The following is a 115,343-nucleotide window of genomic DNA, read 5'->3' on the forward strand; positions in this document are numbered from 1 at the left end:
CGTGCTGCTGTTGCCGCGCGCCACCGTCAACGGTTACCACGACCACAACTTCCTGACCATTCACGAGCGCCTGACCGATCACCTCGGCGACCGTGCACCGATTGGCCAGGTGCGTCAGCGCATCCACCGGGTCCGCGCCAAGCGTGTGGTGCTGGCGACCGGCGCTCACGAGCGTCCACTGGTCTACGGCAACAACGACGTGCCGGGCAACATGCTCGCCGGCGCCATTTCGACCTACGTGCGCCGTTACGGCGTGGCACCGGGCAAGAAGCTGGTGCTGTCGACCAACAACGACCACGCCTACCGCGTTGCCCTGGATTGGCTCGATGCCAGCCTGCAAGTGGTGGCCATTGCCGACGCCCGCAGCAATCCGCGTGGTGCGCTGGTGGAAGAAGCCCGCGCCAAAGGTATCCGCATCCTCACCGGCAGCGCCGTGATCGAGGCCCGTGGCAGCAAGCACGTGACCGCTGCCCGCGTGGCCGCCATCGATGTCAAGGCGCACACCGTGACCAGCCCTGGCGAATGGCTCGACTGCGACGTGGTGGCCAGCTCCGGTGGCTACAGCCCGGTGGTTCACCTGGCTTCGCACTTGGGTGGCAAGCCGATATGGCGTGAAGACATCCTCGGTTTCGTACCGGGTGAAGCACCGCAGAAACGCGTGTGCGTCGGTGGCATCAACGGCGTCTATGGCCTCGGCGATTCCCTGGCCGACGGTTTTGAAGGAGGCGCTCGCGCCGCCGCTGAAGCCGGGTTCCAGACCGTCGAAGGCTTGCTGCCAAAAGCCCTGAGCCGTCTCGAAGAGCCGACCCTGGCGCTGTTCCAGGTGCCCCATGAAAAGAACACCGCACGGGCACCGAAGCAATTCGTCGACCTGCAAAACGACGTCACCGCCGCCGCTATCGAACTGGCGACCCGTGAAGGTTTCGAGTCGGTCGAGCACGTCAAGCGCTACACCGCGCTGGGCTTCGGCACCGATCAGGGCAAGCTCGGCAACGTCAACGGCCTGGCCATCGCCGCCCGCTCGCTGAACGTGACCATCCCGCAGATGGGCACCACCATGTTCCGTCCGAACTACACGCCGGTGACTTTCGGCGCCGTGGCCGGCCGTCACTGTGGGCACATCTTCGAGCCTGTGCGCTACACCGCCCTGCATCAATGGCACCTGAAAAACGGCGCCGAGTTCGAAGACGTCGGCCAGTGGAAACGTCCGTGGTACTTCCCGAAATCCGGTGAAGACCTGCATGCCGCCGTGAAGCGCGAATGCAAAGCCGTGCGCGACAGCGTCGGCCTGCTGGACGCTTCGACCCTGGGCAAGATTGACATCCAGGGCCCGGACACTCGCGAGTTCCTCAACCGCGTCTACACCAACGCCTGGACCAAGCTCGATGTGGGCAAGGCCCGTTACGGCCTGATGTGCAAAGAAGACGGCATGGTCTTCGACGACGGTGTGACGGCTTGCCTGGCCGACAACCATTTCGTCATGACCACCACCACCGGCGGCGCGGCTCGCGTCCTGCAGTGGCTGGAGCTGTACCACCAGACCGAATGGCCGGACATGAAGGTGTACTTCACCTCCGTGACCGACCACTGGGCAACCATGACCTTGTCCGGGCCGAACAGCCGCAAGCTGCTCAGCGAAGTCACCGACATCGACCTGAGCAACGAAGCCTTCCCGTTCATGACCTGGAAAGAAGGTCTGGTGGGTGGTGTGCCGGCGCGGGTATTCCGGATTTCGTTTACCGGTGAACTGTCGTACGAAGTCAACGTGCAAGCCGACTATGCGATGGGCGTGCTGGAAAAAATCGTCGACGCTGGCAAGAAGTACAACCTGACCCCGTACGGCACTGAAACCATGCACGTGCTGCGGGCCGAGAAGGGCTTCATCATCGTCGGTCAGGACACTGACAGCTCGATGACCCCGGACGACCTGAACATGGGCTGGTGTGTCGGTCGCACCAAACCGTTCTCGTGGATCGGCTGGCGTGGCATGAACCGTGAGGACTGTGTGCGTGATCAGCGCAAACAGCTGGTTGGCCTGAAGCCGATCGATCCGAACAAATGGCTGCCGGAAGGTGCGCAACTGGTGTTCAACACCAAGCAAGCCATCCCGATGACCATGGTCGGTCACGTGACTTCCAGTTACCTGCACAACTCCCTGGGTTATTCGTTCGCCATGGGCGTGGTCAAGGGCGGGTTGCAGCGCATGGGTGAGCGAGTGTTCGCACCGCTGGCCGACGGCAGCGTGATCGAGGCGGAAATCGTTTCTTCGGTGTTCTTCGATCCGAAAGGCGAACGCCAGAACGTGTGATTGCCGGATGTGGTTTTGACTGTAGGAGCCAGCTTGCTGGCGATGAACGATAACGCGGTGCATCTGATACACCGCGTCGTTTGGATCGCCAGCAAGCCGGCTCCTACAGGAGGCGACCGCACTATCAACAGAATTCAAGACAGGTGCTTTATGACCGCAGCCAATGTTTACCAACAACGCCCAACCTCCGGGGCCAAGGCCGAGTCGTCGCTGCATCACGCCGATCTCGCCAGCCTGGTGGGCAAGGGTCGCAAGAACGCCGGCGTGATCGTGCGTGAGAAAAAACTCCTCGGCCACCTGACCATTCGTGGCGATGGCCACGACGCCGCGTTTGCCGCAGGCGTGCACAAAGCCCTGGGCATCGAATTGCCGGGTGCGCTGACTGTCATCGTCAAAGGCGAAACCAGCCTGCAATGGATGGGACCGGATGAGTGGCTGCTGATCGTGCCGACCGGTGAAGAACTGGCCGCCGAGCAGAAACTGCGCGAAGCGCTGGGCGATCTGCACATTGCAATCGTCAACGTCAGCGGTGGCCAGCAAGTCATCGAACTGAGCGGCCCGAACGTGCGCCAGGTGCTGATGAAGTCCACCAGCTACGACGTGCACCCGAACAACTTCCCGGTGGGCAAAGCCGTCGGCACGGTGTTCGCCAAGTCGCAACTGATGATCCGCCACACCGCCGAAGACACCTGGGAACTGCTGATTCGTCGCAGCTTCTCGGATTACTGGTGGCTGTGGTTGCAGGATGCTTCTGCCGAGTATGGGCTTAGCGTTCAGGCCTGATCACACCTGACCCTGTAGGAGCGAGCTTGCTCGCGATGGACTTCAGAGCGACGCGTTGAATCAGGAAGTACGCGTCATCGTTGACCTCCATCGCGAGCAAGCTCGCTCCTACAGGAGGCATCTACCGCATTCAAAGGAGTCACCGCACCATGAGCCGCGCCCCAGACACATGGATTCTGACCGCCGACTGCCCGAGTGTGCTCGGCACCGTGGACGCGGTGACCCGCTTTCTGTTCGAGCAGGGCTGCTACGTCACCGAGCACCATTCCTTCGATGACCGGCTCTCGGGTCGTTTCTTCATTCGAGTGGAGTTCCGTCAACCCGATGGCTTCGACGAACAGTCGTTCCGCGCGGGCCTGGCCGAGCGTGGCGAAGCGTTTGGCATGATCTTCGAACTGACCGCGCCGAACTATCGACCGAAGGTGGTGATCATGGTCTCCAAGGCTGATCACTGCCTCAACGACTTGCTCTACCGCCAGCGCATCGGCCAGTTGTCGATGGATGTGGCCGCCGTGGTCTCCAACCACCCGGACCTCAAGCCGCTGGCCGACTGGCACCAGATTCCGTACTACCACTTCCCGCTGGACCCGAACGACAAACCGTCGCAAGAGCGTCAGGTGTGGCAGGTGATCGAGGAGTCCGGCGCCGAACTGGTGATTCTTGCGCGTTACATGCAGGTGTTGTCGCCGGAACTGTGCCGCAAGCTCGATGGCAAGGCGATCAATATCCACCACTCCCTGCTGCCCGGGTTCAAGGGTGCCAAGCCCTATCACCAGGCCTACAACAAGGGCGTGAAACTGGTGGGCGCCACGGCGCATTACATCAACAACGATCTCGATGAAGGCCCGATCATTGCCCAGGGCGTCGAGGCAGTGGACCACAGCCATTACCCGGAAGACCTGATCGCCAAGGGGCGGGATATCGAAGGGCTGACGTTGGCGCGGGCGGTTGGGTATCACATTGAAAGAAGAGTGTTTTTGAACGCCAATCGCACCGTTGTTCTTTAGGTTTTTGGGGCCGCTTCGCAGCCCATCGCCAGCAAGCCGGCTCCTACAGGATTGCGGTCGGCGCAGCGATCCCTTGTAGGAGCCGGCTTGCTGGCGATGAGGCCCACACGAACAACACAAAACACACAGGCAACACCCAGAGCAATCAACGCGGCGCCGATCCCTGGTGACGCGACCGCTACATAAAAACAACAGCGAGGTGAAAGCATGTCTGGCAATCGTGGTGTGGTGTATCTCGGCGCTGGCAAGGTCGAAGTACAGAAAATCGACTATCCGAAAATGCAGGACCCGCGTGGCAGGAAGATTAACCACGCCGTCATCCTGCGTGTGGTTTCCACCAACATCTGTGGTTCCGACCAGCACATGGTGCGCGGTCGTACCACCGCTCAAACCGGCCTGGTACTGGGCCACGAAATCACCGGCGAAGTGATCGAGAAGGGCAGCGACGTCGAGAACCTGCAGATCGGCGACCTGGTATCCGTACCGTTCAACGTCGCTTGCGGGCGCTGCCGTTCCTGCAAAGAGATGCACACCGGCGTGTGTCTGAGCGTCAACCCGGCGCGTCCGGGTGGTGCCTACGGTTACGTCGACATGGGCGACTGGACCGGTGGCCAGGCCGAATACGCCATGGTGCCGTACGCCGACTTCAACCTGCTGAAACTGCCGGATCGCGAGCGGGCCATGGAAAAAATCCGTGACCTGACTTGCCTCTCCGACATCCTGCCGACCGGCTATCACGGTGCCGTGACCGCCGGCGTTGGTCCTGGCAGCACGGTGTACATCGCCGGTGCCGGTCCGGTCGGTCTGGCGGCGGCCGCATCCGCTCGCCTGCTCGGCGCGGCAGTGGTGATCGTCGGTGACGTCAACACCGTGCGCCTGGCTCACGCCAAGGCCCAGGGCTTCGAGATCGCCGACCTGTCCCTGGACACACCGCTGCACGAACAGATCGCCGCCCTGCTGGGCGAGCCGGAAGTGGATTGCGCCATCGACGCCGTTGGCTTCGAAGCCCGTGGCCATGGCCATGACGGTGTGAAACACGAAGCCCCGGCCACCGTGCTCAACTCGCTGATGGGCGTGGTGCGTGTGGCAGGCAAGATCGGCATTCCCGGCCTCTACGTAACCGAAGACCCGGGTGCTGTCGACGCTGCCGCGAAAATGGGCAGCCTGAGCATTCGCTTCGGTCTGGGCTGGGCCAAGTCCCACAGCTTCCACACCGGCCAGACCCCGGTGATGAAGTACAACCGCGCGCTCATGCAAGCGATCATGTGGGACCGCATCAACATCGCCGAAGTGGTGGGTGTCCAGGTGATCAGCCTGGATCAGGCACCGCAAGGTTATGGCGAGTTCGATGCCGGCGTGCCGAAGAAATTTGTGATCGATCCGCACAAGATGTTCAGCGCGGCGTAAGTCTTCACGCAATACAAAACGGCGACCTTCGGGTCGCCGTTTTTTTTGAGCTGTAAATCAGATCTGGTGATCGACATAACCTTGTGGCGAGGGAGCTTGCTCCCGCTGGGCTGCGGAGCGGCCCTGAATCCTGGGTATGGGGTATATCAGCTGTACCGTGGTGGATCGTTTGCGACGGCTGCGCCGCCGAGCGGGAGCAAGCTCCCTCGCCACAGGAAAGATTTATCGCCTTCAGAGCGTCGCCAATGCCCCTTGATACAACACCGGCCCCGTTGGCTGTCCGGTCGGCGAACCACCCTTCGGTTCGAGGCTGACCGCCAGCGCAATCGGTTTACCGATCAGCGCTTTCTGCGCGTCGCTCAGCTCAACTTTGCCTTTGCCGCCCGCCGGGATCACGCCAAGGGAAATGGGTTTGCCGTCCGCCGGGATCGCCCACAACTCCAGGCTTTGCCCCGGTTCTATCGCTGCCAGTGTCAGCGGCTCAACTTGCAGGTAGTCGGCATGGGCAAGAACACGCAACGCCGGTTGGGCGTCGGCGCCGGCCAGGGTCGCGCTGTAGTGGGCATCGTCGCGGGTGTAGATCACACCAAGGGTCAAGGCGATCAGCAGCGAGCAAACCGCCGCCGTCACTCGCAGCCAATTCCAGAACGGCCGTTTCGCCGGCACATGCAATTCTTGCGGGTCGATCCGCGCGGTAATGCCTTGCCAGACGCGATCCGGTACCGGCTGCTCCGGCAGGGCGTCGGTCAGGCTGGCCAGGCTTTCCTGCCAATGCGCCAGTTCCGCGCGCAAGGTCGTATCTTCCAGCAACAGCTGTTCGAAACGCCGGCGCGCGGTGGCGGGCATCAGGCCAATGGCATAGTCGGCGGCGAGGGCGCGGCGCAGGGTCGGGGTTCGATAGTTCATGATTCAAGGCACCTGCGCAGGCGTTCCATGCCGCGGCGAATCCAGGATTTCACCGAGCCCAGCGGCGCGGCCAGGTGTTCGGCCAGTTCCGAGCATGACAGCCCCTGAAAATAGGCGACGGTAATCGACTGGCGCTGCATGCCTTCGAGGCTATCCAGGCAGCGGCTCAAGGCGCTGGCGTCGCGGGCACTGGCCAGTTGCTCGTGGGCCGATGGGCTTTCATCCACGAGCATCTGTTCTTCGAGATCGTTCAATGGCCGATCGCGATGTTTGCGCAACTGGTCGATGGCCTGGTGACGGGTAATGTTGATCATCCAGGTCAACGGTGCCGACAAATGCGCTTCGTAGCGCGATGCATTGTTCCAGATGCGCACGAAGCTCTCTTGCAGCACCTCTTCGGCCAGGTCCGGCCGACCCATGAAGCGCAGCGCTACCCCGTGCAGACGCGGGCCGACGCTGCGGTACAGCGTCTCGAACGCGCGGCGGTCGCCCAGTGAACACTGGGCCAGCAGTTGCCTGAGCTGATCGGCGTCGGTGATGGGAATAGCGGTTCTCCCGGAAAGCGGGGCAAGGGGCCGGTTGCAGGCAGAGGTTAGTTCACGGTGCGCAGTTGTTCCATTCACGGCGAACACCCCCGGGAGTACCGCCGGCCCCGAAGCGCGGGGACGGCGGTATGGCTCAGCTTTTCGGCATCAGCACCTTGTCGATGACCTGTATCACCCCGTTGGACTGGTACACGTCATAGGTGGTGATGTCAGCGACATCGCCCTTTTCATCCTTGATGGTGATGTTGTGCGGGCCGTTCATCATTGCCCACAGTTTGCCGCCGGCAACCGTCGTCAGTTCGGCCTTGCCACCACCGGCCCTGATCTTCTCGGCCAGGGTCATCATGTCGAGTTTTCCGGCGACCACGTGGTAGGTGAGGAGGTGGGTCAGCGTGGCCTTGTTGGCCGGTTTGAGCAGGGTGTCGACGGTACCGGCGGGCAGGGCGGTGAAGGCCGAATTGACCGGGGCGAACACGGTGAACGGGCCTTTACCCTTGAGGGTATCGACCAGGCCGGCGGCTTTTACCGCGGCGACCAGGGTGGTGTGATCGGCGGAGTTCACCGCGTTATCGACGATGTCCTTGCTCGGTAGCATGGTCTGGCCACCGACCATGACGGCGTCGTGGCCCATGTCCGCCGCTAGCGCGGTGTTCAGGACGAGTCCGCCACCAAGGGCCAGGGTCAGCAGGCTGGCAATCAATGGCGCTTTGATCGAAGTGCGTTTCATGGTGATGATCCTTGTGATGAGAATCGGCCAGGAGTGTCTGTCCGTGCTTGATATACGCAGAAGGCGCAAGACTGGATGCAGGGCGCGGGAACTTTTTCCTGTAGGAGCGAGCTTGCTCGCGATGGACTCCAGGCCAACGCGTTAATCCAGGAAGTACGCGTTATCGTTAACGTTCATCGCGAGCGAGCTCGCTCCTACAGGGGGGCTGGGAACAATCCTCGGGGATTCCAGTCCAATGCACAGTTTTTCGCCGCCCATTGCCGGGCGGTGTTCATAGAGGATGTCTGAATGAAGGTTTTACGCGGTTTTGCCCTGGCATCGCTCTTGACCCTGGCGGTCAGCCCGGCCTTTGCACAGTTCAACCTGAGCGATGCGGCCAGCGCGATTGCGGGCATGCAGGGCGGTGACGCGGCTGCGACTGCCGCACCAACGCCGCAGACAGCCGACCTGCTGAGCACGCTCAGTCAATTGAACATCACCCCACAGCAAGCCGTCGGCGGTGCCGGGGCGATGCTGGGGCTGGCGAAGAATCAGTTGAGTTCGACCGATTACTCGGAACTGGCCAAAAGCGTGCCGGGCATCGACATGCTCTCGGGCGGCGGTGAGTTGGGCGCGCTGGCCGGCCTGCTCGGTTCCAGCGGCAAAGCGGCAGGGCTGGATAACGCCCTGGGCAACGTCAAGGACACCAACGACCTGAACAACGCCTTCAGCGCCCTGGGCATGGACAGCGGCATGATCGGCCAGTTTGCTCCGGTGCTCCTGCAATACTTCGGCCAACAGGGCGTCGGCGGTTCGTTGCTGGGCAGCCTGGGCAGCATCTGGGGTGCCGGCACCGACGGTAGCTGATTCAGCGAGACTCGGCGCGCAAGGCGTCGATGCGCTGGTCCTTCTCGATCCAGAGCTGGTTGACCCAGTTCTGGATTTTTTCGCGAAACAGCGGATCGTTTTCGTAATCGCCCTGCCACAGCGTCGGGTCGAGTTCGCGGGTCTTTATGTCGATGATGACCCTTGGCACATTGCCGCTGATCAAGTCCCAGAACCCCGGAATCTTCTGCTGCGGGTAAACCACTGTCACATCGAGAACGGCGTCCAGTTGTTCGCCCATCGCAGCCAGCACAAAGGCCACCCCGCCGGCCTTGGGCTTGAGCAGATGAGTGAATGGCGACTGCTGTTGAGCGCTTTTCACTGCAGTGAAGCGCGTACCTTCCAGATAGTTGACCACCGTCACCGGTTGGCGCTTGAACAGCTCGCAGGCTTGTCTGGTGATCTCCAGATCCTTGCCCGCCAGTTCCGGGTGCTTGGCCAGGAACGCCTTGCTGTAGCGCTTCATGAACGGGTAATCCAGCGCCCACCACGCCAGGCCGAGGAAAGGCACCCAGATCAGCTCTTTCTTGAGGAAGAATTTGAAGAACGGCGTGCGCCGGTTCAGCGTCTGGATCAGCGCCGGGATGTCGCCCCAGGATTGATGGTTGCTGATCACCAGATACGAGGTATCGCGGCGCAGATCGTCACCGCCACGGATGTCCCATTGGGTGGGGATACACAGGCGGAAAATCAGCTTGTCGAATTCCGACCAGGTCTCGGCGATCCACATCACCGCCCATGAGGCGTAATCGCGAAAGCGGCCGGGCAGGATCAGTTTGAGCAGGGCAAACACCATCAACGGCCCGATCAGGACCAGGGTATTGAGCAAAAGCAGCAGGGTCACGAAACAGCCGGTGAGCAGGCGGCGCATAAATCACTCGTGCAAGCGGTTGGGCGCGCCATGATAAGCAGCTTCGGGCGACAGGCCAAATCGGCGGTGACGAATGTTTCACTTTTGCGGCGTTATGCTGGGGCGAAATCGGATCGGCCATAGTGTTGCAGTGTTTGATCTGGCCTCTTCGCGGGCAAGCCCGCTCCCACAGGTGGTTCACTGCAGTCCATTGTGGGAGCGGGCTTGCTCGCGAAGCGAACTCAAGGCGAACGAATAGCGGGCTGACTGTCTAAAATCCCGCGATCGACGCCCATATTCCCAAGGAAGCCCATTACGTGAAATCCCTCCTTGCAGTGCTCTCCCTTATCGCCCTGCCGGTCATGGCCGCCGAGCCGACCCTGTACGGGCGTTACGAATACATCGCCCTGCCGGAAATCGGCGGGCAAGTCCTCAAGGCCAAAATGGACACCGGCGCCCTGACCGCGTCGCTGTCGGCCAGGGACATCGAAACCTTCAAGCGTGGCGGTGAAGACTGGGTGCGCTTCCGCCTCGGCACCAAGGATGCGAGCAACCAGGTCTACGAACACAAGGTCGCGCGCATCAGCAAGATCAAGACCCGTTCCGAAGAGGACGAAGAGGACAACGAAGTCGTCGCGCCGACGAAGCGCCCGGTGGTCGATCTGGAACTGTGCCTGGGCAACGTCAAGCGCACCGTGGAGGTCAACCTCACCGACCGCAGCAGCTTCAACTACCCGTTGCTGATTGGCGCCAAGGCCTTGCGTGAGTTTGGCGCTGCGGTGAATCCGGCTCGGCGGTTTACGGCGGACAAGCCCGATTGCTGATTGACGGGGTCTGAGGCTTGGGGCACCGTTCGCCCACATCCCTGCCGGGCTAGGACGCCATGCCTCATATCCTGATTGTCGAAGACGAAGCGGCCATTGCCGACACCCTGATTTTCGCCCTGCAAGGCGAGGGCTTCAGCACTACCTGGCTGAGCCTCGGCGCGGCGGCGCTGGAGCATCAGCGCCAGACCCCGGCCGATCTGATCATTCTCGATATCGGCCTGCCGGACATCAGTGGCTTCGAAACCTGCAAGCAACTGCGGCGCTTCAGCGAAGTGCCGGTGATGTTCCTCAGTGCCCGGGATGGCGAGATCGATCGCGTCGTGGGCCTGGAAATCGGCGCGGATGATTACGTGGTCAAGCCGTTCAGCCCCCGGGAGGTGGCGGCGCGGGTTCGGGCGATTCTCAAGCGCATGGCGCCCCGCCCGGTGAGCGAACCGTCGACGGAGCTGTTCCGCATCGATGGCGAACGTGTGCAAATCAGTTATCGCGGTCAACTGCTGACCCTGACCCGCCATGAATTCCGCCTGCTGCAATGCCTGCTGGAGCAGCCCGAACGCGTCTTCAGCCGCGAACAGTTACTCGATGCGGTGGGCGTGGCCGCCGACGCCGGTTACGAGCGCAGCATCGACAGCCACATCAAGAGTGTGCGCGCCAAGTTGCGATTGGTGAAGGCCGATGCCGAACCGATCCAAACCCACCGAGGCCTCGGCTACAGCTACAACCCGGGACACAGCTGATGCCGCTGGGAATCCGGATTTTCCTGGTCTACGCCCTGTTCATTGGCCTGACGGGCTACTTTGTGCTCAACACGGTCATGCAAGAGATCCGCCCCGGCGTTCGCCAGTCCACCGAAGAAACCCTGGTCGATACTGCCAACCTGATGGCCGAGATCCTGCGCGATGACTTCAAGGCCGGCACCCTCAACCAGAGCCGCTGGCCGGAGCTACTCAAGGCCTATGGTGAGCGCCAGCCTGCGGCGAAAATCTGGGGCTTGCCGAAGAACCAGGTCAACCACCGCATCTACGTCACTGACGCCAAGGGTATCGTCGTGCTGGATTCCAGCGGGGCGGCGGTGGGGCAGGACTATTCGCGCTGGAATGACGTGTACCTGACCCTGCGCGGTGAATACGGTGCTCGTTCCACGCGCAGCGACCCGAACGATCCGGGGTCTTCGGTGATGCACGTCGGTGCGCCGATTCGCGACAGCGGCCAGATCATCGGCGTGGTCTCCGTGGCCAAGCCCAACAGTTCGCTACAGCCTTATGTGGATCGCACCGAACGCCGATTGCTCGCCTATGGCGCCGGACTGATCGGACTCGGTTTGCTGTTCGGCGCAGTGTTGTCCTGGTGGCTGAGTCGCGCCCTGCGCAAATTGACGGCGTATGCTCAAGGCGTCAGTGAGGGCCGGCGGGTTGAAGTGCCGCACTATCGTGGCGGTGAACTGGATCAGTTGGCCACGGCGGTGGAGCAGATGCGCACGCAGCTTGAGGGCAAGGCCTATGTCGAGCGTTACGTGCACACCTTGACCCATGAGCTGAAGAGTCCGCTGGCAGCAATTCGTGGCGCGGCGGAACTGTTGCAAGGCGATATGCCTCCGGCTCAGCGGCAACGCTTCGTCGGCAACATCGACAGCGAAAGTGCGCGCATGCAGCAGTTGATCGAGCGCTTGCTGAATCTGGCGCTAGTCGAACAGCGCCAGGGCCTGGAGGAACGCGTCGACGTGCCGCTGGCGGCATTGGTGAGTGAATTGCTGAGTGCCCAGGCGGCGCGAATCGAAACCCGTCAGTTGCAGGTGGAGCAGACGATTGCCGCCGATCTGACGCTCAGTGGCGAGCCGTTCCTGTTGCGGCAAGCACTGGGCAACCTGTTGGAAAACGCCCTGGACTTCACCCCGCCCCAAGGCTTGGTGCGCCTCAGTGCCCAACGAATGGACGGTCAGGTCGAGTTCAAACTGTTCAATCAGGCCGAGGCCATTCCAGACTATGCGTTGCCAAGGTTGAGCGAGCGTTTCTACTCACTGCCGAGGCCGGACAGCGGGCGCAAAAGCACCGGGCTTGGGCTGAACTTTGTCGAGGAAGTGGTCAAGCTGCATGGCGGCACCCTGAGCATCGGGAATGTCGACGGCGGAGTGCAAGTGACAGTGCGCCTGCCTTAGGGCTGACCCAGTCTCCACAAAGTCTCCACATTCCCTCCATTCATTCCTCACACAGCCAACCCAGACTTTCCCCATCCAAAACAGGGAGAGTCCCATGAACCGTAGCCTGACCCTAAAACTCGGGGCAATTGCCCTGTTGATTCTGTTGTTGCTGATCCCGCTTCTGATGATCAACGGCGTGATACGTGACCGTCAGCAACTGCGCGACGGCGTGCTCGACGACATCGCCCGCAGTTCCAGCTTCAGCCAGCAAGTCAGCGGTCCGTTGATGGTGGTGCCGTATCGCAAAGTGGTGCGCACCTGGAAGACCCGAGAAAAAACCAACGAGCGTTATCAGGACATCAGCGAAGAGCGCGGTCGTCTGTATTTCCTGCCGGAACGCTTCGAACTCGACGGCCAGGTGCAGACCGAGTTGCGTTCCCGGGGGATTTACCAGGCGCGGCTGTTTCATGCCGACAATCGCATCAGTGGGCATTTTTCGCTGCCGGCGCGGCTCGGTATCAAGGAGGACTTTGCCGATTACCGGTTCGATCAGCCGTTCCTCGCCGTTGGCATCAGCGATATCCGTGGTATCGAAAATGCCTTGAAACTCGAACTCGACGGCCAGAGCCTGGACTTCATTCCCGGTAGCCAGGTCGGCTGGCTGGGTGAGGGCGTGCACGTGACGCTGCCGGCGCTGAATACAGAGCAGGCTGCGGAACTGGATTTCGGGTTTGACCTGCGCCTGCAAGGCACGGGCGTATTGCAGGTATTGCCGGTGGGTAAAACCAGCACAGTCTCGTTGAGTGCCGACTGGCCTCACCCAAGCTTCATCGGCAACTATCTGCCGGCCCAGCGTAAAGTCACCGATCAGGGGTTCACCGCCAACTGGCAGGCGTCGTTCTTCTCTACCAATTTGCAGGAGGCCTTGAGCAGTTGCGTCACTGGCGGTGACTGCGCAGCCTTCAGCGGCCGCAGCTTCGGGGTGAGCTTCATCGACCCGGTGGATCAGTACCTGAAAAGCGACCGGGCGATCAAGTACGCGCTGCTGTTCATCGTCCTGACGTTCGCCGGTTTTTTCCTCTTCGAAGTACTGAAAAGCCTGGCCGTACACCCGGTGCAATACGCACTGGTGGGTGTGGCGCTGGCGTTCTTTTACCTGCTGTTGCTGTCGTTGTCCGAACACATCGGTTTTGGCCTGGCGTATCTGTTGTCGGCGGCTGGTTGCGTGTCGTTGATCGGTTTTTATGTGTGCCATGTCCTGCGCAGCGTCGTGAACGGGTTAAGTTTCTCCGCAGGGCTGGCGGCGTTGTACGGACTGCTTTATGGCGTGTTGAGCGCCGAGGATTACGCGCTGCTGATGGGCTCATTGCTGCTGTTCGGTCTGTTGGGCGTGTTCATGGTGCTGACCCGCAAGCTGGACTGGTACGGGATCGGACAGAAAACGGCCAAGCCTGTGGCGTTTGATGTGGGAGCGGTGGAATGAGCCGGTCGTTGGGGTTGCGCGAGGATCAGCGAGAAGGGAGGGTGTTGGCGACGCTGGTTGCCGGGTTGTTTGCGTTAGATCCAGCTCGCTCCCACATGAGGCCACAGTCAAAGGTGGGAGTGAGCCTGCTCGCGAACAGGCCAGTACCGTCAGCGAAGATTTAAACCTTGGGCATCGTCGCAATCATCGAAGGCCGCTGGCTCACTTCGAAATACCACGCCGCCAACTGCGGGTTCACCGTGCGCCAATCCAGATCCGGATGGCGCAGGTCCAGGTAACCCAGTGCACAGGCCACACTGATCGCGGCCACGTCGAAGTGGCAAGTCAGTTCGGCAATCGCGTCCTTTTCCAGCAATGCCAGGGCACGGCGGATCTTGTCGCGCTGGCCCTCGAGCCATTCGTCCCAGTGTTTTTCCGGGGCGCGCAGGGCGACTTCGTAGCGCACCAGCACGGCTGCGTCCATGATCCCGTCGGCCAGCGAAGCGAGCGTCAGGCGCCGCCAGCGAGCCGAGCCTTCGCGGGGGATCAGCGGGTTGCCGACGTGCTGCTGATCGAGGTAGTCGAGGATGACTCGGCTGTCATGGATGATGTTGCCGTCGGCCAGGCGCAGGGCCGGGATCTTGCCCAGGGGGTTGTCTTCGATCAGCGTGAGGTCGGGATTGACCGGGGTGAGTACGCTGGTCTGCAACGCCACGCGGTCTTGCTGACCGGTTTCGTGCAGCAGCACCATGACTTTGCGAACGAAGGGGGAAAGGGGGTTGTGGTACAGGGTCATGCTCGGGGCGGACATGGCAGCGTCTCGATCGGTGGCGGTGTCACGCAGCATAACGTGTGGATGCGATAGCTCAAGATCACCGTCATCTGTAGGAGCGAGCCTGCTCGCGAAAAACCTGAGGGCGCCGCGTGGTGTCAGGTGCCCAGCGTCATCGTTAACGACCTTCGCGAGCAGGCTCGCTCCTACAGGGGTTGTGTTTTAGCTGGCAGGTTGCAGTGTCTGCCCGGCTTGCGGCCCCGAAACAGCCTGCGGCTTGATCTCACGGGCCACGGTCCAGACGATGAACGCAGCGACGATGTCGAAAATCGCCAGCACCACGAACAGCGGGCTGTAGCCGATCTTGGTCACCATCACGCCAAACACCAGGGTGAACGCGGCCGCGCCCAGGTAACCGAACATGCCGCCCATGCCGGTGGCGGTGGCCACTTCGTTCTTGCCGAACGAGTCAGAGGTGATCGCATACAGCGCGCCGGACAAGGTCTGGTGGGCGAAGCCGCCGATGCACAGCAGCGCAATCGCAGTGTAGGGGCTGGCGACCAGGCCGATGCAGGCCGGGCCGATCATGCACGAGGCGCCGAACAGCAGGACCATCTTGCGCGAGGTGAACAACGACACGTTGCAGTACTTGTGGAAGAGCGGGCTCAGGTAACCGCCGAGCACGCAGCCGAGGTCGGCGGCGAGGAACGGCAGCCAGGCGAACATCGCGATCTCTTTGATGTTCATGTGTCGTTCGGTCATCAGGTACAGCGGAATCCACGCGTTGAAGGTCTGCCAGGCCGGCTCGGAGAGCATGCGCGCACTGGCGATGGCGTAGAAGTTGCGGCTGCCGATGATCTTTTTCCAGCTGCCTTTTTGCTTGGCCGTGTCTTTGAAGTGATCTTCCTGACCGCTGAGGATGTAGTCGCGTTCTTCGTCGCTCAGGCGCTTCTGGTCCCGTGGGTGCTTGTAGAGAATCATCCACAGGAACGTCCAGGCCACGCCCAAACCACCGACGATCAGGAACGCCAGTTCCCAGCCGCTGTGCAGAATCGCCCAGACCACCAGCGGCGGCGCCAGCACGGCACCAATCGACGAGCCGATGTTGAACCAGCCGATGGCCACCGAACGTTCTTTGGCCGGGAACCATTCAGTCGACGTCTTGACCGCCGCCGGCAACCCCGCCGCTTCGGTCAGGCCAAGCAGGCCGCGGACAAAGGCCAGGCCCTGCCAACCGGTCGCCAGGGCTGCCAGCGCGCAGGCAATCGACCAGGCAAAGGCGAAAATGGCGAAGCCCATTTTGGTGCCGATGGCATCGATGATGTAGCCGGCCACCGGTTGCATCAGTGCATAGCACACCTGCCAGGCGACGACGATGTGCGAGTACTGCTCGGTGGAGATGTTCATTTCGCTCATCAGGGTCGGAGCGGCCACTGACAGGGTATTGCGAGCCAGGTAGTTGACCATCAGGCCGGCCGTCACCAGGCCGACCATCCACCAGCGGATGCCTTTGACTTTCATCACTTCACCATCATTTTTTTGGATTTATTTTTGGTGCCGCATTTGTTGTAGGTTGTCGTACAACATGCGTCTTTATAGGAGCGCAAGGGTAAAACTGTCAACAGATATGTCAGAGGATTTGCTGGGAGAGGCGACGGGCGGGGAGTGTTGTCATCGTATGACTGGCGAATACTTGAGACTTGTCACGGGACCTGTGGGAGCGGGCTTGCTCGCGAAAGCGGTGTGTCAGTCGCCATTGATGTTGGTAGACACACCGCATTCGCGAGCAAACCCGCCCCCACAAGGGGTCAGCGGCGTTGCAAGAGACCGCGCAGCCCTAGAATGGCGGGGATCCCCAAGCCCACCCAGCTCAGCGAATCCCATACCCCATCCCCGAGCAGCGCGGCAAACAACCCTGCCGCGCTGAGCAGCGCGATTCCGGTTGGAATGGCAAAGACTTTCCAGAAGTTCGACTGCCGGGGCTTCATGCCGCGCTCTCCGCTTTTTCCAGCACTGGCCGCGCAGCCTTGCGCCGCACTACCCACAAGTACACCCCGCTGCCGAGCACGATGATGGTCAGCACATCGAGGGTCGCCCAGAGGATTTGCATCGGCATTCCGCCGTAGTCTCCGAAGTGCAGAGGCTGCGACATGCCCATGGCGTCCATGTACCACGGTCGTTCGGCCACGGCAGTGACTTGCAGGGTGCTGGCGTCGATCAGTACCGGGGTCAACAGGTGCGAGGTCAGGTGCGTGCTGCCTTTCATGAACACCGCGTAATGGTGCTCGCTGGAAAACCGCGTGCCGGGGAACGCGATGAAGTCCGGCTGCATGCCCGGCGCGACATCCTTGGCGATGTCGAGCAAACGGGTGGCCGGCGCCAGTTGCGTCAGCGGCGGCGCGTCGCGGTAGGGAGCGACCATGGCGCTCAGGCTGTCGTTGCGCCAGGCGGCAATGATCAGGTCGGCGCAGGCACTGATCACGCCGGTCACGCCAACCACCAGGGCCCAGGTCAAGGTCACCACACCGATCAGGTTATGCAGGTCGAGCCAGCGCAGGCGCGTGGATTTGTCCTGGCGCACGGTGGCGAACTTCAAGCGGCGCATGAACGGCAGGTACAGCACCGTGCCGGAAACGATCGCCACCACGAACAGAATCCCCATGAACGCCAGCAGCAACTTGCCCGGCAGTCCGGCGAACATGTCCACGTGCAGGCGCAGCATGGTCAGCATGAAACCGCCGTTGGCCGACGGCGTTTCCAGTGCTTCACCGGTGCGAGCGTCGAGCATGAAGGTGTGGGACGAGTTCGGCTCGGTACCGGCGGTGGCGGCCATGATCGTCAGCACGGCATTGGGCTCATCGTCTTCGAAGCCGAAGTACTGCATGACTTCACCGGGACGGTGTTTTTCGGCCGCTTCTACCAACTGCTGCAAATTCAGGCGTGGAGTGTCCGCCGGCATCTCCTTCACTTGCGGCGCATCGCCCAGCAAGTGGTCGATCTCGTGGTGAAAGATCAACGGCAGGCCGGTCAGTGCCAGCAGTAACAGGAACACCGTACAAATCAGGCTGGTCCAGGTGTGGATCGTGGACCAGCGGCGGATTGTTTTACTTTTCATTTCAAAGCCTTCAGAAAAACCAAGGCCGTCCACGAAGGACGGCCTGGTCATTGGGCGTGTCAGCTCAACGCGTTACCACTTGTAGGTTGCACTGGCGACGACACTGCGCTGGTCGCCGTAGTAGCAGTAGAAGCTGTCGCAAGTCGAGATGTAGTCCTTGTCGAACAGGTTGGTCGCGTTAACGGCCAGCGAAGCGCCTTTGAGGCTGTTGTCCAGGCGACCGAGATCGTAGTGTACCGCGGCGTCGAACACGGTGTAGGCGCCAGCCTTGCCTAGCCAGGTGTTGGCCTCATCGCCGTAGGTGTTGCCGGTGTAGCGCGCGCCGGCGCCGATGCCGAAGCCGTCGAGCACGCCGTTGTGCCAGGTGTAGTCACCCCACACCGATGCTTGCTGGTTAGGCATCAGTTGCAGGCGATTGCCCTTGAACGCGCCGTCTTGCACTTCGGATTTGGCCAAGGTGTAGGCAGCGGTGACCTTGAGGTTTTCGGTCACGTCGGAAACGGCTTCCAGCTCCAGGCCTTTGACTTTCACTTCGCCGGTCTGGCTGGTGACCGTCACGTTGCCCACGTTGTTGGTGACGGAAACGTTTTTCTGGGTCAGGTCATACACGGCCGCCGTCAGCAGGGTGTTGCTGCCCGGTGGCTGGTACTTGATCCCCAGTTCCCATTGCTTGCCCTCGGTCGGTTTGAACGAATCGGTCGGCGAGGCGACAGCATTGCTGGCCGGCTGGAACGATTCGGCGTAGGACAGGTAAGGCACGAAGCCCGAGTCGAACACATAGCTGATCGCTGCGTTGCCGCTGAAGTTCTTGTCGCGCTCGGTGTTGGTGGCATCACCCTTGTTGAAGAATTTGGTGCCGGTATGGACCCAGTCTTCACGACCGCCGAGTGTCAGGCGCCATTGGTCGAGGGCCATTTGGTCCTGGACGTACAGGCCGGTTTGGTGGGTCTTCTGGTCATAGTCATAAAACGCCGAGGAGCGTGGTGGCCGAGTGATCGGCAAGCCATAGACCGGGTTGTTGACGTTGATGGCCGGTGCGCCACCGAAGATCGAGGTGTAGTTGGTGTTGCTGCGCTGGTGGTCCAGGCCGATCAACAGTGTGTGTTGGATGTCGCCGGTGGCGAAGTCGCCCTGGAAGTTGTTGTCCACGGCGAACTGGCTGATGTCCTCGTCGACATTGGTCGTGCCGCGCCCGGTGTTGCCTTCGTCGTCTACGACAAATCCGATAGAAGGAAAGTAGCTGTTGACGGTAACCGTCTGGAACGACAGGTCCGACTTGGTGTAGCGCAGGTTCTGGCGGAACTGCCATACATCGTTCAGGCGATGTTCGAAGGCATAGCCCAGTGCGTAGTAGGTGCGGTCGTAGAAGTCGTAGTCCGGATCACCCAGGTTCTTGTGGTGCGAGATCTTGCCGAACGGCATGTCGATCTTGGTGCCCTGAATCGGATAGAACTGGCTGGTAACGCCGGTATCGTCACGGGTGAATTGCGTCAGCAGGGTGAGTCTGGTGTCGTCGTCGATGTTCCAGGTCAGGCTTGGTGCAATGTTGTAGCGCTTGTCATCGATGTGGTCGATCTGGGTGCCACCGTCACGCACGACGCCACTCACGCCATAGAGAAACCGGCCTTCGTCGTCGATTTTGCCGGTGCTGGCGAAGTTGATCTGGCGATGATTGTCGCTGCCGTATTGCAGTTGGACCTCGCTGCTGGCTTCGGCGTTCGGGCGCCTGCTGACCATGTCCAGCAGGCCGCCTGGCGGGGTCTGGCCGTACACAGACGAGGCCGGGCCGCGCAGCAACGCCAGGCGGTCGAGGTTCCAGGTTTCCTGTTTCGGGTTGGCGTACACGCCTTTTGGCAGTGGCAGGCCGTCGAGGAATTGAGTCGGTTCGAAACCACGCACGCGCAGCCAGTCGGCGCGGGTGTCGCTGCCGTAGCTGCTGGCGGTAATGCCCGGCAAGTAGCGCACGGCGTCATCGAGGGTATGCGCGTTGCGGTCGTCCATCTGCTCGCGAGTGACGACCGAAATCGAGCGCGGTGCTTCGACCAGCGCGGTATCGGTCTTGGTGCCGGCGGCGGTGCGCTTGGCGACGTAGCCTTGCACCGGGCCCCAGGCGCTTTCAGCATCTTCCACGCCGATCACGCTGGTCGCTGGCAGGGCCAACACACCCTCGGGCACAGCCACCAGGCTGTAGGTGCCCGCACTGCTTTGCTCCAGTTGCAACCCGGTGCCACGCAGGGCTTCGCGCAGGGCGCCGGTTGCGTCGAACTGACCGTTGACTGGCGCCGAGGTTTTGCCCGCCGCCAGGGATGGGTTCAACGACAAGGCCAGGCCGGCCTGGCTGGCGATCTGGTTCAGGGTGCTGGCCAACGGTGCGGCTGGCAGGTTGTAGGCGCGGACGCTGGATGCCTGTTCAGCGGCGAACAGTTGGCTGCTGGCCAAAGGGGTGCAAAGGGCAATGGCGACCGCCAGCAAACTGGGGCGCAACAAGGTGTCTAGCGAACGGGACATTACAGCGGCTCCTGAATGTAAATATTTCTCAATTGCCTGTGTGCCGAACGAAAATCAAAAAGTGATAGAGCTGGATGAAAATAATTTCGATTCAGTTATTCAATTGCGGCCAAACTACTTTCGGGATGCGCTTTTGTGGCGAGGGAGCTTGCTCCCGCTCGGCTGCGCAGCAGTCGTAAAATCAGCCAATGCGATTTAACTGGAAAATGCAGGGGCCGCTTCGCGACCCAACGGGGGCAAGCCCCCTCGCCACAGGGTTCTGTGTGGGGATTCAGGGCTTGGTATCGGCCTTGGCCACGACCTTCACCCACCATTGCGTGTGCTGCTCGATCTGCACCGGCAGGGTCGGCAGCAGGGCATTGAGCGCCAGGTCGGTGTCGCGCAGTGGGAAGCTGCCAGTGATGCGCAGGTCGGCCACTTCCGGCGCAACGCCGACGTAACCGGTTCGATAGCGACCGATTTCATGCACCAGGTCTTCCAGTCGCGTGTTATCCACCACCAGCATGCCGCGAGTCCAGGCATCCGCGCCGAGGTTGACGGCCAGAACCGGACCCAGGCCATTATTGCGGATCAACACCTGTTGGCCTTCGCGCAGGATCTGTTCATCCGGGTTGGACTCGGGATGAACCGCCACCGCCGACTGCAACACGCTCAGGCGCGTGCCTTCGTCTTCGCGCTTGACCAGAAACCGCGTACCCAGGGCGCGCATGCTGCCTTCACGGGTTTCGACGATGAATGGCCGGGGATCACCATGGCCGGTTTCAACCAGGATTTCGCCTTCTTGCAGCACGATGCGCCGCTGCTTCTCATCGAAGCGAATATCCAGGGCGCTGTGAGTGTTGAGATTGATCAACGTGCCATCGGCCAGGCGCAAGGTGCGTTGCTCGCCAACGGCGGTGCGCTGGTCGGCCAGCCAGTATTCGATCGGCAGGTAACGTGGCCCGGCAAATAGCGCCAGGCCGATAACTGCCACCACACTCGCCACGCCATTGCCGAGCTTGCGCACCCGTCGGCGAATGCCTTCGCGCGATTGCAGCAGGGCTGTGCGGGCCGGGCCGCTGGCTACGCTGAAGCGCTGGTCGAGCATGCCCAGTTGGCGCCAGGCGCGGGCGTGCTCTTCGTGGGCAGCATGCCACTTGGCGAACTCTTCGCGCTCAACCGGGTTGGCGCCATCCATGGACAACTGCCAGGCAATCGCCGCGTCCAGCACGTTGGCCGATACCGGTTTGGAACTGAGCGGATTCATGTCGGCTCACCATACAGCGCGATGTAGCACTGGCGAATGCCTTGGGCCAGGTACTGACGCACCCGCGGCACCGACACGCCGAGGCGCTCGGCGATTTCTGCATGGCCGAGGCCGTCGAGGCGGTTATAGAGGAACGCCGCCCGGGCCTTGCTGGAAAGCTTGCCGAGCAAACGGTCAATGTTTTTCAGGTCTTCGAGGATCATTTGCTGTTCTTCCGCCGACGGTTGTTCGGCTTCGGGAATCAGCATCAGCTCGGTGAGGTAGGCCTGTTCCAGCGCGGCGCGGCGGAAATAATCGAACAGCAGGCCCTTGGCGATTGCCACCAGAAACGCCCGCGGTTCGCGTAGTTCCTTCAGTTCCTCGCGGCCCAGCAAGCGCACGAACGTGTCCTGGCTCAGGTCTTCGGCCCGCTGCGGGCAGGCGACGTTGCGTCGAAGCCAGGCCAATAGCCAACCGCGATGGTCGCGATATAACGCACCGACGAGCTCACTTTGAGGGCTTGGGACTGACGACACGCAGCATCACCGCTTGGGAAGTGTTAACTAACGAGAATTGTTCGCGATTGTGGCAGAGGCGAGGGGGGGAAGCAATTGGCGTTGGTCGGGTGGGAAGTTGGTGACGGCCCCTGTAGGAGCGAGCCTGCTCGCGATGGACGTCAACGATAACGTTGGCTGCCTGACACCCAGCGGTGTCCTGGAGTTCATCGCGAGCAGGCTCGCTCCTACAGGGGGTGTGCGTATAGGTCAGAAGGAGGGCGCCTGCTGCCTCCGCTTCCACTGACTCAGGCGCTGCTGCAAATTCAACGGGCTATGAATCTGCTGTTGCCGCGCGTGGCTGAACAGGATCAACGCCAGTTCAGCGGTCGCCAGGGCGTCGGCGCTGGCGTGGTGGCGTTCGAAGACTTCGAGCTTGAACCAATCGATCCAGTCGTCCAGCCCGGCCTCGCGAATGTGCGCCTGCGGACACAGCAACGGTGCAATGTCCGCCACATCCAGAAACGGATGCTGCAACTTGCACCCCAGGTGATCTTTCAGCGCACGGCCGAGCATGTGCTGGTCAAACGGCGCGTGGAAGGCCAGCACCGGACTGTCGCCAATGAACGCCATCAGGTCGAGCAACGCCTCTGCCGGATCGCTGCCCGCCGCAATGGCGCTGGGGCCAATGCCGTGGATCAGCACACTGGGGCCGAGTTTTACCTGCGAATATTGCAGGGTGCGTTCGAACTGCTGGCGAAAGTCGATGGCCCCGTCCTCGATCACCACCGCGCCGATGGACAGTACGTGATCCTTGTTCAGGTTCAACCCGGTGGTTTCCAGATCGAGTACCACCCAGCGCTGCTCGCGCAGGCTGCATTCGCCCAGGGCGGCGGCGGTGGGCAAGCGTTCCAGGCGATGTTGCAGGTGTGCGGGCAGGGTGGGGGCCGGCGGGCGCAACCATGAAAACAGGCTCATAGCTGATACCGCAAAGCCAGGCTGCTTTGCAGGCGTTGTGCCTGGCGCAGGGATTCACGCAGGATGCGCCGGTCCAGATGATTGAGGCTGTCGGGGTCGACCCGGTTTGAGTAAGGAAAATTCTCCCGGGTCTGTAGTTGATGTTGCTGCATGCGGGTTTGCTGGATGAAGTGATAGGCCTCTTCGTACGCGGCGCCGTCCAAGGGCTCGATGACCTCTTTGACGACCAGCTGGCGAAAACGCTCCAGGGTGTTGTTCGCTTCGATACCGTGGGCCAGGGCCAGCAACCTGGCGCCGTCGACGAACGGTGCCAGGCCTTGGACTTTCAAGTCCAGAGTGGCCTTCTCGCCATTTTTGCGCGCCAGCACGAACTCGCGGAACCGTCCTACGGGCGGGCGATTGCGCAGCGCATTCTCGGCCATCATGCGCTGGAACAAACGATTGTCGCCGACCTGATCGAGAATGCCCCGACGCAACTGTTCGCAGCCTTGCTCGCTGCCCCAGACCACGCGCAAGTCGAAATAGATGCTTGAACCCAGCAGGTTCTCCGGGGTTGCCTCGCGGATAAACGCCGCAAAGCGTCGCGCCCATTCGGCCCGGGACAGACACAGCTCGGGGTTGCCGGCCATGATATTGCCCTTGCACAAGGTGAAGCCGCACAGTGCCAGGCTCTGGTTGATCTGCTGGGCGATGGGCAACAACCTGCCGCGAATCTCGGCGGCATGGGCCGCATCCCTGGCTTCGAACAGAATGCCGTTGTCCTGATCGGTGTGCAGGGTCTGCTCGCGACGGCCTTCACTGCCGAAGCACAGCCAACTGAACGGCACGCCGGGGTCGCCTTTTTCGGCGAGGGTCAGTTCGATCACACGGCACACGGTGTGGTCGTTGAGCAAGGTAATGATGTGAGTGATCTGCGTCGAAGAAGCGCCGTGGGCCAGCATGCGCTCGACCAGTTGACCGATTTCGCCGCGCAGTGCCACCAGGTTTTCCACCTTCTGTGCATTGCGGATAGTGCGCGCCAGGTGCACCAGGTCGATCCGCTGCAGGGAAAACAGATCGCGCTCGGAAACCACGCCGCACAAACGTTGGTCCTTGACCAGGCAGACATGGGCGATGTGCCGCTCGGTCATGGCAATCGCCGCGTCGAAGGCACTGTGATCCGGCGACAGGAAAAACGGTGCCCGGGTCATGTGCCCATCGATGGCTTCGTTGAAATCACTGCTGCCGTTGGCCACGGTCTGACGCAGGTCGCGCAGGGTGAAAATCCCCAGTGGCGCCTTGAGTTCGTCAACTACCACGATGCTGCCGACCTGTTGTTCGTGCATCAACGTCACGGCTTCGCGCAACGGCGTCTGCGGTCCGCACGTTACCGGGTGGCGCATGGCCAATTCACCCAGCCGGGTATTGAGCGAATACTGGGTGCCCAGGGTTTCCACGGCTTTTTGCTGCACTTGCTGGTTGACCTGATCCAGCAGACTGCTCACGCAGCGCAAAGCGAAGTTGCGGAAGGTGTCCGATAGCGAAAACAGGCGGATGAACGCCGACTTGTTCAGTTGCAGGCAGAAGGTGTCTTCGCCAGCCAGGTGCTCGGTGCGGGTCGCCCGCTCACCCAGCAACGCCGCGAGAGGGAAGCACTCGCCGGTGGTGATCTCGAAAACCGTTTCGGTGCCGCCTTTGGCCGTATGCGGACGCTCGCCCACGACCCGGCCTTGCTTGACGATATAGAAGTGCTCGACCGGGCCGTCGGCGGGTTTGATGATGCTCTCGCCGGGGGCGTAAAAACGCAGCTGACATTGTTCGACCAGAAACGCCAGGTGAGCGTGTTCCATCTGATTGAAGGGCGGGAAGCGTTGAAGGAATTGCAACGTGCCCTGGATGTTCTGCAACACCGCGGTTTTCCCTGCCTGTGTGAAGGCGTCCGCTTTACTCATAACCATTACCGCTGTCTTTTTCGAATTGTTGTAGTCGGATGACGTGGACATGGTCGACCCCTGTGGCCGGGGTGCCCATTGGACGTAAGTCTAGGTAGGCAATCAGTGTGATGGAATGTCGGAAAAACCCTACGTAACTGTGAGAAAAACCTCTCTATTCTGCTATTGGAAAAATATCCGACGAGGTGCACATTGATGGTCTGCTTAGCGATGTCTCACCACTGTGCTAGGGAATTGAATTGAACATGTAGAGAACGCCATGTCCGACCACGATATTTTGAGCGACGCCGAGCGCGAAGCGCTGAGTGCCGTCATGCTGGAACCTGACCTGCCGCAGCAACGGGTGCTCATCGTCGACGACGATAAAGACGCCCGTGAGCTGTTGTCTAAGATCCTTGCGTTGGAGGGCATTCGCTGCGTGACGGCAGCCAGTGGCGAAGCGGCACTCAAGATTCTGGTGACCGATGCAGAGATCAAAAAGCTCACTATCGGCTTGCTGATCACCGACCTGCGAATGGGCCATGTAGACGGCCTCGAACTGATCCGTCAGGTACGCGAGTCAGTACGGGCAGCATTGCCGATCATCATTGTCTCGGGTGACGCCGACGTGAAGGATGCGATCGCCGCGATGCATTTGAGCGTGGTGGACTTTTTGCTCAAGCCGATTGATGCCCGTCATCTGCTGACACTGGTAAAACGCGAATTGGGTATTAAATAACGGGCCTCTTGTAATTGTTAGTTGCATGTTTTAAATGTTTTGGCGGATTTAACTTGCAATTAAGTTTGTGTCTCTGGTTTGCGAAAAAGCTACTCACAAATAGCTTGTTCTCTTTTTTGATTATTCAGCTATCGTCCAGTGCTTGAAAACTGATGCAGGCATTTATCCGATGTCGCGCTTTGTTTGATAATGCCTGTTATAGCACTGTCTAGGTTGCCGGTATGGCTCTCCAGTTTTAGTGGTTTGAGTATGTCGGTGGTTACCGTGTATTCAGTCTGCGGCCAGTTTCTGTAGATAACACTGATAAAGGTCAGGTCATTACTCTTCCTGGATTGTGTGGGTCTGTATCGCACTGAGGACGGAATGATGAAAAAAATGGAGTTTCGCGATCTAGTACTTATTATCGGTGTGACAGTCATGTGGGGCAGCAATTTTACGGTCATTGATATCAGTCTTGACGGTATCGATCCGTTCATATTGACAGCGTTGCGCTTTACTTTCTGTGCATTGCCACTGGTGTTCTTTATCCCGAAACCGAAAGGTGTCAGTACTTTTGTAACTATCGTCTACGGCTTGTTGTTTGGTATCGGAATGTGTTGGCTGATGAACTACGGCATGTTTCTCGGCGTCAGTGCCGGCGTGACATCCTTGCTCTTGCAGTTCAGTGCTTTTTTCACGGTCATCTGGGGAGTACTGCTGTTTGGCGAGAAAATGACGGCAATACAAGTGGCCGGAGTTCTCATGGCGCTGGTCGGGCTGATGTTCATTATTCATGTGACGCAAGGTGATGCCGAAAGCTTTGGTCTTTTTCTGATACTGCTCGGCGCATTGTTTTGGAGTCTTTGCAATGTGCTTGTCAAGAGAAGCAAAGTGGTTGATATATTTTCCTTTGTCGTTTGGTCGAGCCTGTATGCAACACCGCCTCTATATCTGATGACTTACTGGGTCAAGGGAGCAGCTCCTTTCCAGTCGTTGTTGACGGACATAACTGCTCCAGTGCTGGCATCTGTCCTGTTCCAGGCCTATGTGGCGACGGTGTTCGGGTATTGGGTGTGGAACCGAATGATTGAGAAGTATCCGGCGAGCCAGGTTGCACCCTTGTCAGTGATTGTTCCGATATCGGGTATCTTGACCTCGTGGTATGTACTCGACGAACCCATTGGTGGCGCAAAACTGTTTGCTCTCATCATCACTGTCCTTGGCATTGCCTTGTTCATGAATGCATCGAGAATAGGCCGCCACATCGCTGCCAACGCGTTGCGTTACAGGAGATAGTTGTGCATTTGCAGTAAGCAGAAACAAAAATCCCCCGGTTTTTCAACCGGGGGATTGCTGTGGAGAGCGCTGGTTTACAACCCGTTCTTCGCCTTGAACTCGCGACGACGACGGTGCAGGACTGGCTCGGTGTAGCCGTTTGGCTGTTTGGTGCCTTCGACCACTAGTTCGACCGCCGCCTGGAAGGCGATGTTGTTGTCGAAGTTCGGGGCCAGCGGACGGTACAGCGCATCGCCGGCGTTCTGCCGGTCAACCACGGGTGCCATGCGCTTGAGGCTTTCCATGACCTGCTCTTCAGTGACGACGCCATGGCGCAGCCAGTTGGCGATGTGCTGGCTGGAAATACGCAGCGTTGCACGGTCTTCCATCAGGCCGACGTCATTGATGTCCGGCACTTTCGAACAGCCGACGCCCTGGTCGATCCAGCGCACCACGTAACCGAGAATGCCCTGGCTGTTGTTGTCCAGTTCGTTCTTGATTTGCTCGGCGGTCCACTGCGGGTTTACCGCCAGCGGGATGGTCAGGATGTCGTCTACCGATGCATGGGCACGCTTGGCCAGTTCGGCCTGACGGGCGAACACGTCAACCTTGTGGTAGTGCAGCGCGTGCAGTGCAGCAGCGGTCGGCGACGGAACCCAAGCGGTGTTGGCACCGGCCAGCGGGTGAGCGATTTTCTGTTCGAGCATCGCTGCCATCAGGTCCGGCATGGCCCACATGCCTTTACCGATCTGCGCGCGACCTTGCAGGCCGGTGCTCAGACCGATGTCGACGTTGGAGTTCTCGTAGGCGCCGATCCATTTTTCTGCCTTCATGTCCGCCTTGCGCACCATCGGGCCGGCTTCCATGGAGGTGTGGATTTCATCGCCCGTGCGGTCGAGGAAACCAGTGTTGATGAACACCACACGCTCGCTCGCTGCCTTGATGCAGGCCTTGAGGTTGATCGTGGTACGACGCTCCTCGTCCATGATCCCGACTTTGAGCGTGTTGCGTGGCAGGCCCAGCACGTCTTCGATACGGCCGAACAGCTCGTTGGTGAACGCGGCTTCTTCAGGGCCGTGCATCTTCGGCTTCACGATATAGACCGAGCCGGTGCGGCTGTTCTTGCGTGAGCTGTTGCCGTTGAGGTTGTGGATCGCCGACAGGCAGGTCACCAGGCCATCGAGAATACCTTCCGGCACTTCATTGCCATCTTTGTCGAGGATCGCGTCGATGGTCATCAGGTGACCGACGTTACGCACGAACAGCAACGAACGACCGTGCAGGCTCAGTTCACTGCCATCGACAGCGGTGTAGGCGCGGTCGGCGTTCATGGTACGGGTAAAGGTCTGACCACCCTTGGCGACGCTTTCTGACAGATCGCCCTTCATCAGGCCGAGCCAGTTGCGGTAGATCACCACTTTGTCATCGGCATCGACAGCGGCAACCGAGTCTTCGCAGTCCATGATGGTGGTCAGCGCGGCTTCCATCAGGATGTCTTTGACGCTGGCCGCGTCGGTCTGGCCGACCGGGGTGCTGGCGTCGACCTGGATTTCGAAATGCAGGCCGTTGTTTTTCAGCAGGATCGCGGTCGGTGCGGCGGCATCGCCCTGGAAGCCGATCAGTTGCGCGTCGTTACGCAGGCCGGTGTTGCTGCCGCCTTTAAGGGCGACCACGAGTTTGCCATCGACGATCTTGTAGCCGGTGGAGTCGACGTGGGAGCCGGCCGCCAAAGGCGCCGATTCGTCGAGGAAGGCACGGGCGAAAGCGATGACCTTGTCACCGCGCACCTTGTTGTAGCCTTTGCCTTTTTCCGCGCCGTCGGCTTCGCTGATGGCGTCGGTGCCGTAGAGCGCATCGTACAGCGAGCCCCAACGGGCGTTCGAAGCATTGAGCGCGAAGCGGGCGTTCATGACGGGCACCACGAGCTGTGGGCCGGCCATGCGGGCGATTTCGTCATCGACGTTTTGCGTCGTTGCCTGGAAATCGGCCGCTTCTGGCAGCAGATAACCGATGTCTTGCAGGAAGGCTTTATAGGCTTTCGGGTCGTGCACCTGGGCTGTCCCAAGAGCTTTGCGCTGTTGATGCCAGCCATCGATACGAGCCTGGAAATCATCGCGTTTGGCGAGTAGGGCTTTGTTCTTCGGTGCCAGGTCATGGATGACCTTGTCGGCACCGGCCCAGAACTTATCGGCGGTGAGGCCGGTACCGGGAATGGCTTCGTTGTTCACGAAGTCGAACAGGACTTTGGCGACCTGCAGGCCACCGACTTGAACGTGTTCAGTCATTGCTTGCCTCACTCTGCTCAGCTATTTCGCTTTTCAGCTCTTCAATTTAACAATGAAGCCTTTGGCCATTTAAACCACAAACCCCTCTACCAGTACATGCCCATGACGGGCGGCTGGGTTGGGACCAATCAACGGCTTGAGGCCTTGCTGACAGGGCTTTCAGGGTTGCGAACGTGCCTGCGGCAGACATCGATCCAACGTTATGTAGTGCGCGCTGCGGCATACTACATGATGAATTGCGGTTGTGAAAATTAGACTAATCACGTCGTTCTGCGACCCCATGACGCATTGCGGTCACGGCGCGGAACAGGATGTTCTCAAAAAACCAGTGGATTGTTCCAGTTAAATATCAAAAGTTGTACACGATTTGTTGGGTCAGGCAGATCGGCGGTGCACCCATTCGCGAGCAAGCCCGCTCCCACAAGGACGGCGCATGACCCTGTGGGAGCGGGCTTGCCCGCGAAGGGGCCAGCCGGAACACCTTTGATTCCGGATCTGCCCAGGCACCTCTCATCCCTTGCCTATACTTGATTCTCTATAACAAAAGTCATGACCAGAGGGCTGCGCCATGGACCACCTAGTACTCACTGTTTTTGCTCCGGACAAGCCCGGGCAAGTCGAGCGCATTGCCCAATGCATTGCCGAGCACGGCGGTAACTGGCTGGAAAGCCGTATGTCGCGCATGGCGGGACAATTCGCCGGGATTCTTCGCGTGGGCGTGCCGGCCGAGGCCTACGATGAATTGGTCGATGCCCTGCAAAGCTTGTCCGCCCATGGCATTCGCGTGTTGATCGCCGAAAGCGGCATCGAACAATCCTGCACCTGGAAGCCGATCGCCATGGAACTGGTGGGCAATGATCGCCCGGGGATCGTGCGGGACATCACCCGCTTGTTGAGTGAGCAGGGGGTGAACCTGGAGCGGCTGGTCACCGAAGTACGCCCGGCGCCGATGAGCAGCGAGCCGCTGTTCCATGCCGAAGCGATCCTTGCCGTCCCGCTGACACTGTCTCTGGACGTACTGCAATCACGTCTGGAAACCCTGGCTGACGATCTGATGGTTGAGTTGGTGCTGCGCAGCGACCCTTGATCAGGTTATCCAAGTTAAACGTGCACCGGCCTGTGGATAACCTGTAGAGACACCCCGCCAGGCCACGCCGGCCGGGGCTCTTCAGGATCTGATCAAAAAACCAGCAGTTTCAGTCACTTGCGCACAATCGGCGGGGATCACGCTGTGGATAACCTTGGGAAGGAATGATGCAGGCCACGGGAGACGTGGCCTGTAGATATTTGTGTGTTTTTTGATCAGTTGCGGCGACGCAAACTTATCCACGCATCGATGCTGTAAACCGCCAGACCGGCCCAGATAAAGATGAAGGCCACCAATGTGCTGGACGACAAGTGTTCGCCAAACAGCAGCACGGCTTGCAACAGCACCAGCGTCGGCGCCAGGTACTGGAGAAATCCGAGCGTGGTGTAGGGCAAATGCCGCGCGGCGGCGTTGAAACAGACCAGCGGCACCAGCGTGACCGGCCCGGCCGCCACCAGCCACCAGGCTTCTGACGTGGTCCAGAACTCGGCCTGGGCGCTGTGGGCGGTCGGATTGAACAGCAACCAGGCAATGGCGATCGGCACCAGCATCCAGGTTTCCACTACCAGGCCAGGCAATGCCTTGACTGGAGCCTGCTTGCGAATCAGCCCGTAGAAACCGAAGGTCAGTGCCAGCACCAGCGACACCCAAGGCAGACTGCCGACCTGCCACACCTGCTGCGCCACGCCGACGGCCGCCAGGCCCACCGCAATCCATTGCATGCGCCGCAGCCGTTCGCCAAGGATCAGCATGCCCAGCAACACGTTTACCAACGGGTTGATGTAGTAACCGAGACTGGCCTCGAGCATGCGGCCGTTGTTCACCGACCACACATAGGTCAGCCAGTTGGCTGCGATCAATGTACCGCTCAGGGCCAGGATCGCCAGCCGTCGCGGGTTCTCCCGCAACTCGCGCCACCAGCCCGGATGCTTCCAGACCATCAACAACAAGGCACCGAACAGCGCCGACCATAGTACGCGGTGGATGATGATTTCCACGGCGGGCACACTGGCGATGGCTTTGAAATAGAGTGGGAAAAGTCCCCAGATGATGTAGGCACTCAGGCCTAGAATGTACCCGCGGCGCGGGTTGGCGGCTTGCATGCAGAATCCTTGCTTAGGCAGCTAACAAAGAGGGGATTGTAAGGAGATTTGTCTACGAATGTCTTACCTGAATAGGTAGTGCAATTGTGAACACAAAACCTGTGGGAGCGGGCTTGCTCGCGAATGCGGTGGGTCATTCAACATTGATGTCGACTGACACGCCGCCTTCGCGAGCAAGCCCGCTCCCACAATTGGATCTGTGTTGGGTCAGAAGAGTTTTAGTGGCTCTTCTTGAAGTGCCGCCAACTGCTCGCGCAACGCCAACACCTGATCACCCCAATAACGCTCGGTGCCGAACCACGGAAAGCTGCGCGGGAAGGCCGGGTCTTCCCAGCGACGGGCGAGCCAGGCGCTGTAGTGCATCAGGCGCAAGGCGCGCAGCGGTTCGATCAAGGCCAGTTCACGCGGGTCGAAGTCGTGGAATTCGTTGTAGCCGTCCATCAGTTCCGACAACTGGCTCAGGCAATCCTGGCGATCGCCGGCAAGCATCATCCAGATGTCCTGTACCGCAGGCCCCATGCGGCAGTCGTCGAGGTCGACGATATGGAACATTTCGTCACGGCACATCATGTTGCCGGGGTGGCAGTCACCGTGCATGCGGATGTTCTGGTGCGGCGTATTGCTGTAGGCATCTTCCACGCGCTTGAGCAGATCGCGGGCCACCGATTCGTAGGCTGGCAGCAGGCTGCGCGGGATGAAATTGCCGTCGAGCAAGGTGTTGAGTGAGTCGTGGCCAAAGTTCTTTACCGCCAGCGCTTCGCGGTGCTCGAACGGCCGGGTCGAGCCGACCGCATGCAGGCGCCCGAGCAACTGGCCCAGGCGATACAGTTGATCGAGGTTGCCAGGCTCTGGCGCGCGGCCGCCACGGCGAGGGAACAGGGTGAAACGGAAACCGTTGTGTTCGTGCAGGGTTTCACCGTTGTGGATCAACGGCGCCACGACCGGTACCTCGCATTCGGCGAGTTCGGCGGTGAACTGGTGCTCTTCGAGAATCGCTTCGTTGGTCCAGCGTTGCGGCCGGTAGAACTTGGCGATCAGTGGCTCGGCGTCTTCGATACCGACTTGATAGACGCGGTTCTCGTAGCTGTTGAGCGCCAGGATGCGCGCGTCGCTGAGAAAGCCGATGCTTTCGACGGCATCGAGCACGAGGTCTGGCGTGAGGGTTTCAAACGGGTGGGCCATGCTGACTCCTGCGCGCAGCAGGCTGCTGCGTCCGGCCAGGCATGGTAGCGCAGACGGCAGGGCTTTAGGGGGCGGGGTTTAGTTGTGTGGTGTTCGGGCTGACGTCTTCGCGAGCAAGCCCGCTCCCACATTGGATTGTCGGTGTGCATGCGAACGGCGGCACACCATGGATCTCCTGTGGGAGCGGGCCCGCGAAGAGGTCGGATCAGGCGCCGACGATCCCGCCGTCTTCCCGGGTAATCGCCATTACCGATGAGCGCGGCTTGCCATTGGGCAGATGCTCGGGGAAGGTCGAACCGCCGTTTTCGCCCGGATGCTGAATCCCGACAAACAGGGTTTTCTGGTCCGGCGAGAAGCTGATCCCTGTCACTTCACAACCTACCGGGCCAACCATGAAGCGGCGAATCTCGCCGGTTACCGGGTCGGCACAGAGCATCTGGTTGTTGCCCATGCCGGCAAAGTCACCGGCGTTGCTCACATCACCGTCGGTGAGAATCCACAAGCGTCCGGCCTTGTCGAAGCCCAGGCCGTCCGGGCTGTTGAACATGTTCTGCGGAGTGATGTTCGACGAGCCGGCCTTTGGCGTGCCGGCATGCGCTGTCGGGTTGCCGGCCACCACAAACAGGTCCCAGGCAAAGGTGTGCGAAGCGTGATCGTCGCGTTCGGTGCGCCAGCGCAGGATCTGCCCGTAGACGTTCTTCTCGCGCGGGTTCGGCCCGCCCACCGGTTGCCCGTCTTCGCCGCGTTTGGCGTTGTTGGTCAGTGTGCAGTAGACCTGGCCATCCTTGGGGCTGACCACGATCCATTCCGGGCGGTCCATGCGCGTGGCTTTCACCACGCTGGCGGCGAGACGCGCGTGGATCAGCACTTCGGCCTGATCGGCAAAACCGCTGCTGGCGTCGATGCCGTTTTTGCCGTGGGTCAGTTCGATCCATTCGCCTTGGCCTTTCGGGTGATTGGCATTGCCGTCCCCCGCATCGAAACGCGCCACGTACAGCGTGCCGTGATCGAGAATGTCGCGGTTGGCCTTGGGGTTCTTGTGGTCGATCTTGTCGCGGCTGACGAATTTGTAGATGAACTCACCGCGCTCATCGTCGCCCATGTACACCACGGCATGGCCATCGCCGGTTTCGGCCAGGGCGGCGTTTTCATGCTTGAAGCGACCCAGGGCCGTGCGCTTGACCGGTGTCGACTGCGGATCGAACGGATCGATCTCCACCACCCAGCCGTGACGGTTGAGTTCGTTGGGGTTCTTGGCCAGATCGAAGCGTTCGTCGTGCTGGTGCCAGTTGATCTCTTTGCTGGTGACCACCGCGCCGTAGCGTTTTTGCGCCGGGTCGAATTTCTGCTCGGCATTGCTGCTGCCGAAGCAGTCGGTGAAGTTCTCTTCACAGGTCAGATAGGTGCCCCAGGGCGTCTTGCCGTTGGCGCAGTTCTGGAAAGTGCCGAGGACGTTCTTGCCGTGCGGATCGGTGCTGGTCTTCAGCAGGGCGTGACCGGCGGCCGGACCGCTCATGGTGATCGGCGCATTGCCGTGAATGCGGCGGTTGTAGCGCGAGCCCTGGACGAATTGCCATTGGCCATTCTTGCGCTGCACTTCGATCACCGACACACCTTCGCAGGCCAGCGCCTTGCGCACGTCCTCCGCCGATTGCGGCATGCCGCCATGGGCGTAGAGGTAGCGGTAGTTGGTGTATTCGTTGTTGATCGCCATCAGCGCCCGGTCTTTTTCGCCCGGAAATTCGAACAGGCTCATGCCGTCGTTGTTGTCACCGAACTGGGCTTCCTGATGTTCGGCACTGCCGTTGCCGCTTGGGTCGAACGCCGGGCCGTCCTTGTGCAGAGGCTGGCCCCAGCTGATCAGCACCGAGGACTTGTAGCCCGCTGGCAGGGTGATGGCGTCGCTGGTGGCGGCGGCAATGCTGTCAAAGCCCAGCAACTGGCTGTTACCGGCGCTGACGCTGGCGGCCATCACGCTGCGGCTCAGCAGACTGCCGCCGAGGAACATCGCGGCGCCGCACAGGGCACCTGCGCTGATGAAGCCGCGACGGCTGAGGCCGACCATGGTTTCGAGGTCGGTGGACTGGTTTTCTTCTAATAGGCTCATTTCAGGCTCCCTGCGGTTTTGCTGACACCTTAATGATGAGTAATGAACCTTTTGTTGCAGTTTGCTTAAAGCGGCGTACCCAGCAGAACCCTGGACGGCGAAAACTCCACGCGCACCGGTTTGCCGCAGGTCAGTCCCAATGCCTGCAGATGTCCAGGCTCGTCCAGGGCGCACAGTGTCAGACCGTTGGGCAGGGTAATGCGCACTTCGCTGGGGCCATCGTCGGCGTCGAGAATCTTCTCGATGGTGCCTTTCAGGCAATTGTTTCCCGGCGTTTCGGCGGAATCGATTTCCAACACATCAAGCCAGCCGGCCTTGATCAATGCCACGACTTCGGTGCCGATCTGCAGCTCCAGGCGCTCGGTGCTGTCGTGGGTGATTTGCGCGTCGACGATCACGCCTTCGGCGACTTCCAGGCGAATCAGGTCGTTGCGCCCCTGCGGTTCGATTGCGCTCACCTTGCCGTGCAACTGATTGCGCGCGCTGGTGCGCAGCATCAAACGCCCGAGGAGGTCCAGGTCGCTCGCGTCCTCGGCGGCCTCCAGCACTTGAGCCTGCAAGGCTTGCAGCTTCTGGTACAGCCGCAACACCCGCTCACCTTCGATGGACAGGCGGGCACCGCCGCCGCCCTTGCCACCGACAATCCGCTCCACTAGAGGCTTCTGCGCAAGGTTGTTCAGCTCATCGATTGCATCCCAGGCGGCCTTGTAGCTCAGCCCCGCGCTCTTTGCCGCGCGGGTGATCGAGCCCTGTTCGGCGATGTGCTGCAGCAGGGCGATGCGCTGCGGACGGCGGACAATGTGCTGGGACAACAAGGTTGGCAAAGACATGGCAAGTCGCTTTGGCTGGTAACGAGGGTGAGGACGTTGGCCGCTTGGGCCGCGTGAGTCAAGTCAGGGTGTCTCACCGGGTTTGGGTGTGCGGGCCAGGCAGTAGACGTCAACCCGTGCCGCACCGGCATCCATCAGCAGGCGAGCCAGGGACTGGGCCGTGGCACCGGTGGTCAGGACGTCGTCGACCAAGGCCAGGTGCTGGCCTTTGACGACCGCGCCGGGTGCGAGGGCGAAAGCGTTGCGCAGGTTCTTTCGGCGGGCTTCGGCGTTCAAGGCCTGTTGGGCGTCGGTGTCCTGGGTTCGTAGCAGCACCCGTTCGTCGCAAGAGATATCCAGACCAGCACCCAGCCAGTGAGCCAGCATTGCCGCCTGATTGAACCCGCGTTGGCGCAGGCGCCGGTTGGCCAGCGGTACCGGGATCAGCACATCGGGTCGCTGTAGATCGTTTTCGAAGCGATCTTGCAGGTATTGAACGAGAAGTTCGGCGAGTAGGCGGCCAAACGGCCATTTTGCGTTGTGTTTGAAGCGGGTGATCAGACTGTCTACCGGAAAGCTGTAGGTCCAGGGAGCAATCACCTGTTCGAAGGCCGGTGGCTGCTTCAGGCAATGGCCGCAGGTAAGGCCCGCGGTCGGAAGCGGCAGGGCGCAGGTCATGCAATGCTCGCCGAGCCAAGGCAACTCGGTTTCGCAGGCCGTGCAGACAGGAGGGATGCCGTCGGCCGGCTCATCGCACAAAAGGCATGACTGTTTGTTTTTTAACCAGATGTAAACCTGTCCTGTGTATCGTGGTTGACAGCGCATCACTCTTCCTTAAATATGCCGAAACAACTGTGAAGCGGCTGTGACATTCCATTACCCAGCCGCATGCCAAAGCATAATTCAAAGGAAACGCCCATGAGCGCCAGCACCACTGCAACCCTGCGTCATGACTGGACTTTGGCCGAAGTCAAAGCACTCTTCGTTCAACCATTCAATGACCTGTTGTTCCAGGCGCAGACGGTGCACCGTGCGCATTTCGACGCCAACCGCGTCCAGGTGTCGACCCTGCTGTCGATCAAAACCGGCGCTTGCCCGGAAGATTGCAAATATTGTCCGCAGTCCGGCCACTACAACACTGGCCTGGAAAAAGAAAAGCTGATGGAGGTGCAGAAGGTCCTCGAAGAGGCCGCTCGCGCCAAGGCCATCGGTTCGACCCGCTTCTGCATGGGCGCGGCGTGGAAGCACCCGTCGGCCAAAGACATGCCTTACGTGCTGAAGATGGTCGAAGGCGTGAAAGCCCTGGGCCTGGAAACCTGCATGACCCTCGGTCGCCTGGATCAGGACCAGACTGAAGCGCTGGCCAAGGCCGGCCTCGACTACTACAACCACAACCTCGACACCTCGCCCGAGTTCTATGGCAGCATCATCACCACCCGCACCTACGGCGAGCGCCTGCAAACCCTGGCCTATGTGCGTGAGTCGGGGATGAAGATCTGTTCCGGCGGCATCCTCGGCATGGGCGAGTCGCTGGACGACCGCGCCAACCTGCTGATCCAGTTGGCCAACCTGCCGGAGCATCCGGAGTCGGTGCCGATCAACATGCTGGTGAAAGTCGCCGGTACGCCGCTGGAAAATGCCGACGACGTCGACCCGTTCGACTTCATCCGCATGCTCGCCGTCGCGCGCATCCTGATGCCGCAATCGCACGTGCGCCTGTCCGCCGGCCGCGAAGCGATGAACGAGCAGATGCAGGCCCTGGCGTTCTTCGCCGGCGCCAACTCGATTTTCTACGGCGAAAAACTGCTGACCACCGCCAACCCGCAGGCCGACAAGGACATGCAACTGTTCTCGCGCCTGGGCATCCTGCCGGAAGCCCGCGAAGAGCACGCCGATGAAGTGCACCAGGCAGCTATCGAACAGGCGCTGGTGGAGCAGAAGAGCAGCGAGCAGTTCTATAACGCGGCCGTCTGAGTCTTTGACCGACTTCTCTGGTTGAAATGCAAAACACTTGTAGGAGTTGGCTTGCCAGCGATAGCGGTCTCTCAACTGATGGATATGTTGAATCTGACGCCCTCATCGCTGGCAAGCCAGCTCCTACAGGTTCGGTGTCTACCTTGATTGTTTGTCCGAGGCCTGCATGTCTTTCGATCTCGCCGCACGCCTTGCTGCCCGTCGTGCCGAAAATCTCTACCGTCAGCGCCCCCTGCTTGAAAGCCCGCAGGGGCCGCAAGTGGTGGTCGATGGCCAGCCGTTGCTGGCGTTCTGTAACAACGACTACCTGGGCCTGGCCAATCATCCGCAAGTGATCGAGGCCTGGCGCGCCGGCGCTTCGAAGTGGGGCGTGGGCGGAGGGGCTTCACACTTGGTCATCGGCCACAGCAGCCCGCACCACGCACTGGAAGAAGCCCTGGCCGACCTGACCGGTCGCCCGCGCGCATTGCTGTTCACTACCGGTTACATGGCCAACCTCGGCGCGGTCACGGCGCTGGTGGGGCAGGGCGATACGGTGCTCGAAGACCGGCTCAATCATGCGTCGCTGCTCGATGCGGGTCTGTTGTCCGGTGCGCGGTTCAATCGTTATCTGCACAACGACGCTGCGAGCCTGGCCAAACGCCTGGAAAAAGCCACCGGCAATACGCTGGTGGTCACCGACGGCGTGTTCAGCATGGACGGCGATATCGCCGACTTGCCAGCGCTAGCTCGCGAGGCCAAGGCCAAGGGCGCCTGGTTGATGGTCGACGACGCTCACGGTTTTGGACCGTTGGGTGCCAACGGTGGCGGCATCGTCGAACATTTCGGTCTGAGCCAGGAGGACGTTCCGGTGCTGGTCGGCACCCTCGGCAAAGCCTTCGGTACGGCGGGTGCCTTTGTGGCGGGCAGCGAAGAGCTGATCGAAAGCCTGATCCAGTTCGCCCGGCCCTACATCTACACCACCAGCCAGCCACCGGCGTTGGCCTGCGCCACCCTGAAAAGCCTGGAACTGCTGCGCAGTGAACACTGGCGCCGCGAGCATTTGCAGACGCTGATCCGCCAGTTCCGCCACGGCGCCGAACAGATTGGCCTGGAACTCATGGACAGCTTCACACCGATCCAGCCGATCATGATCGGTGACGCCGGGCGCGCGGTGCGCTTTTCACAAATGCTGCGCGAACGCGGATTGATGGTGACCGCGATTCGTCCGCCGACCGTGCCCGCCGGCAGCGCCCGACTCCGGGTCACGCTGACCGCCGCCCACAGCGAGGCCCAGGTACAGCTATTGTTAAACGGACTGGCCGATTGTTTTCAACAACTGCAGTCGGAGCCAAGCCATGCGTGATCGTCTGATTCTGCTGCCCGGCTGGGGCCTTGGTGTTTCACCCATGGAGCCCCTGGCAGCGGCCTTGCGCGGCCTGAATGAGCACCTGCGGGTCGAGATCGAGCCGTTGCCGGAGTTGGAGTCGAGCGATCTTGAAGAATGGCTCGATGAGCTCGATTCGACGTTGCCGCAAGACGCCTGGCTGGGCGGCTGGTCATTGGGCGGCATGCTCGCCTGCGAGTTGGCGGCCCGGCGTGGCGATCGCTGCTGTGGCGTGTTCACCCTGGCCAGCAACGTCTCTTTTGTCGCTCATGAACAATGGACGGCCGCCATGCCTGGCGAAACCTTCGATGCGTTTCTGACGGGATGTGCTGGCGACCCGCGTGCGACGTTGAAACGCTTTTCACTGCTCTGTGCCCAAGGCGCCGATGACCCTCGCGGATTGTCGCGGTTGATGCTGGGTGGCGCTCCGAATACCCCGGCGCCGGTGCTGCTCAGCGGTCTGCAAGTGCTCGCACAACTGGATACCCGCCAGGCATTGCAATCGTTTCGCGGTCCGCAACTGCATTTGTTCGCCGGCCTTGACGCACTGGTGCCGGCGGAAGCGGCGGGCGAGTTGCTGGCGATGCTGCCGGATGTCGAAATCGGTCTGATTGAACAGGCCAGCCACGCGTTTCTCCTGGAGGACCCCCACGGTTTGGCGGGGGCGATCCAGGCCTTTTTGCATGAGTGCGGCGATGACTGATTTATCCTTCCCCAAACTGCCCGGCAGCTTGCCCGACAAGCGTCAGGTAGCAGCGTCTTTCTCCCGCGCGGCGGCCAGCTACGACAGCGTGGCCGAGTTGCAGCGTGATGTCGGCAGCCAATTGCTCGCGCGATTACCGCAGGACTTCGTCCCGCAGCGCTGGCTGGATCTTGGCTGTGGCACCGGGCATTTCAGTCGTGCCCTGGGTGAGCAATTTGCGGGCAGTCACGGTGTGGCGCTGGACATCGCCGAAGGCATGCTCAACCACGCCCGGCCATTGGGCGGTGCCACGCATTTCGTGGCCGGCGATGCCGAGCGTTTGCCGCTGCGGGACTCGACCTGCGACCTGATCTTCTCCAGCCTGGCGGTGCAGTGGTGCGCGGACTTCGAATCGGTGCTCAGTGAAGCCTGTAGGGTGCTGAAACCGGGTGGCGTTTTCGCGTTTGCTAGTCTCTGTGTAGGGACGTTGTTTGAATTGCGCGACAGCTGGCGGGAAGTCGATGGCATGGTGCACGTCAACCGCTTCCGGGAGTTTGGTGTTTATCAGCAGTTGTGTGCGGCCAGTGGCTTGAGGGTAGTCAGTCTGCAAAACCTTCCCCACGTGCTGCATTACCCGGATGTGCGCAGCCTGACCCATGAGCTCAAGGCGCTGGGCGCGCACAACCTCAATCCTGGTCGACCGGGTGGCTTGACCGGCCGGGCGCGGATTATGGGTTTGATTGAGGCTTATGAGCAGTTTCGTCAGGCCCGGGGCCTGCCGGCGACTTATCAAGTGGTGTATGCCGTTTTGGAGAAACCCTTATGAGCGCAGCCTATTTCATCACCGGCACGGATACCGATGTCGGTAAAACCACAGTCGCCGCCGGGCTGCTGCATGCGGCGCGTTCGGCGGGTTTGAGCACGGCGGCGGGCAAGCCGGTCGCCTCCGGTTGTGATGTGACGCCCAAAGGCCTGCGCAACGCCGATGCGCTGGCGCTATTGGCGCAGTGCTCGCTGCCGCTGACCTATGCACAGGTCAATCCGGTGGCCTTCGAACCGGCCATCGCCCCGCATCTGGCGGCACGCGAGGCGGGCGTGGCGTTGACGGTGCAGTCGTTGCTGGCGCCGATGCGGCAGATTCTGGGCATGCAGGCAGATTTCACCCTCATCGAAGGTGCCGGTGGCTGGCGCGTGCCGTTGGCGGATCAGGACAACCTGTCGGACCTGGCCATCGCGTTACAGCTGCCGGTGATTCTGGTGGTGGGCGTGCGACTGGGGTGTATCAGCCATGCCCTGCTGACCGCCGAAGCGATTGCCCGGGACGGTTTGCAGCTGGCGGGTTGGGTGGCCAACATCATCGACCCGAAAACCTCGCGCCTGGAAGAAAACCTCGCCACCCTTGCCGAGCGCCTCCCGGCGCCGTGCCTGGGGCGAGTACCGAAACTCAAGTCAGTCACGGCGGAAGCAGTGGCGGAACACCTTCAGTTGGATCTGCTTGACTAGGCTTTGCCTATGACAAGGCACTGTGCCATTAGTGTTTTTGACGGGTGTTTTGCCGGTCACTCTGCTTCAATGACCGCTGTTGATCCTTTGAAAGGACGAGTTCTCCCATGGAAATCTCAGGTAACACCGCTTTTTATGCCGGTCTGAGCACCCTTCAGACAGGGCAGAACCGAGTCGATCAAGCCGCCGGGCAGATCGCCAACACCACGATCGAGCGTTCGGTCACCAGCCAGTCCTCCGAGGCGCAGGTCGATCGTCTGCGATCGGTTGATCGCAGCCAGCAATCGGATGTGGCCAGCAACCTGGTCGACATGGCCCAAGGCAAGATTCAGGCGGAGCTGGGCGTGAAAGTCGCCAAGGCCTCCGACGAAGTGCTCGGGACGTTGATCGATACCTACGCTTGATTCCTCGTTGATCCCGCACCTTCCAGCGCCGCGCCTGTTCGCGGCGTTTTTCTGCGTAAGTCTTTCTTGCTCAACTAATCTTTTCAGTGTCGCGGGCTGCTTTGAAAGCGCCGCTGCGGTGTCGTGTGCCTGTGTATCCAAACCGGCGATGACGAACGGCAAAAGATCGACGCTTGACAAGATTTCGGCGTAAACGTATGTTTCAAACAACTGTTTGATCGCAACAACAAATCAATGCGGTCGTTCATTCCCGGTTACATCAGCAGAGGTTTATCGCTATGCCTGACTACAAGGCCCCCTTGCGTGATATTCGCTTCGTTCGTGACGAACTACTCGGCTACGAAGCGCACTATCAGAGCCTTCCGGCTTGCGCCGACGCAACCCCGGACATGGTTGACGCCATTCTCGAGGAAGGCGCCAAGTTTTGTGAGCAGGTGCTGGCTCCGCTGAACCGCGTGGGCGACCTCGAAGGCTGCACCTGGAGCGAGTCCGGCGTTAAGACCCCGACTGGCTTCAAGGAAGCCTACAAGCAATTCGTCGAAGGTGGCTGGCCGAGCCTGGCTCACGACGTAGAGCACGGCGGTCAAGGCCTGCCGGAGTCCCTGGGGCTGGCCATCAGCGAGATGGTTGGCGAGTCCAACTGGTCGTGGGGCATGTACCCGGGCCTGTCGCACGGTGCGATGAACACCATCTCCGAGCACGGTACTCCTGAGCAACAAGAGGCTTACCTGACCAAGCTGGTTTCCGGTGAGTGGACCGGCACCATGTGCCTGACCGAGCCGCACTGCGGCACCGACCTGGGCATGCTGCGCACCAAGGCCGAGCCTCAGGCCGACGGTTCCTACAAGGTTTCCGGCACCAAGATCTTCATCTCGGCCGGTGAACACGACATGGCCGACAACATCGTCCACATCGTACTGGCCCGCCTGCCGGATGCACCGGCCGGCACCAAAGGCATCTCCCTGTTCATCGTGCCGAAGTTCATGCCGAACGCCGATGGCTCGGTTGGCGCGCGTAACGCTGTGTCTTGCGGTTCCCTGGAACACAAGATGGGCATCCACGGCAACGCTACCTGCGTGATGAACTTCGACGGCGCCACCGGTTTCCTGATCGGCCCGGCGAACAAAGGCCTGAACTGCATGTTCACCTTCATGAACACCGCACGCCTGGGTACCGCGCTGCAAGGCCTGGCCCACGCCGAAGTCGGTTTCCAGGGTGGCCTGAAATACGCTCGCGACCGTCTGCAAATGCGTTCGCTGACTGGCCCGAAAGCGCCGGAAAAAGCCGCTGACCCGATCATCGTGCACCCTGACGTACGCCGCATGCTGTTGACCATGAAGGCATTCGCCGAAGGCAACCGTGCAATGGTTTACTTCACCGCCAAGCAAGTCGACATCGTCAAGTACGGCGTGGACGAAGAAGAGAAAAAGAAAGCCGACGCACTGCTGGCCTTCATGACTCCGATCGCCAAAGCCTTCATGACCGAAGTCGGTTTCGAATCGGCCAACCATGGCGTGCAAATCTACGGCGGCCACGGCTTCATCGCCGAGTGGGGCATGGAGCAGAACGTTCGCGACAGCCGCATTTCGATGCTGTACGAAGGCACCACCGGTATCCAGGCACTCGACCTGCTGGGCCGTAAAGTGCTGATGACCCAAGGCGAAGCCCTGAAAGGCTTCACCAAGATCGTCCACAAGTTCTGCCAGACCAACGAAGGCAACGAAGCGGTTCAAGAGTTCGTCGCTCCGCTGGCTGCACTGAACAAGGAATGGGGCGAGCTGACCATGAAGGTCGGTATGGCCGCCATGAAAGATCGCGAAGAAGTCGGCGCGGCCTCCGTGGACTACCTGATGTACTCCGGTTACGCCTGCCTGGCCTACTTCTGGGCTGACATGGCGCGCCTGGCTGCCGAGAAACTGGCTGCCGGCACTTCCGAAGAGGCGTTCTACACCGCCAAGCTGCAGACTGCGCGCTTCTACTTCCAGCGCATCCTGCCGCGTACCCGCACTCACGTCGTAACCATGCTGTCGGGCGCCAACAACCTGATGGACATGAAAGAAGAGAACTTCGACCTAGGCTACTAAGCCTTAACGCAGTCCTTCAAAAAAACCGCCGCTTGTTTTCGCAAGCGGCGGTTTTTTTTGCTCTGTCACCAGACCCCGATCACCATGGCGTTGGAGCCAGAGGACCGACACCGCCGGGTGTACTGGCGCCTTCTCCGTTACGTATGAATGGCAGGTGCCAGAAGTCGTTCGGGACAACGGGATCACCAGGCTTGACGCCTTCCGGAAAGATGAACTCGAACACCGGTGCCACATACTGCCCAGCGACCAGCCCGTTGGCTACGGTCAGCCTGCTTGCGTTCTGGATGCAGCTGTCCACACCAGCCTGAGAGAGCGTTTGCTGTGGAACACACATCGAGCGCGCAACGACACGCAGGGTACGCGTTGGCTGGCTCAAGAGCCCGGCGGGTGCCTTGGTCGCCCGAACCCTGGCGCGTTGTGGCTGAGGACCCGTGTTCTGTGTGGTAATGCCACCCGTGGCGCCCAGGCAACTGGTCGCAAGGGCCAGCGCAGGATTGCACTCACCCGTCATCTCATAGGGTGTAATCCAGCGGTTGGTTTGTGCGCCAGTCGATGGGTTGACATCGATCAGATAAATGTCGACCGGGGTCTTGATGTCGGTGGTTGAAGCTTCAAGGAAAATCCGGTCCTGGGTTTCCTGGGCGACACCGCCGATTGCTGTTACCGCTGGGTCGGCAGTACCGACACCAAATTCCCCGATAGATAGATAGCTCGGTTGGGAGCCGGGCTGAGTGTAGATCCCTACGTTGGCCTCAATCGTGTGCGCAGAGATGAAGTCCGGGGCCCCCGTTGTCGCGGACTTGAACAAGGTGCCGGCCCAACTGATGAAGTCGCCGACTTCGAAGGGGGCCTGTTGAGACGGGTCGGGGTCCGTTGCCGTACGCGAAGCATCGCTGAGTCTCTTCATGACGAATTGGCTGCAATAGGCCTGTCCCGTCACCGGAGGAGAAAGGTCTCCGCTGGCCGGAGGCGTTACGCCGGCCTGGGCGAAGTTGCGGCAGTTGTTGGTCGTGGTCGGAGTGACCGCTTTTGGCCGGTTTTTTTGTGGGCAGAGCGCATCGTCCCCGGAAATCGTGCGCGGCACGCACATCGGGTACCCGGTTGCGGCGTGGATAGTCGGGTTTGCATCATCGACGGAGAAACGTGGGTCGGGGCTTTGAGCGCGGCCAAAACGTCCATTCGGGTCGTTGATCTGCAGGGTCGTGGGCAGCAGTGGATTACCGCTGTCAACTTCGATGTTGCCGTTGGTGTAGTCGATGCGGGTAATGACCCCACTCCCAGCATTCGCGGCTTGCTGGGAGACAAAAATCAGCCCGGCTATTTGTTTGTTGGACACAGAGTTACCCACCACGTGGATCTCGAACGACGGATATGACGTCGGTCCCTTGTTGAGCGCCAGCGTACCGCCCCTGACGAACTCGGCCCATGTCAGGGTATTGGCCGGCATTTGCAGGACCGTATTGCAAGGGACGGTAATCGTTACGCCGTTCAGTTGGACGGTACCTCCATAACGGCCAGGATCGGTGGTGCCAGGGCAATTCACATTGGTGGGATCGAGCGTCATGCTCTGGATAAAGCCTGTAACGTCGAACCCATGTATCGCAGTCGGGTTTGTGAAAACCGGATCGGGCAGTGTGGGAGTCGTGAATGGCGAGGTCGCCCCTGCTGGGGGCTTGGCAGTCCCGCCGCCACCACCGCCGCCACCTCCACCGCCAGCGCCGTTTTTGGCAAATGCATCCGCGCCACCACCAATGGCCAGTGCGACGGTAACGGCAGTGGCGAGCAGGGCATGACGACCGAAAATGCTGTTGAATCGCTTGTGGAGCAGCGGTATGGCGAGCGTTTTTTCGTACGAGGATAAGCTCATGGATCTCTCCAGAATATTGCAGGACCAGTGGCCGGCCAATCGACTCGCAGCTCTGCTGATGCGCTGAATCCTGCGCAAGAAAAGCGCAAAGCCGTGGGTGTCGAATTGGGGCTCGATCCACCGGGACAAGTGCCTGCGTCTGGCCCGACACTTCCCGCCTGGATGCTTTCAACCTGCGTTGCGCCGGCCGGTTACGGGCGCAATCGCGAGAGACATTTCCTTGAGCCTGAGGTGTACAAAGCAGTTGTCGTGCCTGTTACGAAATAATTTGATACAAGTCGCCGCCAATGCACTTGGAATGCGGGCTGCGCGGCCAGGGATGGAACTGCGCTCAACACTGCCGAATTAATATCCACCAACATAGGGGGGGATACATACCCAAGTTCGGGAGTGTGCGAAGTGAAGTTCAGATATTTGCGCGGTGCGTTCTGTCATAAGTACTGAATGAGAAATGTTTTCTATATCTACTCTGGGCGAAAAGACATCGCAAGAAAATGTATCGAAGTATTGGTCGTGTGGTTTTGTGTTGATATCAAATAAAATCCATAGCTCGCGCAGTGCAACTTGCGCACAAGCGGAGTAGTTGTGTTTTGTGATGGTTGACTCCTATTGGTTGTCTGGGCTTGCAGGCGATTATTGTAAGTGCGGTTAGCCCCGGCGAAGTATGAGTAAGCAATTGCTCTGCCAAACTCTCAAGCATTAATCTGTTCATATATTTTTCTTTAAAAACATTGGCTTAAGATTCTTGTGTGAGCCGGTATATGCAAGGCTTTGGGGGCGTTACCCAGTATTGGGGGAAAGTTCACCAAATGTGAGGTCAGTCTTTAGTCTTAGTTTTTTGTGTTGTCAGGTGTGTTTGCAAACACAGTTTTTAATTGTTCTGGCCTGGATAAAAAATTATTGTTTTTTTGCTGTTGAAATGTTTTGTTACAGCTAGAGTGTAGTTAAGCGCACCCGTCGGTGCGACAGAGCAATGTCTTAATCAAGCCTGAGCCAAGAGTGTACTTTTCCAGCCAAGCTTCGCCTTGCCCGAGCGATTTCGAGTAGGGGTAACTATTCGTGCAAGCAGCAAAGTTTCGGCGATGAGTTCATCTTCCAACAGGATAATTACGGAGTCTGGCGACTCCCTACTGAATCGAGAGTGTCATGATGGTCAAGTACTTGAGCCTCTTTCGAATCCCCCGTTTTACCTGTGCGATGGCGGGCGCTCTGCTTGTCATCGGTCTACCGGTCGCGAGTGCCTGGGCCGCTGACCCGGTAGTGGTCGAACCGGCCGTACCGTCCGTACCCGACGTGCCCACTCTGCAATCGCTACGTGGGCTGCTGCCGCCCGACCCTTCGGGAACCGAAGGCGGGCGCAAAGTCGACCTGATGACCGACTACGTGCTCAATCGCCCGGCGGCAGTGCTGCTGGGCAAGGCACTGTTCTGGGACATGGAGATCGGCAGTGACGGTTCTACCGCTTGTGCGTCCTGCCACTTCCACGCGGGTGCCGATCACCGCACCACCAACCAGATCAACCCGGGCCAGGCGAACACCAACGCGAACGTCTCGTCGATCTTCAACAAACCGTTCACCGCCTCCGACATTCCGGGCGATGTACCGACCTACACCACCAAATCCGGAGGCAAGGGCGGTCCGAACTACCAGCTGAAGAAAAGCGATTTCCCAACCCATGTGCTGGCCAATCCGCTGGATCGCAATTCGGCCATTCTCTTCTCGACTGACGATGTGATCGGTTCGCAAGGCGTGTTCGACGCCAACTTCGTCAAGCCCCATCAGGCGCGTTTCGACAAGTGCGTCCAGCAACCGGACGGCATCTTCCAGGTGGGCGGCATCAACGTTCGCCGCAGCACCGGGCGCAACGCACCGACGGTGATCAACGCCGCGTTCAACGTGCGCAACTTCTGGGATGGCCGGGCCAATAACGTCTTCAACGGTTTCTCACCGTTCGGCAATCGCGACCCTGACGCGGGGATTTTCGTGACCAGCGATCGCAGTGGCGTGGCGACCAAGGTCAGGCTGGCGCTCAAGGATGCCTCCGCCGCCTCGCAAGCGGTAGGGCCTCCCGGCAGCCCGGTGGAAATGTCCTGCGGCGGGCGTACCTTCGCTGATATCGGCCGACGCATGCTCGACACCTTGATGCTCAAGCAGCAACGGATCTCGTCCAGCGATTCGGTACTCGGGCCGGTTTCCGGTGCCCGTCGGCCGACTTACCGTGAACTGATCAAAAACGCGTTCCAGCCGCGCTTGTGGAATGCCACGCAGCAGGTCTCGCTGGGCGGCGCGCCATACACCCAGATGGAGGCGAACTTCCCGCTGTTCTTCGGGTTGGCGATTCAGTTGTATGAGTCCACGCTGATCTCGGACCAGGCGCCGCTGGATGCCTACTTACAGGGCGATCACACCGCCATGAATGGGCAGCAGGTCCAGGGCATGAACCTGTTCCTGGGCAAGGGCAAATGCGTCAGTTGCCACGGTGGCGCGGAGTTGACCAACGCCGGCAGCCGCCTGCTCTTCCACCCGCGTGAGCGTATCGAGCGGATGGTCATGGCCGACAACCTGACCACGCTCTATGACAACGGCTTCTACAACACCGGGGTGCGCCCGACCTCGGAAGACCTGGCACTCGGCGGTACGGATGCCTGGGGCAATCCGCTGTCTTTCACTCGCGAGTACAACACCTTGCTCCAGGGCGGCCAGATCCCTGACCCGCTGGAAGTTGATGTGTGCACCTTCGAAGTGCCCTTGAGCCCGGCCATCCCTTGTGATGCGACGCTCAAGCCCAAAGTCGGTTTCCGCGACTCGGTCGATGGCGCCTTCAAGACGCCGACCTTGCGCAACATCGCGTTGACCGGGCCGTACTTCCACAACGGTAGTCGCGCAACGCTGCAACAGGTGATGGAGTTCTACAACCGCGGCGGCGACCGGCGTGGCGAAGATGCCAGCAACACCAGTGGCTTCGAGCACCCGGCGGTCAATCAGCACAACGGCTCCAATCTTGATCCGGACATGACCCAGCTGAACCTGACCCCGGATGAAGTGGATGCGCTGGTCAAGTTCATGGAGGTCGGGCTCACCGATCCGCGAGTGGCGTGGGAGCGGGCGCCGTTTGACCATCCTTCGCTGGTACTGCCACAGGGCGAAAAGGGTGATGAAAACTCGGTCGGGCAAAAACCGGCCAGTCCGAAGATCACTACCCGGCAGGCGCAGGACGCCGACATCCAGCTCAGACCGGTCGGTGCGGAGGGTCGCACACGTCTGGAGGGGCCGCTGCTACCGTTCAACAACGATCTGTAAGAGGATTTCCCCTTGCGCCACTGGCGGCTGATGGCCGCCAGTGGCGCCCTTTTTCAAATACCTCAGTATTTCACTCAGCAAATCGGGGTTTCTGCCGTTACAGTAGTGGGCACATTGCCATCTATTGGTCTGACGGGTCGGAGCTTTACCCTTGTTGCGTTCTTCCGCTGTGCGTTTCAGTCATTTCCTGCCGTCTTTACTGCTGTTGCTGGCGGGGCTCGCGGCTGCATACATCAAGGATCTGAACGTCTTCTTCACCTCGCTGTTCAACGTGCTGCCGACCCTGGTGTTATTGCTCGGTGGCGCCTATTGCGCGGTGTACCGACGTCAGCGTGAACTGTTTCTGATGGTCACGGTGTACATCGCCTACTTCCTGCTCGACACCCAGACTGACTACTACCGCGACAACGGCAAGGTGCGTGAAGATGCCGCCGTGGTCTTTCATTTGTGTTGCCTGCTGCTGCCGCTGCTGTTTGGTGTGTTCGCGGCGTGGCAGGAACGCACTCATCTGTTCCAGGACATGGTGGCGCGTTTCGCGGTATTGCTGGCGGTCGGCAGCGTGGCGCTGGGGCTTGAGCAAAGCTATCCGCACGCGCTGCTGATCTGGCTGTCGGAGATTCGCTGGCCCGCCTTGCATGGCGCCTGGATGAGCCTGATCCAGTTGTCCTATCCGGTATTCATTGCGGCGTTTTTGCTGCTGGCCTGGCAATACTGGCGCAACCCGCGACCGCTGCATGCCGCGCAATTGGTGGGACTGCTCGGGTTGTTCTGGATGTTGCCGAAAACCTTCATCCTGCCGTTCACGCTGAACATCATGTGCAGCCAGGTGATGTTGATGATCGCCGCCGCCGTTGCCCACGAAGCCTATCAAATGGCCTTCCGCGACGAACTGACCGGGCTGCCGGGCCGTCGTGCGCTGAACGAGCGCATGCAACGGCTTGGGCGCAACTACGTGTTGGCCATGAGCGACGTCGACCACTTCAAGAAATTCAACGACACCCACGGCCACGACGTCGGCGACCAGGTGCTGCGGCTGGTGGCCAGCAAACTGTCGAAAATCGGCGGTGGCGGTAAGGCGTATCGCTATGGCGGCGAGGAATTTGCCCTGGTGTTTGCAGGCAAGACCCTGGAAGAGTGCATGCCGCACCTGGAAGTCATCCGCGAGTCCATCGCCACTTACAACATTCAGCTGCGCAATCAGGAAAACCGACCGCAGGACGATAGTCAGGGACGCCAGCGGCGTGCCGGTTCCGGTGTGTCGAGCGTGTCGGTGACGGTCAGTATCGGCGTGGCCGAACGGATCGATCAACGCACCCCCGAAGTGGTGCTCAAGTCCGCCGACCAGGCGCTCTACAGCGCCAAGGGCGCCGGGCGCAACTGCGTGGTGGCGTTCGGGCAGAACCGACGTGGCGCCGTGCGCATGGACGCCGTTACGGTTGAGTGATGATGGCGCATTCAGCGAGCGCAAAGTGATTGTGAGGCAGGGTCGGCGGCAGTAGGTTGAAGAAATCTGCCGACGGAGAATGACCATGCCCGAGTACAAAGCTCCCTTGCGCGACATGCGCTTTCTGATTGACCACGTCTTCGACTTTCACGCTAACTACGCCGCACTGGGGGCCACCGATGCCAGCCCGGACATGGTCAATGCGATCCTCGAAGAAGGTGCGAAGTTCTGCGAAAACGTGCTGTCGCCGCTCAACCGCAGTGGCGATGAAGAAGGCTGCCATTTCGACAATGGCGTGGTCACCACGCCCGCGGGCTTCAAGCAGGCCTTCGCACAATACGTGGAAGGTGGCTGGCATGGTCTGGCGGCGGATCCGGCTTACGGCGGTCAAGGCTTGCCAATCTCTCTCGGTCTGGTCATCAGCGAGATGGTCGGTTCCAGCAACACCTCCTGGGGCATGTACCCCGGCCTGACACACGGTGCGATGTCGGCGATCCACGCCCACGGCACCGAGGAGCAAAAGCACACCTATTTGAAGAAGCTCACCGCTGGCCAATGGACCGGCACCATGTGCCTGACCGAAGCCCATTGCGGCACCGACCTTGGCATCATCAAGACCCGCGCCGTACCGGCTGCCGATGGCAGCTATGCGATTTCCGGCAGCAAGATCTTCATCTCCGCGGGCGAGCACGACATGAGTGCCAACATCATTCACCTGGTGCTGGCCAAATTGCCGGACGCCCCGGCCGGGACCAAGGGCATTTCGCTGTTCATCGTGCCCAAGTTCCTGCCCGATGCGACGGGCGAGGCGGGCGAGCGCAACGGCGTGTCCTGCGGCTCGATCGAACACAAGATGGGCATCCAGGCTTCGGCCACCTGCGTGCTGAACTTTGACGAGGCCAAAGGCTTTTTGATCGGCGAGCCGAACAAAGGCCTGAACTGCATGTTCACCATGATGAACCACGCGCGGCTGGGCACCGGCATGCAAGGGCTGTGTCTGGGCGAGGCGAGCTTCCAGGGCGCGATCAAATACGCCAATGACCGTTTGCAGATGCGTGCGCTGACCGGACCGAAAGCGCCGGAAAAAGCCGCCGATCCGATCATCGTGCACCCTGACGTGCGGCGGATGTTGCTGACCATGAAAGCCTTCAACGAAGGCAATCGCGCAATGACCTACTTCACCGCGCAGTTACTCGACATTGCACACCTGAGCCCGGACGAAACGGCGCGCCAGGATGCCGAAGACTTGCTGGCGTTCCTCACGCCTATCTGCAAGGCTTTCATGACCGACACCGGGCTGGAGGTGACCAACCACGGGATGCAGGTGTTTGGCGGCCACGGGTTCATTCGCGAGTGGGGGATGGAGCAACTGGTACGTGACTGCCGGATCGCGCCGATCTATGAGGGCACCAACGGCATTCAGGCGCTGGACTTGCTTGGGCGCAAGGTACTCGGCAGCCAGGGCAAGCTGCTGCGCGGGTTCACTAAAATTGTCCACAAGTTCTGTGCGGCGAACGCCGAACATCCACAACTGGCCGGGTATGTGGCGCAGCTCAATCAACTGAATCAACAGTGGGGCGAATTGACCACCAAGATTGGTATGGCAGCGATGAAAAACCCGGACGAAGTTGGCGCCGCGTCGGTGGATTACTTGATGTACAGCGGCTACATCGTCCTCGGCTACCTGTGGTTGCGCATGGCGCTGGTGGCACAGGCGCAGCTCGATGCTGGCAGCGGCGATGGTGATTTCTGCCGGGGCAAACTGGCGACCAGCGAGTTTTACTTCAAGCGCTTGCTACCGCGCACCGCCGCTCATCGGGCGGCCATCGAAGCGGGTAGCGATTGCCTGATGCAACTGCCGGCGGAGATGTTTGCGCTCTGACATCGCCCTCTATAGGAGCGAGCTCTGCTCGCGATGGTCGTCAACGAAAACGCGTAAATCCAGATGCCCGCGGCGTCTTTGGGTTTTTCGCGAGCAAGCTCGCTCCTACACAATCAAATGACTAAAAATAACAAAACGGTCATGAGCTGACCCTATGTGTCACAAAAGTTGTTGAGGTACACTCCGACCCAACGAAAATACTCTTCCTGTGAATCATCTGTATAGATCTTGCGAGGTTTGCCATGGCTGACTACAAAGCGCCCCTGCGCGATATGCGCTTCGTCCTCAATGAAGTTTTCGAGGTCGCCAAACTCTGGGCCGAGCTGCCAGCGTTGGCCGAAACCGTCGATGCGGAAACGGTCGAAGCCATCCTGGAAGAAGCCGGCAAAGTCACCAGCAAAAGCATCGCACCGCTGAGCCGTGCCGCTGACGAAGAAGGTTGCCATTGGGCGGACGGTGCCGTCACCACGCCGGCAGGTTTCCCGCAGGCCTATCAGACCTACGCTGAAGGTGGTTGGGTCGGTGTCGGTGGCGATCCTGCCTACGGCGGCATGGGGATGCCCAAAGCCGTTTCGGCCCAGGTCGAAGAAATGGTCAACTCCGCCAGCCTGTCGTTCGGCCTGTACCCGATGCTGACCGCCGGCGCTTGCCTGTCGATCAACGCCCACGCCAGCGAAGAGCTGAAAGCCGCGTACCTGCCGAACATGTATGCCGGCATCTGGGCCGGTTCCATGTGCCTGACCGAGCCACACGCCGGTACGGACCTGGGCATCATTCGCACCAAGGCCGAGCCTCAGGCCGACGGTTCCTACAAGGTCAGCGGCACCAAGATCTTCATCACCGGTGGCGAACACGACCTGACCGAAAACATCATTCACCTGGTGCTGGCCAAGCTGCCGGATGCACCGGCGGGGCCAAAGGGCATCTCGCTGTTCCTGGTGCCGAAGTTCATGGTCAATGCCGATGGCAGCCTGGGCGCGCGCAACCCGGCAAACTGTGGCTCGATCGAACACAAGATGGGCATCCAGGCGTCCGCAACCTGCGTGATGAACTTCGATGAAGCCGTGGGTTACCTGGTCGGCGAGCCGAACAAAGGCCTGGCGGCCATGTTCACCATGATGAACTACGAGCGTCTGGGCGTCGGTATCCAGGGCCTGGCCACTGGCGAGCGCTCGTACCAGAACGCCGTGGAATACGCCCGTGACCGTCTGCAAAGCCGCTCGCCGACCGGCGCGCAGAACAAGGACAAAGTGGCTGACCCGATCATCGTCCACCCGGACGTGCGGCGCATGCTGCTGACCATGAAAGCCTCGAACGAAGGTGGCCGTGCGTTTTCCACCTACGTGGCGATGCAACTGGACACCGCCAAGTTCAGCGAAGACGCCGTCACCCGCAAGCGTGCGGAAGACCTGGTGGCCTTGCTGACCCCGGTGGCCAAGGCGTTCCTCACCGACCTCGGCCTGGAAACCACCGTGCACGGCCAGCAGGTATTCGGCGGCCACGGTTACATCCGTGAGTGGGGCCAGGAGCAACTGGTGCGCGACGTTCGCATCACCCAGATCTATGAAGGCACCAACGGCATTCAGGCGCTGGACCTGGTCGGGCGCAAGATCGTCGGCAGCGGCGGGGCGTTCTACAACCTGTTCGCCGACGAGATTCGTCACTTCACGGCGACCGCCAGTGCCGATCTGGCTGAATTCACCAAGCCACTGAACGACGCCGTGACCACTCTCGACGAACTGACAGCCTGGCTGCTTGACCGCGCGAAGAGCAATCCGAACGAAATCGGCGCGGCGTCGGTCGAGTACCTGCAAGCGTTCGGCTACGTGGCTTACGCCTACATGTGGGCCCTGATGGCCAAGGCGGCTTTCGGCAAGGAAGCGCAGGACGATTTCTACGCCAGCAAACTGGGCACGGCGCGCTTCTATTTCGCCCGCCTGCTGCCGCGCATTCACTCGTTGAGCGCATCGGTGAAGGCCGGCAGCGAGTCGTTGTTCCTGCTGGATGCCGGGCAATTCTGATGAAGTAACGTTTTGTAAGCATTCTCTTACATGACGTGCTGCTGTTCTCCCATAGAAGCAGATTGGATCCACAGCTAATCTACTTCACATGGACGTAGCGCAGGAAGCGCAAAGCAACAACAGGGACACGTAGGATTCTGCCAGGACGGCGGAGTGAAACGGATGTCAGGGAAACAGTCTGCAAAGCCCCGCTTCGGCGGGGTTTTCTTTTGCCCGAAGAAAAGTTTTAGCTATGTCCATCCAGAGCCTGCGCGCTGTTCAAGCGTCCATCCGGGCCATTTATCACGTCTTCCAGCAATGTCCGCAGCAAGGCCAGCGAGGCCTGCTGCCTTTGTACATCCCGACACACCAAACCGACTTTCAGCGGCACTCGCGGCTCGCTCAGGGGTTTCCACAGCAGTTCGTGGTTGCCATGGGTCTTTTGCGAGCGCCCGGGCAGTACCGTCGCCAGGCGCGTGTGCGGCAGGCTGTCGAGGATGCCGGCCATATTGTTCAGTTCGGCTTGCACCTGTGGACGTCGCCCGAGGCTCGCCAGTTGGCTCTGCCAGATCTGCCTGATCTGGAATTCCTCGCCCAGCAGCAACATCGGCAGTTCGGCGGCCTGGCTCATGGAGACTTTCTTGAATTCACGCAGCGGATGCTCCGCCGGGATGACCAGGGTCAGTTCATCTTCGTACAGCATCACGCCATGCAAACCTGGCTGGCGCGGCGGCAGGTAGCCGATGCCAATGTCCAAAGACCCGTTGAGCAGTCGCCGCTCGATTTCCAGGCCGGTCAGTTCATAGATCTGCACCACCAGATGCGGCTGCGCCTTGCGTACCCGCTCGAGCATCTGCGGCACCAGGCTGGTGTGCACGGTCTGCAATACACCGATGGCCAGGGTGCGCAGCGCCTGGCCCTTGAAGTTGCCGAGCGCCTCCCGTGCCCGTTGCAGGCCATCGAGCAAAGGCAGGGCATGGTTGTATAGCGTGTGGGCCGCGAGGGTCGGCAACAGGCGTTTGCTGCTGCGCTCGAACAGGCTCACATCGAGGTTTTGTTCGAGGTGGCGGATCTGCTGGGACAGCGCTGGCTGGGAGATGGACAGACGCTCGGCGGCCCGGCCCACGTGGCCTTCTTCGTAGACCGCGACGAAATAACGCAGTTGCTTGAAATCCATAAGTATTACTTATCGAAAATGCTGGGAAATCGAAATGGCTCAACGCCTCGTCTGAGCCTAGTCTAACCGCATTCACAAGGCTTACAGGGCCACAGAGCGCGATGAATACCGTTTGTTTCGATGGTGTTTACATAGGTAAGGCAAAAAACCTCAAAAGAGGTTTTTCCCGATGAATCTGTTCAGTCTGCGCCGCAGTCCCCCCAGCCTTGATGATCTGGTCATGGACGCCTCCCAGCCATCCCAAGGCGATAACCTTTCCTGCGAGTACTTGATGCCCAGTGTCGAGCGGCCGAAACAAGTGTTTGTGCGTGGCCAGGGTTCATGGCTGTGGGACAGCGAGGATCGTGCGTATCTGGATTTTTCCCAGGGTGGCGGGGCCAACAGCCTTGGTCACAGCCCTTCGGTACTGGTCAATGCAATCACTGCCCAGGCTCAATCGCTGATCAACCCGGGTTTCGGCCTGCACAACCGCGGCATGCTCAGCCTCGCCGAACATCTGTGTGCCAGTACCGGTAGTGATCAGGCGTACCTGCTCAACACGGGCAGCGAAGCCTGTGAAGCGGCGATCAAACTGGCGCGCAAATGGGGTCAACAGCATCGCGCTGGCGCGTCGCGAATCATTGTCGCCAACAACGCTTGTCATGGCCGTAGTCTGGCGACGATTTCGGCGTCGGACAGTTCGACACTGGCCAACCGATTCGAGCCGCAACTGCCGGGCTTCAGTCATGTCCCGTTCAATGACCTGCCGGCATTACATGCGGCCGTGGATGAGCGGACCGTGGCGATCATGCTCGAACCGATCCAGAGCGAAGCCGGCGTGATCCCGGCCACCGCGCATTACCTCAAGGGTGTCGAGCGCTTGTGCCGTGAGCTCCGCATTTTGCTGATCTTCGACGAAGTGCAAACCGGCATCGGTCGTTGCGGCACTTTGCTTGCGGAACAGTCCTACGGCGTAAGGGCCGATATCGTCGTGCTTGGCAAAGGCCTGGGCGGCGGCGTGCCACTGGCGGCAGTGCTGGCGCGGGGCAAAGCCTGCTGTTTCGAACCCGGCGAGATGGCCGGTACCCACCATGGCAATGCCCTGATGACCGCAGCGGGTCTTGCGGTGCTAGAGAGTGTGCAGGACAAGGGTTTGCTCAACCACATCGCGGAAACCGGCCAGCACATGCGCGAAGGCCTTGGGCGTTTGGCCCATCGTTACGGTCACGGCGAGTTGCGCGGACAAGGGCTGCTTTGGGGGCTGACGCTGTCGGACGACTCTGCTGACGCGGTGGTCAAGGCCGCGCTGTATGAAGGCTTGTTGCTCAATGCCGCGCAACCCGACTGCCTGCGCTTTACCCCGGCGCTGAATGTCAGCAACGCCAACATCGATGAAATGCTCCTGCGCCTGGCGCGCGCCTTCTCCCGAGTACGCACCGCGCAATTGCAGTGCCGCAAAGGGATTGCCGTCTGATCCGAGGCGCCTCACACAATTTCCAGAACCGTCTCGCGGTAAAACGCACGCCTCACGCCCGACACTTTTGGCGTGGGGCGTTTTTTTGGCTCGGGAGAAGAGGGACTGAACCCTGACAAACGGCACGGGTCGATTAGCTGTAGGGCTTGCATGAGCCCACCCCAATCAGGAGCTGCCCCATGGACTTTATTCGCATCATCATCGCCATTCTTTTGCCGCCGCTGGGTGTGTTTCTGCAAGTAGGATTCGGTGGGGCGTTCTGGCTGAATATCCTGCTGACGTTGTGCGGGTACATTCCGGGGATCGTGCATGCGGTGTACATCATCGCCAAGCGCTGAATTGTTGTGGCGCTAGATAGATTGCTTTCGCGAGCAAGCCCGCTCCCACAGGGTTTGTGCGCGCCACAGAACCTGTGGGAGCGGGCTTGCTCGCGAATGGGGCGGCACCGTTTCGGCAATGAACGCAGGCTTCAGTCCACTGAATCCATCACCCGCCGATAAAACAACCACTCCTGCTCCAGCGCATGGGCCTGGTTACCGGCCTTGCGAAAGCCATGGCGTTCGTCCGCATAGTAATGCGCTTCGACCAGGATGCCGTTGTCCTGCAGGGCCTCGACCATGTCGCGGGTCTGTTGAGGGACGACCACGGCATCCAGTTCTCCTTGAAAGAAAATCATTGGCACGCGGATATTTCCCGCATGCAAAAGTGGCGTGCGTGAGGCATAGCGTTCGACATCCAGCAGCGGATCGCCGATCAGCCAGTCCAGATAGTCGCTTTCGAATTTGTGGGTCGCGCGGCCCAGCGCCACCGGGTCGCTGACCCCATACAGGCTGGCGCCGGCGCGGAACACGTTGTGAAAGGCCAACGCGCAAAGGGTGGTGTAGCCGCCGGCACTGCCGCCGCGAATGAACGCGTTGTCGCCATCGATCAAGCCACGCTCGGCGAGATGGCTGACCACCGCGCAAGCGTCTTCGACATCCACATCCCCCCAACTCAAGTGCAGTGCCTGACGATAGGCCCGGCCATAACCGCTGCTGCCGCGATAGTTAAGGTCGGCCACGGCGAAGCCCCGCTGTGCCCAGTACTGGATACGCGTGTCGAGCATCGGGTAGCACGCCGAGGTCGGGCCGCCATGGACGAACACCACCAATGGCGGTTTCGCCGCGCCGGTCATCGCCGGGTAGAAGAAGCCATGTGCTTCGCCTGAGCCACTGGGGTAGCGCAGGGTTTGCGGGCGGCTGATCTGTTCGGGAGCAAGCGGTGCAATACCGCCGGCCAGCACTTGCACTTGCCGGCTCTGGCGGTCGATGGCGATGACGGCGGTTGAACTGATGGGCGACGCGGCGATGCAATAGATGAACTGCTCATCCACGGCGAGATGGCGGAAGCGGCTGTAGTCGCCGGTGAAGTCGGCGCTGGAATCGCCGCCTATGCCCAATCGGCCAAATCCGCCCTCGGTCCAACTGGCCAGATAGCTGTCGCCGCCTAGCGGCAACCAGGTGCTGCCGCCCAGTTGCCAGGGCGCGGGGCCATGGTCGGCAGCAGCACTTGGCAATGGGCTCAGGCCTTTTTCAGATGCTTTCCATGGCTGCCAGTAACCGGCGCGATCCGTCAGGCAATACAAGCGCCCCTCGGCATCGAACCGCGGTTGTTGCACAGACTCTTGAGCGCCGTCGCCCGCCACACAACGAGCTTCGGCAAACCTGCCATTGGCGAGGCGTTCGGCAACCATCAAACGGGTCGCTGTCCATGGTTGATCCGGGCGACTCCATTCGATCCAGGCCAGGCGCCGGGCATCAGGACTGAGCGTCGGCGCCGCGTAGAAATCAGCCCCTTCGACCAGCAGGTGACGTGCGCCATCGAACAGGTCGATTGCCACCAGTCGGTGTTGATTGCGATGCTCCTCGACCGCCAGCACCTGCCCGTTGGCGAACTGCAGATCGCCATAACGGCACGCACCGGATGTCAGCTTTTCCGGCGCTTCGCCTTGCAGTGATTGCCGATACAGTTGCTGGTCGGCCTCGTTGACGAAAACGATACTGTCGTCCGTCAGACAAAATGCGCCACCGCCATATTCGTACACCCGGCTGCGCACGCTGAACCCCGGTGGCGTCAGGCATTTCGCTGCGCCGTCACGCCAGTGCCAGATCCGGCATGCCGCGTCTTCGGGGCGGTACTCGTTCCAGAACAGGCCCAACCGACCGGCCTGCAGTTCGGCAAAATCGATACCGGCAGCGACGGCTTTGGCAGCGCTGAAAGGTTCAGCTTTTGGCGATGAGGCGTGAGTTTCGTTCATTGCGAAAGGCCAGTTGGTCGATGGTCTGGGTCGCGTGTTCGGCTTCTTCGCGAGCCTTGAGGATCACGCCGTGTTGTGGCGATTTGCTGCACACCGGGTCGGCGTTGCTGGCGTCACCCGTGAGCATGAACGCCTGGCAGCGGCAGCCGCCGAAGTCTTTTTCTTTCTCGTCACAGGAGCGGCACGGCTCGGGCATCCAGTCATAACCGCGAAAGCGGTTGAAGCCGAACGAGTCGTACCAGATGTGCTGCATGCTGTGGTCGCGCACGTTGGGAAACTGCACCGGCATCTGTCGGGCACCGTGACAGGGCAGGGCGGTTCCGTCTGGTGTGACCGTCAGAAAAATACTGCCCCAGCCATTCATGCAGGCTTTCGGGCGTTCTTCGTAATAGTCCGGGGTGACAAAAATCAGCTTGCACGGATGCCCTTCGGCTTCGAGTTTGGCGCGGTATTCGTTGGTGATGCGTTCGGCGCGCACCAATTGCTCTTTGGTCGGCAATAGCCCAACGCGATTGAGTTGCGCCCAGCCGTAGAACTGGCAGGTGGCGAGTTCGACGAAGTCCGCCTCCAGGGCGATGCACAGCTCGATGATGCGGTCGATCTGGTCGATATTGTGCCGATGGGTCACGAAGTTCAGCACCATCGGATAGCCGTGGGCCTTCACCGCCCGGGCCATTTCCAGTTTCTGCGCGAAGGCCTTTTTCGAACCAGCCAGCAGGTTGTTCACCTGTTCGTCGCTGGCCTGGAAACTGATTTGGATGTGATCGAGGCCGGCCTTCTTGAAGTCGCTGATTTTCTGCTCGGTCAGGCCGATGCCGGAGGTGATCAGGTTGGTGTAGAAACCCAGCTGGCGGGCTTCGCGAATCAACTCTGCAAGATCCTGGCGCACCAGCGGTTCGCCACCGGAAAAGCCCAGTTGCGCCGCGCCCATTTCCCGCGCTTCACGGAACACCTTGATCCACTGTTCGGTGCTCAGCTCCTTGCCTTGTTCGGCGAAATCCAGCGGATTTGAGCAGTACGGGCATTGCAGCGGGCAACGATAGGTCAGCTCGGCCAGCAGCCACAGCGGCAGGCCGACTTCAGGTGTGGGCGGCACTTGCCTTGATGAATCAGGCAAGTTCGATCCAGTGCTGTGCACGGGCAACCTCCATGAATTGCTCGATGTCGTCTCCGAGTTCGGGCACGCCGGGGAACTGCTGGTCGAGCTCGTTGATGATCGCCGCGACATCCCGTTCACCGTCGATCAAACCGCCGATCAGCGCGGCACTTTCGTTGAGCTTGATCATGCCTTCGGGGTACAGCAGCACATGGCCTTTCTGCGCCGGTTCGTACTGGAAACGGTAGCCGGTGCGCCAGGTCGGGGTCTTGCTGCGATCGAAACTCATAAGGTGATTCCTTTGTGCCAGACCCGTTCCCCGGTCACGCTGTGATACGGCGGGCGTTTCAGTTCGTAGGCCATGCTCATGGCATCGAGCATGCTCCAAAGAATGTCCAGTTTGAACTGGAGAATTTCCAGCATGCGTTCCTGGCCTTCACGGGTAGTGTAGTGCTGCAGCGTGATCGCCAGACCGTGCTCGACATCACGCCGTGCCTGGCCCAGGCGGGTGCGGAAATACTCGTAACCGGCGGGGTCGATCCACGGGTAGTGCTGGGGCCAGCTGTCCAGGCGCGATTGGTGGATCTGCGGGGCGAACAGTTCGGTCAGCGAGCTGCTCGCGGCTTCCTGCCAACTGGCGCGGCGGGCGAAATTGACGTAGGCGTCGACGGCGAAACGCACGCCGGGCAGTACCAGTTCCTGGGAGCGCAGTTGATCCGGGTCGAGGCCGACGGCCTGGCCCAGACGCAGCCAGGCTTCGATGCCGCCATCTTCACCGGGCGCGCCGTCGTGGTCGAGCAGGCGTTGAATCCACTCGCGGCGGATCTCGCGGTCAGGGCAATTAGCGAGGATTGCCGCGTCCTTCAGGGGAATGTTCACCTGATAGTAGAAGCGGTTGGCGACCCAGCCCTGGATCTGTTCGCGGGTGGCCCGGCCTTCGTACATCGCCACGTGGTACGGATGATGGATGTGGTAGTAGGCGCCCTTGGCGCGCAAGGCCGCTTCGAATTCGGCGGGGGACATCGGGGTGTCGGTCATTGCGGTTCTCCGGGGAACAACCGTTGAAATCTTTGGTGTCTGGTCGGACGTCTTCGCGGGCAAGCCCGCTCCCACAGGGTAATGCGGTCAACTGTGGGAGCGGGCTTGCCCGCGAAGGGGCTCTCAGCTACAACACAATACTCATGCCGTCATAAGCCACTTCAACCTCGCGCCGATCCAGCTCCGCGCGCTGTGGTGAATCCTCATCGAGAATCGGGTTGGTGTTGTTGATGTGGATAAGCACCTTGCGCTGCTCGGGCAACTGTTCGAGTACTTCGAGCATGCCGCCGGGGCCGTTCTGCGCCAGATGGCCCATTTCGCGACCGGTGCGCGTGCCGACCCCGCGACGCTGCATTTCGTCGTCATCCCACAAGGTGCCATCGACCAACAGGCAATCGCTGTCGGCCATGATCTCAAGCAGCGGCGCATCGACTTTGCCAAGTCCCGGTGCGTAAAACAGTTTGCCACCGGTGTTCAGGTCTTCAACGATCAGGCCGATGTTGTCGCCCGGATGCGGGTCGAAACGGTGCGGCGAGTAGGGCGGCGCGGCGCTGCGCAGTGGCAGCGGAGTGAAGCGCAGGTTCGGGCAAGCCGGGACGCTGAAGCTTTGATCGAGTTCGATGCGGTTCCAGTTCAGCCCGCCATTCCAGTGCGTCAGCATGGTGAACAGTGGGAAGCCACTGCTCAGATCCTCGTGGACCATGTCAGTACACCAGACCTGATGCGGGCAACCTTCGCGCAGCATGAGCAGGCCGGTGGTGTGGTCGATCTGGCTGTCCATCAGGATGATCGCACCGATCCCGGTATCGCGCAGGGCGCGACCCGGCTGCATCGGGGCGAAGCTCTGGAGTTGCGCGCGGATGTCCGGGGAGGTGTTGCACAGCACCCAGTTCACGCCGTCATCGGAAATTGCGATGGACGATTGCGTCCGAGCCGTGGCCCGCAGGCTCCCGTCGCGAAAGCCTGCGCAGTTCACGCAGTTGCAATTCCACTGGGGGAATCCGCCGCCGGCGGCGGAACCTAGAATCTGGACGAACATGGGCGCTCCATCATTTCAACGCTGAAAATAAAACGCCTCGGATAACCGAGGCGTTGTGCTGCACATCTGCCAAGGCAGAGATTAGCGGCTGGCGAAGTACATGGTGACTTCAAAGCCGATACGCAGGTCGGTGTAGGCAGGTTTGGTCCAGGCCATAAATTGAACTCCTTCGGTTGGGGTAGGACAGCGCTATCTATAGGTATAGGCCACCTCAAAGTCAAAGAGGTTCCAGATAGTTAGGTTGCTATGTTACTCAAAATTTCAAAGAGATTGCCCGTGAAACTTTGAGAAAGCTCCTTACAGCCCCGGTAATGATCATTTTGCCGCTTGCCATGGCGCGCCGGGTACAGCGTTGTTGGCAAGGCACCGCCGGCCGCCTTCGGCCTGATTCAGGCGTTGGGCCGCAGCCAGTAGAGCGGTCCGGTCAATGCGCACAATGGCCTCGGGCAAGTGCATCAGATAATCCGACGAACGGCCGGCCAGCTTGCCCTGCCAGAGCAATTCGGCCGCTTGCCCCGTGGTAAGCGCAGCGCTGGAAAACTGATCCGCCAGGGCCTGGCGTTGAGCGTTGAAGGTGCTGTCGTCGAGCGCGTGAATCAGCTCCGGCAATCGATCCAGGAATTGCTCGATGTGTTGCAGCAGCTCCACAGGTGCAACGCTTGGCGATTGCACGCCGAACAGCAACCCGGTTTGCCCGTGGATTTGCCGCAGGGCGCTGAACACCGCATAGCCGAGTTGCAACTCCACCCGCAGGCGTTGGTAGAACGGCGTCTGGCAGACATGCGCGAGCAACCGCCACGCGGCTTCGTCGGCCATTTCCTGAGTGGCTGTCGGACAGAACAGCAGCAACGCGTGCTCGCTGGAAGTGGTATCGACAGTGCTCCACAGATGCTGTGCAAGGATCGAAGAGGGCGGCGTCGGTTGATTGTCCGGCGTGCCGGGTATGCGGCTCAAGGCCAGGCCCATGGCCGCTTGAGTCTGAGCCGATAACCCGATGGCCAGCCCATCCCAGCGTGCACTCGACCAGAGTTGCTGCACGTCATCCGAGTTCGCGGTGTGCCCGTGGCAGTGATCGGGCAATGTTTTGAGCAGTTGTCGAATCGGTATCAACGCAACGCTGGTCGATGCGGTTTGTGAGACAGCGGCATCGGGTTTTGTCAGTTCTTTCAGCACATGCTCGAGGACGGCGGACATCGGCTCCTGTAGCCCATTTAGTTTGAGCAGCCATTCGTTGCCCGACGCACTGAAGGACAAATCCACACCGGCCTGCCGCGCGTCTTCGCGCAACGGCTGCAGGTTACTTTCCAGCCGTGACTGGAGGCTGCTGCCGGGAGCCGAGTCCAGGCGCCAGCGCAGATAAATCGCGCCTTCAGCGCTGTTGTCCGGCCATGCCTGGCTGAATTGCATCGGCGACCGTTCACGACGGCTGCGCGAACGGTCCTGGGCAAAAGTGCGCAAACCACGATGGGCGCTGGTCTGGCCGCGAATCAATCCGGCGTTGGGCGCCGGTGCTTCGGTACGCAGGAACGGGTTGGGTGCGGGCAATTGCCATGGCCCGCTGAAGTTATCCACAGCGCCGATTTGTTTGAGGATTTGCTTGAGGGCTGTAACGCCTTGCCCGGATAACCCGACTTCGAGTTGCTCGCTGTCCAGTCGGGCCAGTTGCAAGGCGCTGCTGACTTGCTGCTGGCGCTGGAGCAGGGCGACGTACTCTTCGCGCAGCGGGCTCCAGTCTTGCCGGGCGAAGAAGCCCAGCCAATCCATCAGCCGCTCGCGAATCCCGGTTGCGACGGAGTTGGCGGGCAAGGTGAACTCGACGTGCAGCAAGGCTTGCCCGGCGAATTGATACAGCAACTCGGCCTTGAGCTGTTCCGCCAATCCACGCTCACGCAAATCCGCCAGCAAACCACCCGGCTTCTCGGTGTTCAGCCAGTGACACAGGAACAGCAGTGCTTCGGTGGAAGATTCGGGCAGGGCCTCGAGGGCAAACAGCAGATCCAGTCGTTGTTCGCCAGCCTGTTGATAACTTGAGACTGAGGTCGTCATCAGCGGCGCGGGGGATTGTTGTGGGGCTGTTTCACCTTGGGCAAGGGCTTGGCCAAATGCCTCGGCCATCGCTCTCAATTCATCGACACTTTGCGGACCGGCCAGGCTCAAGGTCATCTGCCCTGTCCGATAGAACCGCTGATAAAAATCCTGCAATGCCTGCTGAAATTCGGGTTGCGGCACCGGCAGGCTATCGCGATTGCCCGCGTGGAAACCTCGCAGCGGATGAGCCTCAGAAAGCCCATCGAACAATGCCCGCTGTTGTTGCGCCGCCGGATCTTGTGACCACGCGACAAACTCCGCCTGCAACACTTCCCGTTCTCGCTGCTGATCGTCGGGATTCATACGTGGATGGGCGAGCATGTCTGACAGACGCTCCAGCCCACCGGCAAACGCTTGGGGTGACAGTTCGAAAAAGTAATCCGTGGTGCGTTCGCTGGTCCGCGCATTCACTTGCCCGCCATGACTCTGGACGTAGGCCATCAGCCCTTGTCCCGCAGGAAAACGCACGGTACCGAGAAACAGCAGATGCTCAAGAAAATGCGCCAGGCCAGGCCACGCCAGCGGCACATCATGGCTGCCCGCGGCGACCCGCAACGCGGCTGCGCAGCGCTTCAAATCAGGGGCATGACGCAGCGTCACCCGCAAGCCATTGGCCAGGGTTTCAGTGTGGGGGCGAGGGTGATTCAGCGCGGGCATGGGCACTTCCAGAACAGTGAAGTGCCAATGCTAGCGGATTACAGTGGACTAGCGCTTGCTCAGGTCGCCGTAAAGCTCGGGACGACGATCGATCAGGTAGCGATTGGCGGCGCGGGAGTCGACCATCAACTGACGATCCAGCTCACCGACAATCAATGCTTCATCAAGTCCTGCCTGGGCGATGCGGCTGCCATCCGGCGCGGCGATGCTGCTCTGGCCGCAATAGTGGATGTCGCCTTCGTGGCCGCAATAGTTGGCGTAGGCCACATAGCATTGGTTTTCGAAGGCGCGGGAGCGCACGGTGACATCGGCGACGAAATCGAACGGAATCATGTTCGCGGTCGGCACCAGGATCAGCTCGGCACCGGCCAGGACCAGGCGCCGGGCGTTTTCCGGAAATTCCAGGTCGTAGCAGATCAGGAAACCGAGCTTCCAGCCATTGAGCTCAACGATAGGAAACTCATCGGAACCTGCGCTGAACATCGAGTGATCGAGGTCGCCGAACAAGTGAGTCTTGCGGTAGTTGCACACGCGCTCGCCACTGGCGTCGATCAACTGCACGGCGTTGTAGATCTGCCCGTCGGCGGTGCGCTCGGGATAGCCATACAAAATGGCGATCCCGGCCGCCTTGGCAATGCGCGCGATCTGCTGCGCCGACTCACCGTTATGCACCTCAGCCAGCACACTGACGGCATCGACACCGATGTTGTAGCCGGTCAGGAACATTTCCGGCAGCACCAGCAGGTCGGCACCTTTTGCCTCCAGCGCAAGCTGGTGCAAGCGTTGCAGGTTGCCAGCGACATCCAGAGGCAGCGGTGGGCATTGGTAAAGGGCTACGCGCATTTCGGATTCCTCTTACTCGGGCAGGGCGATCGGTCCGATCTCGTTGAATACATCTCCTGGACCCGGATTCTCGGCGTGAGTTGCACCGCCGAAGTGTTTCATGATGCCCCATACCGCGTTGAGCGATGTCTGCACCGCGCCCTCGACCCAGGCCGGCGTCCACGAAACGTCGTCACCGGCGATGAAGATCCCGCGCTGTTCGGCCGGCATGTCGTCCTGCATGAAGTGCGCGTACATGCGCTGGTTGTAGCGGTAGTGGCCGGGCAGGGCGCCTTTGAACGCGCCGAGGAAATGCGGGTCGGCTTCCCACGAAACGGTGATCGGGTCACCGATGATGCGCGCGGCGATGTCGACTTTCGGGTAGATCTTCTTCAACGCATCCAATGCCAGCTTCACGCGTTTTTCCACCGGCTGCGGCAGCATTTTCAGCGCGTCGCTCATCCACGAGTACGACAGGCAAATCACCCCTGGCTTGTCGTCGCCGTTGTCGAACAGATAAGTGCCACGGGTCAGGCGGTCGGTGAGGGTCATGCTCATCAGATCGCGGCCGGTTTCCGGATCCTTGTCCTTCCAGAACGGGCGGTCGACCATCACGAAAGTCTTCGACGACTGCATGTAGCGGGTGCGGTCCAAAGCCATCCACATCTTTTGCGAAAACAGGCTTTCGTCGCATTCGATTTGAGTGGTGAGCAGCCAGCTCTGGCAGGTGGTCAGCACGGCTGCGTATTCGCGGGTGTCGCCCCAGTTGTCGGTGACGGCGAAACGGCCGCCCGGTGCGTGGGCAATTTTCTTCACGCCGGTGCGCGGTGCGCCGTTGTGCAGCGAGCTGAGGCTGGTGCCGGCCGGCCAGTGTGCGCAATGCTCCGGCACGTGGCGCCAGATGCCCTGCGGAACCTGTTCCACGCCGCCGACCACCAGGTGCTGGTGATCGTCGCAGTTGGTCATGACGACGCGGAAGATTTCCAGCATCGAGTTCGGGAAGTCCGAATCCCAGCCGCCGGTGCCGAAACCGACCTGCCCGAACACTTCGCGGTGATGGAACGACAGCTTGGCGAACGCCTTGGAGGTGGCGACGAAGTCGTAGAAAGTGCGGTCGTCCCACAGCGGTACCAGGGTGTTCCACAGCTCTTTGAGGCGTGGCACGTCGCGGTCGCGGATGGCTTGCTGGATATCCGAGAACTGCGAGCCGGCCTCCAGGGCATCGGCCCAGGCGTCAGCCACTTCCTGGAAAAGTGCAGGAAGGTCCGACAACTTCTGTGCGTAATGGGTCTGACCTTCGAGGTCGATCACCGTACTGCCCGACGCAGGCGTCAGCGGGTTGGGGAAGGGTTTGGTTTCCAGGCCGAGCTTGTCGACATAGTGATAGAACGCAGTGGACGACACCGGAAAGCGCATCCCGCCCAGTTCGGCAACGATGCCTTCGGCACCATTGAACGCCTGGGAGCGCAAGCGGCCGCCCATTTTCGAGGCTTCGTAGACGACCGGTTTCAGACCCAGTTTCATCAGTTCGTAAGCAGCCACCAGCCCGGCGATGCCGCCGCCGACAATCGCCACTTCGGCACCGTGATTGTGCTCTGGAATGCTGCCCAGGCCAGCCGGGTGTTCGATCCAGTCGTCGAAGGCAAAAGGAAAGTCCGGACCGAAAATGGTGACTGGTTTCTTACCGTCTGCAGGATGGCGATTGTTCTTGTTCATGGCTGACCTTGCTGGCGACCCGACGCGGAATGCGCATCTGAGTATAGGAAAAGATGCCAGCCATTCTAGAGAGCACAGAGCACGTTAATAAGACGCAAAGTGTCGTCGTTTTGCTATTGGATTGATCAATGTGACGATCTATAAATACACACTGAGCACTGTGGGAGCGGGCTTGCTCGCGAAAGCGGTGTATCAGTCGCAAGTAGAATCGACTGACACGACGCATTCGCGAGCAAGCCCGCTCCCACATTGGATAGCGTTCAAACCGGCTGCCCCCGATCAATCTTGCTACTCAAGATGATTGACGTCGTAGTCTTCTCTACCCCATCCACACTGCCAATCTGATCCAGCAACTGATCCAGCTGCTCCGGCGAATCGGTGCGCAACCACGCCACATAATCAAATTCGCCACTCACCGCACACAACTGCTGCACCTGCGCCATCGCGCTCAGGCGTCGCAACACCTCCTTGCCGGAACGCGGTTGCACGGTAATCCCTACATACGCCTGCAATCCGCCATCCACCACCCGCTGCCCAAGGCGCACGCCGTAGCCGGTGATCACCTTGGCCTTTTCCAACCGCGCCAGGCGCGAGGTGACCGTGGTGCGGGCGATGCCCAATTGCCGGGCCAACATAGCCACACTCTCGCGGGCGTTGATCTGCAGGGCGGCAATCAACTGGCGGTCGATTTCGTCGAGAACGGGTGGGCGAATGTCAGGCAAAGGGGCTGTCTCCAACGGTACGAATCAATGGCCAAGCATGTTACAGGCACATCCGGCGCAGCGCTCGCGGCGGATATTTGATCTAGCCTCAGTACCGTTCATGACATTTCTGCCTGCGACAAATTGCCATAAGTAACTAGGTAGTACATTATTCCACCCTTGTCACAAATGGGGAAAATTTCCGACATGAACAATTCTGGGGCTGCCGCCGGCAGCAAATGGTTGCTGGCGGGGCTGGGTGTGCTGATTGCACTGATCGGGCTCGGCCTGGCCGGTGGCGGCGGTTATCTGATCGCGCTCGGCGGTAGTGGGTACTTCTTGTTGATGGGCCTGGCCATGCTGGTGTCCGGGTTGATGATTGCCCGGCGTAAGCCGCTCGGCGCCCGGTTGTATGGTGTGGCGTTGGTCCTCACGGCGATCTGGGCCGTTTGGGATGCCGGCCTCGAATACTGGCCGCTGGTCTCGCGGGTACTGACTTTCGCCGTGATCGGTCTGGTTGTAGCGCTGATCTACCCGACCCTGGTCCGCGCTTCGGGCGCGACCGGCGGCCGTGGTGCTTACGGTTTGGCCGGTATTCTGGGTGTGGGCGTCGTTGCGACGATGGCCTACATGTTCGTGCCGACCCACGTGGTCAAAAACACCACTGTACCTGCGATAACGCCGGTCACTCCGGGCACCGAACAGAAAGACTGGGCCCACTGGGGCAACACCACCGCCGGCAACCGCTTTGCCGCGCTGGACCAGATCAACAAGGGCAACATCGACAAGTTGCAGGTGGCCTGGACTTTCCGCACCGGCGACATCCCGCAAAGCACCGGCGCTGGCGCCGAAGACCAGAACACCCCGCTGCAAATCGGTGACACGGTCTACACCTGCACCGCCTACGGCAAAGTCTTCGCCCTCGATGCCGACACCGGCGCCCAGCGCTGGAAGTTCGACCCGCAAGGCACCGCGCCGAACTGGCAGCGCTGCCGTGGCCTGGGCTATTCCGAAACCCCAGTGTCTGCAGACAATCAGCCAACCGCCTGTACGAAACGTCTGTTTCTGCCGACCGGCGATGCACGCCTGATCGCCATCAATGCCGACACCGGCAAGCCCTGCGAAGAGTTCGGCAACAAGGGCACTGTCGACCTGACCACCGACATGGGTGAAGTGAAGCCCGGTTACTACCAGCAAACCTCGACTCCATTGGTCGCAGGGGACGTGGTGATCGTCGGCGGTCGCGTGGCGGATAACTACTCCACTGGCGAACCGCCGGGCGTGGTGCGTGCCTACGACGTGCGCAGTGGTGAGCTGGTGTGGGCGTGGGATCCGGGTAATCCGAACACCACCAAACGTCCGCCGGCCGGTGAGACTTATACCCGTGGTACGCCGAACGTGTGGTCGGCCATGTCCTACGACGCCAAGCTCGGTCTGGTCTACCTGCCAACCGGCAACGCGACGCCTGACTTCTTCGGCGGTCAACGCACCGAGTTCGACGACAAGTGGAACTCGTCCATCGTCGCCATCGATGTGAAAACCGGCCAGGTGCGCTGGCATTTCCAGACCACCCACCACGACCTGTGGGACTTCGACCTGCCGGCACAGCCGCTGCTGTACGACGTGCCGGACGACAAGGGCGGCACCCAGCCAGCCTTGGCGCAAGTCACCAAGCAGGGTGAGATCTTCCTGCTCAACCGCGAAACCGGCGTGCCGATTGCCCGCGTCGAAGAGCGTCCGGTGCCGCAAGGCAAGGTGCCCGGCGAGCGCTACTCGCCAACCCAGCCGTTCTCGGTGGACATGCCGTCAATCGGCAACAAGACCCTGACCGAATCCGACATGTGGGGCGCCACACCGTTTGATCAGTTGATGTGCCGCATCCAGTTCAAAGGCATGCGCCACGAAGGCGTCTACACCCCGCCGGGCATGGACCGCGCGCTGCAATTCCCGGGCTCGCTGGGCGGCATGAACTGGGGCAGCGTCTCGGTCGACCCGAACACCCACTACATGTTCGTCAACGACATGCGCCTGGGCCTGGCCAACTACATGATCCCGCGCGACAAGATCAAAGCCGGGGCCAGTGGTATCGAAATGGGCGTGGTGCCGCAGGAAGGCACACCGTTCGGCGCCATGCGCGAACGCTTCCTCTCGGCGGTCGGCATCCCGTGCCAGAAACCACCGTTCGGCACCATGTCGGCCATTGACCTGAAGACCCACAAACTGATGTGGCAAGTCCCGGTCGGCACCGTGCAGGACACCGGCCCGCTGGGCATCCGCATGCACCTGCCGATCCCGATCGGCATGCCGACCCTCGGCGCATCGCTGGCTACCCAGTCCGGCCTGCTGTTCTTCGCCGGCACCCAGGACTTCTACCTGCGCGCCTTCGACACCGGCAACGGCAACGAAATCTGGAAATCGCGTTTGCCGGTGGGCAGCCAGTCCGGGCCGATGACCTACGTTTCACCGAAAACCGGCAAGCAGTACATCCTGCTGACGGTGGGTGGTGCACGTCAGTCGACGGATCGTGGGGATTATGTGATTGCTTACGCTTTGCCCAAATAAGGCACGGTGAACCCTTGTAGGAGCGAGCTCGCTCGCGATGGACGTCAACGATTACGCGTGCTCGCTGAGTAAACGTGTCGTACTTGAGTTCATCGCGAGCGAGCTCGCTCCTACAGAAGGCGCCTGATGCCTTGATTGCTCAGCACTACGCCGTTGCGCGACGTCGGCTAGCATTGAGGTAATCAAGGGTGCGAGGCGAAAGACATGACGACAAAACTGCCTGACGCTGTACGAGACCACGCCTTGCAGATCGCCCATCACGAAATGGGTCACTACATAGTGGCCCGCACGCTGGGGTTTGAAACGGGTGGTGTGACCTTGACCGTGGCGATGGATCTGCGGCATCAAGGTGGCGCGTCCGTTTCTCTGGTGCGGCCAATCGCTTCGATGGACACCATGAAGGAATATCTGGAAGCCCGGATGATGGTCCTTCTGGCTGGCGCAATGGCGCAGACACTCCCTTCAAAACCTTCCGCCGCCAAACGCGTCGATAAGCTCAAAGCCACCGCCATCCTCAAAGGCGAGCAGGGCGCGGAGCAGGATTACGCAAAGGTCAGGGAGCTTCAGCATCTGCTGCGAAATATCGTCTACCCGGACACTGATCCTGCGTCGGGTGAGCGGATAGCGGCGGAGCTTAAAGAGATGACAGATCGGCTGTGGCTTCGGACTCAAAAAATCATAGAAGATCAGGCCGAGACGATTGCCGAATTGGCCGAGGCGCTGGTGGACGGTATGGTCATCATGGAGCAATGGGGACGGCCGACGGATACGTATGAGGGCATGCTGACGGGGCAGATGCTGGAACGGCGGCTGGTCGTGCAGGCCATGCCTTCATGATGTGTTTGAACTGAAGAACCGAAGCATCTGGCTCTAATCAGTCCCAAAAAGGGAACGCTCGGTCCCTGTTTGGGAATTTTCAGGCTCTGTTTGTTTTATTGATCCGCATGCGCTCTCGTTTGAGCAGGTTTGCGCGTCAACACCTTCACTACATCATCAATCACCGCTTTGCTCATCGCCGTCAGGTAATGCGCGGCCCAGGCGTGGCGTTCGGAGTCTTGGGCGTAGGCGGCGTCCACGGTGAGGGACTTGGCGAGGAACAGTAGGTCGGAGGCTTGGGCTAGGGCGTCGGCGATGGGGACGTCGCGGCAGACGTGGAACAAGGGCTGATCCGAGAGATAAAGGAAGGGGGTGAAGCCGATGGTTTTTAGTTCTGAAGGATCGGACGAGATGGGTTTTGTCATGATGTAACTCCTTAATCCTAGGAGCTGCCACGTTCGTTTCCAAGCGAATGGGTGGCAGCTGTACGCAGGTTGGAAAACCGGGGATCAAGGAAACCGGCACGCCCGAAAGCGTCCCACGCACAGCTGCCATAACACAGTTTCGCAGTCTTAAAAAACGACTGGAGTAGTGGTAGATACTGCTGCGTTTTTGATCCGACGGGTTTCCAAGCCCGATCGCTGAATGGTCAGCGACGTCCGAAGACTATCCCGTCGAAGAAAAGCGCAACAAGGCGGCAAAGTGCCCAAATAGAAGATTCGGAGTTTGCCTACAAGGTCCTAAGGCGTCATCCGATAAAACGAGACATCAAGTAAACAAAACTAAACGCCAGACACGAAAAAGCCTCGTAAAAAGCGGCTTTTCCACCCCGAAGACTGCATTTGAAAACCAAAGCAATCAAAAATATCTTGACGAAGAAATATTTACGATGAGACAAATGTCCACGTTTTATGGAATGTGGACACTTGGGGTTTTTGACTTTATGAAGAGTCAAGATATTTTGCTTCTGTTCAAAATGGCTAGCCTGCACGCACAAGAAGAAAATCTTTATGGGGTGATGGAGTCTGAGTCGAACTCAAACACGGTTGAGGATTTGTTGAAGCTACAACCGATACATCTGACGGCCGGGGGGCGGGTGGGGCAGCCGCTAGTCACCGACGCCAATGATGAAGAAACTGTATTCCGGCGCCAGGAGTTCGACGCCCTCTTGGGTGATGAGGGCGGGTGGGAAGGTTGGTCGCAAACAGTATCTTCTCCACCGCTGGCGAGTTGGAGTGAAGGCTATTCGTTGCGTGCGCTGTCTGCGTCTCTTGGACTCAGCAAAAGCGAGGTTTCAAACTCCATGGTTAGGTGTCGCGAGTCCGGAATGCTCACCAATGATTACGACACCGGGCTTCCGAAAGTGAATAGGCGAGAGCTGCTGAAAATCACCGAGCATGCCCTGAAATACTTTTTCCCCGTGAAGCCAGGCGCAATGGTTCGCGGCATCCCAACAGGCTTCGCAGCGCCAGCGCTTTCCAAAAGTATCAAGAGTGCTGGCGGGTTGATTCCGGTTTGGCCTGATGCTCTCGGAACTGAGCGTGGTCAGGCGATAGTGCCGCTCTACAAGACAGTACCGGAAGCGGTAAAGAAGGACAGAATCCTTTATCACTATCTTGCGCTTGCTGATGCGATCCGACTTGGCGGCCCACGAGAGTCTGGTGTGGCAGTTAACATTCTAAAAGCCGGAATGGGTCTGAAATAACATGTCATCAAATGCGGATCACAACTATGAGCTCATAGAATTTGTCGCAGACGGCTTAGGGGAGTCTTTTCTCAGAGAGGTTGCCTTTGTCGGTGGTTGCACCACGGCCATGCTGGTGACAGATGCTGCTGTGCTGGACGACATTCGTTTTACCGATGATGTTGATCTGGTGATAGAGCTAGCAGGCATTAGCGCTTGGCAACATCTCACAGAGCGCCTTGCAGCTAAGAATTTCAAGATCACAGGTGAAGATGAGGTCAACTGTCGTTTCCGCTTCAACGACGTCGTCGTTGACGTAATGCCTTCTGACCCCGCTGTTCTCGGATACGCCAACCGTTGGTTCGTGGAGGGGCTGGCGAGGGCTGATAAATTTACGTTGCCCAGCGGTACCGTCATCCAGATATTTAAACCGACCTACTTTCTTGCGACAAAGCTAGAGGCGTTTGATGGCCGTGGTAATGGTGACCCCTACCACAAGGATGTCGAAGACATCATTATCTTGATTGATGGTCGTACGGAGCTTTTGGAGGAGGTTCGCCAGGCAGAGCCTGAACTCAAGAAATTCATCACTGCTGGAATTAGAGATCTTGCGGCGCTCAGTGGTATCGACTACGTAATTGAAAGCTCGGGCTCGATACAGGCAAATCCGGGTAGAGGCCGAATCATCCATATGCGCATGAGGGACCTGGGCAACGCATGAGATACGTCACCAGATCCGTAAAAGGAAGAGCCAGGAAAGCCAACAATGACCGTGTTGGAGTTCTCTGCGATGGCGAAAGTGGGCTATTCGTTATCACGGATGGTACGTCGAAGACTGGCAGTGGCCAACTGGCTGAACACTTCGTAAAAGGTGTTTTAGCGGCCTACCAAAAACAGTTAGATCAGGGGGGTGATATCACTGAGCACGAAGCGGTAGAGCAGCTACTTTGTTCAGTGCTGAGTGAGCTTCACCCCACATTGTTTGCGGAGCAGACAGGGACGATGTGTTACTTGGTCGGTGTTGTTGCTCATGGGAAGCTCACGCTTGCGTATGAAGGTGACTGTTCGTGTGGAGTTGTGACACCGGCAAGCACGATCGAATGGGTTACGCCGCCCCACTGCAAGGCCAATTGGAGGCGCGCCAGCTCACACCGTGAGCTGGCGCAAGATCCGGCCCGAAACTGGATAACTCGATGTTTGAAGGCTAATCGTGCCCCGGCTCCTGACTTTGTTTTTCATCAAGTGGTCGTCGGTGAGCGATTGGTGTTCGTAACCGATGGCTTCTGGGCGGAGTTAACGGAGTCGCAGCAAAGCAATTTGCTGGTGGCACCTGATAGCGACTTTATTGCTGTTGAAGATGACATTACGTGGATCGATGTCCAGTTCTAATCCCAGGGGTGTGAGGTCATGCCATGCTGGGAATTACTTTTTTCTTGTAGTGCGTATCCCTCTCTGATTTCAACTCAGCCAATAGACCCCTCCGACCATTTCGGGGTTGTATCTGTGGAGAACCACCCAGACACGCAAAAGCCGCGCATTGCGCGGCTTTCTTGTTTGGTGGGCCCACACGGACTTGAACCGTGGACCAAAGGATTATGAGTCCTCTGCTCTAACCAACTGAGCTATAGGCCCTCAGTAGGTCGCGGATTATAGCGACGGTTTCGCGGCTGTGCTATCCGAAAAAGCCATTACTGTTGTACGAAGAAACGTTGCGGCAAATTCGTCGGCGGGCAGGGGCAGGCTGACGATGTAGCCCTGGATTTGCGAACACCCCTCATAGGCCAGGAATTGCTGCTGCGCCTGGGTCTCGACCCCTTCGGCAATGACGGTGAATTGCATGCTGCGGCCGAGGGCGATGATGGCGCGGACGATTGCTGCATCGTGGGGATCGTCTGGCAGGCCGCGGACGAAGGACTGGTCGATCTTGAGGATGTCCAGCGGCAGGCGCTTGAGGTAACTCAAGGAGGAGTAACCGGTGCCGAAGTCATCGATGGCCAGTTGTACGCCCAGATTTTTGAGTTGATGCAGTACCGCCAGCGCTTCTTCGGCCTGGCTCATGATGAAGTTTTCGGTGATTTCCAGTTGCAGGAAACCCGGGTTGAGACCGTTGTCCTTGAGCAACTGTTCGATACGACCCAGCAGGTTGGGCTGGCGCAATTGGGCGCCGGCAAGGTTGACCGACAGCGGTCCGGGACTTTCGTACAGCCGGTGCCATTCGGCCATCTGCCGGCAGGCGGTTTCCAGGACCCAGTCGCCGATCTGCAGGATCATGCCGTTTTCTTCAGCCAGCGGGATGAAGTGTTCCCGCGGCACGTCGCCAAAGGTCGGATGACGCCAGCGGATCAGGGCTTCGGCGCCGACCAGGCTGTAGTCTTCGAGGCTGATTTTCGGTTGGTAGCACAAGTGCAACTCGTTGCGTTCGATGGCGCGGCGCAGTTCGTGTTCCAGCGCCACACGTTCGCTGGCCTGGGCGGTGAGGTCGCGGGTGTAGCTTTCGACGCGGTTGCGGCCCTTGGCCTTGGAGCGGTACATCGCGGCGTCGGCGTTCTTGATCAGTGTGGCAACGTCGCAGCCATCCTTCGGATAGAGGCTGGTGCCGATGCTGGCGCTGATGAAAAACTCGTGTTCGCCGGCCTGGAACGGCGCGGCGAAACAATTGAGCAGTTTGGTGGCGATATTGTCGGCATCACTGGGTTGTTGCAGGCCCGGCAGCAGGATAATGAACTCGTCACCGCCCAGGCGTGCCACGGTGTCGATGTCACGCAGCTGCTCCCGGAGACGTACGGCGATGCCCTTGAGCAGCAGGTCGCCGACCGGGTGGCCGAGGCTGTCGTTGATGTGTTTGAAGCGGTCAAGGTCGAGGAACAGCACGGCGCCCTGGCCGCCATGTTCCTGCTGGCTGGTGAGCGCCGTCAGCAGGCGGCTTTCGAACAGCGTGCGGTTCGGCAGGCCGGTCAGCGGGTCGTGGTGCGCCTGGTAGTCGAGTTTGGCCTGGGCATGCTTGAGGCTGGATATGTCGGCGAACACCGCGACAAAGTGGGTGATGAACTTGTCGCGGTTGCGCACGGCGCTGATGGTCAGCCAGCTCGGGTACAGCTCGCCATTCTTGCGCCGATTGGAAATTTCGCCCTGCCAGTGACCTTCAGCGGTCAATTGATGCCACATGGCCGCATAGAACGCGCTGTCATGCAGGCCCGAGGCGAGCAGGCGCGGTGTGTGCCCCAGCGCTTCGCTTTCGCTGTAGCCGGTGATCTCGGTGAAGGCCCGGTTGACTGCGCTGATGTGCTGCTGAGTGTCGGTGATCAACACGCCTTCGGCGGTGCTTTCGAACACGGTGGCGGCCTGCTGCAGTTTTTCCTGCATCAAGTGCCGCTCGGTGATGTCCCGGGCGATGGTCAACATGCAGTCCTCATCGCCAATCGGCAGCGGACGGCTGGACACTTCGCAGAGGCGGATCTGTCCGTCGCTGCGGCGGATATGGCAGCTGAAGTCACGGACAAAACCGTCCCGGTGCAGCAGGTCGAGCATTTGCTTGCGTTCATTGAGGTTGACCCAGATCCCCAGTTCCAGCACCGAGCGATCCACCGACATGGCGCTGTTGAATCCGGTGATGCGGCTGAAACCCTCGTTGACCTCCAGCAGCAAACCGTCACTTTGCCGCGACAGCAGCAGGCCGTCGGGGGATGCATGGAAGGCCTTGGCGAACTTTTCTTCGGACGTTTGCAGTTGTTGCTGGGTTTCCTTGAGCTGGGTGATGTCCCGCACCACGACCACCAGCGCCGGTGTCATGTCCAGGTCAAAGGGCTCGGCGGAGATCAGGCCGGTAAACACCTGGCCGTTGCTGCGCCGAAAGGGCATTTCCAGGTTGCGGATGCTGCCGGCCTGCAAGCGTTGCAGCAGGCCTGGCCCGACACCGGGAATCCCCCAGATGTTCAGGTTGGTGGCGGTCTGGCCAATGACGTCCTCGGCCTTGAGGCCGATCTGTTCTTCGAACGCTTCGTTGACCTCCAGCAGGCAACCGTCGCTCAGGCGCGCGATCACCAGAATGTCAGGGCATTGCTGGAACACGGAAGCGAATTTCTGTTCCGACAGGCGCAGCGCTTCTTCGGTGCGCTTGGCCTCGGTGATGTCGATCATCAACCCGCGCATCACCGGCTCATGCCCGTGTTCGATCAGGCTGACGATATCGCGTACCCACAGGCAGCGGCCGTCGGCGGTGATCACCCGGTAATCGAGGCTGTGATCGCGTCCGGCCAGCACTTCGTGATCACAGAAAGTCTGGGCGCGGATCAGGTCGGCGGGGTGAATGATGTTGCGCCAGAAGCCCGGAATCAGCCAATGGGACAGGGGATAACCGAGCAGGTCTTCGGCGTGGGGCGATACATAGCTGTAGGTGTAGTCGGTGACTTTGGCTTCCCAGGCGATGGCTGACAGGCTCTCCACCAGGCCGCGGTAGTGGTACTCGCTGCTGCGCAGTTCCTGTTCAAGATCGACCCGGCGGGCGATTTCCGAACTCAAGCGGCGGTTGATGCGGATAACTGCCGCCAGCACCATGGTCAACAGCAGCAATCCGGGCAGACCATACACCAGCAGGTCATTCCAGAATGTTCGATGATCGAGGACGTTGCCGACCCAATGCTCCTGAATGGCGCTGATTTCGGCGGGACTCATGTCCGCCAGGACTTTGTCAAGAATGCCAACGAGTATTGTGTTGTCGCGTGGCACAGCCATGGCCATTTGATAGCGATAGGGGGTTTCACCGCTGACATACAACCCGTCGAGCTTGAGTTGGCGCAGGCTCCAGACGCTGGATGCCAGATCGCCCACCACGGCATCCACTGCGTCGGTGGCCAGCGCCTGCAACGCCGAGCTGACGTTGGGCATCGCCACCAGGTTCAGGTCGGGATTATGGGTGCGCAACAGTTCGTGGGGGGCGTAGTTTTCCACCACGGCGATTTTCAGGCCGTACAAGTCTTCCAGGTTGTGTGGCTGGGGGCCCCCGACGTGGGCCAGGATGACAATCGGAAAGTCCAGGTAGGGGCGGGTGAATGACAGGTAGTTCTGACGCTCTGGGGTCGACATGATGCCGGGCAGCAGGTCAATTTTGCCCTTTTTGGCTTGCTCCAGGACGACGGTCCAGCTCACCGGCTCGATGGGCGTAAGCCGGGTCGCCAGCCTTTTGCGGATGACCTCGATGTAATCCGCGGCAAGGCCCTGGTAGCGGCCTCCATCGTCACGAAACTCGAAAGGCGGCCACGACGCATCGACACCCAAGCGCAAGTCCGGGTGAGCCGCCAGCCAGCTACGTTCATCGTCAGTGAGAGTCAGAGCGCCAGCCGTTGCGGTCCAGGTCATCAGCGACAGCAAAAAAAGCACGGTCGGCAGTCTGGGCATAACGGTCTCGTTATGGCTCGGGGGAATGTTTCGAGTGTAGACGGCTACGAGGCGGAGGGGGTGCTGAGATATTAATCTGCCATAAAACAAAACCCCCGGCCTGGGCCGGGGGTTCTGGTATCACTCGTCGAGGAAGGAGCGCAGATGCTCGCTTCTCGTCGGGTGGCGCAGCTTGCGCAGCGCCTTGGCTTCGATCTGACGAATCCGCTCACGGGTAACGTCGAACTGCTTACCAACCTCCTCGAGGGTGTGGTCGGTATTCATGTCGATACCGAAGCGCATGCGCAGTACCTTGGCTTCACGGGCAGTGAGGCCGGACAGCACTTCGCGAGTCGCTTCTTTAAGGCTCTCAACGGTTGCAACATCGATTGGCGACTGCATGGTCGAGTCTTCGATGAAGTCACCCAGATGGGAGTCTTCGTCATCACCGATCGGGGTTTCCATGGAGATCGGCTCTTTAGCGATCTTCAATACCTTGCGGATCTTGTCCTCAGGCATTTCCATGCGTTCGCCCAGCTCTTCCGGCGTCGGTTCGCGACCCATTTCCTGCAGCATCTGCCGGGAAATGCGGTTGAGCTTGTTGATCGTCTCGATCATGTGCACCGGAATACGGATGGTGCGGGCCTGGTCGGCGATCGAGCGAGTGATCGCCTGACGGATCCACCAGGTGGCATAAGTCGAGAACTTGTAGCCGCGACGGTATTCGAACTTGTCTACCGCTTTCATCAAGCCGATGTTGCCTTCCTGGATCAGATCGAGGAATTGCAGGCCACGGTTGGTGTACTTCTTGGCGATCGAGATCACCAGACGCAAGTTCGCTTCAACCATCTCTTTCTTCGCGCGGCGGGCCTTGGCCTCACCGATCGACATGCGACGGTTGATGTCCTTGATTTCAGCGATGGTCAAACCGGTTTCGGTTTCCAGCGCGGTCAGCTTCTGCTGGCAACGGATGATGTCCGGCTGCAGACGACCAATGGCTTCAGCGTATTTGCCTTTGCCTTTGGCCAGGGCATCACTCCAGCTTTCGTCGACTTCGTTGCCCGGGAACTGGCGCAGGAAGTCTGCACGCGGCATGCGCGCATCACGAACGCAGAGCTGCATGATTGCGCGCTCTTGCTGACGCAGGCGATCCAGGGCACTGCGAACACGCTCGACCAGGCCTTCGAATTGCTTCGGCACCAGTTTGATCGGCATGAACAGCTCGGCCAGGGCCAACAGTTCGGCAATCGCTGCCTTGTTGTTGCGACCGTGCTTTTTCAGCGCCTTGCGGGTGATTTCCATCTGATCGGCCACAGCGCCAAAACGCTGGGCAGCGATGATCGGATCCGGGCCGCTTTCGGCTTCTTCTTCGTCATCGGAAGATTCGGCTTCATCGTCGTCGGAGTCGTCATCCGCTTTAACGGCTTTCGCGTCGATCGGCGGCGGCACTTCTGCCGCAGGCGGCGCGATGCCGTCGTCCGGGTCGATATAACCGCTCAGGACGTCGGACAGGCGACCACCTTCGGTGGTGACGCGGGTGTACTCGGAGAGAATATGATCAACCGTGCCAGGGAAGTGCGCGATTGCGCTCATCACCTCACGGATGCCCTCTTCAATACGCTTGGCGATTTCAATTTCGCCTTCACGAGTGAGGAGCTCCACCGTACCCATTTCGCGCATGTACATGCGCACCGGGTCGGTAGTGCGACCAATGTCGGTCTCGACCGCAGCCAACGCTGCAGCGGCCTCTTCGGCTGCGGCTTCGTCGGTATCGGCGTCGGCCAGCATAAGGGAATCCTTATCTGGCGCAACCTCGAATACGTTGATCCCCATGTCATTGATCATGCGGATGATGTCTTCCACCTGTTCCGGATCTGAAATATCCTCCGGCAGGTGGTCGTTGACCTCCGCGTAAGTCAGGTAGCCCTGCTCACGACCAAGTGTGATCAACTCTTTGATACGAGACTGCTGTTGCGCTTTTCCGGACATAACACCCTATCCACTGAAGGTCTTGGCGGGCAAAAAACAAGCCGAGGATTATACCTGAGCTATGACCTCACGCGCCAGTTGAGGTCGGGTTTGATGCGGAAACATTGCGACTCAAGAGGTCGCGCAGTTGATTTTTCTCTTCGCTGGTCAATTCGCTTTGACGCGCTTTTCTGAGAAGTTGTTCCAGGTTTCGCTCGCGTTGGCGGGCTGACAAGCTAGTAATGGTGTCGAAAAACTGTTGTTCAAGGTTATCTCCATCAATCAGCCATTCCTTTTCCGCCAGGGCCTTGAGCAGGCGGCCTTGTTCTGTGCCGTGCCAACGGGCAATCAGCTGAATTGAGTTTAGCTTGGGATTCTTCTGCACGGCTTCGAGCAGCGCCACCAGCAATTGTGTGTTGGTGTGATCCTCGGCGGCGAAGTGCCCGGCATCCTCGACTTTTTCGGCCAGTTGCGGGTGATGCAGCAACGTGCGCAAGGCGGCGAGGGTTGGCGGTTCTACGGCGGCGGGCACCCGTGGCGCGCGGGGTTGATCACGATCACCGCCCCGTTTGCCATTCTTGTCCCACGGTTTCTTGTCCCATTTCTTGCCTCCTGCACCGGGCTTCTTCGGCGTCCATTCCTGCTGCGGCACATACATTTCCTGTGCCTGCGGCTGATGATAGTCGCTGTAATCGGGCATTGCGTCGTAATCGATGCCCGGGTCGTAGGCCGGCGGTGCTTCCTGCGGGGCGCTTTGTGCCAGCTGGCTCACCGCTTCGCCACTAAGGCCGGTGATTTCGCTCAGGCGCTGACGCATCAGGGTGCGCAGGTTGGCGCCCGGGACTTTGTCGATCAGCGGCGCGGCGAGGGTGGCCATGTGCGCCTTGCCCTCGAGCGAGCGCGGATCGGCTTCTTCGGTCAATTGCTGGAAGAAGTAATCGGCCAGAGGCTGCGCATGCTGGTTGATCCGTGCGCGGAAGGCGTCGGTGCCTTCGGAGCGCACCAGGGTGTCCGGGTCTTCGCCTTCGGGCAGGAACAGGAAACGTGCACGGCGACCGTCCTGCAAGCTCGACAGTGTCGCCTCCAGCGCCCGCCATGCGGCATTGCGGCCGGCCTGGTCACCGTCGAAACAGAACAGCACGCTCGGTACGACACGAAACAGTCGCTTGAGGTGCTCCTCGCTGGTGGCGGTGCCCAGGGTCGCGACGGCATTGCGCAGGCCTTGCTGGGCCAGGGCAATGACGTCCATGTAGCCCTCGACGACGATGATCTCGTCGAGGTTGCGGTTGGTCTTGCGCGCTTCGTACAGGCCGTAGAGTTCCTGGCCTTTATGGAAAACCGGGGTTTCCGGGGAGTTCAGGTATTTCGGCTTGTCGTCGCCCAATACCCGGCCGCCAAAAGCGATGACGCGCCCGCGACTGTCGCGGATCGGAAACATCACGCGGTCGCGGAAGCGGTCATAGCGTTTACCGCTTTCGGCGTTTTCGATCAGTAGGCCGGCATCGATCATGGCTTTTTGTTGCAGGGTATCGCTGCTCAAGTGCTTGAACAGGTTGTCCCAGCCGGGTGGCGCAAAGCCGAGGCCGAAGTCCCGGGCGATTTCGCCGGTCAGCCCGCGACCTTTCAGGTATTCCACGGCGGCCTTGCGCGATGGATGGCTTTTCAGGGCCTGGCGATAAAAGTCGGCAGCGGCGCTCAGGAGCGGGTACAGCGGCGAATCGGTCGGCTGCCGTGGTTTATGCGGTCGGCCGCTTTCTTCGCGGGGGATTTCCATGCCGGCGGCTTTGGCCAGTTCTTCGACAGCCTGGACGAAATCCAGGTTGTCGTGGTCCATGATGAAGCCGAGGGCGTTGCCGCCAGCGCCGCAGCCGAAGCAGTAATAGAACTGCTTGTCGGGGCTGACGCTGAACGACGGAGTCTTTTCTTTATGGAACGGACAGCAGGCAGTGTGGTTCTTGCCGGCTTTTTTCAGTTGCAGGCGCGAGCTGACCACGTCGACGATGTCGGTGCGGTTCAGAAGGTCGTCAATGAAGCTCTGGGGAATTAACCCGGCCATGGCGTTCTCGTCATCTGCGCTGAAAGGGACCCGAAACGTACGGCGACCGAACGCGGTCATTGCTTGAGGCGCGCAAAGTGTGCGGCTCGACCAGTGTCGTCTGCGTAATCGCTGTCGGGAAGTGTATCTGCCGAAAATCCACTGACGTTAATGCCATCAGTATTCGACTGTTCGAATGTGTTGCGCTGAATCCGGCTGCGGCCAGTAACAGGCCTCGGATAGCTCATCATTTGGCACGCAAGCAGGCGCCTTGGGCTGATCGTCGTGAGAGGAATCAGTGGGTGTGCTCGTCAGTAGCCTTGAAAGGCTCGTCAGAAAAGACGTGCACCGCTGGCAAAAGAGCCAGGTCTGACGCGGTGAAGCAGATTTGTCTCGGTCGCGTCTGCGGCTTCGACAGTGAAGCATCAAGCGTTTTACGCAAATGCCATAAGCCCGGCTGAGGGCCGGGCTTGGCAGAAGCTTGCTACGATCGTCTGTGTATTAGTACAGACGAACGGCGCGGCGCTGTTCGCGCTGAACTTTCTTGGCGTGACGCTTAACAGCGGCTGCTGCTTTGCGCTTACGCTCAGAAGTTGGCTTCTCGTAAAATTCGCGGCTACGAACTTCAGCCAGTACACCGGCTTTTTCGCAGGAGCGCTTGAAACGACGCAGAGCTACGTCGAAGGGTTCGTTCTCTTTTACTTTGACGGCTGGCATCCAGAGCTACCTTCATTCATTACCGGGGTCAACATCCTCGCGGCAAAAGAGCACTTGAAGACGTCGGTTTTTAAGGGTTGCGGATGTTAACCCCTCATCGCTCGGAATGCAAAGCCTCTGATCGAAAACCGCTGGTCGGGGCATCACGCGACGACTATTATGCGCGCCTTCGAATTCAGCCTAAACAAGGCGCAAACCCATGCTAGTACTGGGATTAGAAACCTCCTGCGACGAAACTGGTGTCGCATTATATGACAGTGAACGCGGCCTGCTGGCCGACGCGCTGTTCAGTCAGATCGACCTGCACCGCGCCTATGGTGGCGTGGTGCCGGAGCTGGCTTCGCGCGATCACGTCAAGCGCATGCTGCCCTTGATTCGTCAGGTGTTGGCCGAGGCCGACTGCGTGCCGACCGAGATCGATGCGATCGCCTACACCGCGGGTCCTGGCCTGGTCGGTGCCTTGCTGGTAGGGGCTTCCTGCGCCCAGGCGCTGGCCTTTGCCTGGGGCATTCCAGCCCTCGGCGTGCATCACATGGAAGGCCACTTGCTGGCGCCGATGCTGGAGTCGCAACCGCCAGAATTCCCGTTCGTCGCTTTGTTGGTGTCCGGTGGCCATACGCAACTGGTTCAGGTCGACGGAATTGGTCAGTACACGCTCTTGGGCGAGACCCTGGATGACGCTGCCGGCGAAGCTTTCGACAAGACGGCCAAGATGATGGGCCTCAATTATCCGGGCGGACCGGAGATCGCTCGCCTTGCAGAGCAGGGTGTTGCAGGACGTTTCGTCTTCCCACGTCCGATGTGCGACCGCCCGGGCCTGGATTTCAGCTTCAGTGGCTTGAAAACCTTTGCGTTGAACACCTGGCAACAGTGTGTCAGCGCTGGGGACGACGGCGAGCAAGCCCAATGCGACATCGCGCTGGCGTTCCAGCAGGCCGTGGTGGAGACTTTGACCATCAAGTGCAAGCGTGCCCTGAAGGCCGCCGGCATGAAGCGCCTGGTGATCGCTGGGGGCGTCAGTGCCAACAAGGCGTTGCGCACTTCCCTGGAAAAAATGCTCGGCGATATGAAGGGCGATGTTTTTTATGCCCGTCCGCAGTTCTGCACCGATAACGGCGCGATGATCGCCTTTGCCGGCTGCCAGCGCTTGCAGGCCGGCCAGCAGGAAAGCCTGGCGATCAGCGTACAGGCGCGCTGGCCGATGGAGCAGTTGTCGGCGTTGTGATGAGCGGTGCTCGTGTCTGGTCGCTAGAAATGCCGTTCGCGCCCGGCGAACAGGTCGCGTAGATTGCCGCGATGACGCCAGACGATCAGCCCGGTGAGCGTGCTCATGGGCAGCAGGGCGGCCGGCTCTTGCCAGGCCAGCAGCGGCAGGGTCAGGGGCGTGGCGATCAGGGCGGCCAGGGAGCTGGTGCGGGTCAGGTAGAACGTCAGGAGCCAGGCGCAGACCGCCAGAAGGGCTGCGGGCGGGTATAGCCCCAGCAGCATGCCGGCCGCGGTGGCGACACCTTTGCCGCCGCGAAAGCGGAAGTACAACGGAAACAGATGGCCGATAACGGCATAGACGCCGATCCAGGCCTGTTCCTGCTGCGAAAGACCGGCAAGACGCGCAATCAATACCGGCAGCAGGCCTTTGCAAAGGTCGCCGAGCAGGGTCAGGATGGCGAGTTTCTTGCCGGCCAGGCGCAACATGTTGGTGGCGCCGGCATTGCCCGAGCCACTCATTCGCGGATCGGGGTTACCGGTCAGGCGGCTGAGCAAAATGGCAAAGGACAGAGAGCCGAGCAGGTAGGCGAGGATCGCCAGTAACCAAAACATGCTAACTATTCCGGGCGAGGACGCCCTGATTCTAACGGCGCATTGCGCCCTTGTCGTGTAGCGGAGAGAAGTGCTTGGACAGAGTGTTTATCGAGGGCCTGGAAGTCGACACGGTGATCGGTGCCTACGACTGGGAGCGAGGCATCCGACAGTGCTTGCGTCTTGATCTGAGCTTCGCCTGGGATAATCGCCTGGCCGCAGCCGGTGATGACCTGACCCTGGCGCTCGACTACGCCAGTGTTTCCTCGCGCATCCAGGTATTTGCCGAGCAGGCGCAATTCCTGCTGGTCGAAACCTTCGCCGAACGCCTGGTTGAAGTGCTGATGAGCGAATTCAAAATCACCTGGATGCGCCTGAAGCTGACCAAGCCCGGTGCCGTCCCGGCTGCCATTGGCGGTGTGGGTGTGGAGATCGAGCGCGGATGTCGCTGACTCAGGTGTACCTCGGGCTCGGTAGTAATATCGAGCGTGAAACCCATTTGCAGGCTGGGCTCGATGCATTGGCGGCGTTTCTTGTGGAAATCCGCTGTTCTGCGGTGTTCGAAAGTCAGCCTGTGGGCATCAAGAGCGGGCCGTTCTTCAATTTTGTGGTGTCGGCCTATACCGATCTGCCGCTGATTGAGCTTGATCGTCGATTGAAGTTCATCGAGGCGGATAACGGTCGTTATGCGCCGGATCGCCGAGGATTGCCTCTGGATATCGACGTGTTGTTGTTCGGTGACCTGGTGGGCAACTTCGATGGCCTGGTCTTGCCTCGGGCAGAAATCCTGAAAAATGCGTTCGTTCTGTGGCCGTTGTCGTTGATAGCGCCGGATCGCGTGCACCCGGGCGTAGGCAAGAACTTTGCGACCTTGTGGAGTGAAGCGCAGATTGATCAGGTGCTGGCGCCGGTAGCTTTCGAGTGGCGTGGCGAGCAATTGACGCCTTCAGATTTGTTGTGACCTGACCGGCCTCTTCGCGAGCAAGCCCGCTCCCACAGGTACGATGCGATCCCTGTAGGAGCGGGCTTGCCCGCGATGGCGTCAGTCAGGTCGACGCAGTCTCTTTGTAAGCCTTCAAGGCTTTTAGCCGCTCACGCTTGATCGCCTCACCCAACTCCGGCCCCTTGAAGCCTTTCTCCAGCAAGGGCTGAACCGCCACGCTACGAGCCGCAGTTGCCGCGCCGCGCAAATAATCCGCCTGTGGATAACTTCTTTCTTCCAGCCCTTCGCGCCCACGCGCATCCATCTCGCATGCCGCGATGAACTCCTCAAACCGTTGTGGCCGACGGTAAATGTCGAAGCTCTGCAGCAACTCCAACAGCGTCGATGGCTTCAGCTCAAGGGCGCGATGGCCATGGGTGTGATACTCGCCCACCAGCAGCGCCAGTTCCTGGCAGTCCCTCGGCACCTTGAAGCGTTCATTGACCGCTTTGATCAGCTTCAGGCCCTTGAACTCGTGGGCAATGTGTCGCGGCCATTCTTCCTCTGGCGTCAGGCCTTTGCCCAGGTCGTGCAGCAGGCAGGCCCAGCGCACGGTCAGCGGTTGTTTGTGAGTGGCGGCTTGCTGCAACACACTCAGGGTATGCGCGCCTGTATCGATTTCGGGGTGATGGGCGGGTGGTTGCGGTACCCCAAACAGCGCATCTACCTCCGGCATCAGCACCTTGAGGGCGCCGCAGGCGCGCAAAACCTCAACGAATACCTGCGGCTGATCTTCCATCAGGGCGCGGGAGATTTCCTTCCAGCTGCGCTCCGGGGTCAGTGCTTCAAGCTCGCCTGAGTCGCTGAGTTGGCGCATCAGTTCCAGGGTTTCCGGGGCGACGGTAAAGCCCAGCGCCGCATAACGCGCCGCAAAGCGGGCAACACGCAGGACCCGGAGTGGATCTTCGGAAAATGCTGGGGAAACATGGCGAAGCAGGCGTGCTTCGAGATCACGCTGGCCGTGGTACGGGTCGGTCAGGTTCTGCTGATCGTCTTCGGCCATGGCATTGATGGTCAGGTCGCGACGGATCAGGTCTTCTTCGAGGGTGACCTCAGGGCTGGCGTGAAAGGTGAATCCGCCGTAACCGCGTCCGCTTTTGCGCTCGGTGCGGGCAAGGGCGTATTCCTCACCGCTTTTTGGATGAAGGAACACCGGGAAATCCGCACCTACCGGGCGGAAACCCTTGGCGAGCATTTCTTCGGTGGTGGCGCCGACCACGACCCAGTCGATATCGGTAACCGGTTTGCCCAGCAGGCGATCACGAACCGCGCCACCGACTTTATAAATACGCATAAAAAACCTCCGTTAGCTCGACAGGATAACCGTTGCATCGAGCTTTCGGAGGTACAAGCCGGATCAAAGATGGATGACAGCCAGGTCCAGGCGCCCGTAATCACCTTCGCTGTGCTCGTTTCTGGGTGGTACATGGTGGGTTTTCATCACGGTTTCCCCTTGCAGGGTTTCCAGGTGAATGTCGAATCCCCACAAGCGGTGCAAGTGTTTGAGTACTTCTTCGGTCGACTCCCCTAGCGGTTTGCGGTCGTGTTGCTGGTGACGCAGGGTTAGGGAGCGGTCACCACGCCGGTCGATGCTGTAGATCTGCACGTTGGGTTCGCGATTGCCCAGGTTGTACTGCGCCGCGAGGGTTTCTCGGATGATGCGGTAGCCACCTTCGTCATGAATGGCGGGTACCAGCAGGTCGTCCTTCTGGTCGTCATCGAGAATGCTGAACAGCTTCAGGTCGCGGATCACCTTGGGCGACAGGTACTGCAGGATGAAGCTCTCATCCTTGAAGCTGCTCATGGCGAACTTGATGGCTGCAAGCCAGTCGGTACCGGCAATGTCAGGGAACCAGCGGCGATCTTCTTCCGTAGGTTCTTCGCACATGCGCCGGATGTCGCGGTACATGGCAAAACCCAAGGCGTAGGGGTTGATACCGCTGTAGTAAGGGCTATCGAAGCCCGGCTGGAACACCACGCTGGTGTGGGACGTCAGGAACTCCATCATGAAGCCGTCGGTGACCAGGCCCTCGTCGTACAGGTCGTTCATCAGGGTGTAGTGCCAGAACGTGGCCCAACCCTCGTTCATCACCTGGGTCTGACGCTGTGGATAAAAATACTGGGCGATCTTGCGCACGATGCGCACGATTTCCCGTTGCCATGGCTCCAGCAGCGGTGCATGTTTTTCGATGAAATACAGGATGTTTTCCTGAGGTTCGGCGGGGAAGCGTGCGTTGTCCTTGTCGCTGTACTTGTCCGCGCCCTTGGGAATGGTGCGCCACAGATCGTTGATCTGTTTCTGTAAATGCTCCTCCCGGTCCTTTTGCCGGCGACGTTCTTCTTCCGCGGAAATCGGATAGGGGCGTTTGTAGCGGTCGACACCATAGTTCATCAGCGCATGGCAGGAGTCGAGCAGGTCCTCGACCGCGTCGATACCGTGGCGTTCTTCGCACTGCATGATGTACTGCTTGGCAAAGACCAGGTAATCGATGATCGAGCTGGCGTCGGTCCAGGTGCGGAACAGGTAATTGCCTTTGAAAAAGCTGTTGTGGCCGTAGCAGGCATGGGCCACCACCAGCGCCTGCATGCAGATGGTGTTTTCTTCCATCAGGTAGGCGATGCACGGGTCGGAGTTGATCACGATCTCGTAGGCCAGCCCCATCTGGCCGCGGCTGTAGGACTTTTCAGTGCTGAGGAAGTGTTTGCCGTAGGACCAGTGGTGATAACCCAGCGGCATACCGACCGAGGCGTAGGCGTCCATCATCTGTTCGGCGGTGATCACTTCGATCTGGTTGGGGTACGTATCGAGGGCATAACCGGCCGCAATACGACTGATTTCGCGGTCGTACGCCTGGATCAGCTCGAACGTCCATTCGGAGCCGGTGGAAATGGGTTGGCGCTTCTGCTCTTTGGCGGTCATGTCACTAACCTGCGCTGGAAGAGTTCACGGAAGACCGGATAGATATCCCCGGCCGAGACCAGTTGTTGCTGGGCAAACGTGTCGGAAAAGGCTTCGGCGATGCGCTCGTATTCGAACCATAGGGCCTGGTGTTCGCGCGGGGTGATCTCAACGTAAGTGTAGTACTGCACGAACGGCATGATCTGGTTGATCAGGATGTCACGGCAGATCGGCGAGTCGTCGTTCCAGTTGTCACCGTCGGAAGCCTGGGCGGCGTAGATGTTCCACTCGTTGCTCGGGTAACGCTCGGCCATGATTTCCTGCATCAGTTTCAGGGCGCTGGAGACAATGGTGCCGCCGGTCTCCCGGGAGTAGAAAAACTCCTCTTCATCCACTTCGCGGGCACTGGTGTGATGGCGGATGAATACGACGTCGATTTTGTCGTAGTTACGCTTGAGAAACAGATACAGCAGGATAAAGAAGCGCTTGGCGATGTCCTTGGTCGCCTGGGTCATTGAGCCGGACACGTCCATCAGGCAGAACATCACGGCCTTGGAGCTGGGATTGGGTTGTTTGATCAGCAGGTTGTACTTGAGGTCGAACGTGTCGAGGAACGGGATGCGATGAATGCGCGCACTGAGTTTTTCGATTTCTTCTTCGACTTTCTGAATATCGCCGAAGTTATCGGGTTCTTCCTGCTTGAGTCGCAGAAGTTCTTCCTTGGCTTCGCGCAGTTTTGCCCGGCTGCTGCCGGACAGGGCGATCCGTCGGGCATGGGCTGAACGCAGGGTACGGATGATGTTGATCCGCGACGGGTTGCCCTCGCTGCTGATCCCGGCACGTACGGTCTTGAAGGTATCGGTGCCGGTCAGGTTGCGCTTGACCAGGTTTGGCAGCTCAAGGTCCTCGAACATGAATTCGAGGAACTCTTCCTGGGTGATCTGGAAGACAAACTCATCCATCCCTTCGCCGGAATTGCCGGCCTTGCCGGGACCTCGACCGCCACCACCTCCCGGTGGGCGGGCGATATGTTCGCCGCTGGTGAATTCCTTGTTGCCCGGGTGCACGACCGTTTGCTTGCCGCCGCGCCCGTGGTGGAGCACCGGCTCGTCGATGTCGCGGCCGGGAATGCTGATTTGTTCGCCGTGTTCCATATCGGTAATGGAACGCCGACTGACCGCCTCTTCGACAGCCTTCTTGATGTGATCACGGTAGCGTCGCAGAAACCGCTGGCGGTTTACCGTGCTCTTGTTCTTGCCATTGAGACGTCGGTCGATCACATAGCTCATGACTGCTCCTTAGAAGCTGTCCTGAAAGGGGCGAGCGGTGATACAGCATCGAACCGAGAGCCGAGGGATATTGAACGCTCCCCCAAGCGCTTTGGATGCTGCCTGAACTCGCTACCGACTTTCGAACACCTTCCAGAGGCCTGTGTAACAGAAAAAGCGCACACAGGTCTCTGGCTGACGACAACCGGTCTGACCGGCAGCGGGTTATTGTGATTTTCTGACCCGCAAGTACCACTCGGACAGCAGTCGTACCTGTTTGTCGGTGTAGCCCCGCTCGACCATCCGTGTGACGAAGTCGTTGTGTTTCTGCTGGTCCTCTTTGCTGGCCTTGGCATTGAAGCTGATGACTGGCAGCAGGTCCTCGGTGTTGGAGAACATTTTCTTCTCGATGACCACCCGCAGTTTTTCGTAGCTGAGCCAGGTAGGGTTCTTGCCGTTGTTGTTGGCCCGGGCACGCAGGACGAAGTTGACGATTTCGTTGCGGAAATCCTTCGGATTGCTGATGCCGGCCGGTTTCTCGATTTTCTCCAGTTCTTCGTTCAGGGCTACGCGGTTGAGGATTTCGCCGGTTTCCGGATCGCGGTATTCCTGGTCCTGGATCCAGAAGTCGGCGTACAGCACATAACGATCGAAGATGTTCTGGCCGTACTCGCTATAGGACTCGAGGTAGGCGGTCTGGATCTCCTTGCCGATGAATTCGATGTAGCGCGGTGCCAGGTACTCCTTGAGGAAGCGCAGATAGCGTTCGCGGGTCTCGGCCTGGAACTGTTCCTGTTCGATCTGTTGCTCCAGCACATAGAGCAGATGCACCGGGTTGGCGGCGATTTCGTGCGGGTCGAAGTTGAACACCTTCGACAGGATCTTGAACGCGAAGCGGGTGGAGAGACCGTTCATGCCTTCGTCGACACCGGCGTTGTCGCGGTATTCCTGGATCGACTTGGCTTTCGGATCGGTATCCTTGAGGTTCTCACCGTCGTACACGCGCATCTTCGAATAGATGTTGGAGTTTTCCGGCTCCTTGAGGCGCGAGAGCACGGTGAACTGGGCCAGCATCTTCAGGGTGTCCGGCGCGCAGTGCGCCTTGGCCAGCGAACTGTTGAACAGCAGCTTGTCGTAGATCTTCACTTCGTCACTGACCCGCAGGCAGTACGGCACCTTGACGATATAGATCCGGTCGATGAAGGCTTCGTTGTTCTTGTTGTTGCGGAAGGTGTGCCACTCCGATTCGTTGGAGTGGGCCAGCAGGATCCCGGTGAACGGAATCGCGCCGAGGCCTTCGGTACTGTTGTAGTTACCTTCCTGGGTGGCGGTCAGCAGTGGGTGCAGCACCTTGATCGGTGCCTTGAACATCTCCACGAACTCCATCAGGCCCTGGTTGGCCCGGCACAGGGCGCCCGAGTAGCTGTAGGCGTCGGCGTCGTTCTGCGGGAACTCCTCCAGTTTGCGGATATCGACCTTGCCCACCAGCGCCGAGATGTCCTGGTTGTTTTCGTCACCAGGTTCAGTCTTGGCCACGGCGATCTGATTGAGGATCGACGGGTAGAGTTTCACCACGCGGAACTGGCTGATGTCGCCACCGAATTCGGCCAGGCGCTTGGTCGCCCATGGCGACATGATGGTGTTGAGGTAACGCCGTGGAATGCCGAAGTCTTCCTCGAGGATCGCTCCATCTTCAGTGGAGTTGAACAGACCCAGGGGCGACTCGAACACTGGCGAGCCCTTGATCGCATAGAAGGGCACTTTTTCAATCAATTGTTTCAGCTTCTCGGCCAGGGACGATTTACCGCCACCGACAGGGCCGAGCAGGTAAAGGATCTGTTTCTTCTCTTCCAGGCCTTGAGCAGCGTGGCGGAAATACGACACGATCTGGTCGATGCATTCTTCCATCCCGTGGAAGTCTTCAAAGGCCGGATAGCGGCGGATGACTTTGTTGGAGAAGATGCGCGACAGTCTCGAGTTGGTCGAGGTGTCGAGCAGTTCCGGTTCACCGATGGCCAGCAGCAGACGCTCGGCGGCGGATACGTAGGCGCTGCGGTCCTTTTTGCACAGCTCAAGATACTCCTGCAGAGAGAGTTCTTCCTGGCGTGTGGACTCGAAGCGTTGTTGGAAGTGGCTAAAGATACTCATGACGTCACCTCGCTCGATACGTGGAGCCGACGCCGGATCACTCAGTCGATGCTGGCAGCAACCGTACAGGCGATTGCTGTTTACCCCCCAGAACTCTCCCGGAGCTGACGACTCCGAAAGCTACTCCCGATGACCCGTGCGCCGGTGTACCGGCTCTCCCCTGTTTTGGATGGCCTGGGCTTAAGGATAGTTGGGAATTCGGGAGGTAAAGGCGAGATACGTAATTAGTTGTGGCAGACCGTTCGTCTGCCACCGTGCTAGCCCGCGGGAGCCGGGGCCTGCAACGTTACAAAAAAATTATTCGGAAGTGCCTTGCGCCGTTTCCGCAGGATAGGTCGTACGCCACAACTCGAATCCGCCATCCATGCTGTAGACGTCGGAGAAGCCCTGGCTGATCAGGTAGGCGGCCGCACCCTGGCTGGAATTGCCGTGATAACAGACCACTACGGTCGGTGCATCGAGGTCGGCACCCTGGATGAAAGCGTGCAGGGAATGATTGTCCAGATGCTTGGAGCCTGCGATGTGCAGGGCGGCAAAAGTGGCCGGGTCGCGGACGTCGACCACCACTGCGCCTTGTTCGCGCAGGGTCTGGGCCTGTTCCGGGGGGATACGTTTGAATTCGCTCATGGCGGGCTCCTGTGGCTCGGCTGAATGGGCAGTCTAGCGCGGCGCGCTGGCTGGCGATGTTTGGGAAATGGATAAGGCGACTGGCGGCACGGCATGGCCGTGTTCGTCGCATTTGCAGGACAGGCGCTCAAGGCTGTCGACGTTCATCAGGGTCAGGGCGCCGCCCCAGACGCAGCCGGTGTCGAGGGCCGAGATGCCCGGCTCATGGACGTTACCTTCAAGCGCGGCCCAGTGGCCGAAGATGATTTTCACATCCTTGGTCTTGCGATCCTTGTGCTGGAACCAGGGCTTGTACCCAGGTGGCGCGGTATCGAGGCCTTCCTTGCTCTTGAGATCGAGTTTGCCTTCGGCGGTGCAAAAGCGCATGCGCGTGAAATAGTTGGTGATCACCCGCAGGCGCGTCACGCCTTTGAGGTCGTTGTCCCATTTCGCCGGGTCGTTGCCGTACATGCCATCGAGGTAGGGCGGCAACAGGTTGTCGTCACGCAAGGCAGTCTCGACTTCGGCGGCACATTTCAAGGCTTTGCGCAGCGACCACTGCGGTGGAATGCCGGCATGGACCAGTGCAACGTTGCGCTGTTCGTCGTAGTGCATGAGCTTTTGCTGGCGCAGCCATTCGAGCAGTTCGGCGCTATCGGGCGCGTCAATGATCTCGCGCAGGGTGTCGGCCTTCTTCAGGCGTTCGATGTTGCGTCCGGCCGCCAGCAGGTGCAGGTCGTGGTTGCCGAGCACGCAAACCAGCGATTCGCGGATGCTATAGAGGAAGCGCAGGGTTTCCAGCGACTGCGGGCCGCGGTTGACCAGATCGCCCACCAACCACAGGCGATCCCGTTGAGGGTCGAACGCCACTTGCTTGAGCAGGCATTGCAGGGCTTGAAGGCAGCCTTGCAGGTCGCCGACAGCGTACGTAGCCATCAGTGCAGGGCTCCGGGCACCGCCAGGCGGAAGGGCGCAATGATGGCATCGAAATGTTTGCCGTCGTCGGAAAGCATCTGATAGGTGCCTTGCATGGTGCCGACCTTGGTGGTCATGACCGTGCCGCTGCTATAGGTATGGCTCTTGCCGGGGTCGATCAATGGTTGCTGGCCGACTACGCCTGCGCCGCGCACTTCTTCGACATGCCCGTCACCATCGGTGATGACCCAATGCCGTGAAAGCAGTTTGGCGGGCATTTCGCCATTGTTTTGCACGGTGATGGTGTAGGCGAAGGCAAAGCGGTCGTGCTCGGGTTGCGATTGTTCTGCCAGATAGCGGGTGACGACGCTGACGTCGACCTGATAGCGAGGATCGGACATGCAAGGGGCCTTAAAAACGAAGCGGGACGCGGGGCGTAGCTGATGGAGTTCAGTCTAGGCCAAGTATCGGGTAGTAGACCAGAGTGGCGTCCTACCCGATAGCGCTCATCGCTTGTCAGTCAGTGGCAGGCTTTTGTGGCGCTTGCTCGCTGAGCTTGTCGGCCAGGCGCACGAAGGCGGCCAGGTCGAGCTGCTCGGGACGCAGGCTGCCATCGACGCCAGCGGCTTCGATTTCGGCATTGCTCAGCAGCAGCTTGAGGGTGTTGCGCAGGGTTTTGCGGCGCTGGTTGAACGCTTCGCGCACGACGCGCTCCAGCAAGCGGTGATCCTTGGCCGGGTGCGGCAGTACCGCGTGGGGCACCAGGCGCACGATGGCCGAGTCGACTTTCGGTGGCGGGTTGAACGCGCCCGGGCCAACGTTGAACAGGTGCTCGACCCGGCAATGGTACTGAACCATGATCGACAGGCGGCCCCAGTCACCACCGCCCGGGCCGGCAGCCAGACGCTCGACCACTTCCTTTTGCAGCATGAAGTGCATGTCGCGAATCAGGTGCGAGTTATGCAAAAGGTGAAAAATCAGCGGCGTGGAGATGTTGTACGGCAGGTTGCCGACCACTCGCAGGCTGCCTGGCGCGGCGTTCAGGCTGTTGAAGTCGAACTTCAGCGCATCGCCCTGATGCAGGTTGAAGTTGCTCTTGCCGGCAAACTGCTGGTTGAGGATCGGGATCAGGTCCTTGTCCAGCTCCACCACGTCGAGTTGCGCGCCGCTGCTGAGCAGGCCTTGGGTCAGTGCGCCCTGGCCCGGGCCGATTTCCAGCAGGCGGTCGTCGCTCTTGGCATGGATGGAGCGCAGGATGCGGTCGATAACGCCGGCATCGTGCAGGAAGTTCTGGCCAAAGCGCTTGCGCGCCTTGTGTTGGTATTGCTCGGTCATAAACGGGTCTCGGCCATCTGGTAGGCGGTTTCCAGGGCGACTTGCAGGCTGCCGGTGTCGATCTTGCCGCTGCCGGCCAGGTCCAGGGCTGTGCCGTGGTCGACCGAGGTGCGGATGATCGGCAAGCCGAGAGTCACGTTGACTGCCGCGCCGAAGCCTTTGTACTTCAGCACCGGCAGGCCCTGGTCGTGGTACATCGCCAGCACCGCATCGCAGTGCTCCAGATATTTGGGGGTAAACAGAGTGTCGGCGGGCAGGGGGCCACGTAGGTCCATGCCCTCGCCGCGCAAGCGCTCTAATGTGGGTTCGATGATATCGATTTCTTCATGGCCCAGGTGTCCGCCTTCGCCGGCATGCGGGTTGAGCCCGCACACCAGGATGCGTGGCTGGGCGATGCCGAATTTGTTTTGCAGGTCGGCGTGCAGGATCCGCGTGACGCGCTCCAGGCGCTCTGGCGTGATCGCATCGGCAATCTCGCGCAGGGGCAGGTGAGTGGTCACCAGGGCCACGCGCAAGCCGCGAGTGGCTAGCATCATCACCACTTGCGCGGTGTGGGTCAGGTCAGCGAGGAATTCGGTGTGCCCGGAAAAGGCGATGCCGGATTCGTTGATCACGCCTTTGTGCACGGGGGCGGTGATCATGCCGGCGAAATCCCCGTCCAGGCAGCCTTGGCCGGCGCGGGTCAGGGTTTCGAGGACAAAGGCAGCGTTGGCCTTGTCCAGTTGCCCGGAGACGACCTTGGCATTGAGCGGTGTATCCCAGACATACAGGCTGTTGGCGGGCGCGGGTGCATCCGGCCAGTTGTCCGGGGAGACCGGCAGCAAGTCGACAGCCACGCCCAGTTGCGCGGCCCGCTCGATGAGCAGGTCGCGGCTGGTAATGGCAATCAGGGGGTGGGGCTGGGCTTGCGAGGCGAGCAGCAGGCACAGGTCGGGACCTATGCCGGCTGGTTCACCGGGTGTCAGCGCGAAACGTTGGGGTTTCACTGCGCTGCCTGGTCGGCGCCAGGGAGTTTGATTTCCACGTACGCTTCGTCACGGATCTGACGCAGCCAGGTTTGCAGCTCTTCGTCGTATTTACGGTTACGCAATACGGTCATGGCTTGCTGCTCGCGAGCCTGGGAGGTGCTGTCGGTGGCGCGACGGCCAAGGACTTCCAGAACGTGCCAGCCGTATTGGGTCTGGAACGGCTTGGACAGCTGACCTTGCGGGGTCTTGGCCATCACTTCGCGGAACTCGGGCACCAGCGCGTTCGGGTCGATCCAGTTCAGGTCGCCGCCGTTGAGGGCCGAACCCGGGTCTTCCGAATAGCTTTTCGCCAGCTCGCCGAAGTCTTCGCCAGCCGCGATACGGCTGTAGAGCGATTCGGCCAGGGCCTTGGTTTTCGCTTCGTCGCGGATCGGGCTCGGTTTGACCAGGATGTGACGCACATGCACTTCATCGCGCATCTGGGTCTCGCCGCCACGCTTGTCGAGGATCTTCAGGATGATGAAGCCGCCCGGGGTACGCATTGGCTGGGTGACGTCACCCACCGGCATGGTGCTCAGCAGGCGATCGAACGGCGGAGGCAGTTGAGCGGCTTTACGCCAGCCCATGTCGCCACCTTCCAGTGCGGTTTCGCTGGCGGACTTGGCGATTGCCAACTGACCGAAGTCAGCGCCTTGCTTGAGCTGCTGGTAAATCGCATCGGCCTGTTTGGCTGCATTCTGAATCGCTTCGGAATTGGCGCTTTCCGGCGTTGGAATCAGGATGTTGGCAAGGTGAAACTCTTCGGACAGCTGCATCTTGCCAAGGTCCGATGCCAGGAAGTTCTTCACTTCCTGCTCGGAGACCTGAATGCGTTCGGCGACCCGACGCTGGCGCACGCGGCTGATGACCATTTCGCGGCGAATCTGCTCACGTGCGTCGTCGTAGGACAGGCCGTCGCGAGTCAGGGCGGCGCGGAACTGCTCGACCGACATGTTGTTGCGTTGGGCAATGGTGCCGACAGCCTGGTTCAGCTCTTCATCGGTAATGCGGATGCCGGAGCGCTCGCCGATCTGCAATTGCAGGTTTTCGACGATCAGGCGTTCAAGTACCTGCTGCTCCAGCACGCTGGACGGCGGCACGGCAGAACCACGCTTGGCAATGGTTTGCTGAACTTCACGGACACGGTGGTCCAGTTGGCTCTGCATGACCACGTCGTTGTCGACGATGGCCACCACTTTATCGATGGACTGTACGGCAGCACTGGCCGCCGTAGTCAGGAACAGCGCGCCCAGCATCAGCGGGCGCAGACAATCAGAAAGCTTGGTCTTCACGTTCACGATAACCTTGAATGCCTTTGTCGAGGAAGCTCTCTACCTTGGCGCCAGTCACGCCGCCGAGTCCCTTCAGAACAATTTGGAGGAAGACGCCATGGTCGCCTTTTTCGTTTTGCGGTGCTTCCTGGCTGAACTCGTCGTAATCAACGAAGTAGCGGTTGATCAGGCGCAGCTTCCAGCAGCAGTTGTCGTACTCGAAACCACCGAAGGCTTCCAGGGTACGGTTGCGGTTGTAGTCATACTGCCAGCGGCTGATAGCGCTCCATTGCGGCACGATCGGCCAGATCACCGAGAAGTCGTGCTGTTCGATCTTGTAGTAATCCTTCACGTAGCCAGGCTGGCCAGGGGTGCCGTAGTCACCGCCGCCCACAGTCCATTGACCGGTGTTCTGGTCATAACGGATCTGGTCGTTGCGATAGCGATAGCCGACGTTGACCACCTTGTTCGGGTTGTCTTCAGGCTGGTAGTGGAACATCGCGCTGCCCGAGCGAGGGCTGCGGCTGTCCGGGTCCCAGTTGTAGTCGGCCGTGGTACGCCAGTCGCGGTTCCAACGATACTCGTATTCCAGGGCGTAAGGTGAAACGCTGGCTTGCGTATCCTTGCGGGTCTTTGCATCGATACCCGGCAACTGAACTTCGCGGTCCTTGAAGTACAAGGCCTGGCCGACACTGATGCGTTGACGCTCGAAACCGTCGTCTTCGATCCAGCGGCTGGTCACGCCCAGGGACAGTTTATTCTCGTCGCCGACACGGTCGGAACCGGAGAAGCGGTTGTCACGGAACAGCGACGCATAGTTGAAGGTGTATTCGCTGGTATCGAATACCGGGATGTCTTCCTGGTCGACCTCGGGCACGTACAGGTAGAACAGGCGCGGCTCGAGAGTCTGGCGGTAGTTCTTGCCGAAATACTGGGTATTGCGATCGAAGTACAGGCCGCTGTCGATGCTGGCGATCGGTACGCCGCGGTTCTGGTTGCTGTCGAACTGGCCGTTGAGGTTTTGAGTCCCGTTTGCAGCTGCGGCTTGATTCTGAGCCGCGATCTGGCTTTTGCCGAGGCCGTCCAGGTCCAGTTGGTACTGGGTGTACTGGTACTTGAGCTTCGGCGTCAGGAAACCGTACGTCGTGTTCATCGGCAGGCTGATGGCGGGCGCGAGATTCAGGCGGTCGCCGTTGGCGCGAGCCAGGCCTTGAACGTTGTTATCGAGGCGAGGACTGCCGACGCCGTCCTCGTCAAAGTATGTCCCGCTCTGCAGATCGCGATCAAACCGCACAAGTTCGGTGTTGTAAGTGAAATCCAGGCCTTCCGGATGGTAAGGCAGCATGCCGTCGAGGGTGAGCTGCGGCAGGCGGTCGTACGGCGTAATGTTCGATACGCTCGCCAATTCGTACGCCTGGGCATTCGCGCGAGCGGTATAGCTCTCGCCGCGATAGGTCACGGAACCCTGCTGGTTCACGTAGTCGTTGTTTTTTATGCCAATCTGGTCGGTCTGCAGATCCTGGAAGTAATACGGATCGCTGATCTTGGTGTAGTCGACTTGCGTGAGCACTCGCGAGTCGAGACCACCCTTGTGCTGCCAGTTGTACATGTAGCGGGTTTTTTCGGCGTCGCTCTGCTTGTCGCGATCGTTGCTTTCGTCGTTGAGGTACGCCGCACCGAACTGGCCTTCGCTGGACTTGGTCAGGTAGCGGAATTCGCCTTCCATCAACAAGCCGTGCTTTTCCATGTAGCGCGGGTACAACGTGGCATCGTAGTTCGGCGCCAGGTTGAAGTAGTACGGGGTGACCAGCATGAAGCCGGTATCGCTGCCGGTGCCAATGGTCGGCGGCAGGAAGCCGGACTGGCGACGGTCATCGATCGGGAAATAGATGTACGGCGTGTACAGGACCGGAATGTCCTTGACCCGCAGTGTCACGTTGGTCGCCGTACCGAAACCGGTGGCCGGGTTCAGCGTGACGTTGTTGCCCTTGAGTTGCCAGGCGTTGCTGTTCGGTTCGCACGTGGTGTACGTACCATCCTTGAGGCGGATGATCGCGTTCTCGGCACGTTTGGCGTACAGCGCATTACCGCGGATGCGTGATTTGTGCATCACGTATTCGGCGTTGTCGACCTTGGCTTCACCGGTGTCGAGCTGCACGTCGGCGTGGTCGCCGACGATCAACGCGCCATTGTCGCGAATGCGCACGTTGCCGCTCAGTTCGCCACGGCTCTCGGCCTGGTAAAGGTTGGCTTCGTCGGCTTCGACCTGCATGCTGCCCTGACGCATGACAACGTCACCGGCCAGGGTCGCGACCTGCTCATCCTGCTTATAGCGGGAGGCTTTTGCGCCGATAAAGGTAGGTGCGTCACTTTTATTCGTCTTGTCATTCATGCCAGGACGAATCGGTTCGATATAGGAACCAGAGCAATAAGGACCGGTTTCGGCCAATTGTGCGGCGGTGAGCTGCTCGCGGGGAACCCAGTCGAGGTGACTGTAGTCTGCGCTACGCGACTTCAGGCCACGGCCTTTGGATTCGGTGACCAGTACCGGCTTGGCGCCAGTGTCTTCACTGGAACCATTCTCGGCCCGGGCTTCGCCGGTGGCGGAAACTGCGCTGCCGTCATGCACGGGACGCGGTGGCAATGCAGCCGCCGGCGCCTTTGGCGCACAGTCCCAGGAACCCGAAGCAGAGACTGAGCAGTCAAACTGTTCCGCGGCGACCACATAGGAAGTGGCGAGGGGTTGCAGGGCCAGCAAACTGCCGGTAACCAACAACGGAAATTTTTTACGAAACGCGGGGGATTTCAATGCCATCTTATTAGTCCGGGCTTCCTGCGTGCCATCTGCCCGCGGTGTGGGCCGCACGCCTCTCGATGGTCTGAAAAAGATGCTGGATAATAAAGCATGACCCGCTTGACGGCTAGCGCCGTCGGAGACCCTTGCAATGCCTGATCAAGATGTACGCTTGCAACACCTGAAAGTTTGGCTCGATGAACAATTGGCGACCCTTTTTGCCGAGCAGGGCTGGGGCGCCGTCCCCCCGGCCACATTGACTGCGGCCAGTAGCGACGCGAGTTTCCGGCGGTATTTCCGTTGGGAAGGCGGTGGCAAAAGTTTCATCGTGATGGACGCGCCGCCGCCCCAGGAAAACTGCAAACCCTTCGTGGATATCGCCTTTTTGCTGGCGAAATCCGGAATAAATGTGCCGAAAATTTACGCCGAAGACCTCGAGCGCGGTTTTCTTTTGCTCAATGACCTGGGCAACAAGACCTATCTGGACGTCATCGACAGCGAAAACGCCGACGATTTGTTCAAGGATGCCCTGCAAGCGTTGCTGGCTTTCCAGCAGTTGCCGATGGTTGCGCCACTGCCGAGCTATGACGTGGCGTTGCTGCGTCGTGAACTGGAGCTGTTCCCCGAGTGGTACGTGAAGCGCGAATTGGGCATCGAGTTCGACGCGGCGCAGCAAGTGCTCTGGCAGCAGGTCAGCGATCTGTTGATCGACAGCGCCCTGGCACAGCCAAAAGTCCTGGTGCATCGGGACTACATGCCGCGCAACCTGATGCTCAGCGAGCCCAACCCAGGTGTGCTGGATTTCCAGGATGCGGTGTATGGCCCGGTGACCTACGACGTGACCTGCCTGTTCAAGGACGCCTTCCTCAGCTGGCCCGAGGAGCGAGTGCACGCCTGGCTCGAAAGCTACTGGCAACAAGCGGGCGCCCTCGGAATTGCGGTTCAACCCGAGTTCGAGGACTTCCTGCGTGCCAGCGACTTGATGGGCGTGCAACGTCACCTGAAGGTCATCGGTATTTTCGCGCGCATCTGCCATCGCGACGGCAAACCGCGTTATCTGGGCGATGTGCCGCGTTTCTTTGCCTATATAGAGGCGGTAATTGCTCGCCGCCCTGAACTGGCCGAGCTGGATGTACTGCTGGCCAGTCTGCGTGCCGGAGTGAAAGCATGAAGGCAATGATTCTGGCCGCGGGCAAAGGCGAGCGCATGCGCCCGCTGACCCTGACCACGCCAAAACCGTTGGTGCGTGCCGGTGGCGTACCGCTGATCGAATATCACCTGCGAGCGCTGGCCGCCGCCGGGTTCACCGACATCGTGATCAATCATGCCTGGCTGGGCCAACAGATCGAAGACTACCTGGGCGATGGTTCGCGCTATGGCGTGAGCATTCAGTACTCGGCGGAAGGTGAGCCCCTGGAAACCGGCGGCGGGATTTTCCGCGCGCTGCCGTTGTTGGGGGATGAAGCGTTTGTCGTGGTCAATGGCGACATCTGGACCGATTACGACTTCAGCGTGCTGCATCAGCCCATCAATGGCTTGGCGCATCTGGTCCTGGCCGGCAACCCGCCGCATCATCCGGCGGGGGACTTCAGCCTGGTCGGAAACCAGGTGCACGACGGTCAGCCGCAGGCCGCCACCCTGACCTACAGCGGTATCGCCGTGTTGCATCCGCAACTGTTCGACGGTTGCACGGCGGGGGCCTTCAAGCTCGCACCGCTGTTGCGCAAGGCCATGGCCGACGGTCAAGTGACCGGCGAGAAGTTGAGGGGGCACTGGGTGGATGTCGGCACCCACGAGCGTCTGGCCGAAGTTGAAGCATTAATAGAAGCGAGCCGCTGACATGCTGTGGCCAGGGACTCTGATCGGAGCCGGAGCGGGTTTTGCCATAGCCAGCATTCCGGGGGCCATTCTTGGCGCGTTGTTGGGGCAGGCGCTGGATCGGCGCTTGCACCTGCAGAGCTGGGGGCAGTTGCGGGAAAAGCTGGGCGGTCGCCCGGTATTGCGTAACGATGAATTACTGTTTGTCTTGTTGGGGCGCCTGGCCAAGTGCGACGGCCAAGTGATGGCCGGGCACATCGATCAGGCCCGGGCGGAAATGCGCGCGCTGGACATGTCCGGGCCGGCCCAGCGTCGTGCGATTGCCGCGTTCAATCGCGGCAAGTCGGGCCGCGACCGGTTGCGCGGTTATCTGCGTCGCCTGAGTGCCCAACCCCATGCGGCAGAAGGCGTGTTGCGCGCCTGTTGGCGGATGGTATGGGCCGATGGTCGGGCCGGCAGCAGTGAGCGCGAGCTGATCGGCCAATGGGGCCAGTGGCTGGGCTGGACGACCTATCAGGTACAGGCGCTTGCTCATGACTATGAACCGCAGAAGCGGCCCGTGGGCAACAGTGTGCCAAGTTATCAGGACGCCTTGAGGCTTCTGGGGGTGTCGGCCACCACTGAACCGGCGCAGATCAAGCGTGCTTACCGGCGCCTGCTCAGTCGCCATCACCCGGACAAGATTGCCGGCAGTGGGGCGACGGCTTTGCAGGTTCGTGAGGCGACAGAGCGAACGCGTGAGCTGCATAGCGCCTATACGCTGATTCGGGAGCGGCGGGATTTTCGCTAGTCAGGAATGTATGCGTTGGATGTGATGGCCCCTTCGCGAGCAAGCCCGCTCCCACACTGGATCTTGGGCGTTAGAAGTTTCAGTGTGGGAGCGGGCTTGCTCGCGAATGAGGCGACTCGGTCTATCAGTCCGCCGTGTTCTGCGGATTCAACCAGCCCCGCACCCGGCGGAACAATTGTTCCTGCTCTGCCTTGTTGTCCGGCAACGCCTTGAGCGAAACCTGGCTGAATGCCGATGACTTCAAGCGCTTGCTGGCCTGCAGACGGGCCAGCGCCGCGTTGCGATCCAGCACTTTGTCGTTATAGAAGATATCGGCGGTCGGCAGCTTCAAAGTCGGGGTCAGCTCCGCCAGTTCCGGTTTCGCCGTCACCGGTGTCTGCGCGGCAACCATCATCAGCTTTTCGACTTGCGACGGCTGTTTCTCGCTCAGGTAGCGCGCCGCCCAGTAAGCGCCCGTGCCATGCCCCAGCACCACGATGCTGCGTGCGCTTTGCTGTTCAGCGAACGCGATCGCGGCGTCGATCCGGGAAAAAATGCGCTCGGCATCTGCCTTGGACTGTTCTTCGGTGCTTTCGACGATGGCCTTGTCGGCCACATCGGCCTCGCCACCGGCCACCTGTTCGATGGGGGCCGCGGTGGTCGAGTCTTTGCTCGCGGTCTCGGGGGCCTTGGGCGCCGGCGCGGCCTCCACGACTCGTGGTGCAATGGCATCGCTTTGCAGGTCGGGCAAGGTGATACTCAGGCTGCTCCACTCGGCGTCCGGCAATTTACGCCGCAAAGGACCGACTGCTTGCGGCCAGTCAACGCTTTCGCCGGCGCCCGGGATGATAATCACCGCGCCTTTGGGTTCGGCGCTATTGGCGGGTTTCCACAAGGCCAGAAACGTGTCGGTGCCCGCTTGCAGTTGCTGCTGTTCCTGAGCCGGGATTTTTCGCTCAAGTGCAGTCGCTTCTTCCTGGCTACGCTCAGGCAGCGGTTGACGTTCGAGCGGTTTTTCTTCGGTGGTTTTGTCCGCTGCGGCAGGCGCCAGGTCGGCCGCCTCGACGGAAAAAGCGCAAGGCAGGATCAACGACAGGCACAATGCTGGCAGTGCCAGGCGGTAGACAGGGGGCATCGGATATTCCAGGCCAGAAGTGGTTCCGGCAGCCTAATGGGTTGGTCAGTGTTTGTCAGTGTGTGAGAGTTCAATGATGCGTTTTCGCTGCCTGTGGGTTATCGGCTGTTTGTGGTTTCCCTTGATGGGCTGGGCGGCGGCCGTGCCCCCGGCGCACGTTGCCCAGTTGACCCCGAAGCAACAGCACTGGCTGGCGCAACAGAGCGAGTTGCGCGTCGGCCTGGTGTTGCAGGCGCCCTATGCGCAATACGATCGCCGCTTGCAGCGTCTGTCCGGGGTGAATGTCGACTTGATGAAGTGGCTGGCAAAGACTCTCAACGTCGAACTGAGCTGGCGTAACTTTCCCGACCTTGAACAACTTGAGGCGGCTGCACGCGAGGGCGAAATCGACATTGCCCCCGGGCTGACCCAAACCCCTGGCGGGTTGCGCCTCTGGCAATTTACCGACCCCTACATGCGAGTACCGCAACTGGTGGTCAGCGACCAGAAAAGCGCCGGGGCGGTCGAACTGGAAAAGCTCGACAGCCAGACCCGCGTCGCCGTGCGCATGCCCAGCGCCATCGCCGATTACCTGCACAGCAACTATCCGCACCTGAATTTGCAAGGCGTCCCGATGGAACGCCAGGCATTGCAATTGTTGGCTGGCCAGCAGGCGGCTTATGCGGTGGTCGATGAGGCGCAATTGGGGCGCCTGTCCGTCGAACCGGAGTTCGCCGGATTGGTAGTGGTGGGGGATGTCGGCTTGCCGCAGCTGTTGCGGGTGGCCACGCGGCGTGACAAACCGGAACTGGCGGGCATCGTCGAAAGTGCTTTGCGGGCGATCCCGGCCAAGGATCTGGAGCAACTGCACAATCAATGGCTGCAACCCAAGTATCCGCGGCTCACCGAGTCCCCGGGGTTCTGGCAGAACCTCTGCCTGTTGCTGGTCGTGCTGGCGTTGAGTTGCATGGCCATCGTGTTCTGGCAGCGTCGCCAGCAGCACAACCTGGAGCAGCGCTTGATGGCTGCGCAGGAAGACATTGCCTTGCGCGCCGCCAGCGAAGAGGCGTTGCGGCTCACCCAGTTTTCCATCGATCAAAGCACCGTCGGCATCCTCTGGGTCAACTGGGACAGTCACGTGCGCTACGCCAACCGTGCGGCGGAAGGCATGCTCGGCTACCCGCCCGGCGGGATCATCGATCGGCCCCTGATCGATTTCGAACCCGGCCTGCACATGGACCGCTGGCTCAATCTGTGGAAGCGCGCCCGATCCAGTGAGGACGGTCCGCAAAGCTTCGAAACCAACTGCGTGCGCGCCGATGGCAGCATTCTGCCGGCCGATGTCTCGTTGAGCTTTCTGCGCTTTCGCGATGGCGAATACCTGGTGGTTTACCTCAACGACGTCACCGAGCGGCGCCGCGCCCTGGCGGCCTTGCAGGAAAGCGAGGCACGGCTGCAAGGCATCGCCGCCAACGTTCCGGGGTTGGTTTTCCGGCTGGAGCGGGCGCCGGTGACCGGCCAGATCGACTTTGCCTACATCAGCGAAGGCAGCGAAAGCCTGGTGGGCTACTCGCCGGCCACGCTGGCGCATCGCGACAAAGGGCTGCGCAGCCTTGTGCATCCGGATGACAAGGCCAGCTATCACCAGACCCAGGATCATGCGCTGGATACCGACAGCGACTGGTCGTGGCAGGGGCGAATCCTTACGCGTCAGGGCGAGCAGCGTTGGGCGGAAATCAAGGCCATCACCCGTCAGCTGGAAGACGGCGCCTATGTCTGGGACGGCATCGTCTGGGACATCAGCGAGAGCAAGCGCGTCGAACTTGAACTGGCCAGCTCACGGGCACAACTGCGTGAGTTGTCCGCGCACCTGGAAAGCGTGCGCGAAGAAGAAAAAGCGCGCATCGCCCGGGAAGTTCACGATGAACTGGGCCAGATGCTGACCGTGCTCAAACTGGAAACCTCCATGTGCGAACTGGCTTACGCACAACTGGATCCCGGCCTTAACGAGCGCCTTGGCAGCATGAAGCGCCTGATCGCTCAACTGTTCCAATTGGTTCGCGACGTGGCGACCGCATTGCGCCCACCGATTCTCGATGCCGGCATCGCCTCGGCCATCGAATGGCAGGCTCGGCGTTTCGAGGCGCGTACGCAGATTCCGTGCCTGGTGCAGGTGCCGGACAATCTGCCGGTGCTCAGCGACGCCAAGGCCATCGGCCTGTTCCGAATCCTTCAGGAAGCGCTGACCAATGTCATGCGCCATGCCCAGGCGCATACTGTCGAACTGACACTGGCGCTGGAAGGCGACGAGTTGTGCCTGACTGTCGCCGATGATGGCGTAGGATTTGTCGCTGCGCCTGGCAGGCCAACGTCCTTTGGGATTGTCGGAATGCGTGAGCGGGTGTTGATCATGGGTGGTGAGTTGTCGCTGGAGAGTGAGCCGGGTGAGGGCACGAGCCTGAGTGTGCGAGTGCCGCTGGATGCTGCCTGAACAGGCTGGGTTGACTGTACCGACGCTTTCGCGAGCAAGCCCGCTCCCACATTGGCGTTGAGTTGCTCACAAATCCCCTGTGGGAGCGGGCTTGCTCGCGAATGATCTTGAATCTGGAGAAGAACGTGATCCGTGTACTGGTAGCCGAAGACCACACCATCGTCCGTGAAGGCATCAAGCAGTTGATCGGCCTGGCCAAGGACTTGCTGGTGGTGGGGGAGGCGAGCAATGGCGAGCAGTTACTCGACACCTTGCGTCATGTGCCCTGCGAAGTGGTGTTGCTGGACATCTCCATGCCGGGCGTCAACGGCCTGGAAGCCATTCCGCGGATTCGCGCCCTGAACAATCCGCCGGCGATCCTGGTGTTGTCGATGCACGACGAAGCACAGATGGCTGCCCGGGCACTCAAGGTTGGGGCGGCGGGTTATGCGACCAAGGACAGCGACCCGGCGCTGCTGCTGACGGCCATTCGCAAGGTGGCGGCAGGCGGGCGTTACATCGACCCGGAACTGGCCGACCGCATGGTTTTCGAGGTCGGCCTGACCGACTCGCGTCCATTGCACTCGTTGCTCTCCGAGCGCGAATTTTCCGTGTTCGAGCGCCTGGCCCAGGGCGCCAACGTCAACGACATAGCCCAGCAACTGGCGCTGAGTAGCAAGACCATCAGCACCCACAAGGCGCGGCTGATGCAAAAGCTCAACATCACCTCGCTGGCGGAACTGGTGAAGTACGCGATGGAGCACAAACTCCTCTGATACCGCTGATCCCCTGTAGGAGCCGGCTTGCTGGCGATGGCGTTCTTGAGGTCGCTATCGCCAGCAAGCCGGCTCCTACAGGGATAACGCGACGCCATATCCATTTACGACATGCCGAACAACCGCTTTTGCCATTACTTACGGCTTGTAGCTGAGCGCTGCCCGTGCATTTGCCAAAACGCGCCATCCTTGTAGGGCAATCCCTACCCCCAGCCTTCCATCCGGCTGAGGCGAATCTCTCTTGCCCCCCGATTTGCGCGGTCCCCAGCGTCCACTAGGCTTAATCCCACAGCAGTCATCAATAACAAAGGTGTGGGTATGAGCCAGGTCGATTCAAGCGCAGGGGCCAATGATGTTCTGGTCAGCTTTCGTGGAGTGCAGAAGAGCTACGACGGCGAGAACCTGATCGTCAAGGACCTCAACCTGGACATTCGCAAAGGCGAATTCCTCACGTTGCTCGGGCCGTCCGGTTCCGGCAAGACCACCAGCCTGATGATGCTCGCCGGCTTTGAAACGCCGACCGCGGGCGAGATCCTGTTGGCCGGTCGCGCCATCAACAACGTGCCGCCGCACAAGCGCGACATCGGCATGGTGTTCCAGAACTACGCATTGTTCCCGCACATGACGGTGGCCGAGAACCTGGCGTTCCCGCTGACCGTGCGCGGCATGAACAAGAGCGACGTCAGTGCGCGGGTCAAGCGCGTGCTGAGCATGGTCCAGCTCGATGCCTTTGCCCAGCGCTACCCGGCGCAGCTTTCCGGCGGTCAGCAACAGCGTGTGGCATTGGCCCGCGCGCTGGTGTTCGAGCCGCAATTGGTGCTGATGGACGAACCCCTCGGCGCACTCGACAAACAACTGCGTGAACACATGCAGATGGAAATCAAACACCTGCACCAGCGCCTGGGCGTCACCGTGGTCTACGTGACCCACGATCAGGGCGAAGCCTTGACCATGTCCGACCGTGTGGCGGTGTTCCATCAGGGCGAAATCCAGCAGATCGCGCCGCCGCGCACTCTCTATGAAGAGCCGAAAAACACCTTCGTCGCCAACTTCATCGGCGAGAACAACCGCCTCAATGGCCGACTGCACAGCCAAACCGGCGACCGTTGCATTGTCGAGCTCGGACGCGGTGAAAAAGTCGAAGCCCTGGCGGTCAACGTCGGCCAGACCGGCGAGCCGGTGACCCTGTCCATTCGTCCGGAGCGAGTGAGCCTCAATGGCTCCAGCGACCAATGCGTCAACCGCTTCTCCGGGCGGGTCGAGGAATTCATCTATCTGGGCGACCACGTCCGGGTGCGCATGGAAGTCTGCGGCAAGACCGACTTCTTCGTGAAACAACCGATTGCCGAGCTTGATCCCTCGCTTGCGGTCGGCGACGTGGTACCGCTTGGCTGGCAGGTCGAGCACGTTCGTGCACTCGATCCGCTTCTAGAGGCGAACTGATCGCCCCGGCAATACCAACACCAACCCTGCACGTGGAGAGAACAATAAATGTTGAGATCCCTGAAATTCACCGCTTTGGCACTGGGCATGATGGGCGCGGCACACGCAATGGCGGCCGGCCCGGACCTGACCGTGGTGTCCTTTGGCGGGGCGAACAAGGCGGCTCAGGTCAAAGCCTTCTACGCACCGTGGGAAGCGGCAGGCAACGGCAAGATCGTGGCCGGTGAGTACAACGGCGAAATGGCCAAGGTCAAGGCCATGGTCGACACCAAGAGCGTGTCCTGGGATCTGGTAGAGGTTGAATCGCCAGAACTGTCCCGTGGTTGCGACGAAGACATGTTCGAGCAACTGGACCCTGCGTTGTTCGGCAAGACCGAAGACTACGTCAAGGGCGCCATCCAGCCTTGCGGCGTGGGCTTCTTCGTATGGTCGACCGTGCTGGCCTACAACGCCGACAAGTTGAAAACCGCGCCGACCAGCTGGGCGGATTTCTGGGATACCAAGCAGTTCCCGGGCAAGCGTGGCCTGCGTAAAGGCGCCAAGTACACCCTGGAATTCGCACTGATGGCCGACGGCGTTGCGCCCAAAGACGTCTACAAAGTGCTGGCCGGGAAAGACGGTCAGGACCGCGCGTTCAAGAAGCTCGATGAACTCAAGCCGAACATCCAGTGGTGGGAAGCCGGCGCACAACCGCCGCAATACCTCGCCTCCGGTGACGTGGTCATGAGCTCGGCGTACAACGGTCGTATCGCAGCCGTGCAGAAAGAAAGCAACCTGAAAGTGGTGTGGAACGGCGGCATCTACGACTTCGACGCATGGGCCATTCCAAAAGGCCTGGACGCCAAGCGTGCTGAAGCGGCGAAGAAATTCATCGCTTACTCGGTACAGCCACAGCAGCAGAAAACCTACTCGGAAAACATCGCCTACGGCCCGGCTAACACCCAAGCCGTACCGTTGCTGGCCAAGGATGTCCTGAAAGACATGCCGACCACCCCGGAAAACATCGCCAACCAGGTGCAGATCGACGTCAGCTTCTGGGCTGACAACGGCGAGCAACTGGAACAGCGCTTCAATGCCTGGGCTGCGAAATAAGCAGAACCTTGTAATGGTGGGCTTGCCCCACCTGTGAGAGCGGGCTTGCTCGCGAAGACGTCAGCACATTCAGCATCATTGTTGACTGACACTCCGCCTTCGCGAGCAAGCCCGCTCCCACAATAACGATCGAGGTGGTTTCCCATCTCTGTAACGATCAAAGATTCCCGGAGTACGTCATGGCTATCGCCGTTCCCCTGAACGAGGGCACCAGCCCCACCTTGAAGCAGCGGCTCAAGCACGCCGAGCGGGTCAACCGCTGGAAGGCCCAGGCGTTGATCGCGCCGCTGGTGCTGTTTCTGTTGCTGGTGTTCCTGGTGCCGATCGTGGCGCTGCTCTACAAAAGCGTTGGCAACCCGGAAGTGGTCGGCGGCATGCCGCGCACCGTGACGGCCATCGCCAGTTGGGACGGCCGCGGCCTGCCCGCTGAACCGGTTTACAAAGCAGCGGCCGAAGACCTCGCCGAGGCTCGCAAGAATCAGACCCTGGGCGATCTGTCCAAGCGCCTGAACATGGAGCTGGCCGGCTACCGCAGCCTGCTGACCAAAACCGCCCGCGCCTTGCCGCTTGCCACTGAACCGGCCTCCTATAAAGAAGCGCTGGAAGGCCTCGACGAGCGCTGGGGCGACCCGGCCTACTGGCAAGCGGTACGCCGCAACACCAGCAGCATCACCCCGTATTACCTGCTGGCGGCCGTCGATCACCGCATCGACGACCTCGGCGAAATCGCCCCGGCCACCCCGGATCAGGCGATCTACCTCGACATCTTCGCTCGCACCTTCTGGATGGGCCTGATCATCACCGTGATCTGCCTGGTGCTGGCATACCCATTGGCTTACTTGCTGGCGAACCTGCCGTCGCGGCAGAGCAACCTGCTGATGATCCTGGTGCTGTTGCCGTTCTGGACCTCGATCCTGGTGCGGGTCGCGGCGTGGATCGTGCTGCTGCAATCGGGCGGCCTGATCAACAGCGGCCTGATGGCCATGGGCATCATCGATAAGCCGATCGAACTGGTGTTCAACCGCGTCGGCGTCTACATCTCGATGGTGCACATCCTGCTGCCATTCATGATCCTGCCGATCTACAGCGTGATGAAAGGCATCTCGCCGACCTACATGCGCGCCGCGATCTCCCTTGGCTGCCATCCGTTCGCCAGTTTCTGGCGGGTGTATTTCCCGCAGACCTATGCCGGTGTCGGCGCCGGTTGCCTGTTGGTGTTCATCCTCGCCATCGGCTACTACATCACCCCGGCTTTGCTGGGCAGCCCGAACGATCAGATGGTCAGCTACTTCGTCGCCTTCTACACCAACACCAGCATCAACTGGGGTATGGCGACCGCACTCGGTGGGCTGCTGTTGCTCGCGACGGTCGTGCTTTATCTGATTTACAGCTGGCTGGTGGGCGCGAGCCGCCTGCGCCTGAGCTAAGGGGAGAACGAAATGCTGAGTCCTTATATGTCGCCCATCGAACGGGTGTGGTTCTACAGCTTGCGGATTCTCTGCGGCTTGATTCTGTTGTTCCTGATCCTGCCGGTGCTGGTGATCATTCCACTGTCGTTCAACTCCGGCAGCTTCCTGGTGTACCCGCTGCAGGGCTTCTCGCTGCAGTGGTATCACGACTTCTTCGCTTCGGCGGAATGGATGCGCGCCCTGAAGAACAGCATCATCGTCGCTCCGGCGGCCACGGTGCTGGCGATGGTCTTCGGTACGTTGGCGGCCATTGGCCTGACCCGTGGCGACTTCCCCGGCAAGGCACTGGTGATGGCGCTGGTCATTTCGCCAATGGTGGTGCCGGTGGTGATCATCGGTGTGGCCAGTTACTTGTTCTTCGCACCGCTGGGGTTGGGCAACAGCTTCTTCTCGCTGATCGTGGTGCATGCGGTGTTGGGTGTGCCGTTCGTGATCATTACCGTGTCGGCGACCTTGCAGGGGTTCAACCACAATCTGGTACGGGCCGCCGCGAGCCTGGGCGCTTCGCCGCTGACTACGTTCCGCCGGGTGACCTTGCCGCTGATTGCCCCGGGCGTGATCTCGGGGGCGTTGTTTGCCTTCGCGACGTCGTTCGATGAGGTGGTGGTGACGCTGTTCCTCGCAGGTCCCGAGCAAGCGACCCTGCCACGGCAGATGTTCAGCGGTATCCGCGAGAACCTCAGTCCGACCATCGCCGCCGCCGCGACGCTGCTGATTGCCTTCTCGGTGATCCTGCTGCTGACCCTGGAATGGCTGCGTGGGCGTAGCGAGAAACTGCGTACCGCGCAGGTCTGATCTGATCCCCTGTAGGAGCGAGCCTGCTCGCGATGAACGTCAACGATAACGCGAGAAACCTGAAACCCCGCGGCGTTCTCGGGTTCATCGCGAGCAGGCTCGCTCCTACAAGTGTTTTTGGCAGTCTTCGGGAGGTCCGGTCATTCACGACCTGAATGGCAGACAAACCCCATTCCCCAGCTACTATTGTGCCCAGCTCCCCTACCTATAAGAGGCTGCGCACATGAGTCTTTCCTCTTTCAAAATTGCTCACAAACTGATCACCGGCGCAGGTGCCATCGAGCAGCTGTCCGCCGAACTGACGCGACTGGACATCGACCACCCGCTGATCGTCACCGATGCCGCCCTGGTCAAATCCGGCACGGTAGAACTGGCACTGGCACAGCTGGGGGATCGGACTTACGAGATCTTCGATCGGGTACTGCCCGATCCGGAAATCGCCATCGTCGAAGACTGCATGCGGGTCTACCGCGAAGGCGGGCATGACGGCCTGATCGGCCTGGGCGGCGGCAGTGCCATCGACATCGCCAAGAGCGTGGCGGCCTATGCCGGCTACCACGGCGCGCTGGAGGATCTGTTCGGTATCGATCAGGTGCCGCGCAAAGGTCCGCCGCTGATTGCCATCCCCACCACAGCCGGCACCGGTTCGGAAGTGACCAACGTCGCCATCCTTTCCGACAAGGTCGCGCAATTGAAGAAGGGTATCGTCAGCGACTACCTGTTGCCGGACGTGGCGCTGGTCAGTCCGCAAATGACCCTGACCTGTCCGCGCAGCGTCACGGCGGCCAGCGGCGTCGATGCGCTGGTGCATGCCATCGAGTCCTATCTGTCGGTCAACGCTTCGCCGATTACCGATTCACTGGCGATCGGCGCCATCAAGCTGATCGCCAAGGCGCTGCCCAAGGCCTACGCCAACCCGTCGAACCTGCAAGCCCGGGAAGACATGGCCACCGCCAGCCTGATGGCCGGCATGGCGTTCGGCAATGCCGGGGTTGGCGCGGTGCATGCGCTGGCGTATCCGTTGGGCGGGCGTTTCAATATTGCCCACGGGGTCAGTAATGCCTTGCTACTGCCCTATGTCATGACCTGGAACAAGATGGCCTGCATCGAACGCATGCAGGATATTGCCGAAGCCATGGGGGTGAAGACCGCTCATCTGAGTGTCAATGAAGCGGCCGACAAAGCCGTGGAGGCCATGACCGAATTGTGTGCGGCTGTGGAAATTCCTCAGGGCCTGCGCAGTTTTGGGGTTCCCGAAGATGCCATCCCCGCCATGGCAGTGGAAGCCGCGGGCATTGAGCGCTTGATGCGCAACAATCCGCGCAAATTGAGCGCGATTGATATCGAGAAGATCTACCGCGCTGCCTACTGATCATCGCGCTCACGGTGCGCGCGTCAAAGCATGAGGTATACAATGCGCGCCATCGTGATTCTGCTCAGAAAAGGTGCGTCATGCAGCCCTTCGTAATTGCTCCGTCGATTCTCTCCGCCGACTTCGCCCGCCTGGGTGAAGAAGTGGACAACGTCCTGGCCGCCGGCGCCGACTTCGTGCATTTCGATGTCATGGACAACCATTACGTACCGAACCTGACCATCGGCCCGATGGTCTGCTCGGCATTGCGCAAGTACGGCGTTACCGCACCGATCGACGCGCACCTGATGGTCAGCCCGGTGGACCGCATCGTCGGTGACTTCATCGAAGCCGGCGCGACCTACATCACCTTCCACCCGGAAGCCTCGCAGCACGTTGACCGTTCCCTGCAATTGATCCGCGAGGGCGGCTGCAAGTCGGGTCTGGTGTTCAACCCGGCGACCCCGCTGGACGTGCTCAAGTACGTGATGGACAAGGTCGACATGATCCTGCTGATGAGCGTCAACCCGGGCTTTGGTGGGCAGAAGTTCATCCCCGGTACCCTCGACAAGCTGCGCGAAGCGCGGGCACTGATCGATGCTTCGGGCCGCGACATTCGCCTGGAAATCGACGGTGGCGTGAACGTGAACAACATCCGCGAAATCGCTGCGGCCGGTGCTGACACCTTCGTCGCCGGCTCGGCCATCTTCAATGCACCGAACTATCAGGAAGTCATCGACAAGATGCGTTCCGAACTGGCGCTGGCTCGCCCATGAGTGGCTTTGAGCAGCTGTTCCCGGGGCAACTGCCGCGGCTGGTGATGTTCGATCTGGACGGTACTCTGATCGACTCGGTCCCGGACCTGGCAGTGGCTGTGGACAAGATGCTGCTCAATCTCGGTCGCCAACCCGCCGGTCTGGAAGCGGTGCGCGAGTGGGTCGGCAATGGCGCGCCGGTACTGGTGCGTCGTGCGCTGGCTGGCGCTATTGATCATTCGGCGGTCGATGACGCCGAGGCCGATCGGGCGCTGGAGTATTTCATGCAGGCTTATGGCGAGAGCCATGAGTTGACCGTGGTTTACCCCGGCGTGCGCGACACCCTCAGATGGTTGAAAAAGCAGGGTGTCGAGATGGCACTGATCACCAACAAGCCGGAGCGTTTCGTCGCGCCGCTGCTGGATCAGATGAAGATCGGCCGCTATTTCCGCTGGATCATCGGCGGCGATACCTTGCCACAGAAAAAACCCGATCCGGCCGCGCTGTTTTTCGTGATGAAGATGGCCAACATTCCGGCTTCGCAGTCGTTGTTCGTTGGTGACTCGCGCAGCGATGTGCTGGCGGCGAAAGCGGCGGGGGTCAAGTGCGTGGCCCTGAGCTACGGCTATAACCACGGCCGGCCGATAGCCGAAGAGTCGCCGGCGCTGGTCATCGACGACTTGCGCAAACTAATTCCCGGTTGCCTGGATCCGGCCGCTGAGATAACGTTGGCCGACGCTGTCCAACCCCCTTCTGGAAACGCCATCGTGGTGGTCACTCGCAAACTCTGGATGAAAGTCATCAAGGCCCTGGCCCGCTGGCGTTGGCGCGCCTGACTTGATCCTGGCCGGTTATCCGGCGCGTTTGCATACCTGACTGTTCGACCCTCAAGCCACGAGGCACCTCATGATCCGCGAAGAATTCCTGCGTTTGGCCGCTGCCGGCTACAACCGCATTCCGCTTGCCTGCGAAACCCTGGCCGACTTCGACACACCGCTGTCGATCTACCTGAAGCTGGCTGACGAACCCAATTCCTACTTGCTGGAATCCGTACAGGGCGGCGAGAAGTGGGGCCGTTACTCGATCATCGGCCTGCCGTGCCGCACCGTGCTGCGGGTTCACGACCATCACGTCAGCGTGACCGTCGATGGCGTCGAGGCCGAAAGTCACGACGTGGAAGACCCGCTGGCCTTCGTCGAGGCCTTCAAGGCTCGCTACAACGTGCCGACCATTGCCGGCCTGCCGCGCTTCAACGGTGGCCTGGTAGGGTATTTCGGTTATGACTGCGTGCGTTATGTGGAAAAGCGCCTGGGCAAATGCCCGAACCCGGATCC

At 60.2% G+C, this 115,343-nt stretch carries 95 protein-coding genes and 1 tRNA gene (2 of these 96 only partly in view); 46 read left to right on the top strand and 50 right to left on the bottom strand.

The window, feature by feature from the left end; genetic code table 11:
* The 4 genes from KGA88_RS06955 to fdhA all read left to right on the top strand — a co-directional run.
* Nucleotides 1–2,308, top strand: partial view of a sarcosine oxidase subunit alpha gene (locus KGA88_RS06955; RefSeq protein WP_223589817.1) — the 3' portion only. Its footprint begins 710 nt before the window's first position; the window shows 2,308 of its 3,018 coding nt (coding positions 711–3,018); its start codon lies beyond the left edge, outside the window; the stop codon is at nucleotides 2,306–2,308.
* A gap of 150 nt (nucleotides 2,309–2,458) precedes the next feature.
* Entirely contained in the window at nucleotides 2,459–3,091 is a 633-nt protein-coding gene (locus KGA88_RS06960) for a sarcosine oxidase subunit gamma (RefSeq protein WP_110663341.1), read from the top strand.
* 149 nt (nucleotides 3,092–3,240) lie between these two features.
* The gene (gene purU, locus KGA88_RS06965; protein WP_007981374.1) at nucleotides 3,241–4,098 is read left to right on the top strand and encodes a formyltetrahydrofolate deformylase; all 858 of its coding nucleotides are present in this window, start codon (nucleotides 3,241–3,243) and stop codon (nucleotides 4,096–4,098) included.
* 207 nt (nucleotides 4,099–4,305) lie between these two features.
* Complete coding sequence (gene fdhA / locus KGA88_RS06970; protein ID WP_223589819.1) at nucleotides 4,306–5,505, top strand: formaldehyde dehydrogenase, glutathione-independent; 1,200 nt, start codon at nucleotides 4,306–4,308, stop codon at nucleotides 5,503–5,505.
* A 231-nt stretch (nucleotides 5,506–5,736) separates the two neighbouring features.
* Here the strand turns inward: fdhA and KGA88_RS06975 are convergent, their stop codons facing one another.
* From KGA88_RS06975 to KGA88_RS06985, 3 genes are read right to left on the bottom strand one after another with little or no spacing between them, the layout of a single operon-like run.
* Complete coding sequence (locus tag KGA88_RS06975; protein ID WP_223589822.1) at nucleotides 5,737–6,411, bottom strand: anti-sigma factor domain-containing protein; 675 nt, start codon at nucleotides 6,409–6,411, stop codon at nucleotides 5,737–5,739.
* The gene (locus KGA88_RS06980) at nucleotides 6,408–7,034 is read right to left on the bottom strand and encodes a sigma-70 family RNA polymerase sigma factor (RefSeq protein ID WP_223589824.1); all 627 of its coding nucleotides are present in this window, start codon (nucleotides 7,032–7,034) and stop codon (nucleotides 6,408–6,410) included. Before KGA88_RS06980 ends, KGA88_RS06975 begins: the two co-directional genes overlap by 4 nt.
* 55 nt (nucleotides 7,035–7,089) lie before the next feature.
* A complete protein-coding gene (locus KGA88_RS06985) occupies nucleotides 7,090–7,683 on the bottom strand; it encodes a fasciclin domain-containing protein (protein ID WP_223589826.1) in 594 nt (197 codons plus the stop codon).
* 288 nt (nucleotides 7,684–7,971) lie between these two features.
* Between KGA88_RS06985 and KGA88_RS06990 the strand changes: the two genes are divergently transcribed.
* Nucleotides 7,972–8,529, top strand: a complete 558-nt coding sequence (locus KGA88_RS06990; protein ID WP_223589828.1) for a DUF2780 domain-containing protein — start codon at nucleotides 7,972–7,974, stop codon at nucleotides 8,527–8,529.
* Nucleotide 8,530: 1 nt separating this feature from the next.
* Here KGA88_RS06990 and KGA88_RS06995 read toward each other — a convergent pair whose 3' ends face one another.
* A complete protein-coding gene (locus tag KGA88_RS06995; protein ID WP_223589830.1) occupies nucleotides 8,531–9,418 on the bottom strand; it encodes an acyltransferase in 888 nt (295 codons plus the stop codon).
* Nucleotides 9,419–9,714: 296 nt separating this feature from the next.
* On the opposite strand from KGA88_RS06995, the gene KGA88_RS07000 reads away from it, so the two are divergent.
* From KGA88_RS07000 to creD, 4 genes are all read left to right on the top strand, one after another.
* Nucleotides 9,715–10,221 carry an ATP-dependent zinc protease gene (locus KGA88_RS07000; RefSeq protein WP_110660141.1) on the top strand — a complete coding sequence of 169 codons (507 nt, stop codon included), beginning with the start codon at nucleotides 9,715–9,717 and terminating at the stop codon, nucleotides 10,219–10,221.
* A gap of 59 nt (nucleotides 10,222–10,280) precedes the next feature.
* Nucleotides 10,281–10,961, top strand: coding sequence for a two-component system response regulator CreB (creB, locus tag KGA88_RS07005; protein WP_110660142.1), 681 nt, complete (start codon nucleotides 10,281–10,283; stop codon nucleotides 10,959–10,961).
* Nucleotides 10,961–12,379, top strand: a complete 1,419-nt coding sequence (gene creC / locus KGA88_RS07010; RefSeq protein ID WP_110660143.1) for a two-component system sensor histidine kinase CreC — start codon at nucleotides 10,961–10,963, stop codon at nucleotides 12,377–12,379. The genes creB and creC overlap by 1 nt, the downstream gene beginning before the upstream one ends.
* A 94-nt stretch (nucleotides 12,380–12,473) precedes the next feature.
* On the top strand, nucleotides 12,474–13,844 hold the full coding sequence (gene creD / locus KGA88_RS07015; protein WP_223589832.1) for a cell envelope integrity protein CreD: 1,371 nt from the start codon (nucleotides 12,474–12,476) through the stop codon (nucleotides 13,842–13,844).
* Between the two features lie 160 nt (nucleotides 13,845–14,004).
* On the opposite strand, the gene KGA88_RS07020 is transcribed toward creD, so the two are convergent.
* The 9 genes from KGA88_RS07020 to KGA88_RS07060 all read right to left on the bottom strand — a co-directional run bounded on the left by KGA88_RS07020 (nucleotide 14,005) and on the right by KGA88_RS07060 (nucleotide 24,852).
* Nucleotides 14,005–14,634, bottom strand: a complete 630-nt coding sequence (locus KGA88_RS07020) for a glutathione S-transferase (RefSeq protein WP_181432053.1) — start codon at nucleotides 14,632–14,634, stop codon at nucleotides 14,005–14,007.
* Nucleotides 14,635–14,817: 183 nt separating this feature from the next.
* A complete protein-coding gene (locus KGA88_RS07025) occupies nucleotides 14,818–16,116 on the bottom strand; it encodes an MFS transporter (RefSeq protein WP_223589835.1) in 1,299 nt (432 codons plus the stop codon).
* 287 nt (nucleotides 16,117–16,403) lie between these two features.
* On the bottom strand, nucleotides 16,404–16,583 hold the full coding sequence (locus KGA88_RS07030) for a hypothetical protein (protein ID WP_223589837.1): 180 nt from the start codon (nucleotides 16,581–16,583) through the stop codon (nucleotides 16,404–16,406).
* Nucleotides 16,580–17,710: a PepSY-associated TM helix domain-containing protein gene (locus KGA88_RS07035; RefSeq protein WP_223589840.1), complete on the bottom strand. Its 1,131-nt coding sequence runs from the start codon at nucleotides 17,708–17,710 to the stop codon at nucleotides 16,580–16,582. The genes KGA88_RS07030 and KGA88_RS07035 overlap by 4 nt, the downstream gene beginning before the upstream one ends.
* Before the next feature lie 72 nt (nucleotides 17,711–17,782).
* Nucleotides 17,783–20,218: a TonB-dependent siderophore receptor gene (locus KGA88_RS07040; RefSeq protein WP_223589842.1), complete on the bottom strand. Its 2,436-nt coding sequence runs from the start codon at nucleotides 20,216–20,218 to the stop codon at nucleotides 17,783–17,785.
* 271 nt (nucleotides 20,219–20,489) lie between these two features.
* Entirely contained in the window at nucleotides 20,490–21,464 is a 975-nt protein-coding gene (locus KGA88_RS07045; RefSeq protein WP_223589844.1) for a FecR domain-containing protein, read from the bottom strand.
* A complete protein-coding gene (locus KGA88_RS07050; RefSeq protein WP_223589846.1) occupies nucleotides 21,461–21,979 on the bottom strand; it encodes an RNA polymerase sigma factor in 519 nt (172 codons plus the stop codon). The genes KGA88_RS07045 and KGA88_RS07050 overlap by 4 nt, the downstream gene beginning before the upstream one ends.
* 228 nt (nucleotides 21,980–22,207) lie before the next feature.
* Nucleotides 22,208–22,915 carry a PolC-type DNA polymerase III gene (locus tag KGA88_RS07055; RefSeq protein ID WP_223589848.1) on the bottom strand — a complete coding sequence of 236 codons (708 nt, stop codon included), beginning with the start codon at nucleotides 22,913–22,915 and terminating at the stop codon, nucleotides 22,208–22,210.
* Nucleotides 22,912–24,852: a putative nucleotidyltransferase substrate binding domain-containing protein gene (locus KGA88_RS07060; RefSeq protein WP_223589950.1), complete on the bottom strand. Its 1,941-nt coding sequence runs from the start codon at nucleotides 24,850–24,852 to the stop codon at nucleotides 22,912–22,914. The genes KGA88_RS07055 and KGA88_RS07060 overlap by 4 nt, the downstream gene beginning before the upstream one ends.
* Before the next feature lie 253 nt (nucleotides 24,853–25,105).
* On the opposite strand from KGA88_RS07060, the gene KGA88_RS07065 reads away from it, so the two are divergent.
* Both KGA88_RS07065 and KGA88_RS07070 read left to right on the top strand, forming a co-directional pair.
* A complete protein-coding gene (locus tag KGA88_RS07065; protein ID WP_223589850.1) occupies nucleotides 25,106–25,564 on the top strand; it encodes a response regulator in 459 nt (152 codons plus the stop codon).
* 363 nt (nucleotides 25,565–25,927) lie between these two features.
* Nucleotides 25,928–26,839 (top strand): EamA family transporter, encoded by a 912-nt coding sequence (locus tag KGA88_RS07070; protein WP_223589852.1) that lies wholly within the window; start codon nucleotides 25,928–25,930, stop codon nucleotides 26,837–26,839.
* Between the two features lie 74 nt (nucleotides 26,840–26,913).
* On the opposite strand, the gene KGA88_RS07075 is transcribed toward KGA88_RS07070, so the two are convergent.
* Nucleotides 26,914–29,103: a malate synthase G gene (locus KGA88_RS07075; protein ID WP_110661081.1), complete on the bottom strand. Its 2,190-nt coding sequence runs from the start codon at nucleotides 29,101–29,103 to the stop codon at nucleotides 26,914–26,916.
* 568 nt (nucleotides 29,104–29,671) lie between these two features.
* Between KGA88_RS07075 and KGA88_RS07080 the strand changes: the two genes are divergently transcribed.
* The gene (locus KGA88_RS07080; protein WP_110661080.1) at nucleotides 29,672–30,190 is read left to right on the top strand and encodes a glycine cleavage system protein R; all 519 of its coding nucleotides are present in this window, start codon (nucleotides 29,672–29,674) and stop codon (nucleotides 30,188–30,190) included.
* 215 nt (nucleotides 30,191–30,405) lie between these two features.
* Here KGA88_RS07080 and rarD read toward each other — a convergent pair whose 3' ends face one another.
* From rarD to KGA88_RS07110, 5 genes are all read right to left on the bottom strand, one after another.
* Nucleotides 30,406–31,293: an EamA family transporter RarD gene (gene rarD / locus KGA88_RS07085; RefSeq protein ID WP_103396660.1), complete on the bottom strand. Its 888-nt coding sequence runs from the start codon at nucleotides 31,291–31,293 to the stop codon at nucleotides 30,406–30,408.
* Between the two features lie 207 nt (nucleotides 31,294–31,500).
* Nucleotides 31,501–32,475, bottom strand: a complete 975-nt coding sequence (locus KGA88_RS07095) for a serine/threonine protein kinase (protein ID WP_110663225.1) — start codon at nucleotides 32,473–32,475, stop codon at nucleotides 31,501–31,503.
* A 205-nt stretch (nucleotides 32,476–32,680) separates the two neighbouring features.
* Nucleotides 32,681–34,582, bottom strand: a complete 1,902-nt coding sequence (locus KGA88_RS07100; RefSeq protein ID WP_223589854.1) for a PhoX family protein — start codon at nucleotides 34,580–34,582, stop codon at nucleotides 32,681–32,683.
* 65 nt (nucleotides 34,583–34,647) lie between these two features.
* Nucleotides 34,648–35,412 carry a TOBE domain-containing protein gene (locus KGA88_RS07105; RefSeq protein ID WP_110659827.1) on the bottom strand — a complete coding sequence of 255 codons (765 nt, stop codon included), beginning with the start codon at nucleotides 35,410–35,412 and terminating at the stop codon, nucleotides 34,648–34,650.
* A 63-nt stretch (nucleotides 35,413–35,475) separates the two neighbouring features.
* A complete protein-coding gene (locus KGA88_RS07110) occupies nucleotides 35,476–36,216 on the bottom strand; it encodes a ComF family protein (protein WP_223589856.1) in 741 nt (246 codons plus the stop codon).
* Between the two features lie 93 nt (nucleotides 36,217–36,309).
* Between KGA88_RS07110 and bioB the strand changes: the two genes are divergently transcribed.
* From bioB to KGA88_RS07145, 7 genes are all read left to right on the top strand, one after another.
* The gene (gene bioB, locus KGA88_RS07115) at nucleotides 36,310–37,365 is read left to right on the top strand and encodes a biotin synthase BioB (protein WP_110659825.1); all 1,056 of its coding nucleotides are present in this window, start codon (nucleotides 36,310–36,312) and stop codon (nucleotides 37,363–37,365) included.
* Nucleotides 37,366–37,531: 166 nt separating this feature from the next.
* A complete protein-coding gene (gene bioF, locus KGA88_RS07120) occupies nucleotides 37,532–38,710 on the top strand; it encodes an 8-amino-7-oxononanoate synthase (RefSeq protein WP_223589859.1) in 1,179 nt (392 codons plus the stop codon).
* Nucleotides 38,703–39,434 carry an alpha/beta fold hydrolase gene (locus KGA88_RS07125; RefSeq protein WP_223589861.1) on the top strand — a complete coding sequence of 244 codons (732 nt, stop codon included), beginning with the start codon at nucleotides 38,703–38,705 and terminating at the stop codon, nucleotides 39,432–39,434. Before bioF ends, KGA88_RS07125 begins: the two co-directional genes overlap by 8 nt.
* A complete protein-coding gene (gene bioC, locus KGA88_RS07130; protein WP_223589863.1) occupies nucleotides 39,427–40,239 on the top strand; it encodes a malonyl-ACP O-methyltransferase BioC in 813 nt (270 codons plus the stop codon). Before KGA88_RS07125 ends, bioC begins: the two co-directional genes overlap by 8 nt.
* Nucleotides 40,236–40,916 carry a dethiobiotin synthase gene (gene bioD / locus KGA88_RS07135; protein ID WP_110659821.1) on the top strand — a complete coding sequence of 227 codons (681 nt, stop codon included), beginning with the start codon at nucleotides 40,236–40,238 and terminating at the stop codon, nucleotides 40,914–40,916. The genes bioC and bioD overlap by 4 nt, the downstream gene beginning before the upstream one ends.
* A 107-nt stretch (nucleotides 40,917–41,023) precedes the next feature.
* Entirely contained in the window at nucleotides 41,024–41,320 is a 297-nt protein-coding gene (locus tag KGA88_RS07140) for a pyrroloquinoline quinone biosynthesis protein PqqE (protein ID WP_223589865.1), read from the top strand.
* A gap of 278 nt (nucleotides 41,321–41,598) precedes the next feature.
* Nucleotides 41,599–43,404: a phenylacyl-CoA dehydrogenase gene (locus KGA88_RS07145; protein ID WP_223589868.1), complete on the top strand. Its 1,806-nt coding sequence runs from the start codon at nucleotides 41,599–41,601 to the stop codon at nucleotides 43,402–43,404.
* A gap of 79 nt (nucleotides 43,405–43,483) precedes the next feature.
* Here the strand turns inward: KGA88_RS07145 and KGA88_RS07150 are convergent, their stop codons facing one another.
* On the bottom strand, nucleotides 43,484–45,271 hold the full coding sequence (locus KGA88_RS07150) for a hypothetical protein (RefSeq protein WP_223589871.1): 1,788 nt from the start codon (nucleotides 45,269–45,271) through the stop codon (nucleotides 43,484–43,486).
* A 1,149-nt stretch (nucleotides 45,272–46,420) separates the two neighbouring features.
* On the opposite strand from KGA88_RS07150, the gene KGA88_RS07155 reads away from it, so the two are divergent.
* The 4 genes from KGA88_RS07155 (at nucleotide 46,421) to KGA88_RS07170 (ending at nucleotide 53,918) form a co-directional block, all read left to right on the top strand.
* A complete protein-coding gene (locus tag KGA88_RS07155; protein ID WP_223589953.1) occupies nucleotides 46,421–48,571 on the top strand; it encodes a cytochrome-c peroxidase in 2,151 nt (716 codons plus the stop codon).
* A gap of 151 nt (nucleotides 48,572–48,722) precedes the next feature.
* Nucleotides 48,723–50,015 (top strand): GGDEF domain-containing protein, encoded by a 1,293-nt coding sequence (locus tag KGA88_RS07160; protein WP_223589874.1) that lies wholly within the window; start codon nucleotides 48,723–48,725, stop codon nucleotides 50,013–50,015.
* An 85-nt stretch (nucleotides 50,016–50,100) separates the two neighbouring features.
* Nucleotides 50,101–51,897: an acyl-CoA dehydrogenase C-terminal domain-containing protein gene (locus KGA88_RS07165; protein WP_223589876.1), complete on the top strand. Its 1,797-nt coding sequence runs from the start codon at nucleotides 50,101–50,103 to the stop codon at nucleotides 51,895–51,897.
* Nucleotides 51,898–52,139: 242 nt separating this feature from the next.
* Nucleotides 52,140–53,918, top strand: coding sequence for an acyl-CoA dehydrogenase C-terminal domain-containing protein (locus tag KGA88_RS07170; RefSeq protein ID WP_223589877.1), 1,779 nt, complete (start codon nucleotides 52,140–52,142; stop codon nucleotides 53,916–53,918).
* 226 nt (nucleotides 53,919–54,144) lie between these two features.
* On the opposite strand, the gene KGA88_RS07175 is transcribed toward KGA88_RS07170, so the two are convergent.
* A complete protein-coding gene (locus tag KGA88_RS07175; RefSeq protein ID WP_110662404.1) occupies nucleotides 54,145–55,074 on the bottom strand; it encodes a LysR family transcriptional regulator in 930 nt (309 codons plus the stop codon).
* Between the two features lie 169 nt (nucleotides 55,075–55,243).
* Here KGA88_RS07175 and KGA88_RS07180 point away from each other — a divergent pair, with 169 nt between their 5' ends.
* Both KGA88_RS07180 and KGA88_RS07185 read left to right on the top strand, forming a co-directional pair.
* Nucleotides 55,244–56,527: an aspartate aminotransferase family protein gene (locus KGA88_RS07180; protein ID WP_223589878.1), complete on the top strand. Its 1,284-nt coding sequence runs from the start codon at nucleotides 55,244–55,246 to the stop codon at nucleotides 56,525–56,527.
* A gap of 179 nt (nucleotides 56,528–56,706) precedes the next feature.
* The gene (locus KGA88_RS07185) at nucleotides 56,707–56,865 is read left to right on the top strand and encodes a YqaE/Pmp3 family membrane protein (protein ID WP_003228885.1); all 159 of its coding nucleotides are present in this window, start codon (nucleotides 56,707–56,709) and stop codon (nucleotides 56,863–56,865) included.
* A 131-nt stretch (nucleotides 56,866–56,996) separates the two neighbouring features.
* On the opposite strand, the gene KGA88_RS07190 is transcribed toward KGA88_RS07185, so the two are convergent.
* From KGA88_RS07190 to KGA88_RS07235, 10 genes are all read right to left on the bottom strand, one after another.
* Entirely contained in the window at nucleotides 56,997–58,823 is a 1,827-nt protein-coding gene (locus KGA88_RS07190; protein WP_223589879.1) for an alpha/beta hydrolase family protein, read from the bottom strand.
* A complete protein-coding gene (gene pqqE, locus KGA88_RS07195; protein ID WP_223589880.1) occupies nucleotides 58,789–59,961 on the bottom strand; it encodes a pyrroloquinoline quinone biosynthesis protein PqqE in 1,173 nt (390 codons plus the stop codon). Before pqqE ends, KGA88_RS07190 begins: the two co-directional genes overlap by 35 nt.
* A complete protein-coding gene (gene pqqD, locus KGA88_RS07200) occupies nucleotides 59,933–60,208 on the bottom strand; it encodes a pyrroloquinoline quinone biosynthesis peptide chaperone PqqD (RefSeq protein ID WP_103396641.1) in 276 nt (91 codons plus the stop codon). The genes pqqE and pqqD overlap by 29 nt, the downstream gene beginning before the upstream one ends.
* Complete coding sequence (gene pqqC / locus KGA88_RS07205; protein WP_007993179.1) at nucleotides 60,205–60,957, bottom strand: pyrroloquinoline-quinone synthase PqqC; 753 nt, start codon at nucleotides 60,955–60,957, stop codon at nucleotides 60,205–60,207. The genes pqqD and pqqC overlap by 4 nt, the downstream gene beginning before the upstream one ends.
* A 127-nt stretch (nucleotides 60,958–61,084) precedes the next feature.
* Nucleotides 61,085–61,996 (bottom strand): pyrroloquinoline quinone biosynthesis protein PqqB, encoded by a 912-nt coding sequence (gene pqqB, locus KGA88_RS07210; RefSeq protein ID WP_110660724.1) that lies wholly within the window; start codon nucleotides 61,994–61,996, stop codon nucleotides 61,085–61,087.
* Nucleotides 61,997–62,077: 81 nt separating this feature from the next.
* The gene (pqqA, locus tag KGA88_RS07215) at nucleotides 62,078–62,152 is read right to left on the bottom strand and encodes a pyrroloquinoline quinone precursor peptide PqqA (protein WP_003444522.1); all 75 of its coding nucleotides are present in this window, start codon (nucleotides 62,150–62,152) and stop codon (nucleotides 62,078–62,080) included.
* Between the two features lie 159 nt (nucleotides 62,153–62,311).
* Nucleotides 62,312–64,741: a pyrroloquinoline quinone biosynthesis protein PqqF gene (gene pqqF, locus KGA88_RS07220; RefSeq protein ID WP_223589881.1), complete on the bottom strand. Its 2,430-nt coding sequence runs from the start codon at nucleotides 64,739–64,741 to the stop codon at nucleotides 62,312–62,314.
* Nucleotides 64,742–64,789: 48 nt separating this feature from the next.
* On the bottom strand, nucleotides 64,790–65,584 hold the full coding sequence (locus tag KGA88_RS07225) for a carbon-nitrogen hydrolase family protein (protein WP_223589882.1): 795 nt from the start codon (nucleotides 65,582–65,584) through the stop codon (nucleotides 64,790–64,792).
* A gap of 12 nt (nucleotides 65,585–65,596) precedes the next feature.
* Nucleotides 65,597–67,279: a flavin monoamine oxidase family protein gene (locus tag KGA88_RS07230; protein WP_223589883.1), complete on the bottom strand. Its 1,683-nt coding sequence runs from the start codon at nucleotides 67,277–67,279 to the stop codon at nucleotides 65,597–65,599.
* Between the two features lie 260 nt (nucleotides 67,280–67,539).
* On the bottom strand, nucleotides 67,540–68,001 hold the full coding sequence (locus KGA88_RS07235) for an Lrp/AsnC family transcriptional regulator (protein WP_046029956.1): 462 nt from the start codon (nucleotides 67,999–68,001) through the stop codon (nucleotides 67,540–67,542).
* Nucleotides 68,002–68,187: 186 nt separating this feature from the next.
* On the opposite strand from KGA88_RS07235, the gene KGA88_RS07240 reads away from it, so the two are divergent.
* Entirely contained in the window at nucleotides 68,188–70,542 is a 2,355-nt protein-coding gene (locus tag KGA88_RS07240; RefSeq protein ID WP_223589886.1) for a glucose/quinate/shikimate family membrane-bound PQQ-dependent dehydrogenase, read from the top strand.
* A 204-nt stretch (nucleotides 70,543–70,746) separates the two neighbouring features.
* On the top strand, nucleotides 70,747–71,379 hold the full coding sequence (locus KGA88_RS07245) for a peptidase M41 (protein ID WP_223589889.1): 633 nt from the start codon (nucleotides 70,747–70,749) through the stop codon (nucleotides 71,377–71,379).
* 95 nt (nucleotides 71,380–71,474) lie between these two features.
* Here the strand turns inward: KGA88_RS07245 and KGA88_RS07250 are convergent, their stop codons facing one another.
* Entirely contained in the window at nucleotides 71,475–71,783 is a 309-nt protein-coding gene (locus tag KGA88_RS07250; protein ID WP_110661338.1) for a DUF3077 domain-containing protein, read from the bottom strand.
* 491 nt (nucleotides 71,784–72,274) lie between these two features.
* Here KGA88_RS07250 and KGA88_RS07255 point away from each other — a divergent pair, with 491 nt between their 5' ends.
* The 3 genes from KGA88_RS07255 to KGA88_RS07265 are packed head-to-tail and all read left to right on the top strand — an operon-like array spanning nucleotide 72,275 to nucleotide 74,431.
* Nucleotides 72,275–73,063 carry a MarR family transcriptional regulator gene (locus KGA88_RS07255; protein ID WP_223589955.1) on the top strand — a complete coding sequence of 263 codons (789 nt, stop codon included), beginning with the start codon at nucleotides 72,275–72,277 and terminating at the stop codon, nucleotides 73,061–73,063.
* A 1-nt stretch (nucleotide 73,064) separates the two neighbouring features.
* A complete protein-coding gene (locus tag KGA88_RS07260; RefSeq protein ID WP_110661340.1) occupies nucleotides 73,065–73,763 on the top strand; it encodes a hypothetical protein in 699 nt (232 codons plus the stop codon).
* Entirely contained in the window at nucleotides 73,760–74,431 is a 672-nt protein-coding gene (locus tag KGA88_RS07265; RefSeq protein ID WP_223589891.1) for a PP2C family protein-serine/threonine phosphatase, read from the top strand. Before KGA88_RS07260 ends, KGA88_RS07265 begins: the two co-directional genes overlap by 4 nt.
* Nucleotides 74,432–74,597: 166 nt before the next feature.
* Here the strand turns inward: KGA88_RS07265 and KGA88_RS07270 are convergent.
* The 5 genes from KGA88_RS07270 to rpsU all read right to left on the bottom strand — a co-directional run bounded on the left by KGA88_RS07270 (nucleotide 74,598) and on the right by rpsU (nucleotide 83,135).
* Nucleotides 74,598–74,674 (bottom strand) — tRNA-Ile (locus tag KGA88_RS07270).
* Nucleotides 74,675–74,689: 15 nt separating this feature from the next.
* Nucleotides 74,690–78,436, bottom strand: a complete 3,747-nt coding sequence (locus KGA88_RS07275; RefSeq protein ID WP_223589894.1) for a bifunctional diguanylate cyclase/phosphodiesterase — start codon at nucleotides 78,434–78,436, stop codon at nucleotides 74,690–74,692.
* Nucleotides 78,437–78,556: 120 nt separating this feature from the next.
* On the bottom strand, nucleotides 78,557–80,404 hold the full coding sequence (gene rpoD / locus KGA88_RS07280; RefSeq protein WP_110658301.1) for an RNA polymerase sigma factor RpoD: 1,848 nt from the start codon (nucleotides 80,402–80,404) through the stop codon (nucleotides 78,557–78,559).
* A gap of 67 nt (nucleotides 80,405–80,471) precedes the next feature.
* Nucleotides 80,472–82,439 (bottom strand): DNA primase, encoded by a 1,968-nt coding sequence (dnaG, locus tag KGA88_RS07285; RefSeq protein WP_008051597.1) that lies wholly within the window; start codon nucleotides 82,437–82,439, stop codon nucleotides 80,472–80,474.
* Nucleotides 82,440–82,919: 480 nt separating this feature from the next.
* Nucleotides 82,920–83,135: a 30S ribosomal protein S21 gene (gene rpsU / locus KGA88_RS07290; RefSeq protein ID WP_002551877.1), complete on the bottom strand. Its 216-nt coding sequence runs from the start codon at nucleotides 83,133–83,135 to the stop codon at nucleotides 82,920–82,922.
* A gap of 199 nt (nucleotides 83,136–83,334) precedes the next feature.
* Here rpsU and tsaD point away from each other — a divergent pair, with 199 nt between their 5' ends.
* A complete protein-coding gene (gene tsaD, locus KGA88_RS07295; protein ID WP_102700179.1) occupies nucleotides 83,335–84,360 on the top strand; it encodes a tRNA (adenosine(37)-N6)-threonylcarbamoyltransferase complex transferase subunit TsaD in 1,026 nt (341 codons plus the stop codon).
* A gap of 23 nt (nucleotides 84,361–84,383) precedes the next feature.
* On the opposite strand, the gene plsY is transcribed toward tsaD, so the two are convergent.
* Nucleotides 84,384–84,953: a glycerol-3-phosphate 1-O-acyltransferase PlsY gene (plsY, locus tag KGA88_RS07300; RefSeq protein WP_007993197.1), complete on the bottom strand. Its 570-nt coding sequence runs from the start codon at nucleotides 84,951–84,953 to the stop codon at nucleotides 84,384–84,386.
* Nucleotides 84,954–85,027: 74 nt separating this feature from the next.
* Here plsY and folB point away from each other — a divergent pair, with 74 nt between their 5' ends.
* Entirely contained in the window at nucleotides 85,028–85,384 is a 357-nt protein-coding gene (gene folB, locus KGA88_RS07305) for a dihydroneopterin aldolase (RefSeq protein WP_223589897.1), read from the top strand.
* Entirely contained in the window at nucleotides 85,375–85,893 is a 519-nt protein-coding gene (folK, locus tag KGA88_RS07310) for a 2-amino-4-hydroxy-6-hydroxymethyldihydropteridine diphosphokinase (protein WP_110658299.1), read from the top strand. Before folB ends, folK begins: the two co-directional genes overlap by 10 nt.
* Nucleotides 85,894–85,978: 85 nt before the next feature.
* On the opposite strand, the gene KGA88_RS07315 is transcribed toward folK, so the two are convergent.
* From KGA88_RS07315 to KGA88_RS07365, 11 genes are all read right to left on the bottom strand, one after another.
* Complete coding sequence (locus KGA88_RS07315) at nucleotides 85,979–87,208, bottom strand: multifunctional CCA addition/repair protein (protein WP_223589900.1); 1,230 nt, start codon at nucleotides 87,206–87,208, stop codon at nucleotides 85,979–85,981.
* Nucleotides 87,209–87,271: 63 nt separating this feature from the next.
* On the bottom strand, nucleotides 87,272–88,834 hold the full coding sequence (locus KGA88_RS07320; protein ID WP_110658297.1) for a SpoVR family protein: 1,563 nt from the start codon (nucleotides 88,832–88,834) through the stop codon (nucleotides 87,272–87,274).
* The gene (locus KGA88_RS07325; RefSeq protein ID WP_110658296.1) at nucleotides 88,831–90,102 is read right to left on the bottom strand and encodes a YeaH/YhbH family protein; all 1,272 of its coding nucleotides are present in this window, start codon (nucleotides 90,100–90,102) and stop codon (nucleotides 88,831–88,833) included. Before KGA88_RS07325 ends, KGA88_RS07320 begins: the two co-directional genes overlap by 4 nt.
* Nucleotides 90,103–90,306: 204 nt before the next feature.
* Nucleotides 90,307–92,229 carry a PrkA family serine protein kinase gene (locus KGA88_RS07330; RefSeq protein ID WP_053162938.1) on the bottom strand — a complete coding sequence of 641 codons (1,923 nt, stop codon included), beginning with the start codon at nucleotides 92,227–92,229 and terminating at the stop codon, nucleotides 90,307–90,309.
* 297 nt (nucleotides 92,230–92,526) lie between these two features.
* On the bottom strand, nucleotides 92,527–92,856 hold the full coding sequence (gene glpE / locus KGA88_RS07335; protein ID WP_110658295.1) for a thiosulfate sulfurtransferase GlpE: 330 nt from the start codon (nucleotides 92,854–92,856) through the stop codon (nucleotides 92,527–92,529).
* A gap of 33 nt (nucleotides 92,857–92,889) precedes the next feature.
* On the bottom strand, nucleotides 92,890–93,771 hold the full coding sequence (locus KGA88_RS07340) for a symmetrical bis(5'-nucleosyl)-tetraphosphatase (protein ID WP_223589902.1): 882 nt from the start codon (nucleotides 93,769–93,771) through the stop codon (nucleotides 92,890–92,892).
* Nucleotides 93,771–94,151, bottom strand: coding sequence for a Co2+/Mg2+ efflux protein ApaG (gene apaG, locus KGA88_RS07345; protein WP_007980214.1), 381 nt, complete (start codon nucleotides 94,149–94,151; stop codon nucleotides 93,771–93,773). Before apaG ends, KGA88_RS07340 begins: the two co-directional genes overlap by 1 nt.
* A 115-nt stretch (nucleotides 94,152–94,266) precedes the next feature.
* Nucleotides 94,267–95,085: a 16S rRNA (adenine(1518)-N(6)/adenine(1519)-N(6))-dimethyltransferase RsmA gene (rsmA, locus tag KGA88_RS07350; RefSeq protein ID WP_110658292.1), complete on the bottom strand. Its 819-nt coding sequence runs from the start codon at nucleotides 95,083–95,085 to the stop codon at nucleotides 94,267–94,269.
* Nucleotides 95,082–96,071 carry a 4-hydroxythreonine-4-phosphate dehydrogenase PdxA gene (gene pdxA / locus KGA88_RS07355; protein WP_223589904.1) on the bottom strand — a complete coding sequence of 330 codons (990 nt, stop codon included), beginning with the start codon at nucleotides 96,069–96,071 and terminating at the stop codon, nucleotides 95,082–95,084. The genes rsmA and pdxA overlap by 4 nt, the downstream gene beginning before the upstream one ends.
* On the bottom strand, nucleotides 96,068–97,384 hold the full coding sequence (gene surA / locus KGA88_RS07360; RefSeq protein ID WP_411740835.1) for a peptidylprolyl isomerase SurA: 1,317 nt from the start codon (nucleotides 97,382–97,384) through the stop codon (nucleotides 96,068–96,070). The genes pdxA and surA overlap by 4 nt, the downstream gene beginning before the upstream one ends.
* Nucleotides 97,365–100,178 (bottom strand): LPS-assembly protein LptD, encoded by a 2,814-nt coding sequence (locus KGA88_RS07365; protein WP_223589908.1) that lies wholly within the window; start codon nucleotides 100,176–100,178, stop codon nucleotides 97,365–97,367. The genes surA and KGA88_RS07365 overlap by 20 nt, the downstream gene beginning before the upstream one ends.
* 130 nt (nucleotides 100,179–100,308) lie before the next feature.
* Here KGA88_RS07365 and KGA88_RS07370 point away from each other — a divergent pair, with 130 nt between their 5' ends.
* The 3 genes from KGA88_RS07370 to KGA88_RS07380 are packed head-to-tail and all read left to right on the top strand — an operon-like array spanning nucleotide 100,309 to nucleotide 102,765.
* Nucleotides 100,309–101,328, top strand: a complete 1,020-nt coding sequence (locus KGA88_RS07370; RefSeq protein WP_110659297.1) for an aminoglycoside phosphotransferase family protein — start codon at nucleotides 100,309–100,311, stop codon at nucleotides 101,326–101,328.
* On the top strand, nucleotides 101,325–101,996 hold the full coding sequence (gene murU, locus KGA88_RS07375) for an N-acetylmuramate alpha-1-phosphate uridylyltransferase MurU (RefSeq protein WP_223589911.1): 672 nt from the start codon (nucleotides 101,325–101,327) through the stop codon (nucleotides 101,994–101,996). Before KGA88_RS07370 ends, murU begins: the two co-directional genes overlap by 4 nt.
* Nucleotide 101,997: 1 nt before the next feature.
* Nucleotides 101,998–102,765: a DnaJ domain-containing protein gene (locus tag KGA88_RS07380; RefSeq protein ID WP_110659295.1), complete on the top strand. Its 768-nt coding sequence runs from the start codon at nucleotides 101,998–102,000 to the stop codon at nucleotides 102,763–102,765.
* 124 nt (nucleotides 102,766–102,889) lie between these two features.
* On the opposite strand, the gene KGA88_RS07385 is transcribed toward KGA88_RS07380, so the two are convergent.
* The gene (locus KGA88_RS07385) at nucleotides 102,890–103,879 is read right to left on the bottom strand and encodes an alpha/beta hydrolase family protein (RefSeq protein ID WP_223589913.1); all 990 of its coding nucleotides are present in this window, start codon (nucleotides 103,877–103,879) and stop codon (nucleotides 102,890–102,892) included.
* Nucleotides 103,880–103,952: 73 nt separating this feature from the next.
* Between KGA88_RS07385 and KGA88_RS07390 the strand changes: the two genes are divergently transcribed.
* The 10 genes from KGA88_RS07390 to trpE all read left to right on the top strand — a co-directional run.
* Nucleotides 103,953–106,349, top strand: a complete 2,397-nt coding sequence (locus tag KGA88_RS07390; protein ID WP_223589916.1) for a PAS domain S-box protein — start codon at nucleotides 103,953–103,955, stop codon at nucleotides 106,347–106,349.
* Between the two features lie 101 nt (nucleotides 106,350–106,450).
* Nucleotides 106,451–107,104, top strand: coding sequence for a response regulator transcription factor (locus KGA88_RS07395; RefSeq protein WP_181432025.1), 654 nt, complete (start codon nucleotides 106,451–106,453; stop codon nucleotides 107,102–107,104).
* 318 nt (nucleotides 107,105–107,422) lie between these two features.
* On the top strand, nucleotides 107,423–108,547 hold the full coding sequence (locus KGA88_RS07400; RefSeq protein ID WP_008051639.1) for an ABC transporter ATP-binding protein: 1,125 nt from the start codon (nucleotides 107,423–107,425) through the stop codon (nucleotides 108,545–108,547).
* Nucleotides 108,548–108,595: 48 nt separating this feature from the next.
* Nucleotides 108,596–109,639 carry a polyamine ABC transporter substrate-binding protein gene (locus tag KGA88_RS07405; protein WP_223589918.1) on the top strand — a complete coding sequence of 348 codons (1,044 nt, stop codon included), beginning with the start codon at nucleotides 108,596–108,598 and terminating at the stop codon, nucleotides 109,637–109,639.
* Nucleotides 109,640–109,818: 179 nt separating this feature from the next.
* Complete coding sequence (locus tag KGA88_RS07410; protein WP_007980201.1) at nucleotides 109,819–111,066, top strand: ABC transporter permease; 1,248 nt, start codon at nucleotides 109,819–109,821, stop codon at nucleotides 111,064–111,066.
* Nucleotides 111,067–111,078: 12 nt separating this feature from the next.
* Entirely contained in the window at nucleotides 111,079–111,903 is an 825-nt protein-coding gene (locus KGA88_RS07415; protein WP_007980200.1) for an ABC transporter permease, read from the top strand.
* A gap of 223 nt (nucleotides 111,904–112,126) precedes the next feature.
* Nucleotides 112,127–113,275, top strand: coding sequence for an iron-containing alcohol dehydrogenase (locus KGA88_RS07420; protein WP_110662000.1), 1,149 nt, complete (start codon nucleotides 112,127–112,129; stop codon nucleotides 113,273–113,275).
* 80 nt (nucleotides 113,276–113,355) lie between these two features.
* Nucleotides 113,356–114,030, top strand: a complete 675-nt coding sequence (gene rpe / locus KGA88_RS07425; RefSeq protein ID WP_110662001.1) for a ribulose-phosphate 3-epimerase — start codon at nucleotides 113,356–113,358, stop codon at nucleotides 114,028–114,030.
* Entirely contained in the window at nucleotides 114,027–114,845 is an 819-nt protein-coding gene (locus KGA88_RS07430; protein WP_110662002.1) for a phosphoglycolate phosphatase, read from the top strand. The genes rpe and KGA88_RS07430 overlap by 4 nt, the downstream gene beginning before the upstream one ends.
* 70 nt (nucleotides 114,846–114,915) lie before the next feature.
* Nucleotides 114,916–115,343: the beginning of an anthranilate synthase component I gene (trpE, locus tag KGA88_RS07435; RefSeq protein WP_223589920.1), read on the top strand. The gene runs 1,054 nt beyond the window's last position; 428 of the gene's 1,482 nt are visible here — the first part of the coding sequence; it begins with the start codon at nucleotides 114,916–114,918; its stop codon lies off the right edge, out of view.

The organism is Pseudomonas sp. A-R-19 (genome assembly GCF_019956575.1).
GTDB lineage: Bacteria > Pseudomonadota > Gammaproteobacteria > Pseudomonadales > Pseudomonadaceae > Aquipseudomonas.

Bases quoted from the DNA above. Each gene is read 5' to 3' on its own strand.
- bioC (WP_223589863.1), top strand. From the start codon at position 39,427: ATGACTGATTTATCCTTCCCCAAACTGCCCGGCAGCTTGCCCGACAAG.
- KGA88_RS07020 (WP_181432053.1), bottom strand. From the start codon at position 14,634: ATGTCCGCCCCGAGCATGACCCTGTACCACAACCCCCTTTCCCCCTTC.
- dnaG (WP_008051597.1), bottom strand. From the start codon at position 82,439: ATGGCCGGGTTAATTCCCCAGAGCTTCATTGACGACCTTCTGAACCGC.
- rsmA (WP_110658292.1), bottom strand. From the start codon at position 95,085: ATGACCGAGCAATACCAACACAAGGCGCGCAAGCGCTTTGGCCAGAAC.
- plsY (WP_007993197.1), bottom strand. From the start codon at position 84,953: ATGTTTTGGTTACTGGCGATCCTCGCCTACCTGCTCGGCTCTCTGTCC.
- KGA88_RS07040 (WP_223589842.1), bottom strand. From the start codon at position 20,218: ATGTCCCGTTCGCTAGACACCTTGTTGCGCCCCAGTTTGCTGGCGGTC.
- KGA88_RS07030 (WP_223589837.1), bottom strand. From the start codon at position 16,583: ATGAAGCCCCGGCAGTCGAACTTCTGGAAAGTCTTTGCCATTCCAACC.
- KGA88_RS07325 (WP_110658296.1), bottom strand. From the start codon at position 90,102: ATGAGCTATGTGATCGACCGACGTCTCAATGGCAAGAACAAGAGCACG.
- KGA88_RS07025 (WP_223589835.1), bottom strand. From the start codon at position 16,116: ATGAAAGTCAAAGGCATCCGCTGGTGGATGGTCGGCCTGGTGACGGCC.
- KGA88_RS07330 (WP_053162938.1), bottom strand. From the start codon at position 92,229: ATGAGTATCTTTAGCCACTTCCAACAACGCTTCGAGTCCACACGCCAG.
- KGA88_RS07400 (WP_008051639.1), top strand. From the start codon at position 107,423: ATGAGCCAGGTCGATTCAAGCGCAGGGGCCAATGATGTTCTGGTCAGC.
- KGA88_RS07250 (WP_110661338.1), bottom strand. From the start codon at position 71,783: ATGACAAAACCCATCTCGTCCGATCCTTCAGAACTAAAAACCATCGGC.
- KGA88_RS07075 (WP_110661081.1), bottom strand. From the start codon at position 29,103: ATGACTGAACACGTTCAAGTCGGTGGCCTGCAGGTCGCCAAAGTCCTG.
- KGA88_RS07175 (WP_110662404.1), bottom strand. From the start codon at position 55,074: ATGGATTTCAAGCAACTGCGTTATTTCGTCGCGGTCTACGAAGAAGGC.
- creB (WP_110660142.1), top strand. From the start codon at position 10,281: ATGCCTCATATCCTGATTGTCGAAGACGAAGCGGCCATTGCCGACACC.
- KGA88_RS06995 (WP_223589830.1), bottom strand. From the start codon at position 9,418: ATGCGCCGCCTGCTCACCGGCTGTTTCGTGACCCTGCTGCTTTTGCTC.
- KGA88_RS07080 (WP_110661080.1), top strand. From the start codon at position 29,672: ATGGACCACCTAGTACTCACTGTTTTTGCTCCGGACAAGCCCGGGCAA.
- KGA88_RS06975 (WP_223589822.1), bottom strand. From the start codon at position 6,411: ATGAACTATCGAACCCCGACCCTGCGCCGCGCCCTCGCCGCCGACTAT.
- KGA88_RS07240 (WP_223589886.1), top strand. From the start codon at position 68,188: ATGAACAATTCTGGGGCTGCCGCCGGCAGCAAATGGTTGCTGGCGGGG.
- KGA88_RS07150 (WP_223589871.1), bottom strand. From the start codon at position 45,271: ATGAGCTTATCCTCGTACGAAAAAACGCTCGCCATACCGCTGCTCCAC.
- murU (WP_223589911.1), top strand. From the start codon at position 101,325: ATGAAGGCAATGATTCTGGCCGCGGGCAAAGGCGAGCGCATGCGCCCG.
- KGA88_RS07430 (WP_110662002.1), top strand. From the start codon at position 114,027: ATGAGTGGCTTTGAGCAGCTGTTCCCGGGGCAACTGCCGCGGCTGGTG.
- KGA88_RS07110 (WP_223589856.1), bottom strand. From the start codon at position 36,216: ATGCGCTGTCAACCACGATACACAGGACAGGTTTACATCTGGTTAAAA.
- bioB (WP_110659825.1), top strand. From the start codon at position 36,310: ATGAGCGCCAGCACCACTGCAACCCTGCGTCATGACTGGACTTTGGCC.
- KGA88_RS07365 (WP_223589908.1), bottom strand. From the start codon at position 100,178: ATGGCATTGAAATCCCCCGCGTTTCGTAAAAAATTTCCGTTGTTGGTT.
- KGA88_RS07230 (WP_223589883.1), bottom strand. From the start codon at position 67,279: ATGAACAAGAACAATCGCCATCCTGCAGACGGTAAGAAACCAGTCACC.
- KGA88_RS07180 (WP_223589878.1), top strand. From the start codon at position 55,244: ATGAATCTGTTCAGTCTGCGCCGCAGTCCCCCCAGCCTTGATGATCTG.
- KGA88_RS07245 (WP_223589889.1), top strand. From the start codon at position 70,747: ATGACGACAAAACTGCCTGACGCTGTACGAGACCACGCCTTGCAGATC.
- KGA88_RS07035 (WP_223589840.1), bottom strand. From the start codon at position 17,710: ATGAAAAGTAAAACAATCCGCCGCTGGTCCACGATCCACACCTGGACC.
- pqqD (WP_103396641.1), bottom strand. From the start codon at position 60,208: ATGAGTTTCGATCGCAGCAAGACCCCGACCTGGCGCACCGGCTACCGT.
- KGA88_RS07185 (WP_003228885.1), top strand. From the start codon at position 56,707: ATGGACTTTATTCGCATCATCATCGCCATTCTTTTGCCGCCGCTGGGT.
- glpE (WP_110658295.1), bottom strand. From the start codon at position 92,856: ATGAGCGAATTCAAACGTATCCCCCCGGAACAGGCCCAGACCCTGCGC.
- KGA88_RS07340 (WP_223589902.1), bottom strand. From the start codon at position 93,771: ATGGCTACGTACGCTGTCGGCGACCTGCAAGGCTGCCTTCAAGCCCTG.
- KGA88_RS07170 (WP_223589877.1), top strand. From the start codon at position 52,140: ATGGCTGACTACAAAGCGCCCCTGCGCGATATGCGCTTCGTCCTCAAT.
- rarD (WP_103396660.1), bottom strand. From the start codon at position 31,293: ATGCAAGCCGCCAACCCGCGCCGCGGGTACATTCTAGGCCTGAGTGCC.
- bioF (WP_223589859.1), top strand. From the start codon at position 37,532: ATGTCTTTCGATCTCGCCGCACGCCTTGCTGCCCGTCGTGCCGAAAAT.
- KGA88_RS07070 (WP_223589852.1), top strand. From the start codon at position 25,928: ATGATGAAAAAAATGGAGTTTCGCGATCTAGTACTTATTATCGGTGTG.
- folK (WP_110658299.1), top strand. From the start codon at position 85,375: ATGTCGCTGACTCAGGTGTACCTCGGGCTCGGTAGTAATATCGAGCGT.
- KGA88_RS07395 (WP_181432025.1), top strand. From the start codon at position 106,451: ATGATCTTGAATCTGGAGAAGAACGTGATCCGTGTACTGGTAGCCGAA.
- creD (WP_223589832.1), top strand. From the start codon at position 12,474: ATGAACCGTAGCCTGACCCTAAAACTCGGGGCAATTGCCCTGTTGATT.
- KGA88_RS07380 (WP_110659295.1), top strand. From the start codon at position 101,998: ATGCTGTGGCCAGGGACTCTGATCGGAGCCGGAGCGGGTTTTGCCATA.
- KGA88_RS07165 (WP_223589876.1), top strand. From the start codon at position 50,101: ATGCCCGAGTACAAAGCTCCCTTGCGCGACATGCGCTTTCTGATTGAC.
- KGA88_RS06985 (WP_223589826.1), bottom strand. From the start codon at position 7,683: ATGAAACGCACTTCGATCAAAGCGCCATTGATTGCCAGCCTGCTGACC.
- KGA88_RS07105 (WP_110659827.1), bottom strand. From the start codon at position 35,412: ATGTCTTTGCCAACCTTGTTGTCCCAGCACATTGTCCGCCGTCCGCAG.
- rpoD (WP_110658301.1), bottom strand. From the start codon at position 80,404: ATGTCCGGAAAAGCGCAACAGCAGTCTCGTATCAAAGAGTTGATCACA.
- KGA88_RS06960 (WP_110663341.1), top strand. From the start codon at position 2,459: ATGACCGCAGCCAATGTTTACCAACAACGCCCAACCTCCGGGGCCAAG.
- pqqF (WP_223589881.1), bottom strand. From the start codon at position 64,741: ATGCCCGCGCTGAATCACCCTCGCCCCCACACTGAAACCCTGGCCAAT.
- KGA88_RS07410 (WP_007980201.1), top strand. From the start codon at position 109,819: ATGGCTATCGCCGTTCCCCTGAACGAGGGCACCAGCCCCACCTTGAAG.
- KGA88_RS07190 (WP_223589879.1), bottom strand. From the start codon at position 58,823: ATGAACGAAACTCACGCCTCATCGCCAAAAGCTGAACCTTTCAGCGCT.
- KGA88_RS07405 (WP_223589918.1), top strand. From the start codon at position 108,596: ATGTTGAGATCCCTGAAATTCACCGCTTTGGCACTGGGCATGATGGGC.
- rpsU (WP_002551877.1), bottom strand. From the start codon at position 83,135: ATGCCAGCCGTCAAAGTAAAAGAGAACGAACCCTTCGACGTAGCTCTG.
- fdhA (WP_223589819.1), top strand. From the start codon at position 4,306: ATGTCTGGCAATCGTGGTGTGGTGTATCTCGGCGCTGGCAAGGTCGAA.
- KGA88_RS07420 (WP_110662000.1), top strand. From the start codon at position 112,127: ATGAGTCTTTCCTCTTTCAAAATTGCTCACAAACTGATCACCGGCGCA.
- KGA88_RS07060 (WP_223589950.1), bottom strand. From the start codon at position 24,852: ATGGTTATGAGTAAAGCGGACGCCTTCACACAGGCAGGGAAAACCGCG.
- KGA88_RS07315 (WP_223589900.1), bottom strand. From the start codon at position 87,208: ATGCGTATTTATAAAGTCGGTGGCGCGGTTCGTGATCGCCTGCTGGGC.
- rpe (WP_110662001.1), top strand. From the start codon at position 113,356: ATGCAGCCCTTCGTAATTGCTCCGTCGATTCTCTCCGCCGACTTCGCC.
- KGA88_RS06990 (WP_223589828.1), top strand. From the start codon at position 7,972: ATGAAGGTTTTACGCGGTTTTGCCCTGGCATCGCTCTTGACCCTGGCG.
- KGA88_RS07055 (WP_223589848.1), bottom strand. From the start codon at position 22,915: ATGAGCCTGTTTTCATGGTTGCGCCCGCCGGCCCCCACCCTGCCCGCA.
- KGA88_RS07125 (WP_223589861.1), top strand. From the start codon at position 38,703: ATGCGTGATCGTCTGATTCTGCTGCCCGGCTGGGGCCTTGGTGTTTCA.
- pqqC (WP_007993179.1), bottom strand. From the start codon at position 60,957: ATGACCGACACCCCGATGTCCCCCGCCGAATTCGAAGCGGCCTTGCGC.
- KGA88_RS07255 (WP_223589955.1), top strand. From the start codon at position 72,275: ATGTGGACACTTGGGGTTTTTGACTTTATGAAGAGTCAAGATATTTTG.
- purU (WP_007981374.1), top strand. From the start codon at position 3,241: ATGAGCCGCGCCCCAGACACATGGATTCTGACCGCCGACTGCCCGAGT.
- KGA88_RS07390 (WP_223589916.1), top strand. From the start codon at position 103,953: ATGATGCGTTTTCGCTGCCTGTGGGTTATCGGCTGTTTGTGGTTTCCC.
- KGA88_RS07275 (WP_223589894.1), bottom strand. From the start codon at position 78,436: ATGCCCAGACTGCCGACCGTGCTTTTTTTGCTGTCGCTGATGACCTGG.
- pqqB (WP_110660724.1), bottom strand. From the start codon at position 61,996: ATGTTCGTCCAGATTCTAGGTTCCGCCGCCGGCGGCGGATTCCCCCAG.
- KGA88_RS07100 (WP_223589854.1), bottom strand. From the start codon at position 34,582: ATGAGCCTATTAGAAGAAAACCAGTCCACCGACCTCGAAACCATGGTC.
- KGA88_RS07260 (WP_110661340.1), top strand. From the start codon at position 73,065: ATGTCATCAAATGCGGATCACAACTATGAGCTCATAGAATTTGTCGCA.
- KGA88_RS07265 (WP_223589891.1), top strand. From the start codon at position 73,760: ATGAGATACGTCACCAGATCCGTAAAAGGAAGAGCCAGGAAAGCCAAC.
- tsaD (WP_102700179.1), top strand. From the start codon at position 83,335: ATGCTAGTACTGGGATTAGAAACCTCCTGCGACGAAACTGGTGTCGCA.
- KGA88_RS07225 (WP_223589882.1), bottom strand. From the start codon at position 65,584: ATGCGCGTAGCCCTTTACCAATGCCCACCGCTGCCTCTGGATGTCGCT.
- KGA88_RS07045 (WP_223589844.1), bottom strand. From the start codon at position 21,464: ATGAATCCGCTCAGTTCCAAACCGGTATCGGCCAACGTGCTGGACGCG.
- KGA88_RS07155 (WP_223589953.1), top strand. From the start codon at position 46,421: ATGGTCAAGTACTTGAGCCTCTTTCGAATCCCCCGTTTTACCTGTGCG.
- KGA88_RS07415 (WP_007980200.1), top strand. From the start codon at position 111,079: ATGCTGAGTCCTTATATGTCGCCCATCGAACGGGTGTGGTTCTACAGC.
- KGA88_RS07065 (WP_223589850.1), top strand. From the start codon at position 25,106: ATGTCCGACCACGATATTTTGAGCGACGCCGAGCGCGAAGCGCTGAGT.
- KGA88_RS07385 (WP_223589913.1), bottom strand. From the start codon at position 103,879: ATGCCCCCTGTCTACCGCCTGGCACTGCCAGCATTGTGCCTGTCGTTG.
- KGA88_RS07370 (WP_110659297.1), top strand. From the start codon at position 100,309: ATGCCTGATCAAGATGTACGCTTGCAACACCTGAAAGTTTGGCTCGAT.
- creC (WP_110660143.1), top strand. From the start codon at position 10,961: ATGCCGCTGGGAATCCGGATTTTCCTGGTCTACGCCCTGTTCATTGGC.
- apaG (WP_007980214.1), bottom strand. From the start codon at position 94,151: ATGTCCGATCCTCGCTATCAGGTCGACGTCAGCGTCGTCACCCGCTAT.
- KGA88_RS07145 (WP_223589868.1), top strand. From the start codon at position 41,599: ATGCCTGACTACAAGGCCCCCTTGCGTGATATTCGCTTCGTTCGTGAC.
- KGA88_RS07320 (WP_110658297.1), bottom strand. From the start codon at position 88,834: ATGACCGCCAAAGAGCAGAAGCGCCAACCCATTTCCACCGGCTCCGAA.
- bioD (WP_110659821.1), top strand. From the start codon at position 40,236: ATGAGCGCAGCCTATTTCATCACCGGCACGGATACCGATGTCGGTAAA.
- KGA88_RS07140 (WP_223589865.1), top strand. From the start codon at position 41,024: ATGGAAATCTCAGGTAACACCGCTTTTTATGCCGGTCTGAGCACCCTT.
- KGA88_RS07095 (WP_110663225.1), bottom strand. From the start codon at position 32,475: ATGGCCCACCCGTTTGAAACCCTCACGCCAGACCTCGTGCTCGATGCC.